The following is a 115,343-nucleotide window of genomic DNA, read 5'->3' as shown; positions in this document are numbered from 1 at the left end:
AGCGTAACAAGTCCCTCAAAGATTGAGGGATTCAGGGAGTTTGAAGCGGACTTGTCCGCTTTGTTCTTGGAAAGGAGAGTTAGAGAGAATGATGAAAAAGAGACTGAAAAAAGTCCTTGCACTGGGGATGGCAGCAGCTATGCTGGCCGGTGCACCATTGCCCGCAATGGCTGCAGAAGCAGCACCGGCGGACGCAGCAGTGACAGCGGAAACACAACCGGAAATCGCAATGCAGGCAGCTGATGAAGACGCAGCTGGAACGGCACTGCCCAATGGTGTTGATCCACTGACATTGGACGGTCTGGTTCAGCTGAATGACGGCAACTGGTACTACATGCAAAACTGCAGGGTGAGTGGTGCTGCCAATAAAACGGTAAAACCGGCATGTGGCAGCTGGTGGTATGTAGGTGGTTGCAGAGTAGATTTTTCTTATACCGGATTTGGCAGGAATGGCGCTGATAATTGGTATGTTCAGAATGGTCAGGTACAGTTCGGTTATACCGGAATTGTGACTGCAAAGGATGAAACGAATCGTACTTACGTTTGCTATGTGACAAATGGACGATTGGACACAGACTATACCGGATTAGCCTATGGAACCGTAGACGGTGTGGAGGGATGGTATAACTTCCATGACGGATATAACTTCCATGAAGGGTATTTGAACAAAGGCAAAGAGCTGGTGGAATATAATGGCGCATGGTGGTATGTCAGTGATGAGAGAAAGGTCGACTTCTCCTATACCGGAATCGCCTACAATGAAGCCGGTGGCTGGTATGTCAGAAACGGACAGGTCGATTTTTCATATAACGGAATACTTGAGTACGAGGTGATTGACGGACCTTTTGTAATACCATATCAATATCATTTTGTAAATGGAAAGTTGAATGAAGGGCTGACTGGTTTATATTATACAACCGTAAATGGAAAAACAAACTGGTATGGATTTCAGAATGGTGCCATTGCAACTTTTGAGGAATACGAAGATTCTTATGGTACCTTATTTTTGAATGAAAGTGGCTGGTGGTATGTCGATCCCATTCACGGAACGGTTGATTTCAGTTATACCGGATTGGGAAAAACTGTGTTTCCGGGAGATGATCGGTATCATTACTGGTATGTGAAGAACGGACGGATAGACTTTAACTATAACGGATTTCTTGAATTGTACGGGGGTGTGTATTATGTGAAAAATGGTCAGGTAGATGAAACCGTCAATGGTGTATATCAGTATACGGTAAACGGAAAAACAGCCTGGCATGGTTTATGGAGAGGTAAAAAGGCTTATAACGAAGTGTTAATGAATCCAAACGATGGCAGCTGGTGGTATGTCAGAGATGGACTGGTTGATTTCAGTTATACCGGAATGGGAACCCGGCATGATTGGACAGGGGATACATCTGACACCTGGTATATCAGAAACGGACAGGTCGATTTCTCTTATTCCGGCTGTGTGGCAGCTGATGGAAATACCCGTTACTTGCGAAGATATTACCTGGTCGAAAATGGCAGATTACGGAAGGAAGTTTCCGGTTTGGTGCAGGCGACTGTCGAAGGAGTAAATGGATGGTGGAAGATTGATCAAGGAGTTATTACCGTTCAAAGCGGTGGCAGTGAGACATTTCTGGTATACTATAATGGCGACTGGTGGTATGTGTTGAACAGCGGACAAGTTGATTTTTCCTTTACAGGCTTGAAAGGGTATAATGGAGAAACCTGGTATGTGGAAAATGGCCGTGTAAACTTTGACAAGACAGGATTTGTAAACCTGAGTGGGGATACCACCACGAGATATACCTATATTCAGAATGGCCATCCGCTTCCTTATGGTTTCTCGGGACTGTTCTATGCAGAATTAGATGGAAAAACTACATGGTGGCAGATAGAAGAGGGCCATTGTGATTATTATGGTGGTCCTGAACCGTCACATTATGAGAGACCAGAGAGCTTTGCAGCAAATGAAGAAGGTCTGTGGGCTACGAATAATAGTCAAATCTCTTACGGCATAACGGGTGTGTATAAAACAATAGGTAGAATTGGTTATAGTAGTAGCTATTCTATTGAGGTAGAGTATACATATAATGTTGTAAACGGACTGGTAACAGAGATGCAGGCGGTGATTCTGTAAGCTGCAGGAAAGCAGCGGTATTACTAATGGGAAAACTGTAACGGGCATTCTTGAAAGTATTATTCCAGAGCAGTTTTAGAAAAGGAGAGAAAGAAGGATATGAAAAAACGAATGACAAAAGTCCTTGCACTGGGGATGATGGCAGCTATGCTGATCAGTGCACCACTGTCCGCAATGGCTGCAGAAGCAGCACCGGCGGACGCAGCAGCGACAGCGGAAACACAGCCGGAAATGGCAATGCAGGCAGCAGAGGGAGAAGCAGCTGTAACGGCACTGACCAACGGTGTTGATCCAATGACATTGGACGGCCTGGTTCAGCTCAATGACGGTAACTGGTACTATATGGAAGATGGTCGGCTGAGTTCTAACGCAAGCAAAACGGTAAAACCGGCATGCGGAAGCTGGTGGTATGTATCCGGATGGAAAATTGATTTTTCTTTTACCGGATTTGGCAAAAATGGGGATGATCTGTGGTATGTAAAAGACGGTCAGGTACAGTTTGGCTATACCGGCGTTGCAACCGGATCGAATCAATATGGAAATACGTCTACTTATTATGTAACAAATGGCCGGGTAGACAAAAGCTTTTGTGGATTAGCCTATGGAAGCTACAACGGTGAGGAAGGCTGGATCAATTTCTGTGACGGAAAACCGAAATATTCCTATGAGAGCTTGATGGAGTATAATGGTGCATGGTGGAAAATGTCCGGTTATATGATAGATTTTGACTATACCGGAGCTGCATCCAATGAATCAGGTACATGGTATGTCAGAAACGGTCAGGTTGATTTCGGTTATACCGGTGTGATTGAAGGAAAAAAAGGAAGCAGATCGTACCAGTATTATTTTATTAATGGAAAGGCAAACGAAAATCTGACCGGCGTGTTTTATACAAAGGTAAACGGAGCAGAAGGCTGGTACGGATTCTATAAAGGGGAACTGGCAACATCGGATGACTACTACGAAGCGCCGGGCAGAGTGCTGTCAAATGTAAGCGGCTGGTGGTATATCAATCCGAAAACCGGACTGGTAGATTTTAATTATAACGGATTGGGTATCACGGAGGATGACGACTGGTACCATTACTGGTATGTGGAAAATGGACAGATCAATTTCAATTTTAACGGACTTTATAATTATCACACCAGATACTATGGAGACATTCTGTGCTGCATCACAAATGGTCAGGTGGATCCGAATGTCAATGGTGTGTACCAGCTCACAGTAAATGGACAGACAAACTGGTATGGATTCTTTCAGGGAATGCAGACAGAGGACGAAGTGTTGATGAATCCGTATGACGGCAGCTGGTGGTATACCGGAGATGACGGACTGGTTGATTTCTCCTATACCGGCATTGCTGAAAGATATGATCAAAATGGAGACAAATTTGATAGCTGGTATGTCAGAAACGGTCAGGTAGATTTTTCCAGTAATGGATGGGTAAAGATAAATAATCATTATGTATATGTCCGGAACGGAATGCTGCAGAGTGATCTGAACGGACTGGTACAGGCTACCATTGACGGGAAAGACGGCTGGTGGGAAGTAGATCATGGTACCCTCTTTGACAATACGAATTATTACTACACACTGTGCTATTATGGCGGCAGCTGGTGGGCGGTATATAACAGTCAGGTAGATTTTTCCTACACTGGTTTTGTGGAACATGATGGTACAAGATGGTATGTGGAAAATGGTCGTGTAAACTTCGATAAGACAGGTTTTGTCAATACAGAGGAAGCAGATACTTATGCATATGTGCAGAACGGTCAGTATAATAAAACTTTCTATGGAGCAATCTATGCGGAATTGAATGGAAAGAACAGCTGGTGGCAGGTAAAGGATGGAAACTGTGTGCATTCTGCGAATGCGGCATGGAATGGAAAACCGGACAGCTTTGCAGCTAATGAAAATGGCCTGTGGGCAATTGTGAATGGCGAGGTTGCTTTTGATGTGACCGGTGAATATTCATATGGAACATATTATTCTGTTTCCGGAGAGGATTCAATATATGTAAGCTATATTTACCAGGTAGAGAATGGTCTGGTAACATCTATGCAGGCAACTGTTTTAGATCGTTAAATAAATGGTTGCAGAAAACGCAGCATACAAACAGGGAGAGAGGTGGAAAATACATATGAAAAAACGATTTGCAAAAACAGTGGCGCTGGTGGTGGCGGCGGCCCTGACAGCAGGAGCACCGGTATCGGTCATGGCAGCGGAAGAGCAGTCAGAAACGGTGGCTGTGCAGGAAGTGTCAGCACCGGAACTGTCTCAGGGTACCGATCCGATGACGTTACATGGAATGCAGCAGCTCAACGACGGTAACTGGTACTATATGGAACATGGAAAAGTGTCTGACAAAGCAAACGGTACATTGCAGCCGGTTGGGGATGAGTGGCTGTATGTGGGCAGGTACCGTGTGGACAATTCCTACACCGGTCTGTGTGCCAACGAAGCAGGAACCTGGTATGTTGCGAAAGGGAAAGTACAATTTGATCATACCGGTGTGGTCAGTCAGAGAGAGAACGACAGGACGAACTGGTACTATGTGACAGATGGTAAGGTGGATACCGGTGTGAACGGACTTTGCTATGTGTCGATCAATGGCACTGAGGGCTGGTATAATTTTAAGGACGGCATGGTGACCGGGGCATATCATCAGCTGGTGGAGTACAATGGTTCCTGGTGGTACATCGGGGAAGGTGGCGAGGTTGATTTTTCCTATACCGGTGTGTGTCAGAATAGTGCAGGAACCTGGTATGTGAAAAACGGGCAGGTAGATTTCGGATTTTCCGGTGTGCTGGAAGGAAAAAGTGAGAACTTCCATAAACCGTACAAATATTATTTTGTAAATGGAAAAACGTATGAACGTGTGCATGGTGTCTATTACACAACGGTAAATGGTATATCCGGCTGGTATGGATTTTACAAAGGAGAGCTGGCGACGACAGCACCGTATGGAGTAGCAAATCTGCTGCCAAATGAAGCCGGCTGGTGGTGCATTGACAGCTTGACCGGTCAGGTAGATTTTTCCAAAAACGGTTTCGAGTTTGTGCGGGAAGAAAACGGAACCGGACATCTGTGGTATGTCAGAGACGGCCAGGTAGATTTCAGCCGCAACGGTGCGTATATTTATCCAGATCATGTTATACCCGCCGAAAAATATTGCTGGCTCGTGGGCGGTCAGATAGATCAGACATGCTCCGGTGTATATTATCTGAATCTGGATGGAACAGAAGGCTGGTATGGATTTTTAGAAGGACAACAGATTACTTATACCTTGCTTCCAAATCCGGATGACGGCAGCTGGTGGTATGTGGGTGGAAACGGACAGGTAGATTTTTCCTATACAGGTATCTTTCGGGCAAAGGATCATAGCTACCACCTGGCAGAAGATGCGTGGTATGTGCGAAATGGTCAGGTGGATTTCTCTTACACCGGTCTGGTATATGAGAATGAGAAATGTTATCTGGTTCAGGATGGCCGTGTTCAGAAAGAAAATAATAGTCTTGCGTATCTGACTCTGAATGGAGAGACTGCATGGTGGCAGGTGACAGACGGCTATATTTGCACCGAGAATGACAAAAATTATGACGAAGAAACACTGGTGTACTACGATGGAAGCTGGTGGTATGTGAAAAACCACAAAGTAGATTTCTCTTATAATGGATTCGTGGATTACAAGGGTACGCTGTGGTATGTGAAAAATGGCAGATACAGCTATGAAACGACAGGATTTGTAATGGCGGATGGATATTCCTGCTATTATGTTACAAACGGACGATTTGATAATTCTTACGAAGACGTTGTGTATGGCAGCATTGATGGTGAAACTGCCTGGTGGATGATTAACAACGGACGCTGCGCTTACTGGAAAATGGAAGAAACACATGCGGAACCGGACAGTTTTGCAGCGAATACAAACGGTTTGTGGGCATGCAATGACGGCAGGGTGAATTTTGACCTGAACGGTCCTTATACCGGCACAGTGCCTTATAATGTGGAAAAAAACCAGAGGGTGATGATCCAGTATCACTATCAGATGGAAAATGGTCAGGTGACAGGACTTCAGGTTGAGGTAGTGTAAATTTTTGCCAGAAAAGAACAGATGGTCGATAAATAATTAAAAAAAGGATTAAAAAACACGCAGGAATGATGAATTTTGTCTTGTTCTGTCTGTGGAATGCCGCTATAATAAAAGTAATTGAGCAAAAAAGGACAGATTTATTGATCTGGCCAGAACATAGGAAAGAAAGATGAGGTTTTAAATGAAAAGATTTGCGGCAATGTGTTTGATTGCATCCATGATAGCTTCCATGGGCAGTGTGACAGGATATGCAGCAGAAGCTGATGGAGCAGGGCAGACAGCGGTTTATCAGACAGCAGGTTCTGCTTCCGATGAGACCGAAGTGTTGGATGTATCGACAGCAACGTATCCATCTGACTGGGATCCGGAGGATCCGCTGAACGGAAGGGCATATCGACAGCAGCAGGAACAGGAAAACTTGGGGACATCCGATGAAGCGGCTTACCGTTCTTCGGCCGGTGAGCTGGCACGAAGCAGCAGCAACGTGACGACAAGCTGGCCGAAGTATAACGGTGGAACGACGGCATACATACATAATTCTGAAAATGTAACAGGTAAAAATGTCATTGCGGGAATTGATGTATCCTATCATCAGGGAAGTATTGACTGGAATAAAGTTAAAGCATCCGGGGTACAATTCGTGATCCTGCGTGCAGGATACCGCGCTTACGGTTCCGGAAGTATGGCACAGGACAGCAGATTTGCAGAATACTACAAAGGTGCAAAAAATGTCGGATTAAAAGTCGGCGCATATTTTTATTCCCAGGCAACGACACCGCAGGAGGCAGTAGAAGAAGCGAATAAGACACTGAGCATTATCAACGGATGCAGTTTTGAAATGCCGGTCGCATTTGATTACGAATATGCCAATGATAAGTATGGCAACTGTGTTGGAAGACTGTACAATGCGAACCTGAGTAAAGCACAGAAGACAGCGTGTGCGAGGGCTTACTGTGATACCATCCGGGCAGCCGGTTATTCGACCATGATCTATGCAAATGCAGGATGGTGTGAGAAGGAGTTGAATACTGCCGCATTGCGGAAGGATTACCAGATCTGGATGGCACGTTATAATACCTATACTTACAAAGAGAGCAAAGACAAGGGACAGCGTTATGGCGGTCAGATTGATTTCTGGCAGTGCAGTGACAATGCAAAAATTAACGGTATCAATACAGCGGTAGATTTTGACTATTGGTATCAGCCTGCATCCGGCAGCATCGTTTACGACCAGAGTCTGCAGAGATGGGTGTATGCTATTGACGGTGTGATCCAGTATCAGGCTTGTGGACTTGCATCCAACGAACATGGCTGGTTCCGTGTGGATAATGGATTTGTAAATTTTGATTTCAACGGTTTATGTTCCAATGAAAACGGCTGGTGGTACCTGACCGGAGGAAAGATCGATTTTGATTACAACGGACTTGCATCCAATGAATATGGATGGTGGCAGATCCACGGAGGAAAGGTTGATTTCGATTATAACGGTCTGACGGCCAATGAAAATGGCTGGTGGCGACTTGCCGGTGGAAAAATTGATTTTGACTACAACGGTTTTGCATCCAATGAAAATGGAAACTGGAGAGTCATCGGTGGAAAGATTGATTTCAACCGTACCGGTGTGGATTTTGACGGTGCATCCTGGTGGCGTGTGGAAGGCGGAAAAGTCAATACAAATTATAACGGAATTGCCCAGAATGAGTATGGTTGGTGGTATATCCGTCATGGAAAAGTAGTGTTTGATTTTACCGGCTGGACAAAAGTCGGCAGTGGCAGATATTATGTACATAACGGCTGCGTAAACCGATAAGGGCAGAACGCAAAGCATGGAACAATCCGTGTAATCGAGATTTGGATGTTTTGACACCCAAATCATAATATAAAAAGTGTCTCTCTGAGAAATTCAGGGAGACATTTTTGGATTCCGATGTTATACTTTTCTGGAGCAGTGAGATGAAAGAATGAATTTGATCAGTAGAGTTATTGACCAAGAAGCCCACTTCAAAATCAGTGATTTAAGTGGTAGGATATGTCACAATCTTGCGGTTCAAAGAATCTAAGTGTACATAAAAGTGAAATGGGGGATAAAAGAAGAATGATACTCAGAAAAAAAACGAGGCAATTACTGCGAGGCATCATAGTGCTTCTTATGGCAACGGGGCTGGCAGGTACCGCTGTGGAAGCTGATGCATCACAGAGCAGCTTTCAGGTAGAAACCACAGCCGGCGATGTGAGTGGCGCTGTGGGAGATGTGGTGGAAATTCCTGTGAAGATCAGCACAAAACAGGCACTGCGTGGATTTTCCGGAAAATTAAGTGGCAATTATGATGAAAATATACTGGAGTTTCAGGGACTGGACACGAAGGAACTTCCGGCGGATGCCATGGTATCTTCTTCAGGAGGTAATTTTTCTTATCTGAGCAGTTCCGGAGAGCATACATTTTCAACTGCATCTTATGGATTGAAATTTAAAATCCTGCAGGCGAGTGAAGAGCCGGTGACCGTCACAATCCAGGATCTGTATTATACAGACGGCAATGCAAGCAGTGAGAAAGTCTCCCTGACAGCAGCTGTCCGTGTGAATGGGACAGGCAATGGAGCAGCAGGAAGTGGCAGTGCTGCAAATGAATTAGTATCCAATGTGGGAGCAGATTCCGGAAATCATGGAGGAGCGACAGGAGATTCTGCACATCCGGGAACAGAGGGCAGCAACGCAGCCGGGACGGATTCCGCAGAAGAGAAGGCACAAAAAGGTGGCGAACGTGCAGAGAGCGGGAATGATGTGGCTGCAATCAGTATGGACCCGGAGGACAGCGTAAGTGGTCCGGCGAATGCCAGTTCCGATACCGGTGCCGATGATACCGGAAAAATGGTCAGAGGAAAAGGAACAACAAAAAATGGTTCCGCGCCAGTGGCGGTATTCGTCATTGTTGTGGTGGCAGCGGCAGTGGTTGGTATTACGGCCGGTGTGAAAATCTCCAAAAAACGGAAATAAAAACAGCATATCTTTGGACAGAAAAATGGATGTCTCCCGGGATTGGATGCCAGGGAGACATATTTTTGTGAAAAAACACGATTTTTAGCAGAATATGCATGAATATGCATGAAAAATGTTCAAATTATGATTGGAAACTAAGGTTATGCTTTACGAACCAGAGAAAAAATGTTACAATTCTGTTAAATACAGGAAAAAACAATTAGAAGATTTCAGGAAGGAAATAGCAGTATGAATACAACATTGGTTATTATGGCGGCAGGCATTGGCTCCAGATTCGGCGGTGGTGTGAAACAGCTGACTCCGGTTGGGCCGAATGGCGAGATTATTATTGATTATTCCATTCATGATGCACTGGAAGCAGGATTTAATAAAATCGTGTTTATCATCCGTAAAGATATCGAGAAAGATTTCAGAGAAGTGATCGGAGACCGTATCGAGAAAATTTGTGATGTGGAATATGTATTCCAGTCTCTGGATGATCTCCCGGAAGGATTTGAGAAACCGGCAGACCGCACAAAACCGTGGGGAACCGGTCAGGCAGTAAGATGCTGCAAAGGTGTGGTAAATGAGCCGTTTGCAGTGATCAATGCAGATGACTATTATGGAAAAGAAGCATTTGTAAAAGTGCATGATTATCTGGTAAACTGCGGCAATACCAAATATCAGTATTGCATGGCAGGATTTATTCTGGACAACACGCTCAGCGATAACGGAACCGTTACCCGTGGTGTATGTCAGGTCGATGATGAGGAGATGCTTCAGAAGATCGTTGAGACCAGCGGCATTGCCCGTGATACAGACGGTATTGTAAAAGATGAAAATGGCAGCGAGATTCCGGAAGGAACGCATGTATCTATGAATATGTGGGGCGTGACACCGGAGTTTCTTGATGTACTTGACAAAGGATTCGCAGAGTTTCTGGCAAATGTGGAGCCGGGCAACATCAAAGCAGAGTATCTGCTTCCGACCATCATCGGCGATATGCTTGCAAATGGTGAAGTAACGGTCAAAGTTCTGGAGACACAGGACAAGTGGTTTGGTGTAACCTATCAGGAAGACCGACAGACGGTAGTAGATGCATTTGCACAGCTGATCGCAGACGGCGTATATAAGACACCGCTGTTTTAAGCAATATAAAATGAAAAAAGAGAACTTCTGATCTTGGAAAACTGAGATTGGAGGTTCTTTTTCTTTTTGACAGGAAATTACATCGAATTTCTTGTCAAATAGAAAAAAATATTAAGAATTTTGTGTCAGAATGATTGATGTTGAAGCAATGGGTGTGCTATGATAAGAATAAATTCAAGTCGAACGCACGTGAGACTTGGTGCGTGATTCCGGTCAGCGAAAGCTGACATATTCTTCTCAGAATCACTGCACATCTAAAATTGCATAGGGAGCATATTACAACTGCGGAATGATAGAAATACAATCTAGGAAGTCCGGTCAGAATCCGGCACGGTTTATCTCCGCTGTAATAAGGACGAAAGTTGTCGATACCACTGGGAAACCGGGAAGGGACAATGAGTAGGTTGGAACTTTAAGTCAGAATACAGGCAGTTGCAGCTCAGTAGATAAATGTCCGAAAGCATATCGGGGGTTTATTTTTGTTCCTCAAAAAACGGATACAATCCGCAGGAAAGCGGTTTATATAGATAGTAAACAACAAATACTCGGAATCTTTAGAACTACAATGGGGGAGAAGGTTTTGGGGAGCCTACAGGAAAAAGGAGAAGAAAATGAAAAAACACAGCAAAAAAATTGTGTCGCTGATGCTTGCTCTGCTGATGGTGTTCAGTCTGTTACCGATGTCATCCATATCAGCACTGGCAGCAGGCAGCAACAGTCCTGTCGCAGTACAGGCGGATGATACAGTGACAGCAGCACCGGCACCGGTCTTTTATTCAGTCCTGACAGATCTCAGTCGTCAGTCGGCTACTTATTATGCCGATGACTCGGACAAAGTAGGTCAGCTGCGCGTACAGTTGAAGTACAATCCATCTGATTACAACAAGAATACATTGGCGATTTTATGGCAGGTGTCCGATGACGGAAGTACATTTACCGATGCTGAAGGCGCAGGAACTACAATGAGTGCCCCACTGGTCAGCACTTATGTACCGAAGGTCACGGTTGGTCAGACAAAGTATTATCGGGCTATTATAACAAACAAAGGTTTGCAGGAAAATATGACGCCAACAGTAGTTACTACTGCAATTGCCAAAATTTGTTATAAAACAGGAACACGTCCGCGCGTGGAGATTGACAAGGCAATGCTTCGTCAGTCGGATGGTACTTTAGTATCGGATGATTCATTAAGTAAAGTGACATTATGGGGTGTAAATGGTACTCTGCCGAAACGGATTACCAATATCGGATCATTTAGCGGCAACCTTGCGCAGATGCGGGATACGAACTGGGATACGGATACCTACCTGTTTCGTGGCTGGCAGATAGGTGACCGGTTTTTTGATGGAACCTGCCCGGAAACGGCTGCTGTTGCGGCTGGACCGAACGAAGTAAGTGCACTGAAAGGTTTTCTGACCGTGGCAGATTCTGACTGGCATTTTAAAATGTATCAGTCTCCATATCAGAATCGAAATACCTATTATCTGAATTATGAAGGTACGACATCACAGGATGGGGCATTGAAAGTATGCCATATTACACCTGTTTTTGAAAAAATGCCAGCGGTGGTTTACCAACTCAGTCTGGTTCAGACGACTGGTGGAACAGTCAGCCAGGTACGTGACGGAGGAGAGACACATACGCTGATCGCAGAAGCAGCATCCCTGTATAAGTTTGTGCGCTGGGAGCAGTCCGGTGATGGTGGCGAGACATGGATACCGGTCGAAGGTGATTCCAAGCTCCAGGTAACGCTTGATAAGGATATGACATATCGTGCGATTTTTGAAAGTCCTTACAAGATTGAAAACATGCAGGTGGCTGAATATGCATTACCATCTTCCGGGAACAACTGGTATGTGAATATGGCAGTAAATCTGGCAGATTCACTGCCAAGCAATATGAAAGTAACGTTCCATATCTATGATGGCGAATCAATAAGCGAAGAACATTTGCTTGGTGAATATAAAACAAGTTTTGCTCTGGTGAAGAAAGAGCAGACTCTTAAAGCAAAAGCACAGAAACGTCCGTCCGGTGATACGGATAAAATACTGGTGGTAGCAGAGACAGAAACGGGTGATACGGCACAGGCTGAATATCAGTTGAAAGGAACATTGGATGCAACAGCATCGAATGTTTCTGTAGATACCATTGAGAGTGCATTTCTGGAAAAAGAACCTGCAGAGGTTCAGACATCTGTGAGTGGAAATCCGGAAGTGAAGAGTGTATTCTGGTCCAGTGCAAATGTGAGTGTTATTCCGACACTGGGAACGGACATGAATACCTGTGCGATCAATGAAAGTACAGGTTTGATTACTTACAATGTGTTTAGTTCAAACAGACCAATTACTTTTACAGCAAAAGCCGGAGACGGAAGAATTGCGGATGTCGAAATTACTTTTAAAGGCGGAATGGCTTCTAAAATCAGCGAGAAAGTCGTAAAAGTACTGGAAGGCGAAAGCAAAGAATATCAGGCAGTCAATACATCTCCGATTCTGAGTGTCAGCAGCCAGAAAGTAAGCGTAAAATCATCCGATGAGAGTATTTTTACCGCTGAGATCCTTACCCGCGCCGGCAGTCAGTTCCAACCGAAGGATATCGTGGATAAGATCAAGATCAACGGTGTGAGCAAAGGTAAGGCAACTCTGACAATCGATACCAATGGTAAAACAGTAGAGTATCCGGTTGTGATCCAAAATACGACAGACGCAGTAAAAGAAGTAACGTTATCCGATACAGAAACAAATCTGATTCAGGGAGACAGCAAGACGCTGCAGGCAGATGTGACACCGGAAACTGCTGTGACGACATTGAACTGGAGCAGTTCCGCACCGGATATTGTCAGTGTGAAAGATGGCAGGATCACAGGTCTGAAAGCGGGCAATGCAGTGATTACCGTTACTGCAACAGATGCACTGGGTAACCGTGTGGAAGCTTCCTGCGAAGTAACCGTCACAGAGCAGCCATACAATGTGGAAGTCTATGTACCAAAGGGAATCCTGGCAGCAAACGGACTGAAATTTGCTCCATCCGCAGGTCTCGATAAAGCAGGACATGACATCTTTGATACGGAACAGGTGATCGCAGACGTCAGTGCAGATACAGAACTTTACAATGCATACGACGTTTATACCATGACACTGTATCCGGGCACGTATTCCTACCGTGCAGTCAGCGCAGAGGGCAGAAGCCTGGGCGGCGGAGCATTCACCTTTCCGGACAGTCAGACAAGCACTGTGGATGGACGCACCGTTCGTGTATTTCTGCGCCAGACCGAAGTATCCCTGACCAATGAATTTGACGGACAGAAAGCAGAAGCAACAGATTTTTCCGTACAGCTGAAAAATGATGTGAGTACTGCAACCATGGGTGATTCCTATGTGAATGCAGATGGATATACCGTATATCCGACGCTGCTGAGTGCAAATAAGAACCTTTCCTATTATCTGGCTGCAATTCCGTCAGATGCGTATGTAAAAGCGCATAACGTGATGGCATCCAGAACACAGGGGGTAGCAGTCACAAAAGATACTTCCATACTGTCTCTGACAGAAGAACTGAAGACAGGCGCACTGACGATCAATGCCCCGGCAGACGCAGAGGTAGCAATCTGTGAGCAGATGACGGATGGACAGATCGCAGTGTACAAAGCAGACAGCACTGCTGCACAGGAGGACGGAACCGTCGATTCTGTTTTCCATGTGGCAATGACCAGCAAAATGTACTACCATGTCAGCGGAGCTTCTTATGTCACATATAACGGAACGACGGTAGACGGAGCTGATTCCAGGATCGTAGTCAGCACAGCGATGCTGAAGCCGTCCGGCAATACCAAGACAACGCTGGATCGCAACACTGCTTCCAACGGCGGCGCGAATATGGCAGACCTGTATCTGAATGTTAATGCACAGGGGTATCTGAAACTGGAGGAAGGCAATACCTTCAAATTAAATGCAAAACGTAACTGGTGGGGCAGTAATGTCACATGGGTATTGGATAAAGACTACCGTCTGATCGAGCCTGATTTCCATTATCAGGTTGTCGGCCTGGATGGAAGGACAAGCAGCGATGTCATTACCGTAGGTAATGATGGAACCGTAAAAGCAGTAGGAAATGGAACAGCTATCGTACTTGTTACCTATGACTCGATGACATTGAACTATCACGATGATGTAAAATATTCCTACGACAACTATGATCCGAACGGTTTCTATGGTGCAATCTGGCCAGAGAACACCGGTGTATTCGTCGTTTCCGTAGGTTCCGGAGACAGTGGAATCACCACAGGTATGACACTGAACAAAGATCTGAATCAGGGCAAGAGCAGCAAACAGGCAGGCGATGCACTGGATGCGGAACTGGATCCGATCTACTTTACCGGAAAGACAGGTACTTATACCTTTACACCGGAGACAGAAGATGTCAGTGTATCCGTTGCAAATCCGGCCATCGGAAATGATGCATTAAGCTTCAGCGGATTCAAGGCACTGGCAGCAGAGAAAGACGGCAGCTACAATGTTCCACTGACAAATGGCCGTAACATCGTAAAATTGGAAAAAGACGGAAAAGCGGAGTATCAGGTGATTACCGCAAAACACGTAACCGTAAAAGTAAACGGACAGGATCTGGATCAGGCAGTAGTCGCACCGGGTGAAAAAGTATCCGTCACATTTGATACGCTGTTCAATCCGGTAACACGTATGAGGCTGTATAATACAGATGCAGCAGCGATCTACAATGAAATCAGCGGTCTGGAAGGAAAGAAAGCAGGAAATCTGCGTGGGTCTTATGGATATTACTTCTTTGGATCCACAGGTTACAAACAGACGGTTGAGAATTTCGTAGAGGCAGGAACAGATTCTTCCGGATACAATAACCCGATCGTAACAGTAAAAGATGCACTGATTGTTCCGGAAGACTATTCTGCAGAACACTTTGTGCTTTCCAAAGGAACTTTTAACGTAGCAGGATTCGGCGGCGATTACGGTGCGCATCGAGCTATGGTCAAGACATGGGAGAATCTGTCTCCGAATACAAGTGCGTACATGGGACAGCTTCCGGATATCTCCATTCCGGTAGGAACTCTGCAGAGTATCGAAGTAACCGCACAGCCGACCAAGACTTCCTACTATGTAGGCGAGAAATTCGATGCTTCCGGCATGAAAGTAACCGCAACCTACAAAGGCAGCGAAGGAAACTTTACAAAAGAAATCAGCAATTACAGCTTTGCGAAAGAAGCATTTGCAACATCCGGAAAACAGAACGTGACCATCAGTTACACACTGGGTGGCGTAACAAAGACGGCGGATGTATCCGTAGATGTCAAAGACGTAGTTCTGGAAAAACTCGAAGTCGTTACACCGCCTGTAAAGACAAGTTACCGCATCGGTGAGAAATTTGATGCAACAGGTATGGTAGTGACAGCTTCCTACAACGACGGAAGTGTTCGTGAGATCACAGACTACAAAGTAACACCGGATACCATTGCAGCAGACACCGATCATGTACTGGTTACTTACGGCGGCAAAGCAGCTTCCGTAGCAGTTACGGTAAATAAGGTAGCTTCTATCGCGGTGACAAAAGCACCGAACAAGACAGAGTACGAAGAAGGTAACCTGTTCAACCCGACCGGAATGGTAGTAACTGTTACTTATCAGGATGGCAGCACAGAAGAAACCACAGCGTACAGTTACGCACCGAAGAGCAGACTGACCAAAGAGGATAAAGCCGTTACCATCACCTATACCGGTAAAGATGCAGTGGCAGACCTGGCAGCAACAACGGTGGAAATCTCCGTAAAAGATAAACAAGAGGAGACAGCAGCTCATATTACAGCTTATGTATCTTACAGTGATAAGGGTATTTTTGTATCCGGTTCAGAAGGAACGTTACTGTGGAATGCACCGGTCACTGTATACGACAGAGACGGCGATGGACAGTACACTATGAGTGATGTATTCCGCGCATTACATGAGGAATACTATTACGGTGGTGCAGATGGCTATGCAGATACCGACAGTGGATGGATAACCCGTTTCTGGGGTGTCAACACAGGTATGGTATCTTATGTGCTGAACCATGCATGGGTATACGGTACACAGACCGCAGTAAATGATGGCGATCAGCTGGGACTCTTTGTATATGCAAATACGATAGAATATTCCGATCTGTACACATGGTTTGATGAAACAACATACAAAACCGATGTTAACGCAGAGAACAGCTTTACCGTAAACGGTCTCAGCGTTATGAACAGCGGTCCGGACAGCCCGGTCACAGCAGCTCCGGCTAATGCAACCGTTACTGTTTATGATGAAAATGGAAACGTAGCAGAAGCACTTGGAACTAAGACAGATGAGCACGGACAGTTCAAAGTAACCTTCCCGAAAGACGGTAAATACACGATCGAAGTAAGCGGAACCTGTACTTATACCTGCTCCGGATACGGTGGAAGCGGTATGAATACATACAAAGATGCAACCGTAGTACCGACCCGCTGCACCGTTCTTGTAGGAACAGCCCGCGGAACACTGGGAGACATCAACGATGACGGAGTCATTGATCTGACAGATGCAGCTCAGCTTCTGGATAAAGTGACAGCCGGTGAGAAAGTCGATACTTACCTTGGCGACATCAATGGTGACGGAACCGTAGATCTGATGGACGTTGCAGATTTGATGGATCGTATTACAGAAGCATAAAAAATGTTGATTTTAATGTGAAAAAATCGATAATTGGTTATAGAAGCACAGCCTTTGGAAAAATTCCGGAGGCTGTGTTTTTTTGTGCAAAAAAATGAATATTTTGGTTTGAATTACAAATACTTTTCCGGAAAACAAGAAGATTTGAAAAAGGAGATGAGGGAATATGGCGCAACAGATGGGACGACAGAGCCTGCAGTTTGAAAATCCGCCCTGGATCATCAGCAGTGGCTGTATCGCAGGCACAAAAGAAGGAGAAGGCCCAATCGGTCATGAGATCGATCTGATTGGTGAAGATGACAACTTTGGCTGTGATATCTGGGAAGAGGCGGAGAGCACCCTGCAGAAAGAAGCATTGACGCTGGCACTGGGAAAAGCCGGTCTGAAGGCGGAGGAACTGCGGTATCTGTTCGCCGGAGATCTGCTGGGGCAGTCCATGGCGACATCCTTCGGATTGCAATCTTTTGAAATACCACTGTTTGGCCTGTACGGAGCATGCTCCACCGCCGGGGAATCACTGGCGTTAGCGGCAATGACGGTGGCAGCAGGTTATGCAGATGTGGTGGGTGCCGTTACTTCCAGCCATTTTGCCAGTGCGGAGAAGCAGTTTCGCTTTCCCCTGGAGTATGCCAATCAAAGGCCCTTATGTACTACCTGGACGGTTACGGGAGCCGGAGCCTTTTTACTTGGCAGAGAATCCGGTAAAAAGCAGAACTACTCAGATAACAGAAAAAGAACTGATTCAGGAAGTCCGATGATAAAAAGAGCGGAACAGGAAATTGCAGATGATACAAAACAAAAGGTTTGTGGTGTTCGCATCACCGGCATCACCACCGGGAAAATCGTAGATTACGGTGTGCGGGATTCCATGAATATGGGAGCCGCTATGGCTCCGGCGGCAGCGGCCTGTATTCAGGCGCATCTGCAAGATTTTTCCAGAAGTCCATCCTGGTATGACAAAATCATTACCGGGGATCTGGGGGCTGTCGGCAGAGAAATCTTACTGGATCTGTTGGCACAGAAAAAGATCGACATTGGCAGCTTTCATACAGATTGCGGACTGGAAATCTTTGACAATGAAGTCCAGGGCACAGGAAGCGGCGGCAGTGGCTGTGGCTGCGCGGCAGTCACCATGTGTGCACATTTTCTGCCGATGCTGCGCCGGGGCGAACTGAAGCGGATCCTGTTCGTGCCGACAGGGGCACTGTTGTCCAAAATCAGTTTCAATGAGGGGGAAAACATTCCGGGCATCGCACATGCAGTTGTGCTGGAAGCCGCTGAGAACTGAAGCCAAAATCATAAGAAAGTGATAGGAGGAAGGCTGCTATGGATTATGTGAATGCATTTTGGGTGGGCGGAGCCATCTGTGCGTTGGTGCAGATACTACTGGATAAGACGAAACTGCTTCCGGGACGGGTGATGGTATTGCTGGTGTGTTCCGGTGCTGTGCTCGGGGCGGTCGGAATCTATGAACCGTTTACCAAATTTGCAGGTGCGGGAGCGACTGTGCCGCTGCTTGGATTTGGAAATACGCTGTGGAAAGGAATGAAGACGGCCATTGACGAGAGCGGATTTCTCGGCCTGTTTACCGGCGGATTCACCGCCTGTGCGGCAGGTGTGTCGGCGGCATTGATCTTTGGCTATCTGGCATCATTGATCTTCAATTCAAAAATGCGAAAGTAATAAAACATGTAAATCAAAGCGACTGCGTTCATGAGCAAGTAGTGAAAGCGGATTGCAAATGTCCGCTTTACACAGAATAGAAGAGGCAAAAGTGCTTCTGCAAAATTCGAAAAAGGAAAAAAACAGATTGTGAATAAAAAGAAAAAAATGTCGTATAGTAAGAATATAAAACTGATGTGAAAAGGAGAATTACCGATATGAACAAATTGAAACAGATCGCATTTATTCTTGTGCTGGCACTGAGTCTGACCACCTTTGCTGCATGTGGAAAAAATAATAAGGATATGAACAACGGGACAAACAATCATTCTGTTACAGAGAACGGCACCGATAAAAACGGAGCCAACGACAATAACATCGTGGATGATAATGCCACAACAGATAGTAACGGAACCGTAAATGACAGATCTGATACAAACGGGATCGATTATGGAACAACCGGTGAACATATGCGAGATGCGGCAGAGAATGCGAAAGACGCAGTGGAAGACACCGGAGAAGCCATCAAGAACGGCGTAACCGGAGATACTGATGTCGAGAGAGATCATGTGGAAAATACGACCGGAAATACGGCAGGAATGGAGTAGTACAAATTCAAGTCGAACGTACGTGAGACTTGGTGCGTGATTCTGGTCAGCGAAAGCTGACATATTCTTCTCAGAATCACTGCACATCTACACTTCGTTCCGGTCGGCGCAAAACCATTGTCTCCCAGACAATGTGCGCCCTCGCGGAGCGTTTATCTCAGTCGGAGATTGTACTCCCACTGAGAAAGGCTTGTTATTACTCACCACTTACAGAAGTGGGAGTCTTCTCGACTGAGATAAACTTATGGAACGTAGATAAGGAGAAGAACTTAGATTAGTGATGCAGGGCGTCTTAGCCCCAGGCACTCATCTGAGTTCTTCTCCTTTTTAATTAACTATTTAACTAGCTATCAATTTTTTATTCGTCGATACTGTAGTTCGGAGCTTCTTTTGTGATATGGATATCATGTGGATGGCTCTCTTTCAGTGATGCAGCGGAAATCTTCACAAAGTTGCTGGTTTCGATCAAATCTTTGATGGTAGGAGCACCGCAGTAACCCATACCTGCACGGATACCGCCGATGAGCTGGAAGATAATATCCTCTACGCTGCCTTTATAAGCAACACGGCCTTCCACACCTTCCGGAACAAGTTTCTTTGCATTCTGCTGGAAGTAACGGTCTTTACTTCCGTTTTCCATAGCTGCAAGAGATCCCATACCACGGTACACTTTGTATTTACGTCCCTGATATAATTCAAAAGCACCCGGAGCTTCGTCACATCCTGCAAACATGGAACCCATCATACATACGCTGGCACCTGCAGCCAGAGCTTTTGTCATATCTCCGGAGTATTTGATACCACCATCTGCGATGATCGGAATATTGTATTCTTTTGCTACTTCATAGCAGTCCATAACAGCTGTGATCTGCGGAACACCGATACCTGCAACGACACGTGTAGTACAGATAGAACCAGGTCCGATACCTACTTTGACTGCGTCAGCACCTGCTTCGATCAGTGCTTTGGTAGCTGCACCGGTTGCAACATTACCTGCGATAATCTGCAGATCCGGATATTTCTCTTTGATCTGGCGTACTGCTTTAATGATATTTGCGGAATGTCCGTGTGCGGAGTCTACGACGATGACATCTACGTGTGCATTTACCAGAGCATCGATACGTTCCATCATGTTTGCTGTGATACCTACACCGGCACCGCAGAGCAGACGTCCCTGTTCATCTTTTGCAGAAAGCGGATATTTGATCTGTTTCTCAATATCTTTGATTGTGATCAGACCTTTTAATTTGAAGTCTTTGTCAACAATTGGAAGTTTTTCTTTTCTGGCTTTTGCAAGAATTGCTTTTGCTTCGTCCAGAGTAATACCTTCCGGAGCGGTGATCAGCCCTTCACTGGTCATGCTCTCGCTGATTTTCTTAGTGAAATCGGTCTCGAATTTGAGATCACGGTTTGTGATGATACCAATCAGAGTACCATCTTCTTTTACGATTGGTACACCGGAGATGCGGAATTTTGCCATAAGGTCATCTGCATCCTGAAGTGTGTGATCTGCGGAAAGGGAGAATGGATCTGTGATAACTCCATTTTCGGAACGTTTTACTTTGTCTACTTCGTCAGCCTGTGCTTCGATAGACATGTTTTTGTGAATGATACCGATACCGCCCTGTCTTGCCATTGCGATAGCCATGCGATGTTCGCTAACTGTATCCATGCTGGCGCTCATCATCGGAATGTTTAATGTGATTTTGTTGGTTAATTTGGTTGTAAGATCAACCATGTTCGGAGTAACTTCGGAGTACGCCGGAACGAGCAGTACGTCATCAAATGTAATACCTTCGCCAATAATTTTTGCCATTTCTTATCCTCCCTCTTATGCTTTTGTGAGCAAAAAAAGAAAAACACTGCTGTTTTTCTGATTTCTTTAAAATAAATAGATTAATTTGAAGATATTATAGTAATTAAAAATTATTATGTCAATGACTTTTACCGAAAGGTTTCTTTTTTTTACAGTTTGTGATATTTTATCTGTATACTTTGCAAAATATTAGAAGAAAGCCACAAAGCAGACATAAGTTCAGGTAATAAGATTAATAACCTGATGTAAAAAAGGGATTGTCAGTCTGAAGTGCGAAGAAAAAGTATGAGAAGTATAAGTAAAAACTGTGAAAGAAAAAGGAGAGTTGTATGGAATTTCGTCCTTGTATTGACATTCATAATGGAAAGGTAAAACAGATTGTAGGCGGAACATTAAAGGATCAGAATGATCAGGCAGCAGAAAATTTTGTGTCGGAGCAGGATGCACCGTTTTATGCACAACTGTATAAGACGCATGGCATCAGTGGCGGACATATTATTCTGTTGAATGCACGGGATTCTTCTTATTATGAAGCGACAAAGCTGCAGGCTCTGGCGGCACTGCAGGTGTATCCCGGTGGATTGCAGGTGGGCGGCGGTATTACAGCAGAGAATGCCCATGAGTTTCTGATGGCAGGTGCGAGCCATGTGATCGTGACATCTTATGTGTTCCGTGACGGAAAAGTGGATTATGGCCGGCTGGAAAAACTGGTGCAGGCAGTTGGAAAAGAGCATCTTGTGCTGGATCTGAGCTGTCGAAAAAAAGACGGTGCTTATTATATCGTAACAGACCGCTGGCAGAAATTTACCGACGAGTGTGTGACAGAGGAACTGCTGGACCGGCTGCAAGGCTATGCGGATGAATTCTTGATCCACGCAGTGGATGTGGAAGGAAAGGCTTCCGGCATTGAGTGTGGTCTGGTAGAATTGCTGGGAAACTGGAACAAGATACCGGTGACTTATGCCGGCGGTATTGGAAGTTTTGAGAACTTAAAGGAACTGTCAGAGTATGGAAAGCATCATTTGAATTATACCATCGGAAGTGCACTGGATCTGTTCGGCGGCAGTATGAAGTTTGAAGATGTGCTGGAGTTTGGAAAAAAATTTGAAATCTGAGAAGAAATCAGTATAATAAACCTAATTAACAAATAAATCATACTATAACAGTAGAAAATAAAGTTTGTAGAAATTTTGCAAAGCGACTGTGTTCATGAGCAAGTAGCGAAAGCGGATTGTGAGTGTCCGCATTAATGCAAAAATGAATGGGAGGAAATGCCATGTATACAAAAAGTGATATTATGCAGATGGTGGAAGAGGAAGATGTGGAATTTATCCGTCTTCAGTTCACAGATATTTTCGGCAATATGAAAAATGTTGCCATCACCAGCAGTCAGCTGGAAAAAGCGCTGGACAACCGTTGTATGTTTGACGGTTCTTCAATTGAAGGATTTGTAGGGATCGAGGAATCCGATATGTATCTGCATCCGGATCTGGATTCTTTTACGATTTTTCCGTGGAGACCGCAGCAGGGCAAAGTAGCACGTATCATCTGTGATATTTACCGCCCGGACGGTACTCCGTTTGAGGGAGATCCGCGTTATATTCTGCGCCGTGTCGTAAAAGAGGCAGAGGATATGGGCTATGTCTTTGATGTGGGACCGGAGTGTGAATTTTTCCTGTTTAATACGGATGATAACGGATGCCCGACTACGGAGACTACCGAAAAGGCCGGCTATTTTGAGATGGGACCAAATGATCATGGCGAAAATGCAAGACGTGACATGGTGCTGACACTGGAGGATATGGGATTTGAGATCGAGGCTTCCCATCATGAAGCATCACCGGGGCAGCATGAGATTGATTTTCGTTATGAACCGGCGCTGCATGCGGCAGACAATATTATGACCTTCAAGCTGGCAGTGAAGACGATTGCAAAACGCCACGGCATGCATGCCACATTTATGCCGAAGCCAAAGAGTGGTGTCAGTGGTTCCGGTATGCATATCAATATGTCATTGCGCAAAGACGGCAGAAATATTTTTGCAGATGAAACGGACAGATTTGGTCTGAGCCAGGATGCGTATTATTTTATCGGCGGTCTGATGAAACATGTATACAGCATGACTGCCATTACAAATCCGCTGGTAAATTCTTACAAACGACTGGTGTCTGGATTTGAAGCACCGCTTCATATTGCGTGGTCCGTAACAAACAGAAGTCCGCTGATCCGTATTCCATCATCCTTTGGCAGCGGCACACGAATCGAACTGAGAAGTCCGGACAGCGCAGCCAATCCGTATCTGACCATTGCATTGTGCCTGGCAGCCGGACTGGATGGCATTAAGAACAAAATCACACCGCCGGAAAATATACAGAAAAATATTTTCCATATGACAGAGGAAGAGAAAGAGCAGCTGCATATCAAATCCCTGCCGACGAATCTGTACGATGCGGTATGCGCTATGGAAAGGGATGCTTTTATCCGTGAAATCCTGGGTGAGCATATCAGCAACGTATATATCGGTTCCAAAAAGGACGAATGGAATCGTTACTGCAAAGCTGTAACGGAATGGGAAGTGGACACATATCTCGACAAATTTTAAAAAGGTGGACGGTTGAGTTTTGACAAGGATAATTGTTGCATTCCCGAAAGTGGAAAACGGGAAAAATATAAAAAATGTACTCGTCAGAAACGGCTATCAGGTGGTCTGTGTCTGTACCAACGGTGCACAGGTTATTCAGGAAGCAAACGGTCTGCAGGACGGACTTGTGCTTTGCACTTATAAATTGTCAGATATGATTTATCAGGAACTGGCGGAATGTCTGCCGCCGGGGTTTGAGATGATCGTTATTTCCACAAAGGATCAGTGGAACGAGAACGGTACGCCAGGTATCGTCGGTCTGTCTGTGCCGTTGAAAATCCATGAATTGCTGTCCACGGTGGAAATGGTATCTTACAATCTGGAACGGAAACGCCGGAAGCGGCGGAATGCTCCGCGGAAGCGTACAAAAGAAGAGCAGGAGCTGGTGGATCGAGCAAAGGCCATTTTGATGGAGCGAAATCAGATGACGGAGGAAGAGGCCCATCGTTATCTGCAGAAGACGAGTATGGACAATGGAACCAGTTTTACCGAGACGGCACAGATGATCCTCGGTATGCTGGATTCGTAACTTGTCTGAAGTTGTAAAAAAGAGAAATTGCACAAATGTGCAGTGTCATACATATAATATCCAGACAGGATATGTGGAGTATGCACATGGAATTTGTGAAAATGCATGGTCTGGGAAATGATTTTATCATTCTTGATGATACGGATCACAGACAGAAAAACGGCAGAGAGGACTTTGAAACAGAAAAGCATTGCTGTGAGGAAAGTGAGCTGTCGCCGGAGCTGGTAAGACATTTCTGTGACCGGCACCGCGGTATCGGAGCCGATGGTGTTATCTGTGTGTGCAATGCGGGACATCCACAGGCAGATTTTCGGATGAAACTGTACAATGCGGATGGAAGCCAGGCAAGAATGTGCGGCAATGGCATCCGCTGTCTGGGCAAATATGTGTATGATCATGGAAAAACAGAAAAAGTGAATCTGCTGATCGAGACGGATGCAGGATTGTACCGTCTGCAGCTGATAAAAAAGGAAGAAACGGACAGGATATGCTCAGTTCGGGTGGATATGGGAACCCCGGATTTTGTGCCGGAGCACATATCTGCCCGTTTTTTGTTGTTCCGGCCGGTTTGTGTATCCATGGGAAATCCGCACTGTGTACTGTTTGTGGAAAGTAGGGAAGCAATGATGCAGTTCCCGTTAAAACAGGAAGGAACCGTTATTGGAAATGAGGAGATATTTCCGGAAGGGGTGAATGTGGAAGTTGTCTGGGTACAGGATGCAGAGCATCTGTGGATGCGGGTCTGGGAACGGGGCTGCGGTGAAACCTTTGCTTGTGGAACCGGAGCCTGCGCAGCGGTGGCAGCTGCCATGCGGCAGAAAAAATGCGGTGCATCCGTGCTGGTAAGAATGACCGGGGGAGAGCTTCTGGTACAATATGACAGACGTCATGGGCACCTTTATCTGACAGGACCGGCAGAGGAAATCTGCCATGGGAAGTTTGGATAAATTGCGTTTATAATTGTGAAAAAATACCAAAGATAACTTTTGGAAGTTCAGATAAATCGTTTTTTTGCTGAAAAATAGCGGCAAATCCATTGACAGAATATGGTGCATAGGATATGATAAAAAACAGAAAAGAATACAGGAATATGCAGTTGTGAAATAGATATTTTTCTGGAAGTCCGGTTAGATTCCGGCACGGCTTATCCCCGCTGTAATGAGAACGAACACTGTCAGATCCACTGGGAAACTGGGAAGGGACAGCAAGTAGGTATGAACTCTTAGTCAGAATACAGTCAATTGCGTATAGATACTACACATATCCGATGGCATAAACGGATGTTTATTTTTTTTCAAAAAATCAGGAAAAATGGGGTGAAAATCTGGATTTTTTATAAAAAATGTATCGCAGAGATCGTGAATTAGCATAACATTTTTTTCTGAAAAGCTGTGAACGGATGGGGTATACCTGGCTTTTTAAATATGATACGGAAGGGGGACCGGTTTAAAAGGCAACAGGCAAATTGCGTGCAGAATCCAAGCATGGACAGAAGCACGCTGCAATAAGGAGGAGGAACGTAGATATGAGAAAACGATGGCTTGCGCTCTTACTGAGCTGTGCTGTTGCGGTAAACACTTGTGTAGTACCCGCTGCAGCCACCACAGTAAGCGATGCGGCGATTGCGACACAGCAGACCGTTTCGGCAGAAGATGCTGAAACACAACAGATTGATTCAGATGAAAATACAAAAGCACAGGGAGGACAGAATGCTGATCTGTATACTTCCGATGTTGCTTCCACAGAAACAGATACGACGGCTGTTTCAGAGACACATGATTTTCTGAGTGGTGTCCTGGTGTCCGGTATTTCCGGCGAAAAAGCTTTTGAAAACGGCGAGGTAACTATTCCGGCAGATACAAGTGCAACGTATCTGTCCATGAAGCCGGTGCTGAATTCAGAAGCTTCCAAAGATCCGTCCATGAAATATACATTCAAGTATATCGATCTGGATGGAAAAGAGTTTACAAAAGAAGATACGGCACGTAACGTATATGTGCGATTTGACCAGGCCTTCCTGGGAGTGAGCGGAAAAGGAAATGATCTGAGTCTCACAGTAACCAAGGGAGATGTGACTGAAACGTATGTTATCCATGTAGTGCGATCTGCAAAACTATCCGGTCTGTCCATGACAGATCATAACGGAAATGCAGTTTCCATCAGTCCGTCTTTTTCTTCCAAAAAGACTGCTTATACAGCACAGGTACTGGACAATGTATCAAATGTAACGATCAAAGCAATCGATCCGGTAGAGTTACAGAATCCGGAGGAATCCGAGATTCTGTTCAACGGAACAGCATCCGCAGACGGTACATATAAGCTGGATGTGGCAGACGGTGAGAACGTCGTTACGATCAAACCAAACAATGGCGCAGCAAGCGCAGACGAATATACACTGACGATCACAAAAGCAGCATCCGCTACTCTTGATGTGAATGTAGAGCCGGCAAACGCACAGGTGTGTCTGTATACTGACAAGGGTGAGCGTATTTATCAGGATAATGGTAAATACTATCTCGCTCCGAATACAGAGTATACATGGACTGCATCCTGTGAAGGATATGTGGGAAAAACAGATAAGATCACTCTGACAGAAGCGTCCACACTGGATATCACACTGGACAAAGCCGCTGAAGGTGAAAAACTTCCACAGCTGAAAGCAGAGTATCCGGGATTCCGTGCAGACTCCAACAATCAGTCCGTTATCAATGCAAAAACTCCTATTACAAAAGAAAGTATCGAAGTAAAATGGGAGCGTCAGATGGGTACATCTGTATCGCCTTCCAGCGGAAGTACACCGGTTATCGTAGATAACAAGGTATATACACAGTCCGGCGGTAAATTATATATGCTGGACAAAGAGACAGGTGAAGTCTTAAAGAGCAGCGACTGTTTCATGAATGCAGGATTCAACCTGATTCCGGTTACCTATGCAGACGGAATGATCTTCGTTCCGCTGGGCGGCGGTATCCAGTGCTTCAACGCTTCCACACTGGAATCTCTCTGGTGTTATAAAGGAAGAACCGGTGCCTGCAACAGCCCGATCCGTTATGAGAACGGAAGGATTTATGTAGGTTTCCAGATGGGCGATTTTGTGTGTCTGACAGCGACTGATGAAGATCCGTCCAACCAGACCGAAATGAAGACACCGTTATGGACCAATTACAGTACGAAAGGTTACTGGTGGGCCGGCGCATGGACAAATGACAACTATGTATTTGCCGTAGACGCAGGCGGCGCACTGATGGTCATGGATAAAAATACCGGTGTGACCGTACAGCGGATCCAGACAAAAGCAGACAAAGTAAGAAGTGATGTTTCCTATTATAACGGAAGAATCTACTTCTCTACACAGAGCGGATATCTGTATTCCTACAACCTGGCAGCAGATGGAAAAGTAGATCTGGATAACCTGATCGAGCCGTTATATTATGGCGGTGCAAGTACCTGTACACCGGCTATTTACAACAACCGTCTCTACATCGGTATTTCCGGTGGCAGTGGTTTTGGTGAGGATGGAGCGTCTATCCTGGTAGCGGATATCAATCCGGAGACAGGTGCCATGAGCAAAGCTTATCTGGTTCCGACCAAATCTGATTTTGCATATTGCCAGACATCCGGACTGATCATCAACGGCTATGAAGAAGAGACCGGATATGTATATGTATACTTCCTGGTAAACAGTGCAAAAGGTTCTCTGTACATGGTAAAAGATAAGCCAGGTATGACAGAAGCGGATCCGGAGAGTGGATTATTCTACAATCCGAGCCATGAGCAGTACTGTATCGCAAGTGCGGTAGCCGACAGCGATGGAACCATTTACCTGAAAAATGATTCCGCATGGCAGTTTGCACTCAAACGTGCAGAATCCTATCTGACCGACGTGGAAGTGACAGGCGGCAATGCAGTCATAGATGGCGGCAACGATTTTGCAGGAAGTGTTGCAGATCATACGGTAAATGTAGATCTGAATACATCAAAAGTTACGATGAACCTGACCGCTAATGCAGGTACAGAAGTACGTATCAATAGTGTTCCGGGTGCAAAACAGGATATTACATTGACCGGTGATACAACACCGGTAGAAGTACAGCTGATCAAAGGTGAGTCCACAAGAGTATACAACTTTGTAATCTACCGTGGACCGACATTAAGCAGCATGAACATTACCGACAATCCAAATGCCGGCATGGGAAAAGTATTTACCATGGATTCCGCGTTTGATCCGGTTCAGACAAATTATTCCGCAGGTCTTACGCTTGCATCCAGTATCCGTTCTGCATATATCTGGGTAAATTGGACAAACAGTACAGATGTTCTGACTGCAACCGCTGTCAGCGGTGTAAGAAACAAAGCAGAAGGCGACAGCATTAATATAAGAACTAACTATAAAGGCGATCGCAATATCTGCGTCGATTTTTCTGATTACACTGCAGGAGTTGCTACTTCAGCAACGGTAAAACTGACTCTGACATCCGCAGATGGTACACAGACAAGAGATTATCTCGTAACCGTTTACACAAACGGTGCACTGCCGGTTCTGACAATTGCGGATGATGCAGTAGCTGAGCGTACAGACAACAGTGCAAAGATTAATGTAACAGCAAACAAAGCAGGTACTTTATATTACCTGGTACAGAAAGCGGATAAAGCAGCCCCGGACGCAGCAACCATTCAGAAAGATGGTAAGAGTGCAGATGCAGTTGAGGGCGCAAATACGTTAGAACTGACAGATCTGACAAAAGCAGGATACAAAGTATATATGCTGCTGAAACAGGAAGATGGAAAAGTATCCGGAATCCGCAGCGTTGCTCTGGAAGAAATTCCGGAGAAACATGAGTTAATAAGTGCATTGGCAGTGTCCGGAATATCCGGAAACCAGGCTTTTGATCAGAAAGGCGAAGTAACATTTTTTGTAGATTCTGACAGTGACAGTGTTGGCTTCAAACCGCTCCTTGCTTCCGGTGCAAACAGTGATAATGAGGTAAAATATTCATTCCGTTACATCAGTCAGGATGGCAGAGAAGTTACACAGGCCGGCAGCGCAAATAATTCCTATATCTGGTTCAATGATAAACTGATTGAAGCCAGCGGAAAAGGCAATGATATTTACATGACTGTGACAAAGGGTGACGCAGAAGAACATTATGTCATTCATGTAAAACGCAACGGAATCTTAAAAAATCTGACATTAACGGATCAGAATGGTGATGCCATTGCATTTACACCTAAATTCTCTTATAAGACAACCGAGTATTCCGTGGATGTATTAGACGATGTTTCTTCTGTTACTTTTGCAGCAGTAGATCCGGCATACAGCAGTAAGCCGGAGGACTCCGATGTTCTGTTTAATGGCGAAAGTGCCAAAGGCGGTGTTTACACACTGGCACTCAAAAACGGTGAGAATAAAGTAGCAGTGAAGGTAAATAACGGTTCCGAGAATCCGATTATCTACAATGTTACGATCAACCGTGTAGAAGCAGTATATCTGGAAACGAAGACAGAGCCGGCAAATGCACTGGTCTGCCTGTACACAGCAAACAACGAGCGTGTATATCCGGAAAATGGAAGATTTAAAATGTTCCCGGGCACAGAGTATACATGGACCGCATCCTGTGACGGTTATGTAGGAAAGACAGACAAGATCACACTGGCTGAGTCTTCTGTACTGAACATTACACTGGATAAAGCAGCTGAGAGTGAGAAGCTTCCACAGCTGAAAGCAGAGTATCCGGGATTCCGTGCAGACTCCAACAATCAGTCTGTTATCAAGTCCAAGACTCCGATCACAAAAGAAAGTATCGAAGTAAAATGGGAGCGTCAGATGGGTACTTCTGTCACACCTTCCAGCGGAAGTACACCGGTTATCGTAGATAACAAAGTATACACACAGTCCGGCGGCAAATTATATATGTTGGACAAGGAAACCGGTGAAGTATTAAAGAGCAGCGACTGCTTTATGAATGCAGGTTTCAACCTGATCCCGGTTACCTATGCAGATGGAATGATCTTCGTTCCGCTGGGCGGCGGTATCCAATGCTTTAATGCTTCTACATTGGAGTCTCTCTGGTGCTACAAAGGAAGAAAAGGTTCCTGTAACAGCCCGATCCGTTATGACAACGGAAGGATTTATGTGGGATTCCAGCAGGGTGATTTCGTGTGTCTGACAGCGACAGATGAAGATCCGTCTGATCAGACAGAGATGAAGACTGCATTATGGACCAATTACAGTACCGCAGGTTACTGGTGGGCAGGCGCATGGACGAATGACAACTATGTATTCTCAGTAGACGCCGGCGGTGCACTGATGGTTATGGATAAAAATACTGGTGTGACAGTACAGCGTATTCAGACAAAGGCTGATAAAGTAAGAAGTGATGTTTCCTATTATAATGGAAGAATCTATTTCTCTACACAGAGCGGATATCTGTATTCTTATAACCTGGCAGCAGATGGAAAAGTAGATCTGGATAATCTGATTGAGCCGTTATACTTTGGTGGCGCAAGTACCTGTACACCAGCCATCTACAATAACCGTCTCTACATCGGTATTTCCGGTGGCAGTGCTTTTGGCGAAGATGGTGCATCTATCCTGGTAGCAGATATCAACCCGGAGAACGGTGCCATGAGTAAAGCTTATCTGGTTCCGACCAAGACTGATTTTGGTTACTGCCAGACATCCGGACTGATCATCAACGGTTACGAGGATGAGACAGGATATGTATATGTATACTTCCTGGTAAACAGTGCAAAAGGTTCCCTGTACATGGTAAAAGATAAACCGGGCATGACAGAGGCTGATCCGGAGAGTGGATTATTGTATACGCCGAGCCATGAGCAGTATTGTATCGCAAGTGCGGTAGCGGACAGCGACGGAACAATCTACCTGAAAAATGATTCCGCATGGCAGATGGCATTGAAACGTTCCAATGCATACTTGAAAAATATTGAAATGATTGGTGGCAATGCAGTGCTTGATGGCGGAAAAAACTTTGCAGGCAGCGTGGCAGAGCACTGGTTTAATGTGGATCAGGGTACGGAAAAAGTAACATTAAATCTGACTGCGAATGAGGGCACAGAAGTACGCATTAATGGTGTTCAAGGTGCAAAACAGGATATTACCTTAACCGGAGACAATACAAATGTAGAAGTTACACTTGTAAATGGTGAAGATACCAGAGTTTACAATTTTGCTATTTACCGTGGCCCGACATTGAGCAATATGTATGTATATACTAGTCCAAATAATGGAATGGGCAAGAACTATGTGATGGATCCGGAATTCAATCCAGTAAAGACAGATTATCTTGCAGGATATAGTTCTACAAAGGAGATTATGAGCGGTTATGTATGGTTTGTTAAGAATAATAGCACAGATACAATTAAGGCAACAGCCGTAAGTGGAATTGATGATTATAACGGTGGTACATTGCCGGAAGGAACTGAGCTGAATATTCGTACAAACTATAAAGGAGAAACATTTGTCGAAGTAGAGTTTGCTGAATATGGGGCAGGAGTTGCCACTACAGCTGCGATAAAACTTACCGTTACTTCTGCAGACGGAACACAAAGCAGAGATTATCTGATTACGCTGTATACGAATGATGCACTGCCAACCTTGACATTAGGTGAGAATGCAGTTGTTGAACGTACAGATAATGCAGCAAAAGTAGCTGTTACAGCAAACAAAGCAGGTACATTGTACTATCTGGCACAGGAAGCTGATAAAGCAGCCCCGGACGCAGAAACCATCGTAAAAGAGGGCAAGGTTGTAGATGTTGTTGCCGGTGAGAATACGTTAGAACTGACAGGCCTGACAAAAGCAGGCTATAACGTATACATGCTTCTGAAACAGGAAGATGGAAAAGCATCCAGAATCCGCAGCGTATCTCTGAAGGGACTCTGGACACTTGGTGATGTCAACAAAGACGATGTCGTAGATCTGACAGACGTAGCCGTATTACTGGACAAGATTACAGAGAATGAATCTGTATCCTTATCCACCGGTGATATCAATGGCGACGGTGTCGTTGATATGACAGATGTTTCTGTTTTATTAGATACGCTGACCGAGAAATAAACATCCAGAATATCTGAACAATTGACGCAGCCAATTGATTCGGAAAAGACGACAGCAATTTTAGAACAGACTGAGAGGAGAACCAAATGACAGGGAGACAGAAGAAAACTACAAAAAGGCTAGCATGGCTGCTGACACTGTTCCTTGTCATTTCGGCCATCCTTCCACAGCCCATGCAGGCGGCGGTGAGCAGCCAGACAGGACAGGTTGTGATGGAGGGGATCCGTCTCAGCAAAACAAGTCTGGTGATGAAGACCGGGGAAAGTAAGACCCTGACGGTATCTTTCCTGCCGGAGAATACCACAGAACAGCCGGATGTTATCTGGAGTTCCGATGACACAGATGTAGTGCAGGTAACCCAGGATGGAAAGACAGCCACAGTGACAGCACCGGAGGGCGAAGGCGGCACAGCCGTCATTACAGTAAAGGTTGGAACTTATACTGCCACCTGCCGGGTACTTGTGACCGTACAGGAGCCGATGCTGGAAAGTATGGTATTTATGCAGAACAGTTCCGGAAGCAACCGTTATGAACTGACGGAAGCAACGGAGGGTGTGCGGGAATATACCCTGCGGGTGCCGGAGAGCACCAATGTGGTATTTGTCAGACCACAGCTGCGGGATGATGCGCAGAATGCACAGATCACAGCCAGATTCACAGACGTGACTTCCGGACAGGAAGTGGCAGTGAATCTGCCGTCGGATGAAGTGACATCCCTGACCAGTGCTTCCACCGGAAGACTTCTGAAAGCTTACAATATTGAGCCGAAGGATCTGGTTATCGAAGTGAAAGACGGAGACTATCAGGAGGACTATCACATTCAGGTAGTGCGAGGTACATATCTGGGTGGATTTACTCTGACGGATGACCAGGGAACAAAGCTGCCATATACACCGGCATTTGACAAGCGGACATTTCAGTATTCCCTCCATGTTCCGTCCAGCAGAAAGCAGATCCATCTGTCCATGACCGGAGCGGAGAAGACAAGTACCTGTCTGACCGTAAACGGAGAAGCAGCGGAGGATGGTGCGTATACGGTGGATATCGCAGACCGTACCGATGGTCAGATCCGGCTGGTATTGCAGGCTGGAGACGGAACGCTGTCATCACCTTATGAATATGTGGTGACAGTTTATGTGGATGAGATCTGCTATGTATCCGTACATACAGAACCGGCGGATGCCGTTGTTTCCATCTATGATGCGGATAAAGTGAAGATCGATCCGAAAAATGGAACATTTGAACTGATCAAAGGTGCCGCTTATTCCTATACGATATCGGCACCGGGCTATCAGTCACAGTCCGGAACCTTTAAGGTGAAGGATAGTGAAACAAAACAGATTACATTAAAAAAAGGCTCAGACAGTCAGCAGGAACAGCTGAACGCAGAATGGGGCAGCTACTGGAAGACGGAGGACAATCAGAACATCCTGGAAGCCCAGACACCGGAATCTCTTTCCGGTGCAGAAGTAAAATGGAAAAAACAGTATGGTACATACGGGGATTATACCAACAGCATCAGCGATGGTATCCTGGTCGAGCAGTACATCTGCAGTTTCCAGGGACAATATCTGTATTATCTGGACCGGAACACCGGGGAGACCGTGAAGTCCGTAAAGATGCGGGGCAAAGGCAACAGTGCTTTTACAAAACCGCTGTATGCGGACGGTATGATTTTTGTTCCGCTGGTGAACGGAAGAATTCAGGCATTCCGAGCAAAAGATCTGGAATCGCTGTGGCTTTATACGGATGTCATCGGAGGAAATACAGCGACCGCACTCCGATATGATTCCGGATATCTGTATGCAGGATTTGCAGATGGCAATCTTGTCTGTCTGAACGCAGCAGATGAAAATGTGGATCAGAAGGATGAGGACAAGACACCAATCTGGCGGAAGTATGACAGCGGCGGTTATTACCGCAGCGGTGTTTATACCGGTGAAACATATCTGTACGCCTGCGGCCGTTCCGGCAGTCTGTACTGCCTGAATAAGAAAACCGGAGAAACCGTACAGACGATTGCACTTTCCACCGAATTGGGAGCACCTTCCAGTGCCATCAGTTATGCATCCGGCAGCATCTATTTTTCCACAGAGAACGGATATGTATGTGCATATCCACTGACAGAGGACGGATTGCCGGATACAGAGCATGCACAGCAGATCAGACTGGATGACACAATCTGTGGAACCCCTCTGATATATCAGGGAAGACTTTATGTGGGAAGTGCCGGTAAGGATTCGTATGGCACAATTCACAGTCCGTATCATCTGAATGTGGTGGATATCGGAAAAGACGGTACACTGAGCCTGGCTTACCAGATGAATGTCAGCGGATTCCCGAAAGGAAGCGGTACACTGACCACAGCTTATGAAGAACAGACCGGATATGTCTACGTATATTTTACGACAGACAGTACAAATGGAAGTATCTATCTGCTGAAAGATAAAGCAGGGCTTACCAGCCCGGGCGAGGGCAGCGGGCTGCTTTATCAGCAGAGCGAGGTCTATGGAAACGGCAGCGGTACCGTGCTGGCAGATAAAAATGGCAATCTGTATGTCCGGTATGAATCCGGTTGGATGTATGCCATCAAATCTTCCTCCCTGTATCTGGAAAATGTTATCATTTCAGACGGAAATGCCGTCGTTGATGATGGCGGAGCGTTTGACGGGCAGGCAGAAAACCATACGGTGATCCTGGATGCAGGAACTTCTGAGGTTACTATGAAGTTTGAAGTGTCTGATGGAACGCTTGTGACGGTGAACGGTAAGGAAGGAGCAGAGCAGAAGATCCGGCTGGTGGACGGCAAAGCAGAACTTTCCGTAATGCTTGGCAGAGAGGGACAGACCAGAACGTACCGGTTTTCGATTCATACGAAGAGCAGTGACACCAGTCTCAGTCAGCTGCAGGTCAGTTTTTCCACTATCGTGAATGTATTTGAGATGGAAATGGAACCCGCATTCCAGCCGGATATCACGGAGTACAATTCTTCACTTTTCGGAAGTGGAAAGGACAGAGAACCGTATTATATCTGGCCGGTAGCAGCAGACAGCAAGGCGACGGTTAAAGTGACAGCAGTATATGGTGTGGATGGGGTCCGTTCAGGACAGGAAATCACACCGGCCACGGCAGCTTTTGATGATCAGATCCGTGCCCGCTACAAAGTGCGGCCGTTATCTGAGACCGATCCGGCGCGTATCTGCATTACAGTGACAGCAGAGGATGGTGTGACTACACGCAGCTATTATATAAATCTGTACCGGAACAATGACTGGCCGGAATTTACCATTGACCGGGAGAATGTGACGAATCGTACCGCAGATTCCGTGACACTCCGGATCCATGCGAATATTGACGGGTATCTGTATTACCTGCCGGCCTACCGTGGGGCGTATGCTGATATTCCGGCTGCCAATGAGGTGAAGTCCCAGGGACAGCGTATTGCGATCCATGCAGGAGACCAGGTGGTGACCATTCCGGGGCTGGGAAAAGAGGAATGCACCCTGTATCTATACGAAATGAGTTATGCACAGCGTTTCAGCAATGGGGCGCAGCTTGATATCGCAGCATATACCGGTGGAGATAATCCGCCGGATCCCGTAACACCGACTCCGGGAGATCTGAATCAGGACGGAAAAATCGATATGACGGATCTGTCGTGGATACTGGATGCCCTTACTGCGGGCAGGAGCGTAGATCAGACTATGGGAGATCTGAACGGGGATTATGTAGTAGATATGACGGATGCGGCGATTCTGATGGATCAGATTACCGCAGCGTTATAAAATGATGTAAACAGCAAAATTAACTTTTGACACGCACATCATAAAACAAAAGGCACCAAAAAAGAAAAGGAGAAGAATCATGAAAGTCAGAAAGAAATTGACAGCATTGCTTGGCGCAACCGTCATGGCAGCAGCAGTAATGTTTGCAGCAGGCGGAACTGTAGATGCAAAGGCAGCAGCAAGTTACAAAGTAGACTGCTCAACAGGAGATGTCAGTGCTTATATCGGGGAAACAGTGGAAATCCCGGTAACTGTAAAAACGGAGCAGAAGCTGAGAGGTTTTCTTGGTAAATTAAAAGGAAACTACGATGAAACTGTACTGGAATTTGAGGGACTTGAGAAAAAAGATCTTCCGGAGAAAGCGATGGTATCCACTGCGGGAGGAAATTTCTCTTACCTGACATCTGCAAAAGATACTACCTTCTCGGAAGCAACGTTTGCATTAAAATTTAAAGTATTAAAATATGTAGATGATCCGGTAGAAGTAGCGATCAAAGGTCTGTATTTCACGGACGGCAATGAGAGCACAGCTCCGGTTGACCTGACTGCACATGTAACAACCAGAGACAAAGCAAGAGAGTTCACAGGTCTTCAGGAGAGAGAAGACGGTATCTACTATGTAAAAGAAGGCGAAGTAGATACTACTTATAACGGACTTTACAATGATGCTGTTTACGGATGGCGTTATGTCAAAGCCGGTAAAGTAGATGCTGAGTACACAGGTCTGTACAATGACAGTGTATGCGGCTGGTGGTACATCAAAGACGGTGCGGTAGATTTTGATTATACAGGGCTCGCTGAGTGTGAGTATGGCTGGTGGTATGTAGTTGGTGGAACCATCGACTATGGCTACACAGGACTGGTATATGACAGCAACTATGGCTGGTGGTATGTAGAGAATGGCAATATCAATTTTGGCTACACAGGTCTGTACAATGACAAGAACTGTGGCTGGTGGTATGTAGAGAATGGAACCATCACATTTGCGTTCACAGGGCTGACAGCAAACGAATATGGCTGGTGGTATGTGGAGAACAGCACAATCACATTTGTACGCACAGGACTGGTATATGACAGCAACTATGGCTGGTGGTATGTAGAGAACAGTGCGATCAACTTCGGTTACACAGGACTGGTATACGACAGTAACTGTGGCTGGTGGTATGTAGAGAACGGTGCAATCAACTTCGGTTACACAGGACTGGTATACGACAGCAACTGTGGCTGGTGGTATGTAGAGAACGGTGCCATCAACTTTGGGTATACAGGAACTGTAAGAAATGCATACGGTGTATGGAATGTAGTTGGAGGAGCAGTCAGATTCTAACGTGAATAAGCAAGTAGCGTGGGCAGATTGCGAATAATTATCTGACAATTATTGCATACACATCATTTAGATGGACACAAGGAAGTAAAAAACAGGTTTGTTTCGGACTTTGCAACCGGAACAAACCTGCTTTTGTCAAAAAAAACAGGGGAATTTCATGAACAGACCGGGAAGTAGAAACAGAAAAAATAAAAAGAAAATAACAGGAGCACTGGCGGGAGCCGGAATTGTGGCTCTGTTTCTGGCGCTGATGATTTCTTTTGGAAAGACAGCCCCGGAAAATCCCATGGACAGGAACCGTGCGGATGCATCACGGATGTATCTGCTTTCCTCTACGCTGGATATGGACATGGATCAGCTGGCGAATATCGGAAATGCAAATATTAATGCAGGTGATTCCGCCAATCAGGCAGAACAGGAAGAACAGCAACAGGAAGAAGAGAAACAGGAACAAAATCAGGATACTCCTCAGCAGGAGCAGCAACAGAATCAGGATACACAGAATCCGGATCAGAATATAAGCGATCCGAATATCCAGAACGCAGTGGCTGCCGATATTCCAGGCAGTCTGATGAATCTGATCCAGAAAAACCAGAGCGGCGGCAGTGGAAACGGAAGTTCCGATCAGCCGGGCGATGATCAGGGCAATGGTTCAGGCGATGGAACTACCGGGGGCAATTCCGGAATTCCATCCGATGGTGGTCAGCAGACCACATTGAATCCGTCACAGTCTGCGGCGTTATTTACCACAAGCTTGAAGGACGGAGATGAGGTGACAGATCCGGAATATCCCTTTACCGTGGATCTCACCGAAAAAGGAAAACAGCTGACACTGGTCAGCATGACAGTGAATTTGAATGGAAGCGGGCGGATCTGCAGGAGCAGGGATTCGCTGACGTTAAAGGAAGGTGCCAACTCGGTCTATGTCACAGTGCGTTTCCGTGACAGTAAATATAACCAGATTGACGCATCGACTAAAATATATACGATCTATTACTACCCGGAAAACGAGGTGGAACTGGTAGTAAGAAATGCACGGACAGGTGAGTACATCAATGATCAGGATGCACTGACGGTGATGCAGGATTCATTCTGGATCGAGGTCAGGGCGAGAAAAGCCTCCGGTGGTGTCATCAATGATGTGGCTGCCCGGGTGCGTCTGAATAACAAGATACAGAAAGCAGATTCTGACGGTATCTACCGGATGGGTCTGACACTGGGAAACAATCAATTAAAAGTAACCGCCGGGGAGGGCGGCAACACCCAGAAGACGATTTCCTGTACGGTAAATTATAAAATCGACAATTTTATGATCAGTTTTGAGAGCTCAATCCGGACAGAGAAGATCTCCAACAATCCGGGCATCGGTGACAAAGTATTCAAGGGAATCACGAAGCTGAAATATGCCTCCACATCCGGTGATTTTTCTTTCCGGGTACGCAATTCCACGGTAACCGGTGTGGAGAAGATTGACAAGATCCAGATGACGAACCGTTACGGTACACTGGATATCACAGATCTGGCGGGAGCGGACGGATACATCCAAATCACCCTGGATGCGTCAAGAAGCACGGACATTAAAGTATATTGTACGGATTCTGACGGGGAACCACAGTGGTACACCTGGTCTGTCACCTATGAACGGGTACTGGATCCGGCAGAAAACCAGAGAAAGGCACCGGTCATCCGTGCTGATGTTACCAATGAGACGGTAAACAAGAATCCGTTTATCATTCCAATCAAGGTATTCGATTATAACGGAAATGAGTTAAAGGCAAATCAGAATTTTACACTTTATCTGAACGGAGCATATCAGGACTATCACAGCCGTGAGACGGATGGTACGTATGAGTACAATCTGGTTCTGACAGAAGGACCGAATACTGTAGTGATCAAAGCGGTGGACAATGAGGGATACACGGCAGAGAAGACACTGACGGTTACTTACAATCCGGTGGCGGAAGAGGCAAGGGTGCGTGTGATCGTATCCGGTGAGGTGCTGGGACTTGGTACTATGATCGATGAGACAATTACGGCGAAATCCGATCAGACGGTGGCACAGATCGTGGAAAATCGTCTGGCAGCACATGGTTACAGTACGATTCATGACGGTGTGGCGGATGCGGACAGCTATTTCCTGCGCCATGTCATGAAGACCGGTATCACAGACGGATGGAGCATTTCTGCTGAGGAACGGTCACTTCTGGAGATGCTGGGGTATGATATTGCAGAAGGTCCGAAGAATCCGAACAGTCTGGGAGAACGAGACTTTACTGCTGGTTCCGGTTGGATGGTGACGCTGAATCACTATTATATTGCGCAGACCATGGGAACACGGCCAATCCGTGACGGAGATGAAATCCATCTGATCTACACGCTGAGTGTGGGTAAGGATATTGGAGTGGATACAAGTTCAAGTATCTATGATTAAACAGGAGGATCATGTTTTTCACAGGTGATCGCAGGACATCTGTAAAAATAATGACAGAATAACAGGTTTATAAGGGAGGCAGACAGAATGAACAGTCGTACAGATGCGATCATAAATGAGATTGAAAAAGTAATTATCGGAAAAAGAAATGTTGTGGAGCGTGTGCTGATGGCAATCTTATCAGAGGGGCATATCCTTCTGGATGATGTGCCGGGAACCGGTAAGACCACACTGGCACTGACGTGCTCTGTGGTCATGGGGGTACAGTATCAGCGTATGCAGTTTACACCGGATGTTGTGCCGTCGGATATCGTTGGATTTTCCGTGTATAACAAGGCAACCGGCGGGTTTGATTACAAACCGGGCGTAGTTATGACCAACCTCCTGCTGGCAGATGAGATCAACCGTACGTCCAGTAAGACACAGTCGGCGTTGCTGGAGGTTATGGAAGAAGGACAGGTGACCGTGGATGGTGTGACACATCAGCTGCCAAAACCGTTTGTAGTGATTGCAACTCAGAATCCGGTTGGTTCTGCGGGAACACAGCTGCTGCCGCAGGCTCAGCTGGACCGATTCGTGATCCGTCTGCAGATGGGATATCCGGATTTCAAGAGTCAGGTGGAAATCCTCAGAGACAGACAGAAAGTAAATCCGCTGGATCATATCAGCAAAGTGATCTCAGGGGAAGATATCATTGCCATGCAGCAGGAAGTGCGTGATATCCATGTGGAGGATTCCATTCTGGAATATGTCACTGCCCTGGCCACAGCCACCAGAGAGCATGAACTGATCCGTCTCGGAGTCAGTCCGCGAGGTGCCCTGGCAATTGTGCGTATGGCAAAGGCACATGCGTATCTGGAAGGCAGAACGTATGTCATTCCGGAAGATGTACAGCAGATTTTTACCGATGTGTGTGCCCATCGAATTATTTTGAACCCGAAAGCAAGAGTTTCTGAGTTGTCTGCGGATGATATTCTCAGACAGGTCATGAAACAGACAAAATCACCGGATATGGGCCGGTAACAGGAGGAGACTATGAAAAAGTCCAGAGTATTATGGGGACTGTGGTTGTTGATGTCGGTGATTTTTTGTATGGCGACTGACAGTATGGCAGGATATCTCCTGGTGCTCCTTTCTGTAATCGTTCCGTTGCTGGCGGCTCTTCCGGTACGCCGGGCTGCGAAAAGGTTAGAAACAGAACTGACAATTTCAGCTTATGGAGAGAAAGGCACAGCATTTGCAGGGAAAATCCTGCTGACAAATAAAAGCCTGTTTCCCACAGACCGGATTCTTTGCCGTGTCAGCTGCGAGAATCTTTTGACCGGTGAGAAAGAGGTGATCTCCATTCATATGGCAGCACCGTCCAGAAGCAATACAGATACAGAGTTTCTGCTAAAGAGCCGACACGCGGGCAAGGTACGCCTTTCCCTTCAAAAAATGATCTGTTATGACTCTTTTGGTCTGTTTCCGGTAAAGACAGTGCCATCCCGGGAGATTTCTGCATTTGCACTGGTGGTGCCGGAGAGTTTTTCTCTGGAGACACAGATTGTTTATGGAGAGAGTACAAATATGGATAGTGATGAGTATTCCATGAAAAAGGCGGGCTACGATCCATCTGAGACGTTTGCGATCCGTGAATATCAGCCCGGAGACCGGATCCGTCAGATCCACTGGAAACTGACGGAGAAGTTTGACAATCTCATGGTGCGGGATTATGGACTGCCAATTCAGAATACGATTCTTTTATTGTTGGAGACCGGATATGGTACAGAGGAAGCAGATGCGGATTGTCTGGATGCACTGGCAGAGGCATTGTATTCTGTCTCACAGGAACTGTTGAGTCAGCAGATTATTCACAGCATCGGCTGGCAGAATCACGAGGAAAATACTTTTCAGTGTGTGGAAGTGGAAACAGAGGAAGATTTGAACGCACTGCTGCCGGAATTGCTGGGGGCCGTACCGGGCAGAGATGGCATGAGTGTTGCCGATCATTATATGGAAAGCCGGGAGCAGCTGGAATTTGCACATATGGTGATTTTTTCACAGGCGCATCAGGCGAGCCTGGGCGGATTGGCAAGTCAGTGTATTCTGACGGAAGTGATCTGTTCCGGAGAGGCAGCCGGGTATGATCAGCAGGATGGCATTGCGATTCTGGGCGGAACACCGGAGAATCTGCCCGAGACACTGTCGTATCTTGAAATTTAGAGAAGAATGCAAAAAAATCAGATAGGGAAAATTGCAATGGATGCAAGAGACATCATGGAAAGATAAATGATTATGAAGAATAACAGAAACAGTAATAAAAAGAAAGGCGCGTTTTTACTGCGCCCGGTACAGGTGCAGAATGGAAGGAAAAACCGGCTGACGGCATTTCTGACAGATGTCTGCTTTGTATGGCTCTACCTGGCAGGTATGACTTTCTGGCTGGAGAGTTCCCTGCAGCTTGATATCTCTATTGGAATCTGTCTGCTGGCGGCGCTGGCTGCAGCCCTGCTTCAGCAGCTGGCAGCCGGTGGATGGTCAGAGAATGGTGCCGGAAGACGATGGCTTGGAATTCTGAGCTGGTGTGGTGCCCTGGCGGTGATCGCCCTGGCGGCACATCAGATGTGGCTCAGTGGTATCCATCAGATCTGCAATCATGCAGTTGACATGCTGGGGCATCGGTTTCCGTACCTGTTTTCATCCTATGCTGTGACCGTGGACACTTCTGCTGCACAGTATCTGGCAGTGCTCTGGGTGATGCTTTTGCTGGCACTGGCAGGCGGGTATCTGGTGCGCAGTGGAAACCGGATACTGCTTGGTATGCAGATTGTCTGTATGCTGGTTTTGCAGCTGGTGACAGGTATTGGTCCGGTGCAGATCCGCAGTTTTGTCCCGGTGTTGTGCTGTCTGATCGCTGTGTGGATGCGGGGGCATGGAGAACAGATTGCCGCAGGCAGACAGCGTCTGGCGGCATTGCAGAATGTTATCGGACTGGCTGTTCTGACGGTTATCGTTCTGGCAGCTGGCAGTCTGGCATTAGGAAAACTGGTGCCACAGGATGGGACGGTATTGTCGGATTGGAAAGCAGCAGCCGTGGAAAAAATCCGGGATCTTCGCTACGGAGGCAGTAATGAAGTGCTTCCGGACGGAAGTTTTTCCGGACTGGGTTCCTTTCAGCCGAAGGGGGATGCAGTGCTGACGGTGACGATGAGCCAGCCGGAATCTTATTATCTGCGAGGCTTTATCGGAAGTGATTACACCGGGGATGGTTGGAAAGATACGGATGCGGTGAAACTCTGGAAAAGCAGGGATTTATTTTACTGGCTTCATCGGGACGGTTTTTACGGACAGGAGACATTGTCAGATGCGGCCTTGATTTTTGGAAGTGAGGAAGACCGGACGCAGAAGAATAACATAACCGTGAAAAACACCGGTGGCAGCTCCAGATACTATTATGTGCCGTATGAGCTGGATAGCAGTGCGGATTCCGGTGTGCAGGCAGCACTGGGCGAACAGAAAATCGGAGACAGCACCATCATAGCAGACGGACTGCGGGGACAGCGGCAATATACATACCAGGCACTGCTGCCACAGATTACAAAATATCCGGTCTATACCACAGCATTGCTGGATGCAGACGCACTGGACGAGGCAGGCAAAAATTATCAGAATCTGGAATCTTATTATAATGAATTTGTATATCACACCTACCTGGATATGCCGGAGCGGATCCAACGCACACTTTCTTCTCTGCTCGGGGAAGCCAAGATTCCGGAGGGCGAGAAACATGTGGACTATTCAGAGGCAAAGGAGAATATCCTGTATCTTCTGACATCGGCTTATACGGATAGCAATCAGCTGGATGAGCGCTGGACAGGAGATGATTTTATCTTTGATTTTCTGCAGATTTCACAGAAAGGATATTCCGTTCATTTTGCAAGTGCAGCGACCATGATGTTTCGTTATTACGGAATCCCGGCACGATATGTGGAAGGATATCTGATCACGCCGGAGGATGCACAGGCGATGACAGCCGGAGAACCGTATGTGGTGGATGATACGCATGCACATGCCTGGGTAGAATATTATCAGGATGGTGTGGGCTGGCTGCCGTTTGAGACGACACCGTCCTATCTGGATATTATGAACAAGGCGGAGGATTATCAGAATATCAGCGGCGTGTCCGGCGGAAGTTCCCAGGATGAACAGGATATGGAGCAGCAGGAGGAAGAGAAACAGGAGGAAGAAGAACCGGATGAGAAGATTGACTGGGTACAGGTGATCCTGATTCTGCTGGTGATCGGCATCTGTGTGTTGCTTCTTGTAATGATTGCATTCCTGATGTGGGTATTGATACAGCGGCATAAGAGCAGGGTGCTGAAACGGAAGTTTGATGATGAGAATGCCAGAGAGGCGGTCAGAGCCATGTTTGAATATACGATGAATATTCTGGCGGCGGCAGGACTGAATATCCGGAATACTTCCCTGTATCGGTATGAGAAGCAGATCGCAAAGATGTTTGACGAAGAAACCGCAGCGGAGTATCATCATATTGTAGATATCCGTCAGGAAGCGGTGTACAGCAGCAATGAGATGACGCCGGAGCAGAAGGCGCAGATGATGGCCTTCAAGGAGAAAATTTGGAAGCGGATCTACACAAATGGAACTCTGATACAGAAACTGCAGTTGAAATATATTTATTTCTTATAGGGAACAGGAAGCGGGAGACAGCAATGAGGAAAAAACAGAAGATTTCAAAAGTGAAGAGAATAGGAACGTGCCTGGTGGCATGTATCATGATCGCGGCGATGACCATTACTTCTGTGCCCCTGTTTCAAACGGAAGTCCGGGCGGCGGGAGTATCCAATCCCTGGGACGGAAGCAGCAGGGAAGTACCGGAGACGGATGAAGACGGTACTTATCTGATCCATAACGGTGCGCAGCTTGCCTGGTTTGCAGATCAGGTCAACAGCGGAAATGGTGAGATCAACGCGAGACTGGAAGATTATATTTATCTGAATAAGTATAATACCTCCCACAAATGGGTGATCATCGGAGACAGCCAGGAGCATCCGTACAAGGGAACCTTTGACGGAAACGGACAGAAAATTGTGTACATGAATGTGGAGATCAATGAGAATATGCCGGAAAAACGCTATGCGGGTCTGTTTGGCGTCATCGACGGCGGAAGTGTCCGCAACCTGACAGTGCTTGGAAAAGTCATGAGTAACTATGCAAGCTATACCACCGACGGGGCCAACGACCAGTTTTACTCCGGAAGCGGCGGTGTGGCCGGTTATCTGAAAAACGGAAGTATCGTAAACTGTGTAAACTATACGAGAACCACCATGGAGGGAGATGCCCTGTATCGAAATGCGGGCGGTATCGCCGGTATCAGCGAGGGCGTGATCTCCCGGTGTGAAAACTATGGAAAGATATCCACCACGGTAGTGATCGCGCAGAACCATGTAGGTGGTATCGTGGGTCTGGTGTCCGGTGCCAATGCGGAAGTAACCACCAGTGTCAACCATGCCAATGTGCAGGGATATTATTGTGTGGGCGGTATTGCCGGAGCGGTAAAAGCCGGAGCGGAAGTACACCTGAGTGCCAATTACGGCGATGTCAAGGGTAACGGTATCATCGGCGGTGTGGCAGGACGGGTGTCCACCACCGGTATGTACAGCAATGGTACCGCAAAAGAATGTGCGGTTTACGATGTCTATAACTTAGGTCTGGTCAGTGGCTATGGAACCACTGCCGGAAGTGAGATGGGCGGTATCGTGGGCGAAGCCGGATATGAGAACTGGAAGCAGGAGGCACTGCCTCCGATGCCGGTGATTGAGCGGGCCTATTCCGTGCCGATCAGCAGTGGTGTGGCCAGAAACGGCGGCATCATCGGTTATCTGCTGAGCGGATGTTATGGAACGGTATATGCCATCAGTTCTTCCAGTTACGGACCGAATGTGGTGGGAGCCACTAATAACCGTGCAGTGAAGATCCTCGGAGAAGCACGGAAAGTGACAGAAGCTGAAATGAAAGGGGAAGTGGTGCTGGAAAAACTCGGCAGCGCATTTACCGCTTCCAATGCGTATGATACGGAGAACAAAGGATATCCGAAACTGGCATGGCAGAGTCTGCCATCCGAACTGTTGGATCGTATGGATGCGGCACAGTTGGAACTGAGTGGCTGGCTCACAGAGAACAACCGGAAAAAATATGGCAAGAATTATGTCAAGATTGAATCTCTGGTCAAAACATACAAAGAAAAACTGTCAGCGGCAGCGTCTGAAGAGGAACTGGATCAAATGATGGAGGAGGCAAGAGAAAAACTGACCGCCATCAAGCCGGGGGTCGGACAGGATACGGATCTGGCGGATGCCATTGACAATGGTATTATCGCCCTGGAAGAGTATCACAAGCGTCTGGTGAAAGAAAATCCGGATCTGACAGATGACCAGAAGCTGCAGCTGGAGAATGTGCTGACAGCATGGAAAGAAAAACTGGAGACAGCAGAGTCTGAGGATGATGTGCGGCTTCTGGTGCGTGACGGAAAAGATGCATTGGAAGATGAGATTGCATCATTTACTGCAGATAAGAAACTGGAAGAAGTCCGTGCCAATGCGGTACAGGTACTGACAGATTACCGTGCGTCTGAGACTTACGATGTGGTATGGATGCACAAGATCAAACTGGTTCGGGATGGATTTATCAGTGACCTGCAGAAAGCACAGACAGTGGCAGAACTGAACAAGCTGCTGGAGCAGGCGAAAAATGAGATCGACGCCATCATCGACCAGATTCCGGAGACCGGAGCCTGGGATGGTGTGACAAAGACAGAGCCGAAGGCCGATGAAAACGGAGTTTACCAGATCACCAGCGGTGATGAGCTGGCATGGTTTGCAGATCAGGTCAACCAGGGAAAAGGAAGCCTGAATGCCGTGCTCTGTAACGATATCAGTCTCGGTGGAAAATACTGGACACCGATTGGAAAGAGTGCGGATAAGACGTTTTCCGGAACCTTTGACGGGCAGGGACATGTAATCCGCGGTCTCTATCAGGATGTGGAAAGTGATTTTACAGGGCTGTTCGGCGCTGTCCGGGGAGCCGGAGCATCTGTCAGCCATCTGACGGTATCCGGTAATATCAAACTCGGTGGAAGAGTTACCTATGTGGCAGGAATTGCGGGTTATGTGGCAGGGAAGAACAGTGATGCAAAGGCACAAATCACAGACTGTCACAGCAAAGTCAGCATTACGGTAACCGGGATCCGTACACTGGACGCCGGTGTGGCGGGTGTAGTCGGATACAGTACAAATGCAAAAATCACCAACTGCTCAAATGAAGCGACAGTAGAAATCGTATCGGCAGGACGGGGTGGTCTGACGTATTACGCTGGAGGTATTGTGGGCGTGGCACGAACCGGCTGTCAGATCGAGGCTTGCACGAATAAAGGAACGGTCTGGTCTGCACATGCGGCAGGCGGACTGATCGGTGGTATTCTGACATCGGATATATCCTGTCGTTCCAGCTATAATGCAGGAGATATTTCCGGACTTTACTATGCAGGAGGAATCTGTGGAGTTATGCTGAATGATACCGCAGAATTTAACCGGTGCTATACGTCCGGTACTGTCAATGCAAAGGATTCCGGTCTGGCACTGGGTGCACTGTTTGGCAGGATCACCGGAAGTAAGGAGATGATTCTGTTTGCACTGAAGCGTGCGGACAATATCGGACGTACTCTGGTGGGAAGCTCCGGTGATTTCTCTGCCTGCGGTAAATTTGTCAGTGAAAAAGAACTGAAAAGCGATGATATGTTAAACAATCTGAATGCAGACGGCAATCAGTATATCCACGATTATCTCGGATTCCAGAACGGTTATCCCATCCTTGCCTGGGAAATGACATTGGAAGATTTTCAGGCCGGTTCTATCTCGTCACTGAACAGCAGTGTCAGCGAAGCAGATTACACCGCAGAAAACTGGAAACAGGTGCAGAAGATTCTGGCGGATGCAGCAGACCGGATTCATCAGGCAGCGGATATGGAGGCAGTAGATGCCATTCGAACAGAAACACAGACAGCTTTAAAAGCGATTGAGACACTTGCAGGTGCACAGGAGCGGAAGCTGCAGGAGGCGAAAGAGGAAGCCATCCACCTGCTGGAAAACTATGTGGATCTGGAAAGCTACCGGGATGAGGAAAAGAGCGAGATTCAGTCTCTGATCGCCAATGCGAAGAAATACATTCTGCTGGCAGATACGATTGCGGAAGTAGAACGGCACAGCAGTGAGACAAGAAGCAAGATTGACCGGATTCCGGATGCATGGCAGTATGAGCATCAGCTGGATATGGCAGCGGCAACCCAGGTGGACAGCTATATAATGAATATCGGTGAAGTTATTTATACACCATATGTCAAAATGTCCATTCAGATTGCGAGAACGGCATATGACAGTCTGACGGAGAGACAGAAAAATATGGTAACGGCATATCAGATCTTATTGGATGCTGAGAAACAGTGGGAGATTCTGGAAGCAGAAAACAGTTATACAGACGAAGATCTGGCACTGGTGGCAGAGGTGGATAAACTGATCGATGCAATCGGAAGCGTAACCGAGGACAGCGGAGAGGCAATTGAAAAAGCACGTTATGCCTATGACAGTCTCCCGGAAAAAATAAAAACGATTGTTTCACATCCGGAAGTACTGATACAGGCGGAGCAGACCTATAACCAGCTGAAAGCTTCAAAAGTCGTGGCAGCCATTGCCGGAATTGGAGAAGTGACGCTGGAGAAGAAAGAACAGATTTTTGCTGTTCAGGCGCAGTATGAGACACTGACGGAAATACAGAAAAAACTGGTGACGGATTATAACGTACTGGTGCAGGCAATCCGCAGATATCAGAATCTGGTGGTAGTACAGCCGGTAATCCAGCAGATCCATGAGCTGGGCGGAGTGGAGAGTATCACACTGGAGAGTGGAACAGCCATCATGGCAGCCATTAACATGTACAATGCCCTGACCGGTGAACAGCAGGAACTGGTGACAAATTATGATGTACTGGAAATGCTGATCAGAGTCTATGATTCGAAAGCGGCCATTGATCGTGTAACGCGGCTCATTGACAGTATTGGAGCGGTGAGCAGCGCAAGCGGTTCACAGATTCAGGAAGCAAGGGCAGCGTATGATGCACTGACGCTGGATGAGCAGAAACAGATCCGGAACCTGTCGGTGCTGGAGCATGCGGAAGCAGCCTATGCGGCATTGACACAGAATGGCGCAAATGCACGGCCGGGAACGGGAGAAGGAAATCAGGAGACACTGGAGAGCCTGCGAAACGGAGGCAATACGTTCGGACTCAGTGATCTGGCACAGAACGGCCAGAATATGACCGGGGAAGTGGCAGGAACGATAGAAGGAGTGCTGCCGGAAGAAGCCCATGATGCACAGGCGCAGGATCAGACACAGATTCCGGTGGAAGATACGCAACTTCCGGACTGGCTGGCCAGTCAGCTGGATGAGGGGGCAGCAGAGGACAGTACAGCGGTAAAGACGACCGGAAAGGATGGAACATACCGGACACTTCTGTCGGTACTGGTGATCGTATTTACAACCTGCGGCATTGTGACGATCGGTTTTGCGGTGGCACTGGCTGAGGCAGCAAAAAAACGAAAAGCAACACAGGTTCATTATTAGACAGCAGACCCGGGGCGGATGGATAATAAGCGATAAGAGAAGCATCCGGCGTAAGTCTGATATGAGATACAAGGTATAGAATGAGATCATATGAGGAGAGAGACATGAGAAAGGGCTACAAAGCAAAAAACAGGTGGAGCGCAGGATTTCTCCTGCTGCTCCTTGTGGCAGTCTGGCTGACTGCCATGCCGCGGCAGGTATGGGCCGCAGATCGGTTACCGGATGTAAAGCAGATGGAGGAAGGCATCGTGTCATGGAAGAGCAGTTCGGAAGGTGAGAAGGAACTGCTGACAGGAGAACTGCGTGATCAGGCCGGGAGCGCCGGCAGTGACTGGTTTGCGTTTGATGTGGCGCGCATGGGAAGTGCTACGGAAGAACAACGGGCAGCATACCTGGCCAGATTGCAGGATGCAGTGGAGGCGGTGTATGCAAACAAAGAAGACAGTATGATGAGATTACGGATTTCCGATATTCACCGTATGGCACTGACTGTCATTGCATGTGGTGGGGATCCGGAAAATTTCGGTACGGATCCGGATGGAAATCCCATCAATCTCATTCATGATACCGTATGGAACAGCAACAGCTGCTGGGGAGACCCGGGGGATCAGGGGATCAACGGTTATATCTGGGCACTGTTGACCATTGACGCAAAGAATTATCAGGAGCCGGAAGGCGCTGAGTGGACCAGAGAAAAACTGATCAGTGAACTGTTATCCCGACAGCTGGCAGATGGCGGTTTCGGACTGATCAAGACAGACCCTTCTGATGTGGATTTGACTTCCATGGTACTGACGGCATTGGCGCCTTATCGGGGACAGGACAAGACATATACTTATACCGGAATCATTTCCGGGCAGGAAGAGACATCCACTGTGGATGCGGTGGCAGAGAAAGCGTTTGCACGCTTAAGCGAGCTGCAGGCAGATGACGGAAGCATGCTGACTTACGATGAACGTACTTCCGAGAGTACCGCATGGGCGATGATCGCGCTGGCATCCTGGGGCAGAGATCCGGAGCAGGATGGTGCCTTTATAAAAAATGGTAAAACACTCATCGACGGTATGCAGGCATTTTGTCTGGCAGATGGTGGTATCATCCATAGCCTGGATAGCGATGAGAAAGAAACTGAGGGCAATAACATGGCCGGTTATCAGACGCTTTACGGTCTGGAGGCAGTGCGCCGTCTCTGGGAAGGACAGACGAGACTGTTCGAGATGACAGATGCACAGACGGTTTCTGCAGATGCCATTGCGGCAGCAGACAAGAAGCTTCCGGCACTGAGCGATACAGATACAACAGATACACGCAGCAGTGAGGAAGTGGAGGCGGATGTAAGCAACAGAACCTTATATCTGACTGCTGGTATTGCCGTTGTGATCGTTGTGGTGGTTGTGATTTTCCTTGTTCTGGTATTAAAAGAGAGCAAAAAGAAAAAAGCGTCGGCACAGAATGCGCAGCTTGACGACGATGATGATGACGAGTGGTAAGGACAGGATGATGGCATGAAAAAAAATATTGTAATGATCGGAATCATGCTGGTACTGGCACTGGTTCTGATAAGAGGAACCAAAATTCAGTCCGTGGACGAATACTATCTGACGCATATGGAGGATATTCAGGAAGATTCCGAGACCGTTACGATCAGTATCAAATGTGATACTCTGCGTCAGCCTGAGAACTGGGAAAAACTAAACAAACAGTTGAAGGACGAAAAATATGTTCCGAACGATGGTGTCATTCTTCCGGAAACGACCTATGTACTGCGAAAAGGCGATACGGCATTTGATATTTTGAAACGCGCCTGCCAGTACAACAAAATTTCCATGGAATACAACGGTCCGGACACGAACAAGTACAGCACGGTGTTTATCCGCGGCATTAATCATGTCACGGACTATTCCTGTGGAGAACTGTCCGGCTGGATGTATAAGGTAAACGGCAGTTTCCCGGGGAAGGGACCAAGTGCTTATAAGCTGAAGGACAAAGATACGATCGAGTGGGTATATACCTGTGATCTTGGCAGAGATGTCGGAGACGACTATTATGAAAAGATAAAAAATCAGAAAAACAAAAAGAATGGAAACAAAACAGATTCTGAGAAACAAGACACAGAGAAAGAATCAGCAGGAGAGGGGGATGCAAAATGAATGGGTATGAAAGTTATCATCCTGCCGTACAGTTTCTGTACTATGCACTGGCTGTCGGATTTTCCATGGTCAGCATGCATCCGGTGGTGATCGCGGCATCCATAATTGGCGGAATGCTGTTGTTCAGCATCCGAAATACTCCTCGCAAAATTGTAGAAGAATTGTTTTTTTTCTTCTGTCTGTTTTTTATGCTGGCAGTGATGAATCCGATATTTATTCACAGCGGTGAGACCATTTTGTTTTTTATGAATGATAATCCTGTGACGCTGGAAGCACTGATCTATGGAACAGTTTCGGCCGGTATGCTGGTGGGCGTGCTGCTCTGGTGTAAATGTTATACGACAATTCTGACTACAGACAAATTCCTGTATCTGTTTGGAAAAATCATTCCAAAGATGGGACTGATCCTGTCTATGGTATTCCGGTTTATTCCGCTGTTTAAACTGCAGATCCATAAGATCAATCAGGCTCAGAAGACCATGGGACTTTATGCCACAGACAGTATTCCGGACAAAATCGGCGGCGGTATGCGTGTTTTTGACAGTCTGCTTGCCTGGTCGATGGAAAACTCCATTGACACGGCGGATTCAATGAAAGCAAGAGGATATGGTCTGCCGGGAAGAACCAGTTTTACACTGTTTAAGTTTCAGACCAGAGATGCCATTGTAATGGGGATCATGGGTGTGCTGGCAGTGATCACACTGTTTTGTTTCCTGAAAGGATCTTTTGAAATGTATTATTATCCGTATGTAGCTGATATCAAAACAGACCATCTGGCTGTTGTCGGATATGTAAGTGTTTTAATATTTATGTGTATTCCGGGTATTTTGGAATTGAAGGAGAAAGTGTTATGGAGTTACTTAAAGTCGAAAATCTGACTTTTACATATCCGAAGCAGAATCCGGATGCGGCTGAGCCAGAACCGACGCTTCAGAATGTATCTTTTCAGGTGCAGGAAGGAGCGTTTGTGGTGGTTTGCGGAGAATCCGGATGTGGCAAGACCACGTTGCTGAAACTGCTGAAGCGAGAGCTTGCCCCGGCAGGAGAACGTTCCGGAAACATCTGGTTTCACGGCGTGGAACAGGCAGCGTTGACGGAACGGGAAGCTGCCTGTGAGATTGGATTTGTTTTACAGAATCCGGAGAATCAGACAGTAACAGATAAAGTCTGGCATGAACTTGCGTTTGGGCTGGAAAATATGGGGGTACCGACCCCGGTCATTCGTCGTCGAGTGGCAGAGATGGCATGTTTTTTTGGAATTGATGACTGGTTCCGGAAAAAAACCACAGAACTTTCCGGGGGTCAGAAACAGCTGCTGAACCTTGCAGCTGTCATGGTCATGCAGCCAAAACTGCTGATATTGGATGAACCGACAAGCCAGTTGGATCCGATCGCAGCTTCTGACTTTATCAATACACTGCGAAAAATCAACAAGGAACTTGGCCTGACCATCATTATGACAGAACATCGTCTGGAGGATGTTTTCCCGGTGGCAGATCAGGCGCTGATCATGGACCAGGGCAGAGTCTTGTTGATGGAGCCGCCGCGGCAGGCCGGTAAAGATCTGAAAAAACTGAATTCAAATCACAAGATGCTGGTTGGTATGCCAAGCGCCCTGCGGATTTATCATGGACTGGATGTGGAAGAGGAAGAGTGTCCGCTGACTGTCCGTGACGGGCGGATGTTTCTGGAAAAGAATTACCGCAATGAAATCCGCCATTTTGAACGGAAGAATGAGACTGTTTCCGAGGATGCACCGTTTGTCATGCGCATGAAGGATATCTGCTTCCGGTATGCGAAGGATCTGCCGGATGTGCTGGATGGGGTAGCACTGTCCGTACGCCAGGGCGAGATTATCAGCCTTCTGGGTGGAAACGGTGCAGGCAAGACAACACTGTTGAAAATCATCTCCGGAACCTGCAAACCGTACCGCGGCAAAATTGAAGTATTTGGGAAGCGTCTGCAGAAATATTCCGGAAAAGAGCTGTATGTGAACAAACTGGCATTTCTGCCACAGAACCCACAGACTGTATTCTTAAAAATGACTGTGCGGGAAGATTATGCAGAAGTGCGAAGAACGATGGGATACAGCAAAGAACAGATGGCACAAAAGACAGAGGAGATTGCTGCGACGCTGCACATCGAACACCTGCTGGACCGCCATCCGTACGATCTCAGCGGCGGCGAGCAGCAGAAAGCAGCCATTGGAAAAATTCTGCTGCTGCAGCCGAAACTGCTTCTGTTAGATGAGCCGACGAAAGGCATTGATGCCTGGTCCAAACGGCAGCTTGGAATGCTTCTGAAACAGTTGAAACAACAGGGCATTACTATTATCATGGTAACCCATGATGTGGAGTTTGCAGCAGAAGTTTCTGACCGCTGCGGACTGTTTTTTGATCATGAGATCACATCTCTGGATGTACCGGAGGAATTTTTCTGTAATAATAACTATTATACGACGGCAGCCAACCGTATTTCCCGCAAGGCTTTTGATAACACCATTACCTGTGAGGAAGTCATTGCTTTGTGCAGGCAGAACGGAAAAAAAACGGATACTTCTGTACAGATGCAGGAGCGGAGGTAGCATATGAGCAGTGAAAAACGACGAATTAGGAATGATGTGATCATGATCGGCAGCATAGTGGCGTTGATCGTTCTTGGCGTGCGATTATTTTCTGACCGGAGGTATACGCTGGTGTCCATGATGATCGCATTTCTGGCATGCTTCTTTTTCTATCTGACTTATGAGAAGAAAGAAGGCAGTATCCGCCGGATGGTCATGATCGCAGTTATGACGACCATCACGGTCATCAGCAGACTGATCTTCGGTGTAGTGCCCGGCTTCAAACCGATGTCAGCCATTATCATTCTGACCGGTATTTTTATGGGGCCGGAGTGTGGGTTTCTGGTAGGATCCCTCTCTGCACTGACTTCGAATATTTTCTTTGGACAGGGGCCATGGACTCCGTTTCAGATGCTGACATGGGGAATCATCGGATTTCTGTCCGGACTTCCGGGGATGCGAAAAGTGCTGCGCAACCGCATACCGCTGATAATCTGGGGCATGCTGATGGGAATGCTGTATTCCGGTATTATGGATATCTGGACAGTGCTGGATCTGACAGGTGTGTGGTCCTGGAAACGGTATCTGATGGCACTGAGCACAGCTGTACCATATATTATTGCCTATATGTCATCCAATGTGGTCTTTTTGATGATTGGATTAAAACCGTTGGGTGAGAAGCTGAATCGTGTGCAGACGAAGCATGGGATTTTTTAATCACAGTTCACCCATCACATGTATTCAGGTAATGATCATGCTTGTATGAGGAATTACCTGGATACATAGTGACGGAATCGGTTGCTTTTTTTCTATCAGTTATGTTATACTAAGTCCGCTTACATAAAACGCAGTACATATATGCGTTTATTTATGTAAGCGGACTTAGATTTTTGTTACTACACAGAATCCGAAGAAAATTTAAAGAGATTGTTTAGTGAGGAGTTGAGAAGATGTTTAAAGTGAATGACAACTATCAGAAACTTCCGGGCAGCTATCTGTTCAGCACGATTGCAAAAAAAGTAAGTGCATACCAGGCTGCAAATCCGGAGAAAACATTGATTCGTCTTGGAATCGGTGATGTTACCCAGCCACTGGCACCTGCAATTATCGATGCAATGCATGGTGCAGTTACAGAAATGGGAAATGCAGAGACCTTCCACGGTTATGCACCGGATCTCGGATATGAGTTCCTGCGCACTGCCATTGCGGACAATGACTATAAAGCAAGAGGATGCGACATCAGCGCAGATGAGATTTTTGTATCCGACGGAGCAAAGAGTGATTCCGGAAATATCCAGGAGATTTTTTCCGTAGATAACCGCATCGCTGTATGTGATCCGGTTTACCCGGTTTATGTGGATTCCAATGTTATGGCAGGCAGAACCGGTACTTACGATCCGAAAACTGAGATGTGGAGCAATGTCATCTACATGCCATGCACAAAAGAGAACAATTTCGTTCCGGAGTTCCCGAAGGAAGATCCGGACATCATTTATCTGTGTCTGCCAAATAATCCGACAGGTACTACCATCACAAAAGACCAGCTGCAGGAGTGGGTTGACTATGCCAACCGGATCGGTGCAGTGATCATTTATGACGGTGCATACGAAGCATACATTTCCGAGGATAATGTAGCTCATACGATCTATGAGTGCGAAGGCGCAAGAACTTGTGCCATCGAGCTGAAGAGTTTTTCAAAAAATGCCGGATTTACAGGTGTCCGTCTCGGATATGCCGTTGTTCCGAAAGACTTGAAATGCGGCGAGGTATCCTTGCATCAGATGTGGGCAAGACGTCACGGAACCAAATTCAACGGAGCTCCGTACATCGTACAGCGTGCCGGTGAGGCTGTATACAGCGAGGCAGGCAAAGCACAGTTAAAAGAACAGGTTGCATATTATATGAAAAATGCAGCAGCCATCAAAGGCGGACTGCAGAACGCAGGCTTTGAGGTGTTTGGCGGTGTGAACGCACCATATATCTGGTTAAAGACACCGGATCAGATGACATCCTGGGAGTTTTTCGATTACCTGCTTGAAAAGGCAAACGTTGTAGGTACACCGGGATCCGGATTCGGACCGAGTGGAGAGGGATACTTCAGACTGACAGCATTTGGAACGTATGAGAATACACTTGCTGCTCTGGAGCGCATCAAAGCGTTATAGGAAATTATGATAAAAAACTGTCGCATTTCGGTGCGACGGTTTTTTAAAATTAAGAAAATCTATTTGCTTTCATTGTAAATAGTGGTTTGAACATGCGCATTTTAATGCGTGGCAAAAGAAAACACAAGAGAAAAGACGTCTTAGTCTGTCTCTTGTGTTTTCTTGCATTTATTTCTTGAAAGATGCACGTTTTCTTAAAGTCGGATCAAGGATCTTCTTACGGATTCTCAGGCTTTCCGGAGTTACTTCCAGAAGCTCATCGGTATCAATGAAGTCAAGTGCCTGCTCCAGACTCAGAATTCTCGGCGGTGTCAATGTCAGTGCCTCGTCAGCAGAAGAGGAACGTGTATTGGTCAGATGTTTCTTTTTGCAGACATTTAATTCAATATCCTCACCACGGGAACACTGTCCGATGACCATGCCGGAGTATACTTTTTCACCAGGTCCGATAAACAGGGAACCACGCTCCTGTGCGGAGAACAGACCGTATGCTACGGACTCACCGGACTCGAAAGCAATCAGGGAACCAAGTTTACGATACTGGATATCTCCACGGTATGGTTCATAGCCACAGAAGATGGTGTTGATGATGCCGTTACCTTTTGTGTCTGTCATAAAATCGCCACGGTAACCGATGAGACCACGGGACGGAATTTTGAATTCCAGACGGGTATAACCGCCGCTGATGCTTCCCATATTCTGCAGCTCACCTTTACGCTGGCTCAGTTTCTCGATAACAACACCGGTGAACTCATCCGGTACATCGATGTAAGCCTGTTCCATTGGCTCTGTTTTTTTGCCATTCTCATCTGTATGGTACAGAACTTCTGCTTTACTTACTGCAAATTCATAACCTTCACGACGCATGTTCTCGATCAGAACAGACAGATGCAGCTCGCCACGACCGGACACTTTGAAGCTGTCGGCACTGTCAGTTTCCTCTACACGGAGGGAAACATCTGTGTTCAGCTCTTTGAAGAGACGGTCACGGATATGACGGGAAGTAATGTATTTTCCTTCCTGACCTGCCAGCGGGCTGTCATTTACGATGAAATTCATGGAGATGGTCGGCTCGGAAATCTTCTGGAACGGGATCGCTACCGGATTTTCCGGATCACAGATCGTATCACCGATATGGATATCTGCAATACCGGAGATCGCTACGATGGATCCGATCTTTGCTTCTTTTACTTCTACTTTATTTAATCCGTCAAACTCATACAGTTTGCTGATGCGGACTTTTTTCTGTTTTTCCGGATCGTGTGCGTTCAGCATGATGGCATCCTGGTTCACACGCAGGCAGCCGTTGTCGACTTTGCCGACACCGATACGTCCAACGTACTCATTGTAGTCGATGGTACTGATCAGAACCTGTGTGTTTGCATCCGGATCACCTTCCGGAGCCGGAATGTAGTTTAAGATTGTCTCAAACAGCGGCATCATATCTTTCGGCTCGTCGTCAAGACTCAGGGTTGCATAACCGTTCTTTGCAGATGCGTAAACGAATGGGCAGTCAAGCTGCTCATCGGAAGCATCCAGATCCATGAACAGTTCCAGAACTTCGTCGATGACTTCATCCGGTCTTGCCTCAGGACGATCGATTTTGTTAATGCAGACGATAACCGGAAGATTCAGTTCCAGTGCTTTCATCAGAACAAATTTTGTCTGAGGCATAGCACCCTCAAATGCGTCAACCACAAGGATAACGCCATTTACCATTTTCAGGACACGCTCTACCTCTCCACCGAAATCAGCATGACCCGGAGTATCAATGATGTTGATTTTTGTATCTTTGTAAAATACTGCAGTATTTTTAGACAGAATCGTGATTCCTCGTTCACGCTCGATGTCATTGGAATCCATGACACGTTCCTGCACTTCCTGATTCTGACGGAAGACGCCGGATTGTTTCAGCAGCTCGTCTACCAGTGTTGTTTTGCCGTGGTCTACGTGAGCGATGATAGCAATATTACGAATGTCCTCTCTTTTTGTTTTCATTACATGTATCCTTCCTTCTGAATAAATCAGTTGTTTATAGTTTCGTCTATCGAAATGATAAAAAATGTAGTCTTTATATCAGTGCAACCAATTTATTTTATCACAAAATGAGAATTTGACAAGAGGAAGAATAAAAAATGTTATCGACAAAAATAACTATAATATTCATTCACTGAATGATACATTATGGGAGCCGGAAGACAAAAGCTGCTGCAGAAAACCCAGACCACAGAGGGGAGCGTTTCTGCTGAAGTTCAGGTTCTAAACGCGAAAAAAAAGAATAAATTAAAAACACAAGGAAGTACATGTAGAAAGATACATGTGAAGAAGGGAGCACAATTATGACAGATAAATTGTTTGAAAACAACCAGGTGACAATGATGGGTGAGATTGTTTCAGCGTTTCAATTCAGTCATGAAGTATTTGGAGAAGGTTTTTACATGGTGGAACTGGCGGTGAGCCGTCTGAGTAATTACTCCGATTATATCCCGCTGATGGTTTCAGAACGCCTGATCGATACTGAACAGGATTACACCGGGCAGTTCATCCGGGTCAGCGGACAGTTCCGGTCTTATAACCGCCATGAAGAAAAGAAAAATCGTCTTGTGCTGTCGGTGTTTGTCAGAGAACTGGAGTTTTTGGATGAGATAGATGAAAATGAGAAAACAAACCAGATCTTTCTGGATGGCTATATCTGCAAAGAACCGATTTACCGAAAAACGCCTCTGGGAAGGGAGATTGCCGATGTGCTGCTGGCAGTGAACCGGTCTTATGGAAAGTCAGATTACATACCATGCATCTGCTGGGGCAGAAATGCACGGTTTGCCTCCGGGTTCACAGTGGGATGCCACATTCAGATCGTTGGCAGGGTGCAGAGCCGGGAATATGTCAAACGGATCAGTGAGGAAGAAGTGGAGCACCGGGTGGCATACGAAGTATCTGTGAGTAAGGTGGATCTGTTGGAAGACGAATAGAAATATTTGCATTTTTTGGATAAATGTGCTATCTTAAATCCGGTTTGAGGATCGTTCTGATGCTGCAAATGTAGAAATAAAGCATCCGATACAGAATATGCAGGCTGCAAAGAAGCATATGTGACTTCAAAGGAGGAGACTATGAGTACAGGAAAAATACAGGTATATTATGGTGCCGGCAGGGGAAAGACATCGGCGGCATTAGGATATGCCATTCATGAGGCAAGCAAGGGAGAATCCGTCATTGTAATTCAGTTTTTAAAACGGAAAGATGAAGATGAGATCAGCTTTCTCGGACGTCTCGAACCGGAGATCCGTCTGTTTCGTTTTCAGAAATCAGAGAAATATTACAATGAACTGCCGGATGAAGGACAGTTAGAAGAGCAGATGAATATGAAAAACGGCATCAATTATGCCAGAAAGGTACTGCAGACAGGGGAGTGCAATATTCTGATCCTGGATGAGGTACTGGGACTCCTGAATGAGCAGATTGTGTCAGAAGAGGAGATTGTTCAGTTGATGGAACTGAAATCCGATGATATGGATCTGATCATGACCGGACAGATCATCAGCGACGGTATCATTACTCATGCAGATGAGGTGTATGAAATCTGCATCAAAAAGGAAGGATAGAAGAAATCCTTCTGTGAACTATAATAAATATGTGAAAAGTCTGTATAAAAATACAAACCGAAGGTTGACAATTCTGTTTCAAAGTGTTATATTGAGCACCAACAAAACATTAACAGATAGAGGTTGCGTGGATTAAGAGTAATCTGCCGTATGTTCCGATTCACAGATGAGGGCAGAGGAAAGGAAGACACGCCGAAAGAATATATGGGAACGGCTGTATATTGCTTGGGGGCAATGTGAAGAACATTGTAACTGTCATCGGAAACGATGGTGCGCTATCACTGAAATAGGACGTTTAATTCGTTTGTGTATTTAAGACATGAATCAGTTTCAGGAACCAGCGCGTGAGCTGGTTCATTTTTTTGTCAATCTATTCAGAAAAAGCAGTAATTCGTTTCGTTTGTTGAAAGTATATAGGTAGGAGGAGTTTGAAATGCCAATTTTCAAAGGAGCAGGTGTTGCAATTGTTACACCGATGAAAGAGAATTTAGAAGTTAACTATGAACTGCTGGAGAGAAACATCAATTATCAGATTGATAACGGTACAGATGCCATTATTATTGCCGGTACAACCGGTGAGAGTGCAACTTTATCCGAAGAAGAACATAAAAAAGTTGTAAAAGCAGCCATTGAGTTTACAAAACACCGTGTTCCGGTCATTGCAGGAACCGGTTCTAACAGTACGCAGACAGCCATCGAGCTTTCTCAGGAAGCTGACAAAGACGGTGCAGATGCTGTTCTGATCGTAACACCTTACTATAACAAAGCAACACAGAAAGGTCTTATTGCACATTATACCAGCGTTGCAAATTCTATCAAAGTGCCGGTGATCATGTACAATGTTCCGTCCAGAACAGGCTGTGGACTGAATCCGGAGACCATCGCACATCTGGTAAAAAATGTAGATAATATTGTAGGTCTGAAAGATGCCACCGGAGATCTGTCTCACGCAGCAAAAACCATGAACCTGTGTGACGGAAAACTGGAACTGTATTCCGGAAATGATGATCAGGTAGTTCCGCTGTTATCACTGGGCGGTCTGGGTGTAATTTCTGTATTATCTAATATCGCACCGCGCCAGACCCATGATATCGTGATGGAGTTTCTGGAGGGAGATTATAAGAAAGCAGCAAAATTACAGCTGGATGCAATTCCACTGATCAACGCATTATTCTGTGAAGTAAACCCGATTCCGGTAAAAACAGCCATGAACATGCTTGGCTGGGAAGCAGGTCCGCTGAGAGCACCACTGTGTGAGATGGAAGATGCACACAAGGAGATGCTCCGTCAGGAAATGATCAGATACGGTTTATTAAAATAAATACAATAAATTGTCTTGCCCCCGCATGATGTGCGGGGGTATTATTAAATAGAAAGATTACGGAGGAAGATAAATTATGACAAAAGTAATTATGAATGGATGCAACGGACATATGGGTCATGTGATCAGTGATCTGTGTGAAAAAGATCCTGAGATTGAGATCGTGGCAGGCATTGACATCAACACGGAGCAGCATTACGGCTATCCGGTATTTGCAAATATTGGAGACTGCGATGTGGCAGCTGATGCCATTATTGATTTTTCACATGTCAGCTGTATTGATGCTCTTATGGCATATTGCGTATCCCGTCAGATTCCGGTGGTTGTATGTACCACAGGTCTTTCCGGTGAGCAGGACGCTCTGTTAAAAACATCCAGCGAGAAAGTCGCTGTATTGAAATCAGCAAATATGTCTCTGGGTGTGAATACTTTGATGGAATTGCTTCAGACGGCTGCAAAGGTGCTGGCTCCGGCAGGATTTGACATGGAGATCGTGGAGAAACATCACAATCAGAAGCTGGATGCTCCGAGCGGAACTGCCATTGCGCTGGCTGATTCCATGAATGAAGCACTGGATGAGGCATATTCCTACAAATATGACCGTTCTCAGGAACGTAAGAAACGTGACAAATATGAGATCGGCATTCAGGCGGTCCGCGGCGGTAATATCGTCGGTGAACATGAAGTAATCTTTGCAGGAACGGATGAAGTGATCACATTCAAACATACTGCATATTCCAAAGCCATCTTTGGCAAGGGAGCCATTGAGGCAGCAAAATATCTGGCAGGAAAACCGGCCGGATTTTACGGAATGGCAGATGTGATCAAGAGTGCATCCTAAAACACGAACGATTTAATAAGGGGGATAACCAGGCATGGAAAATGCAGATATCAAGTATTTGAAGGTACTGGCAACACAATATCCAAACATTGCAGCAGCAGCGACAGAAATCGTCAATCTGAAGGCAATCTTAAGTCTGCCGAAAGCCACAGAGCATTTTATTACAGACGTTCACGGGGAATATGAACAGTTTCGGCATGTTATGTGCAACGGTTCCGGAGCCGTACAGCGCAAGATTGAAGACGAATTCGGAAGTTCTCTTGGAATTCCGGAGAAACGTACCCTGGCGACATTGATCTATTATCCGGAATTGAAGATCAAACAGATTGAGGGAAAACTGACACAGCGGGAAAATCTGGAAGACTGGTATAAAGTGACAATCTTCCGTCTGATCCGCGTATGTAAAAATGCATCATCCAAGTATACCCGTTCCAAAGTGCGGAAATCATTGCCAAAAGATTTTGCATATATTATTGAGGAACTGATGACAGGAAGACCGGATGTGGCAGATCAGGAAGCGTATTATAATGAAATCATCAACTCTGTCATCCACACCGGCAGAGCCGCACAGCTGATCATTGATTTCTGCTATCTGGTGCGCAGATTTACCGTAGATCATCTGCATGTGGTAGGCGATATTTTTGACCGAGGTCCATACCCGCATCTGATCATGGATGATCTGATGACTCATCATTCTGTGGACATCCAATGGGGAAACCACGATATCCTGTGGATGGGAGCAGCGGCCGGTTCCGTACCATGTATGTGCAATATGCTGCGTATTTCCGCCCGTTACGGCAACCTGGCGATTCTGGAGGATGCGTACGGGATCAATATGATCCCACTGATGCGGCTTGCCATTGATTGCTATCAGGGACATACAAGTAAGACATTCAATGTTCATGTGCGGGATGATGATAAGGAATACGACAGGGATTATGCAGAGATGGATGCCATGATGCACAAAGCCATCACCATCATTCAGTTCAAGGTGGAAGGGCAGCTGATCAAGAAGCATCCGGAGTGGAATATGAAGGAACGTCTGCTGCTGGACAAGATTGATTATAAGCAGGGAACCATCAAACTGGGCGGCAAAGAATATCCGTTGAATGACACCTATTTTCCGACCATTGATCCAAAGGATCCATATAAACTGACTCATGAAGAGGAAGACGTAGTGGAACGACTGAAAAACAGCTTTCTCGGCAGTGAGCGTCTGCAGCGTCATATCCGTTTCCTGTATACAAAAGGAAGCCTCTATAAAGTATATAATGGAAACCTGCTGTATCATGGATGCGTGCCGTTGAATGAGGATGGCAGTTTTATGAAAGTCAGGATTTTTGACAAAACTTACAGTGGAAAGGCGTTGTACGATATTCTGGAGCATTATGCCAGAAAAGGATATTATTCCATTGATCCGCAGGAGAAGCAACGAGGTGAGGATATCCTGTGGTTTATCTGGAAAAACAAACATTCACCGGTGTTTGGAAAAGAACGTATGGCGACGTTTGAGCGTTACTTTATTGATGCCACGGAAACGCACGAAGAGCCAAAAAATGCTTACTACCGTCTCTTTGAGAAGGAAGAGATCGTAGATAAGATTCTGAAGGAATTCGGACTTCCGGTGCAGGGGGCACATATCATTAACGGTCATATTCCGGTCATTGTGAAAAAAGGTGAATCACCGGTAAAATGCGGCGGCAAGCTGTTGGTCATTGACGGTGGATTTTCCAAGGCATATCAGCCGAAGACCGGCATCGCCGGCTACACGCTGATCTACAACTCCTACGGTCTGGTATTGGCAGCACATGAGCCATTTACTTCTATGGAAGATACGGTGCTGAATGAGACTTGCATCCATTCCCATATCGTCATGGAACAGAATGTGGTGAAACGGAAAACCGTAAACGATACCGATACCGGAAAGGTATTGCGGGAGAATATTGCGGAACTGGAAGAACTGCTGCAGGCGTATCGAAGTGGTATGCTGGTGGAGAAGTTCTGAAAAACAGAATAATGAGATTCGAAAGAGGAATCAGCTGATTTTATATTTATTTTAGAATTGCTGCTTCCTCTTTTTGTTGACAATAATGATTAACGGTGTTAATATTTAGCGACAGTTAATTGTTAACACTGTTAAATATTGGGACGAGAAAAGCGTTCTCACTGCAGAGCATATGGAATGATAAGAACAGTGGGGTGTTTTGGAGCATAAGGAAAGGAGGACTATCCGGGAGTTATGGAAAATGCAAAGGATAAGAAAGAGGAACAGACAAAGAATGCGGATACTTCTGCAGCGCGTGAGATGAGATGCAGCTGTGCCGGATATATGGAACGGATAAAGGCCATAGACTCGATGGAAGATATGGAGCAGAACGTGTGGGAGGCACTGCATATGTTCCGAAAACTGAATATCGGAAGTATTCTTCCACACCTGAACAAAGGCGAGTTTGTATTGATGAACGGCATTTACCATGTGCAGAAGAAAATCAGTTCCGAGCATGGTGTAAAGATGTCTGATCTGGCGGAATATACGCATGCGCTGCCACCGGCAGTGTCACGCAGTATCAAAGCATTGGAAGAAAAAGGATATGTCAGACGTTTTGTGGATCAGAAAGACCGAAGAAATACACTGGTGGAGATTACAAAATCCGGGCAGGAGGTTCTGGATGAATCCAATGAGATTACGAATGAATTTATCCGCCGGGTATTTGAAAAAACGGATAAAGAAGAAATGGCGCGGCTGGTGAGTTATATTCACCAGCAATATGATCTGGCCAAAGAAGAACTGGAAAAAATCCGGCAGAGCCAGAAGAAAGCAGCTGATAAGCATACCGGTGCAAATCATAGTGCGAATGTCCGCTTTACAGACAGCTGAATTTGGAAACGCTTAGCGTAGTAGTAGTAAACAGAAAGGAAATCACGGAAATGAAGAAGATTTTTAAGAACATGATTCCGTACTGGAAGACGATTCTTGTGATCGTGGCAGTGCTTGTGCTCCAGGCATACTGTGATCTGGCATTGCCGACTTATACTGCAGATATCATCGATGTGGGAATTCAGAACAAGGGTATCGAGTACAGTCTTCCAGAGGAGATAACAGCGGAGGAATATGAAGATGCACAGCTTTTTATGACAAAAGAAGAAAAAACGCTGTGGGCATCCAGCTATGAAGCGACACAGCATGAGACATATGAGCGTTCAGTGACAGACAAAGAGACGCTGGGTGAGCTGGATTCCGAATTTGCCATACCGCTGATCCTGAATTATCAGATGTCCCGGATGGAAGAAGCACAGTTCAAAAAACTGCTTGCAGAGCAGACCGGCGGGGACGTATCGGTATATGAACAGATGAGCCTGGAGCAGATTGACCAGATGATGGGAACAGAGTTGAAAGTATCAGAAAAAGAAGTGGAACAGGAGGATGGAAGTACACAGACGGTAACCTGTGTGGATATCCGTCCGATGTTTGAAGCAATGATCAAGAGCGGGCAGATGGATGAGGATGCAGTGCTTTCCATGCGGGATTCCATGCAGAAAATGGTGGATGCCATGGGAGATTCCATGATCACGGCCAGCAAAGCAGCCTATGCGGCATCCTGCGATGAAGCAGCCGGTCTGAACCTGGCACAGATCCAGACATCCTATCTGTGGAAAAAAGGATTGCAGATGGCTGGTCTGGCTGCAATTATGATGGCTTGCGCTATTTTTGTATCCTATCTGGCATCCAAAGTGGGAGCCGGTGTGGGACGTTCTCTGCGCGGTCGCCTGTATGAGAAAGTCATGCATTTTTCCAATGCGGAGATGGAGCATTTCTCCACAGCATCTCTGATCACTCGAAGTACCAATGATGTACAGCAGATCCAGATGGTGACAGCAATCTTTCTGCGGATGCTTGCCTACGCACCGATCCTTGGTATCGGCGGTATCATCAAAGTAATACAGACAAGATCCGGCATGGGCTGGCTGATCGTAGCGGCGGTCATCGTGATCTTTGCATTTGTCATGATCCTGATGAGTGTGGCACTGCCGAAGTTCAGGCAAATGCAGGAAAAAGTGGATGGTGTCAATCTGGTTTCCAGAGAGATTCTTACCGGTCTTCCGGTTATCCGTGCATTCCGTCGTGAGGATAAAGAGGAAGAACGGTTTGACGGTGTGAACCGTGAACTGACAAAGACCATGCTTTTCACAAACCGTGTCATGACGCTGATGATGCCCGGTATGATGCTGATCATGTATGCCCTGACTGTAGCCATCGTCTGGGTGGCAGCTAAAAAAATTGATCTTGGAGTGATGCAGGTTGGTTCCATGACTGCATTTATCACGTATGCGATGCTGATCGTTATGGCATTCCTGATGCTGACAATGATGTCTGTTATGCTTCCGCGTGCCGGTGTGGCAGCAGACCGTATTGATGAAGTATTGCATACAGATTTTACAATCCGGGAAGCAGCAGAACCGAAACATATCGAAACATCAGAGGGTGTGTTGAAATTTGACCATGTGGATTTCATATATCCGGGCAGCAGGGAGCCGGCGATTCACGACATTGACTTCACTGCTTATCCGGGGCAGACTACGGCGATCATCGGAAGTACCGGTTGTGGAAAATCTACGATCGTGAATCTGATTCCGCGTCTGTATGATGTGACGAAAGGAAGCATAACACTGGACGGTATTGATATCCGGGAACTTTCTATGAAAGACCTGCGTCAGCAGATTGGATTTGTACCGCAAAAAGGTGTGTTGTTTTCCGGAACGATTGCGTCTAACCTGCGTTTTGGAAACGCCGAAGCAACGGATGCCCAGGTAGTTCAGGCAGCACAGATTGCCCAGGCGGAAGAATTTATCGAAGAAAAACCGGAGAAATATGAATCTCCGATCGCTCAGGGCGGAACGAACGTGTCCGGAGGACAGAAGCAGCGTCTTGCCATTGCCCGTGCCATCGCAAAACATCCGAGAATCTTTGTGTTTGATGACAGCTTTTCCGCACTGGATCTGAAGACAGATGCAAAACTGAGGAAAGCACTCTCAGATACCGTTCAGGAAAGCACGGTGATTATCGTGGCACAGCGTATCAGTACAATTTTGCATGCAGATCAGATCCTTGTGCTGGATGAAGGGGAGATTGTTGGAAAAGGAACCCATGAGGAATTGATGAAACACTGTACGGTATATCAAGAGATTGCAAAATCTCAGATGTCCGCAAAAGAACTTGGCCTGACAGACGGAGAGGAGGGTGAGTACCATGAGTAATGAAAGAAATATACATTCTGCTTCCCGACCGAGACGCAGAATGGGACCGGGCAGAGGGATGGTCCCGGGTGAAAAGGCAAAAGATCTGAAAGGTGCCCTTGGAAAAATTCTCCGCTATATGGGAAAATATAAGATCGCCGTTGTGTTTGTCATGATCATCGCGGCATGTTCCACAGTATTCAGTGTGCTTGGCCCGAAGGTACTTGGTAAGGCGACGACAGGCCTGGCAGAAGGTCTGATGGCAAAAGTAGCCGGAACCGGCGGCATTGATTTTTCCTATATAGGAAAAGTGCTGCTGTTTGTACTTGGTTTATATCTGCTCAGCTCTGTCCTGAGTTTTGTGCAGGGATGGATCATGACCGGTATCACACAGAAAATCTGTTACCGGATGCGAAAAGAAATTACAGAAAAAATAAACCGCATGCCGATGAAATATTTTGAGAGCCGTACTTACGGTGAAGTGTTATCCAGAATTACGAATGATGTGGATACGCTGGGGATGGGGTTAAACCAGAGTGTGACCCAGATCATTACATCTACGGCCACCATCATCGGTGTGCTGGTGATGATGCTCAGTATTTCTCCGCTGATGACACTGATCGCGCTGGTGGTACTGCCGGTTTCGGGGTTGTGTGTTTCTCTGGTGGTGAAAAAATCCCAGAAGCATTTCATTACACAGCAGGAGTACCTGGGACATATCAATGGACAGGTAGAAGAAAGCTATGGTGGTCATCTGGTCATCAAAGCTTACAACAAAGAAGATGAAATGATTGCCCGGTTTAACCGGACAAATGATGTATTATATACTTCTGCATGGAAATCCCAGTTCCTTTCCGGAATCATGATGCCGATCATGCAGTTTGTCGGAAATCTGGGGTATGCGGCAGTGGCACTCAGTGGTGGTATGCTGGCCATTCGAGGCGTGATCACCATCGGTGATATCCAGGCATTTATCCAGTATGTGAAGAGTTTTACGCAGCCGATCCAGCAGATCGCACAGGTAACAAATCAGGTGCAATCTATGGCAGCGGCAGCAGAGCGTGTGTTTGAATTCCTGGAGGAAGAGGAAGAAGATCAGGTAGTGGAGCATCCGGCAGATGTGACAAAAGTGATTGGAAATGTAGCGTTTGATCATGTAAGTTTTGGTTATAATCCGAACCAGCTCATTGTGCATGATTTCAGTGCACAGGTGGCTGCCGGACAGAAGATTGCCATTGTTGGTCCGACGGGAGCCGGCAAGACTACCATGGTGAAACTGCTGATGCGTTTCTATGATGTCAACAGCGGATCTATCCGTATTGACGGACACGATATCCGGGAGTTCAATCGCCGGGAGCTGAGAGATGCGTTTGGAATGGTATTGCAGGATACCTGGCTTTTTAAAGGAAGTATCATGGAAAATATCCGTTATGGACGTTTGGATGCTACGGATGAAGAAGTTGTAGCAGCCGCAAAAGCAGCTCATGCGGATCATTTTATCCGGACACTGCCTGGTGGCTATGAGATGGAACTGAATGAAGATGCCAGCAATATTTCACAGGGACAAAAGCAGTTGTTGACAATTGCAAGAGCGATTCTGGCAGATAACCGCATTCTGATTCTGGATGAGGCGACTTCTTCTGTGGATACCAGAACGGAAGAACTGATCCAGAGTGCCATGGATAACCTGATGAAAGGACGGACCAGTTTCGTGATCGCACACCGCCTGTCCACGATCAAAAATGCGGATATTATTCTCGTTATGAAAGATGGAGATATCATCGAGCAGGGATCCCATGAGGAACTGCTGGAACAGGGTGGTTTTTATGCGGATCTGTATAACAGCCAGTTCGCGGAATAAAAACAATGCTTAAAATTTAATATATGAAAGCAAAATCGGAGAAAATTATCTCGTTCGCTAGACGTGCACTACCTTCGTTTCACTGCGTTTTCATCGCGCTCGTTCCCACGCCTGAAAAAGAGGTCGTTCCCACTCGCGCAAAAACTTGTGAAACTCAGTCGTTTACTTAATCGCTCACTGAGATAATTTTCTCCGATTTTGCCATTTCAGTTATGAAAATAGTAACTGTAAAGAGAATTATTAAAGGTGCGAACGGTAATACTTTGTAGTGTGCTGGCGGTATAGCATGAGCAGTCCGCGGACACACAGTTCAATCGGCATTGCGATCCACATGCCGGTGAGACCAAGGCGGCTGACAAGAATCAGTGCCAGGCCGATGCGCACGATCCAGATACTGCCAAGGTTCATCAGACTCGGTACGAAGGTGTCTCCGGTGCCGCGCAGTGCACCGGCGGCAACGATGGACACGCCAAAGAGCGGTTCCGCAAGCAGCTCAATGCGCAGGATATGAACGGACATTGCCTGCACAGTGACATCCGGTGTCAGAAGCCGGAAGACCAGCGGGCAGGCGAACATCATAATGGCACCGGTGCAGCCCATGAAAATGGCACCCATGGCGGTACTGATGTTACCGAAACGTTTTGCTGTTTTAAATTCTCTGGCACCGATGTTGCGTCCAACCAGTGTGGTTGCAGCCATACCAAGACCATAGCCTGGCATGTAGCACAGACTTTCTGCGGTAACGGCGAAAGAATTTGCAGCGATGGCAGCGGCTCCCAGTGGGGCAATGATCCGGGTGGATACGACCATAGCACTGTTCATGGCGATTTCCTGAACGGCCACCGGCATTCCAATCTGAAATGCTTTGCGCAGAATGTTACGGTCAAAATGATGTTTGTCAGTACGTCTGAGGTGCAGCTGCTTGTTGCAGATGCAGCAACGCCATGTCATGATCAGACTGATGACGGCACAGGCGAGTGCTGTTCCCATACCGGCACCAAGGACACCGAAGCGTGGAATCAGTAATGAATTAAAAAGAATATCCAGTACACACATGACGGCATTTAAAATACTTGGTGTCACCATATCACCGCTGCATTGCAAAAATGCCGATGTTAGGGAATTCAACTGTGAAAATGGGATCATCAGTGAATATACAAAAAAGTATGCAGTTGCGTTCGGACAGATTGCCGGATCACCGCCTAACAGGATTGGCAGTGGATGACTGAGCAAAAGACCGCTGAAAGCTAAGAGGCCGGAAATGCTCAGGGCACTGATCAGACCGTGCCGGATGACGTTCCTGGCATCAGAATCCTGACCGGCACCGATGTGATGTGCCACCTGCACGGAAAAACCGGCAGAAACTGCGGACAGGACTCCATTATACAGCCAGGTCATGGCAACGACCAGACCGATAGCGGCAGAAGCGGCGGCACCCAGAGCACCAACCATGGCAGAGTCGATGTACTGCATGGCGATGGTGGTGATCTGCGTCAGAATGGCGGGCAGACTCAGCTGCCAGACCTGTTTTACTTCCGGTTTTAGTTTTGCCCAGTTTAATGTTAGTTTCCCCATATAATCTTACTCCCCCTTGTAATATTTTAGTCTGAGTTGGACCTCCGACTGAGTTCAAGTCGAACGCACGTGAGACTTGGTGCGTGATTCTGGTCAGCGAAAGCTGACATATTCTTTTCAGAATCACTGCACTCTACACTTCGCCAGGCAGCGAAAAAGGACTCTTCTATTTAGTCTCGACCGCGAATAATCGCCACCGGGACAAAATAGTCCGAGTCCTTTCCTCTGCCTGTCATAGTGCAATTCAAGTCGAACGCATGTGAGACTTGGTGCGTGATTCTGGTCAGCGAAAGCTGACATCAACTGAGATAAAATAAGCCGGAAACAGAATCCGTATCTTCCCGGAGTTCTGTTCCAGCCTGTTCGTTACAAAAAACTAAAGTAACTGAATACCAGCTGTTTTCAGTTCAGCTTCCATTTCTTCCGGCCACAGAGAACACTGTACTTCTCCGATATGTGCTTTTCGCAGGAAGAACATACAGATACGGGACTGACCGATACCGCCGCCCATAGTGTATGGAAGTTTTTTCTCCAGAATTGCTTTTTGGAACGGAAGTTCTGCACGTTCCGGGCAGCCTGCTTTGTCAAGCTGCTCTTTTAAAGATATTTCATCTACACGAATACCCATAGAGGAAAGCTCCAGTGCAATATCGAGAACCGGATAGTATACAACGATGTCTGCGTTTAATGCCCAGTCATCGTAGTCCGGTGCACGACCATCATGTGGCTCACCACATTCCAGTTTATCACCGATCTGCATAATGCAGACAGCTCCTTTTGCCTGAGCGATGTAATACTCACGTTCCTTTGGTGTGTTATCCGGGAACATTTCTTCCAGTTCGCGTGTTGTTACAAAGAAAATCTCTTTCGGTAAGATCTCATGGATATAATCATACTGAATAGACATATATTTTTCTGTTTTACGCAGTACTTTGTAAACCTGACGAACGGTTTCTTTTAATGTATCCAGATTTCTTTGAGATTTCTCGATTACTTTTTCCCAGTCCCACTGATCCACAAAGATGGAGTGGATGTTGTCTGTGATTTCATCGCGGCGGATTGCATTCATATCCGTATACAGACCGGAACCGACTTCAAAATCATATTTGTTCAGTGCGTAACGTTTCCATTTGGCCAGAGAGTGTACAACTTCTCCGGTGCGTCCGTTCTGCTCGGCAATATCAAAACTTACCGGGCGCTCCACACCGTTTAAGTTGTCGTTCAGACCGGAAGCCGGATCTACGAAAAGTGGTGCGGACACGCGGGCAAGGTTCAGTTCCTGTGCCAGGCGGGTCTGAAAGAAATCTTTTACTGTCTTGATCGCAATCTGAGTATCATGCAGATTGAGGTCAGATTTATAATTTTTTGGAATCGAAATGGTACCCATAAAAATCTCCTCTAAAACTGTTCTATTATGATCTGTTGATTAAATAACCATTGTTCATTATAGCATCTGAGCATGATTTTTCAAGATTTGATACCTATTTCCTATAAAAATTAAGGTAGAAATTGCTATTGCAGGGGATGTAGCCTATAATAATAGGAAAAAGTCATTTTACAGGAGGCAAATATGGACAGAGAACGGCTGGAACGGCAGTTTGATTTTATAAAAGAAATAGATAAGGAAAAATTTATTCAGCGTCAGACAAAGCTGTCAGACGGCGTCCGCAGGGAAAACGATGCAGAGCATGCCTGGCATATGGCGATCATGACAGTGCTGCTGTCAGAGTATGCCAATGAAAAAATCGATGTGCTGCGGACAGTTACTATGCTTCTGATCCACGACATTGTGGAAATTGATGCAGGGGATACATATGCGTATGATGAGGAAGGTCAGAAAACCCAGCATGAGCGGGAGAGCCGGGCAGCAGACCGTATCTATTCACTGCTTCCGGAGGATCAGAAGAAAAAACTGCGGGATATCTGGGAAGAATTTGAGACGGGCGAGACAGCGGAAGCCAAATTTGCACATACTATGGATAATATCCAGCCGGCGATGCTGAATGCAGCGAATGGTGGTGTGGCATGGAAAGAACGAGGGATTTCAATGAGCCAGATTATGAAGCGGAATGCACATACAGCCGAGGGTTCACAGAAACTGTGGGATTATGCGTTTGAAAACTTTTTTCAGAAAAATATAGATGCCGGAAATATCAGAGACGACAGGAAAAGAGATTAAAACATGAGTGTAGGAATTTATGTTTTTACAGATATAAAATATCGCAGATAAAGTGATATCAGAAAATAAGTGATAAAAAACAGATTGGCAGGGAACATTTTATGAGAGAAAAAATAGATATTCATGCACATTATTTTCCACCGGCATATGATCAGATGCTGGAAAAGCGGGGAATGAAACTGTTGGACGGCGGTTTTCCGAAGCCGGAGTGGAACGAAGAGATTCAGCTGTCTTTTATGGAAAAGCTGGGAATCACATACAGCGTACTCTCTATTTCATCTCCGCATTTACATATGGGAGATGTAGGGGAGGCCATTGAGGTGGCACGGTCATCCAATGAATATGGAGCTGAGCTGATGAAAAAATATCCGGAACAGATCGGTGTGCTGGCAAGTCTGCCGCTGCCGGAAATTGATGCGGCAGTTGAAGAAGTGAAGTATTGCCGGAACGAGCTGCATGTGACAGGATTTGCCTTACAGACCAATTCCTGCGGATTGTATCTGGGGGATGCGAGACTGGATCCGGTGATGGAAGTCTTGAATCAGGCAGAATCAGTGGTGCTGATCCATCCGACGGAACCGGCAGCAATTCCGCAGGGGGTCAATGAGAACTTACCCTATCCGATGATGGAGTTTTTCTTTGATACCTGCCGTGCGGTGATGAATCTGATCCTGACAGGAACATTGAATAAATATCCAAAGATCCGTTTTGTGATCCCTCATGCGGGAGCCTATCTGCCGATCATCAGTGATCGTGTGGCTTCCATGTCAAAAATGCTCTGCCCGGATGGAAGTGTCGATATCCGGAAATGTCTGGCAGATCTGTATTATGATCTGGGTGGAACCGCCATGCCGAAGCAGTATGGAAATTTATGCCAGATGACCACAAAGGATCATATTTTGTATGGCAGTGATACACCGTTCACACCGTTGCCACTGTGTTGCAAACTGGCAGAAACGATGGATCAGGGGCTGACAGCTGAGATGCAGGAACTGGTTTACCGGGAGAATCCGAAGAGACTGCTTTGCAAATAATAGGATTCAGGACGAAAATAAATAGTTAAATACAGGCCGCAAAGCGACTGCGTTCATGAGCAAGTAGTGAAAGTGGATTGCGAATGTCCGTTTTACGGTAAATGAGATTTGGAATGCTGCTTGGTATCTGTATAAAAAGTATCGTTTCAGGAAAGTATAGAATTATGTAGAAAATCACTATACTGACCTGGAGGAAAAGGTTATGAACAGACAAAAAGCAGCAATCATCGGATGTGGATTTGTGGGATCATCCACGGCATTTGCACTGATGCAGAAAGGACTTTTTTCGGAGTTGGTGCTGATCGATGCAGATCAGAAAAAAGCACATGGCGAGGCAGCAGATATCGCCCATGGACGGCCATTTGCGCATATGATGCAGATCTATGCGGGAGATTATGCGGATGTGGGAGACTGCGGGCTCATTATCGTTACGGCAGGTGCAGCACAGAAACCCGGAGAAAGCCGCATGGCATTGGTGCACAAAAATGTAGAGATATTGAAAACTATCATTCCGCAGATCACAGCGCAGAATTTCGAGGGGATTTTGTTGATCGTCAGCAATCCGGTGGATATTTTGACGTATGCGGCATGGAAGATTTCCGGTTATCCGAAGGAACGGGTGATCGGCAGTGGAACGGTGCTGGATTCCGCACGGTTTCGCTATCTGCTCAGTGAACATCTGCAGGTGGATTCTGCCAGTGTACATGCCATGATCATTGGAGAACACGGGGACAGTGAACTTGCGGTGTGGAGCGGTGCCAACGTATCTGGAATTCCAATTCATGATTTTTGTGAAATTCGAGGCCATTATGACCATGAACAGGCGATGGAGCAGATTTATCGCCGGGTGCGTGAAAGTGCATATCAGATCATCGAAGAAAAAGGTGCTACTTATTACGGTGTGGCCATGGCGGTGACGCGTATTGCGGCGGCGCTGATTCGGGATGAGGGCGCAGTGTTGCCAGTATCAAGCCTGATGCAGGGGGAATACGGACTATCCGATCTGTGTATCAGTGTGCCGGCAATTGTTGGAGACGATGGTGTGCGGCAGGTGTTGGAAATTCCGTTAAATGAGAAGGAAAATAAGGAACTCCGTCATTCGGCAAATGGATTGAAAGAAATCTTGCAGAAAATTTGGCTATAAAAAATGTGAGACAGGATAATTATTCGAAAGAGAAAAAGAGTGAATGATATTTTTTGTGTAGAAACGATGAAAGCAATTGTATAATGATGTAAAAAAGTATGAACGCAGAATAAGCATTCCCCCGCTTCAAGTGCGTAGAGCACTAAGCGGTGGGTAAGGGGGATGCTTACGTCAGTGGGAGTTAAAAGCTCCCACTGACAGGTCGCAAAGCGACTGCGTTCATGAGCAAGTAGCGAATGCGGATTGCGAATGTCCGCTTTACCAGTAGAATATGGGTATTGCAAATAATTAGTAGATGATGAATGATAAGAATCAAAAGACAGAGAATGAAATGCGTGACAATCATGCAGAAATGAATAAAAGAGTACAGTATACGTGGTTAAAAGAAACGTTGGCACAGCATGAACCGACGTTTATCGATATGGATCAGTGCCATCAGGCAGCTGTGTGTATTCCGTTGCTGAAGAATCAAGATAGTTCTTATGATGTCCTGTTTGAAGTGCGTTCTTCCACCATTGCACACCAGCCGGGAGACGTCTGTCTGCCCGGCGGGATGGTGGAGAAAGGTGAGACGCCCAGAGAAGCAGCATTGCGTGAACTGAAGGAAGAATTACTGTTAAAGGAAGATCAGATCAGTTACCTTGGTGATATGGATAAGTTATATAGCGGAGGCAGTCTGGTGATGCATTCTTTTGCAACGGAGGTAAAGGGGTATCAGAACACCTTCAATCCGGCAGAAGTAGCGGAAGTGTTTACAGTTCCGTTGGAGTTCTTTTTACATACGGATCCGGAATGCTATGTGATCCGGGCAAAGGTGGAACCGGGAGAGGATTTTCCCTATGAACTGATCTGCGGCGGACGGGAGTACCGCTGGCGCAGCCGAAAGGAAGAAGTCTGTTTTTACCAGTATGAGGGACATGTCATCTGGGGGCTGACGGCAAAATTGATGCGGGCCTTTGCAGATGTCGTCAGAGATAGGGAAACAGGATATGAAAAACACGTATAAACAGGTGGAAAAATACGCGATAAAATTCTGTCTTGTCAGTTGAAAAATTAACATCCACATAGTATACTAATTTATATCTGTGCATAGTTTTGAGCAGGTGGCGAAAGCGGATTGTGAATGTTCGCTTTGCTTTTTGCAAACGGAAGAAACTTGCAAGGAAAACACAGAACTGAAAAAGAAAAATCCCGGAAAACGGTTTAAATAAGGAGGATATGAGTACATGGAACAGTACAAACAGGAATTTATCGAATTTATGGTAGAAAGCGATGTTTTAAAATTTGGAGAGTTTACCTTGAAAAGCGGCAGAAAGTCTCCGTTTTTTATGAATGCAGGAGCATATGTGACAGGTTCCCAGTTAAAGAGACTCGGTGAGTATTATGCAAAAGCAATTCACGATAAATACGGCGATGATTTTGACGTTTTATTCGGACCGGCATACAAAGGAATCCCGATCAGTGTCGTGACAGCTATCGCTTACAGCGAGTTATACGGAAAAGAGATCCGTTACTGCTCTGACCGTAAAGAAGAAAAAGACCACGGAGCAGATAAAGGAAGTTTCCTTGGAAGCAAACTGCAGGACGGCGACCGCGTCGTTATGATCGAGGATGTTACCACTTCCGGAAAATCTATGGAAGAGACTGTCCCGAAGGTACGCGGTGCGGCAAATGTGGAAATCGTAGGTCTGATGGTATCCCTGGATCGTATGGAGATCGGAAAAGGCGGTCAGAAGTGCGCCCTCGAGGAAGTAAAGGAGCTCTATGGTTTTGAGACAAATGCCATCGTAACTATGGCAGAGGTGGTAGAACATCTTTACAACCGTGAGTGCAATGGCAAAGTTGTGATTGATGATAAATTAAAAGCTGCCATTGATGCATATTATGAGCAGTATGGTGCAAAATAAGCATTGCGGCAATGTTTATAAATAATCATAAAAAACAAATTAGACTTTTATGCAGAATATTATTTGTGCTGTATATCGCCGGTCTGGTTTATTTCCTGTTTTTTGCAGAAATGTTGGACCGGACCGGGATTGAGCGCAGCTATCATTATAATTTAATTCCGTTCAGGGAGATACGAAGGTTTATTGTGTATGCAGATCTTCTCGGACCAGTGGCAGTGATTTCCAATTTGTTTGGGAATATTGCTATTTTTATGCCATTTGGTTTTCTGGTCCCGATCCTGGGCAGAAAAAAAAGGAAATTCTGGTTCACAGCACTGGCGAGTTTTGAATTGAGTTTGAGCGTGGAATGTATCCAGCTTATAACTAAAACCGGCTGTTTTGATGTGGACGATATTTTCCTGAATACAATCGGTGGAATATTAGGGTATCTGGTCTATGCACTGATGCAGCGTAAGCGGGACCGGGATGCCGATGCCAGAAGGCTGAAAGAAAGATCATAAATTTTTTCAGACTGTCGGTGCCAGTGAAGTATGTCGGCGAGGTAACGCAGATATATTTTGCGGCGCATGTGAATAAATGAGGAGGCAACGTATGGCAAGCAACAGAAGAAAATATTTTCGCCGGACACGCAAGACCCGGATGAGGGATTTAAAACATTCCCCTACCGGGATTTTGTCTTTTTGTACGGCAATGGCTGCACTGGCAGTGTTTTTAACGGCAGTGGTACAGTCATTTCTTGCATCCGGTGAAGGCGGATATAAAGTAGGCGGTCTGGGATTGATCGGACTGATCCTGGCACTGGGAGCGTTGCTCTGTGGTATTTTTGCAGTAAAAGAGCCAAAAATCAGACCGCTGCTTCCGAGACTTGGCATTGTGTTCGGTGCAGTGCTTACCGTTGGTCTTGGCGGCATGTACATATTCGGTCTGGTAGGATAAAAATCAGTAGGAGAAAAATAATATGGGTGACAGCATTTGGAATAATTTTTTAGATGAAACAATGAAAGAACGATATGAGTTGGTGGCGGAGCGGATCGTGGAGATCAGTAAAGAGCCACAGGTGCCGGAATGTTACAAAGACTATTTTTCAGAGGCAGCAGCTTATCTGGAGAAAACGATGGAATTATGTCAGATGGCAATAGCGGGAACTTTGCAGCAGCGCAGTCTGGAGACCTGCAAGGGTGATCAGGAGTTTTTGTATCATCATATGCTTCCGGCCTATTATGCGGAGAGTTATGCAAATCCAGCCTATGCAGTTACTGTTTTTGGAGAAAAAGAAGGAGAACTGCTTAGTTTTCTGCGGGCAGAGCTGGATGTGGCGATTGCTTATGCCTTTGAGGGAAAACTGGCAGAACTGACTTTATTGATAGAACTTTTTGTACAGGTGTACAATTGTTTTGAAGAGGAAGATGTACAGGAAGCAAAACAGACGATTTACTGGTATTTTCATGATTACAGTGAAGTCTTTGTAGAGAATCAGATCCGGGAAATGATCGACCCGGTGGATAGTCTGTACAAAAAGGTTATTATGAAAGCAGATCTGTCGGATCTCAGTTATCTGTATCAATATGGATTCTATATCGGAGAAAACGAACTCGGTATAGCAGCATTTTTAAATGAACTTTCCGAGGAAGAGATTCAGAGCATGGCGGACACTTATACAGAAGGATACCGCATTGGATTTGAGATTACAGGCAAGGATATCAAGAAGAAAAAGACGGTGCAGATCCACTATCAGGTTGGATTTGAGCGTATGATCCGTGCCGCGATCCGGAATTTTGAAAAAATCGGACTGCAGGCAACGATCAGCAGAGAGGCGTCTTCTTCGTTTCATAACAGAGGCGCTTCGAAACGCTGTGCTTATGCAACCAGTGTAAACCGCCAGTATGATTTTGACCATAAAGAAGATAAAGCGTTCTATTTTGACAAAGCATTTGTGGAGCGTCGTCTGGAAGTACTGCGCACCGTATTTGAGCAGCATAAGATTCAGGCAGCAGAACATGGCGGACCGGCTGTGCTGGAAGTGTTCGGTGAGGAACCGTTTTCTCCGGAGAAAAAAGAGGCGTCTATTCATTATCATGACCGCCAGCAGGAACTGGTGGTTTACAATGCCTCCATGTCCGGTCAGATCACAAACGAATATATCAAAGGAGAGGAGCGCAGCTTTACCATCATTGCGTATCCGATTCCGGAGATCGGTGATCAGTTTAAGGAAATTTTTGCAGAAACCGTTGTGATCAATACACTGGATTATGCAAAGTATCAGAAGATGCAGCAGTGTATCATTGATGTACTGGACAGTGGTACAAAAGTACACATTACCGGTCGTGGCGGCAATCGTACCGATCTGACCGTAGCCCTTCATCCGCTGACCGATCCGGACAAACAGACCATTTTTGAGAACTGTGTGGCAGATGTCAATATTCCGGTTGGTGAAGTGTTTACGTCTCCGGTTCTGGCAGGAACAAACGGAACACTGCATGTATCGGAAGTATTCCTGAACGGTCTGCAGTATCTTGATCTGGAGATTGTGTTCAAGGACGGTATGATCGAGCGTTATAATTGTGGAAACTTTGCAGATGAAGCACAAAACAAGGCATATATCCGTGACAATATCCTGATGCGTCATGAGACACTTCCGATGGGCGAGTTTGCCATCGGTACCAATACAACCGCATACCGTATGGCAAAAGAATATCAGATTGGAGCGAAACTTCCAATCCTGATCGCAGAAAAGACAGGTCCGCATTTTGCAGTAGGAGATACCTGCTATTCCCATGCGGAAGATACCGCAGTATACAACCCGAATGGCAAGGAGATCATTGCACGGGATAATGAGAAGAGCCTGCTTCGTAAAGAGGATATGTCAAAGGCATACTTTAACTGCCATACGGATATCACCATTCCGTATGATGAACTTGGTGCCATTACAGTGATCCGTCCGGACGGCAGTACTGCGGATATTATCCGGGATGGTCTGTTCCGTGTGGAAGGTGCAGAAGAACTGAATGAGCCGTTACTAAATCATTAGAAAAACAAATGAAACGTACGTCATATATTAGCAACTCTTATAAAAAATATAACAATATATAATTGGCAAATTTACATGATTCAAGGTAAGATGTAAACAACAGATACAATGACTATTCAGAGCCATCTCGATTTCGCTACGCTACATCTCGATGTGGCTTCTCGCCAAATAGATTTACAACTAAAAGTGTTCATTCATGCCAGCATGATTCACACTTTTATTGTAAACCTGCTTGGCTCTGAATAGTTACATAATTACATGAGGGATGAAAGGAGCACATACAAATGGCTAAAGTAGGAATTGTAATGGGCAGTGATTCAGATATGCCGGTCATGGCAAAGGCAGCAGAAATTTTGGATAAATTCGGTATCGATTATGAGATGCGTATCATCTCCGCACATCGTGAGCCGGATGTGTTTTTTGACTATGCAAAATCCGCAGAGGAGAAAGGATTCAAAGTAATTATTGCCGGAGCAGGTAAAGCAGCTCATCTGCCGGGTATGTGCGCAGCAATCTTCCCGCTGCCGGTTATCGGAATCCCGATGAAGACATCTGATCTGGGTGGAGTGGATTCTCTGTATTCTATCGTGCAGATGCCGAGCGGAATCCCGGTGGCAACCGTAGCAATCAACGGTGGCGCAAATGCCGGTATTCTGGCAGCAAAGATCCTGGCTGCTTCTGATCCTGAGCTTTTAGAAAAACTGAAAGCTTACACAGAGGAACTGAAATCCCAGGTAGTGGAAAAAGACGAGAAATTGCAGGAAACCGGATATAAAAATTACGGGAAATAACCGGTACAGCGAATTGCTTTTTTCAAAGAAGCAATCCGTGAAATAGAAAGAACATGAAAATATGTGCTGATACATAACGGAGGAATTCAGAATGGATTATAAAAAAGCAGGTGTAGATATTGAAGCTGGCTACAAATCAGTAGAGTTAATGAAAAAACATGTAAAGGAAACCATGCGCGCAGAAGTTCTTGGCGGACTTGGCGGATTTTCCGGAGCATTTTCTTTAAACAAAATTAAGGAAATGGAAGATCCGGTACTGTTATCCGGTACAGACGGATGCGGTACCAAAGTAAAACTTGCATTTTTAATGGATAAACATGACACCATCGGAATTGATGCCGTTGCAATGTGTGTGAACGATATTGCATGTGCAGGTGGAGAACCGCTGTTTTTCCTGGACTATATTGCCTGTGGCAAAAACTATCCGGAGAAGATCGCTGAGATTGTAAAAGGCGTGGCAGAAGGATGTAAACAGTCCGGTGCAGCACTGATCGGTGGTGAGACAGCAGAGCATCCGGGTCTGATGCCTGAGGACGAGTATGATCTGGCCGGTTTTGCGGTTGGTGTTGTTGACCGCAAAGACATGATCACAGGAAGTGAATTAAAAGATGGTGACGTACTGATCGGTATGGCTTCCAGTGGTGTACATTCTAACGGATTCTCCCTGGTTCGTAACGTATTCCGGATGGATGAGGATACATTGAATACATATCATGAAGAACTTGGAAAAACACTCGGCGAGACATTATTAGCTCCGACAAGAATTTATGTAAATGCATTAAAATCCATCCGCGAGGCTGGTGTGACCGTCAAAGCATGCAGCCATATCACAGGCGGCGGATTCTATGAGAATATTCCACGTATGCTTATTGATGGCAAACGTGCAGTTGTTGAGAAAGACAGCTATCCGGTACCACCGATTTTTGCAATGCTTGCAAAAGAAGGCGATATTACAGAAGAAATGATGTACAATACGTTCAACATGGGACTTGGTATGATCGTTGCCGTTGATCCGGCAGATGTGGACAAGACGATGGAAGCTATCAGACAGGCGGGCGATGCACCTTACGTGGTAGGAAAAATCATCGATGGTGAAAAAGGAGTAGATTTATGCTAAGAATTGCAGTGCTGGTATCCGGTGGCGGCACCAATCTGCAGGCCATCATGGATGCTGTCGCAGATGGAAAAATCACAAATACAGAGATTGCAACAGTCATCAGCAATAATAAAAATGCCTATGCCCTGGAGCGTGCCGCAAAAGCAGGTATTCCAAATTGTTGTATCTCTCCGAAAGACTATGCGGACAGAGCACAGTTTCATGAGGCACTTCTGGCTGCACTGGATGAGGCGCAGGTGGATCTGATCGTTCTGGCAGGATTTTTAGTTGTGATTCCGGAGATGATGATCCGGAAATACAGAAACCGCATCATCAACATTCATCCGTCTCTGATTCCGTCATTTTGCGGAACCGGATATTATGGTTTGAAAGTACATGAAGGTGTATTAAATCGTGGAGTGAAAGTGACCGGGGCAACCTGTCATTTTGTAGATGAGGGAACCGATACCGGTCCGATCATTTTACAGAAAGCCGTTGAGGTAAAAAACGGTGACACACCGAAGATTTTACAGCAGCGTGTCATGGAAGAGGCAGAATGGATCATTATGCCGAAGGCCATTGATCTGATTGCAAATGGCAAAGTAAAAGTGGTTGACGGAAAAGCAATTGTAGAGGAGAACTGACATGAAAGTACTGATCGTAGGAAGTGGCGGAAGAGAGCATGCCATCGCAACAAGTGTGGCAAAAAGCAGTCGTGTAGATAAAATTTACTGTGCACCGGGCAATGCCGGAATCGGACAGATCGCAGAGTGCGTACCGATCGGTGCTATGGAATTTGATAAACTGGTTGCATTTGCAAAAGAAAACGAGATTGATCTGACCATCATCGGTATGGATGATCCGTTGGTTGGCGGTGTTGTAGATGCCTTTGAGGCTGAGGGACTGCGTGTATTTGGACCAAACAAAGCAGCAGCAATTCTGGAAGGTTCCAAAGCATTTTCCAAAGATTTAATGAAGAAATATAATATTCCAACTGCTGCATATGAGAATTTTGATGATCCTGAGAAAGCACTGGAATACCTGAAAACTGCAAAAATGCCGATCGTGTTAAAAGCAGACGGACTAGCACTTGGAAAAGGTGTACTGATCTGCAATACTTTAGAAGAAGCAGAAGCTGGCGTCAAAGAAATCATGATGGACAAAAAATTCGGTTCTGCCGGCAATCATATGGTTATCGAGGAATTTATGACAGGCCGTGAAGTATCCGTACTGTCTTTCGTGGATGGAAAAACAATCAAGATCATGTCTTCCGCACAGGATCATAAACGTGCAAAAGACGGTGATCAGGGATTAAATACAGGTGGCATGGGAACTTTCTCCCCGAGCCCGTTTTATACAAAAGAAGTAGACGAGTTCTGTAAAAAATATGTGTTCCAGGCAACGGTAGATGCCATGGCAGCAGAGGGACGTACTTTTAAAGGAATCATCTTCTTTGGACTGATGCTGACAGAAGACGGTCCGAAGGTATTGGAGTATAATGCCAGATTTGGTGATCCGGAAGCACAGGTTGTCCTGCCGCGTATGAAAAATGATGTCATCGATGTCATGGAAGCCTGCATCGACGGAACCTTAGACCAGATTGATCTGCAGTTTGAAGACAACGCAGCGGTCTGCGTTGTTCTGGCAAGCGATGGTTATCCGGTTTCTTATGAAAAAGGATTCGAGATCAAAGGTCTGGAGAACTTTGCGCATAAAGACGGTTATTATTGTTTTCATGCAGGAAGCAAGTTGAATGAAGAAGGCAGAATCGTGACAAACGGTGGCCGTGTCCTTGGTGTGACTGCGAAAGGTGCTACATTAAAAGAAGCACGTGCAAATGCTTACGCAGCAACCGAATGGATTGATTTTGCAAATAAATATATGCGCCATGATATCGGAAAAGCAATTGATGAGGCATAATTTATGAAAAAAGCAGTTATTTTTGATATGGACGGTACGTTGTGGGATTCCGTAGATGAAATCGTGGAATCCTGGAACAAGACCTGTCCGGAAATGCACATCCGCAGAGAACAGCTGATCGGCCTTATGGGAAAAACCATGGACTGTTTTGCAAGGGAACTTCTCCCGGAATATGAGATGGATCAGGCGATGGAGATCATTCATGCCTGTGAGCGGGATGAAAATGAATACCTGAGTCATGTTGGTGCAACGTTGTACGGAGATGTCCGAAAAGTATTTGAGCGCTTGCGCGGCATGGGATATGAAATCGGCATTGTCAGCAACTGCCAGGCGGGATATATTGAAGTATTCCTGGAGTATTACCACCTGGGTGATCTGGTGGCAGATATCGAGTGTTATGGCAACACGCAGCAGCAAAAGGATGTGAATCTGAAAGCACTGATCGAGCGTAATCATTATGAAACGTACTACTATCTTGGAGATACCCAGGGAGATTACAATGCTTGTCAAAAAGCAGGAGTTCCGTTTCTGTTTGCGGCATATGGTTTCGGAAGAGTGGATGCCAAAGTCCCACAGGTGGAGAGCCTGGAGCAGTTACCGGAAGTAATGAAATATTTATAGTGTTATTCACTTATCGTATGTAGTAAAGCCCCCGTTGGGAAAATCCCAGCGGGGGCTTGTATTTTTACCTCAATAATCTTAGTTATCCTTGCGTATTTATCATCGCATAAAATGCATCCTGGGTGATCAGATCCGAAGCACTTTTGATGAGACCAAGGTCAATCATTGCCTGAATGGTGTTTGTACAGGACTTAGATAAGGAAAAAGATACTTCGATGGAGGAGTAATAATTTTCCGGTCTGGTATTCTGGACGGCAGTATTTGCGGCATTTATCGGGGCAGCTTTATAATACCCGGATGTATTTGCTGACTTCCCGGATGGCAGCAGGTCTGTCAGGTATTCAATGTCTCCCGGTACTTGTCCGTAGAAGTAAAAACTGTCGTAGTAAATCGGGTTGTCTTCCGTGTCATGGATTCCAAGTCCGGCAGGATAGTTTCCGGCAAGGATATCTGCCTTGAGTGCTTCATACAGAGTCTCTGTCTGCTGCTGATCCAGGCTTACATTTTCATCATGCCCATTTTTATCCACATGGCTGAAGTTACCGTTTATGAAACTGATATCTTCGTAATTATTACAGAGCAGGTAGCGGAGCAGATCTTCCTTACCGGTTTCCAGTCTGGAAATCTGATAAGCCGGTGTTGTCTTGTCCTTCAGCGTTGCATTCGTTACCGGAATTTCATAGCGACGCATCACTTTACGCCCGTTTTTCAGATAATAAGTAATCTGAATGGAAGATATATAATCGCCGTTACTGTATGAAACAGAAGTAGAAGTATTGGATCCGGTGCTGTCGGAGAATATCGATGTTGCAAATTCTGCATTTTGTGTTTCCGGAAGATTATATTTTGAATGGTTTTGCTGGTAGGAATAAGACAGATATTCCTGTTTGTGATCCAGAAGGTTCCGGTGAATTTTTTTCAGTGTTTCAAAATCAGCCTCATCACGGTATAAATGCTCATAATCTGCGTACATATAAATGGCGGCAATCTGATCCGTTTCCGGGATTTTCCGTTCTATGTGGAATGCATCGCTTCGGATCAGACCGGTTCCGAGCAGGCAGATTGCAATGCAGACCGCCCATTCCACCCAGCGTTTTCCGGAAAATACATGGAACCGTTTATTTAAGAGCATTTCTGATACGAAAAAGCTTATAAAGGAACACGGAATCAGAAATACAAAAAGTGATGTTGCCATACGTGCAGTGTTATCAAAGAGCAGGCTGGAAAGAAGGTAGGAAAGACCAAATCCGCCAACCAGTGAAAGCATCCAGCGAAAACAAGGGTACAGCCAGCCAAAAGCAACCACATCACCGGTACATTCCAATGGCCGCTTCTGATAAAATACATAAGCAAGAATATAAAATACCACGGCTGCTATGCAATACAGACCGATCAGCATGCCGCCCTGCATATTGATCTGATCCACTGCAGTAAAATCATTGTTCATGGACCAGTTTAGGGATACATGATCTAGCAGATACACAAAAGGTGAAAGTACCGTATCTCTTGTTTCTGTCAATGTAGTGCTGACCTGATCGCCAAGGATTTTCATGCCATAACACATAGAAGAAACGATCAGTGTAGCAATCGATTTGATGGCAATATAGAGAAAATGTCCTACAAAATAGTAAACAGCAGCGGCAACTGCATGACCGGTGAGCATACAGCAAAATACGGCAAGTGTATAAAATAGAAAACTCATGCCAATTGTGTAAAGTAACCAGTACAGCAGATATTCTACCGAGGAAATGTTGTTTAAAATACATACGATCAGGTTCAGCAGAAATGTGATCAGCTGCGGGAGCAGCAGAAACAGAAATCCGCTGATATAATTTGTGACAAACAGTTCACTGCGTTTTACCGGAAGTGCATGGATCATATGGCAGCTGCGGGTGGAAAACAGGTAGGAGAATACCGTGATCGCCGCCACCAGTGCTGCAAAAAAGATAACATATGGTTCCAGATTTCCGCTAATGCATTCCAACATGGTCGTTAACCGGGAAGTGGCCGGTGAAACAGTATCTGCGGACTGTGCCGTGATATAACTGCGGGTATTTAAAAACATCCGTACAGTTATGTGGAAAAAAAGGTAGGCCAGATAAACTGCACAGACCGGCCAGAACCGGCTCATATTTTTCCGGAAAATTGCTTTATTAAAACAGGATGTCTTTGATTTCATAATTCTTTCCTCCCATTTCATAGATAAAGATTTCTTCCAATGTAAGAGGAAGGATATCGATCAGCATTGGGTGTGTTGCTTCCAGGATGGCTTTGGCGCGCTCCGGATTACCCTTAACGATCAGCGTATATACACGGCCGGTGTTTGACATGTGTAATATTTCAAAATCCGGTGGAAGGGTCGGCATACCTTCCTGAAATGCGACCTGGATTTTGGATACATTTCCCTGAAGATCGGAGAGAGAACGCTCTACAATGATCCGGCCTTTGTGCATGATGCCCACATGGTCACAGACATCCTCCAACTCACGCAGGTTGTGGGAGGAGATCAGGATCGTAGTCTTATTTTCGCTGGCTTTTGATAAAATGATACTCCAGATCTGGCGGCGCATGACAGGATCCAGTCCATCCATGGGCTCATCGAGTATCATCAGTTCCGGCATGGCACAGATAGACAGCCAGAAAGCGACCTGTTTCTGCATACCTTTGGAGAGTCTGCGGATGTTGCGTCTGGTGTCGATAGTCGGGAAAAATTCCTGCAGCCGGTCAAATAGTGCCGTATCGAATTTCTGATAGATGCCTTGATAAAATCGTTTCATTTCCAACGTATCTGCCTGAAGAAAGTAAAACAGATCATCCGGAATATAAGTAAATTTTGCTTTTGCTTCCGGATTATCATATACCGGAAGTCCGTCAATCAGGATGGAGCCGCAGTCCGGGCGGTAAATGCCGGTTAGGTGCCGGATCAGGGTGGATTTGCCGGCACCGTTTGGACCGACGAGACCGTAGATCGTTCCTTTTGGAACGTGCAGGCTCATGTCATCTAAGGCCTTAAATCCATGGAATGTTTTTGTAATATGTTCTGCCTGTATCATGCCTGAATCCTCCTTCCTGAGAGGGAAAGGATACGATTCGTGAGTTCATTGACCGGCATGGACAGGTAGAGAAGCTCAGATACGATCTTGTCAAATTGTGGTAGTAATTCCTGCTGGCGGATCTGATTGGTATGGTCCATTTCTGCCGCAAAGGTGCCCTTTCCGGGCAGGGTATAGATATAACCTTCATTTTCCAGTTCCCGGTAAGCCCGCTGGATCGTATTCGGATTGATGGCCAGTGAAGCTGCCAATTCCCGGACAGAAGGCAGTTTGTCATCTTTTTTCAGAGCACCGCTTACAACAAGATGCCGCACATTATCTTTAATCTGCTGATAAAACGGGCGCGTATCGCGGTAATTTATCTGTATCATAGGAAATCTCCTTATCAATAAATTCAAGTTGAACACATTTGTGGATGTCAGACAGATTGCCGGGAGTTTACCGGATGGAAAGAAATCTGTATGACATACAGTGTACTAACCGTGTTGATACAGTTAATATAGCATGCATACAGGGGAGATACAAGGAAGAAACATGGGAGAAAATCTTAATTCTTTCGAAAGATAGCTGTATGAAGTTTTTGTGTGCTTATTTTAAAGCTCCGTTCATTCCTTCTACAAAGAATTTCTGAAAAATAAAAAATACAACAAGAGAAGGAACCATGCTGAGCAGTACAAGTGTCATGTTATTTCCTTTTAATCCCAGCGTCAGAAATACCGTCATAGGTATTTTCTGCTCATCATACATAATCAGATGAGCCCACTGATAAGAGTTCCAGGCGTTTGAAAATGCGATGATCGTACCGCAGGAGAAGGTGCTTTTCATACATGGAAGGTAGATGCGAAAAAAGATACCAAGTTCCGATACTCCATCCAGTCTTGCAGCTTCCACAAGTTCATAAGGAAAACCACGGGAATTTTGTCGAAAAATCATAATGATCAGAGGAGAGGCAAGAAACGGTGCCATTAATCCCCAGATGGTGTCAACAATCCCTAATTTCGTATACATCTGAAAGAGTGGAACCATCAACGGCGTGATGGAAATCATCATGGCAAACAGAACAACTTTAAACAGCATATCTTTTTTCCTGTCATGATAAATTTCAAAAGCAAATCCTGCCAGTCCGCAGATAAGTAAAGTGAGCAGAGTCTGAATAATCGTGTAACGTAAGGTAAAACCAAGAGATTTCAGAAACGCTGTGTGAAACAGGATGTAACAGATATTTTCCCAAAGATCTGTTCCCGGAATGACCGGTCCCTCAGACAGCGAGATATTGCCATCACTGGCGCTGCAGATCATCAGATAAAAGGGAAGTAAGAAACAGACAGATGCAATGCATAGGATCAGATAAGATCCGATTTTTTTGTATAATTGTTTCATGAAAAATACCTCTTTTCACATATTCAGTGATTCTGATTCAATCATACATTTGCTGGTTTTTCAAAAGCGTGTTTTAAATTTAACGGAGAAGGTATGATTTCTATGGAAGCCTGTGAATCATGACTTTGAGATAATCAGAATCATTTATATTCAGTATAAGAGGCTTGCTTCATTGTGTATATAATAATATAATAATATTTGTATAAAAATATTAATGTGCAATTTATAAAACAGGAAAAGAGTATCTATGAAATCGATTTTAAAAGCAACAGAAAGTATAACCGGAAAACAGGAAGCATCTTTATATGTCAGTACCATTGGTCTGGAAGAACAGCAAAAGCCAATTGTCCGTCCACATGGCCTGCCTGTGTATCAGATTTTTTATTGTACAGCCGGAAGCGGAGAATTAGTGGTGAATGAAGAACGATATTATATTGAGGCGGGAAATGGATTTTTCCTGAAAGCAAATGAAATGCACAGCTATTATAAAACCGGATCAGAATGGCGATTGAGTTATCTTGGATTTCAGGGAACACTCTGTGAGCCTTTATTAGAAACATATGGATTGACAAAATCGGGTGCCTTCAAGGTTTCAGCAGATCAGAGATTTATGAAAGAATTCAGGCAATTATATGAATATCTGGAAACGTTTGGGGAACAGGATTCGGCAGAAGTGTCAAAATTATGTTATGGATGCCTGCTGGAAATACTGGAGACAATGAACTGGATAGATGTTGGAAAAAACGCAGAATCAGATGAAGTAATTGAAAGAATTATGGAATATCTGCAAAAGGAATTTGGAAGAGCAATTACATTAGATGAATTAAGCGCAGTGGTCGGACTGAGCAAGGAATATATGTGCTCCTATTTTAAAAAGAAAATGAATAAAACGATTATGCAGGTATTATGTGATATCCGAATTATGAATGCCTGTGTGATGCTAAACCGTTTTCCAGATAAAAAAATAGCTGAGATTTCAAAAAAATGTGGTTTCGAAAGTCCCAGCTATTTCGGAGCTGTATTTCGTAAACATCAGGGAATGACACCTGATACTTATCGAAAATGGATCCCAATAGAACATAAATAAAATAAATTAATCCTCTTTTTCCAGTTCGGCCACGATGTCATTCAACATCTGAAGTACATTCTCCTCGCCTACATTGTCAAAATGTTCGGAAATAGATTCCAGTTTATCGAAAAAGCTTGTTTTTCTTTCTCCTGTCTGTGTGTCACAGGAAGAACCACAGCTGTGACAACTGCCTGTACATCCGCTCATTGTATTTTCTGCCATATCAATAACCTCCTTAAATATGAATCAAATGATTTCTTTGAGTTTAGTATACTACATTATTTTCAGTATTTCTATAAAAAATGTATGAATTTATAGAAAGTTCACACGGTGTAGAATTGCAGAGATGCAGATAAGAATATGTCATGCATTGCATGACGTGTATCTCGCAGCAAGAATGCCGAGGACATTCTTGAAATTCGGTTGAGAAAATGATTAAAAACGCGTATAATAAAACACATAATTTGGGAAAAATCCCACTGCAAAAAGGAATGTTTTTTCGTGTTATTTTGCAGAGTTTGAGAAGGAGTTTTTAAGTATGAGAGCAAGTGGTATTTTACTTCCGGTAAGCAGTTTACCGTCAAAATATGGAATCGGATGTTTTTCAAAAAGTGCGTTTGAATGGATTGATTTTCTGCAGGAAAGTGGTCAGACTTTCTGGCAGATCCTGCCGTTGGGACCGACCAGCTATGGAGATTCTCCCTATCAGTCATTCTCGACGTTTGCGGGAAATCCGTATTTTATTTCCCTGGAAGAACTGATCGAGGAAGGACTTCTGACCCGTGAGGAATGTGAAGCAGCGAACCTGGGCACTAATCCGTCCTATGTGGATTATGAAAAGCAGTATGAGAACCGAAATCCGCTGTTACATAAAGCTTATGAAAACAGCAAAAAACGGGAAGATGCAGACTTCCTGAAATTCGAAGAAGAACAGAAAGCGTGGTTGTCGGACTATGCACTGTTTATGGCATTGAAAGATGTGCATGACAAGCAGGCATGGAATACCTGGGAGAAAGAATTGATCCGGAAAGAGCCGGAAGTTCTGGCAAAATATCGGGAAGAACTTGCGGATGAAATCTGCTATTACGAATATTTACAGTACTGGTTTTTAAAACAGTGGCTGAAAGTGAAAAAATATGCAAACGACCGTGGTATCAGAATTATCGGTGATATCCCGATCTATGTGGCTTTCGACAGCGCAGATGCGTGGATGAATCCGGAACTGTTTGCGTTTGACGAAGATATGAATCCCATTGAAGTGGCAGGCTGTCCGCCGGATGGATTTACCGCAGATGGTCAGCTCTGGGGAAATCCGATCTATGATTGGGAATATCATAAAAAGCAGAACTATGCATGGTGGATCCGCCGGATCAGACACTGTGAAGTGCTGTATGATGTGGTTCGTATCGACCATTTCCGTGGCTTTGATGAGTATTACACGATTCCGTATGGTATGACAAATGCCCGCATCGGTGAATGGAAAAAAGGTCCGGGTATTGCATTATTTCATGAAGTGAAAAAGCATGTGAAAAATATAGAAATCATTGCGGAGGATCTTGGATATATGACGCAATCTGTCCGGGATCTGGTGGCTGAAACCGGTTATCCGGGTATGAAGGTGCTGCAGTTTGCATTTGGCAGTGGCAGTGACAATGAATATCTGCCGCACAATTATACACCGAATTCTGTTGTATATACAGGAACTCACGATAATGAGACACTGATGCAATATCTGGAGTGCACGGAGGAGCATGTGCGCAACCATATCCGGGAGTATATGAACCGTCCGCATGCATCCAATGAAGAACTTTGTGAAAATCTGATCTGGATGGCGATGTCCAGTGTCGGAAAATATTGCATGATCCCGCTTCAGGATTATCTGGGACTTGGAAAAGAAGCCCGCATGAACTATCCATCTACGCTGGGGCATAACTGGGAGTGGCGTGTACGCAAAGAGCAGCTGACACATGATCTGGCAGGTTATATTGCACATATGACAGGATTATCCTATCGCTGGAGAATCGATCCTCCCAAAGAAGAAGAGACGAATGAAAAAGATACAGAAAATAAATAAGAATAACAGTTGATGATACAGGGAAACGTGATAAATCCATGTTTCCCTGAAAAACATTATTTCGGCAATTATGAGGATTGTGTCAAATAAGTTATGAAAAATCAGAGACAAAGCAAGAGACTCAAATGAAGCTTATGAGAAAGAAGGATTTTATATGGAAGTAAAAAGACAAAATCATGAATTTCCACCGGTGTATGATGAAAATTCGGAAATACTGATTCTGGGGAGCTTTCCATCAGTGAAATCCAGAGAAATGCAATTTTTTTATGGACATCCACAGAACCGTTTCTGGAAGGTGCTGGCTCAGGTTTTGAATGAGACGGTTCCGCAGACGATACCAGAAAAAAAAGAGATGCTGCTGCGGCATCATATCGCTCTGTGGGACGTGATCGCAAGCTGTGATATCGCAGGATCCAGTGACAGCAGTATCCGCAATGTGGTTCCAAATGATCTCGCTTATATAATAGGAAGAAGCCGAATCACCAGAATTTATGCAAACGGAGCGAAATCAAAACAGCTGTATGACAAATATCTGGCAAAACAGCTTGGCATCGAGGCCGTGCAGCTGCCGTCCACCAGTCCGGCGAATGCGGCTTATAGTGTGGAGCGGCTGTTGGAATACTGGCAAAAAATAATAAAGACACCAGAGAAAGAGAGGTAGTGAACGTCTAGCGTCCCGACAGGATGCTTCGTTTTCGTATTAAAAATTAAATTTTAGACCTCATAAGCCGAATTCCCCTGTTCCAGGAAATTCAGACCATTCATGGTAATTCCCATCAGCAGTTTACCAACCTGCTCAATAGAAAGTTTATAATTACTGCACACCCAGTTTTCCAGGATGCCGATGACTCCATTTGCCAGATATGCATAGGAGTAGTCCAGCATCGTTGCATCCGCATTCGGATAAATTTTCTGCCAGACACGCATACTGTTATCGTATCCGAGATACATAAGCTGTCTGATAAAGGAAGAATCCCCGTGCGGTCCGATCAGAACCTGACAGAGATCGCGATTCTGATCGATAAGATGTAAGATATCGTTAAACCAGTTATCATTTGCAAGTGTTAGCACAATATTTTCAAATAATTCGTTCTGAATCTGCGTCAGCAGTGCATACACATCTTCATAATAAGAATAGAACGTACTGCGGTTGATGTCTGCCATTTTACAAATATCCGTTACTGTGATCTTATTCAATGGTTTTTCTTTCAACAGGTCAAAAAGTGCCTGCCGAATCACGGATTTTGTATATTTTGTACGGCGATCTGTTGCCATTTTCTTATCATCTCCTTTGGTCAATCGTCCGGAAAATTGTTAATTATCCAACAAAGTGAAGACAAAATGTGGGATAATTGACAGAAAAAATCAAATTGACGGTTGATATTTGCTTTTAGTTGATTATAATATACAAGAGTTAAAAATGCAACAGGTGTTGTCAAAGACACGACTGTTGCGTAAGAAACAACTGTTATGAAATAGACACCTTTTTATAGTTATAGGAAAAGTTTGTGTCTGTTTCGCAAAAAATGTTTAAATTAAGTAACAAGCAATCAACATACTGGTTAAGGAACATAGGAAAGGAGTGCATATCGTGGCAAGTTTATCACATACGATGCAGAGAAAAGCGTTCAGCGCAGCAATTGACGTTGCTTTAAAAAGACTGAACAAAGACAGAGAAAAAGGATTACTTCAGATTATTGATCTGGCTCAGAAATTCATGGGCGACAACTTCAAACCGGAAGCTTACGAAGGTGCAAAAGCAATCGTTCAGAACCCGGATCACAAGTGGATGAAATTCGTAAACACAATGCTTGACGAGTTAGATCCGAACGTTGCAAAAATGACAGCATTAAACCTTGGTTTTGAGGCTGCTTTTTATGGTACAAAAACAATCCGTAAAATGCGTCAGGTTCATCACTGCAATATTCCGTGGCTGATCCTGATGGATCCGACCAGTGCATGTAATTTAAGATGTACAGGATGCTGGGCAGCAGAGTATGGTTACAAACTGAACCTTACATACGAAGAGTTAGATGATATCGTAACACAGGGTAAAGAACTTGGTATCTACTTCTATATGTTCACTGGCGGAGAACCACTGGTTCGTAAAGCAGATATTCTGAAACTTTGTAAAAAACATCATGATGTGGCATTCCACAGCTTCACAAACGGAACACTGATCGATGAAGAATTCTGTAAAGAAGTTCAGAAATTAGGAAATCTTTCCTTCTCTCTGAGTCTGGAAGGATTTGAGGAAGCAAACGATGGTCGTCGTGGCCAGGGTATTTTCCAGAAGGTTCTTGGAGCAATGGATCTGATGAAACGCTACGGTCTGTTCTTCGGAACATCTGTATGTTACACAAGAAAGAACATGGATGCAGTTACATCTGATGAGTTCTTTGATCTTCTGATCGAGCACGGATGCCGTTATTCCTGGTATTTCCACTATATGCCGGTTGGAAACGAAGCGGATGTAGAACTGATGCCGACAATGGAGCAGCGTGAGTACATCTACAAACGTATCCGTGAGGTTCGTGCATTTGAGGGTGGAAAACCGATTATGCTTATGGACTTCCAGAATGACGGTGAGTTCGTAGGCGGATGTATTGCCGGTGGACGTAACTACTTCCACATCAATGCAAACGGAGATGCTGAGCCATGTGTATTCATTCACTACTCAGGAGCAAACATCCGTGAAAATACATTACTTGAGTGTCTGCAGCAGCCATTATTCATGGCATACAGAGATAACCAGCCGTTCAACGATAATATGCTCCGTCCGTGTCCGATGCTTGAGAATCCGGAAAAACTTCAGGAGATGGTTCGTGAGACTGGCGCAAAATCTACAGATTTACAGTCTCCGGAGAGTGCAGAGCACCTTTGCGGAAAATGTGAGCCGTATGCAGCAGAGTGGAAAGAACATGCTGACAAGATCTGGGCAGAGCATCCGTTCGTAAAGAAAGGATACAAGAACTACAAGAGTGAGATTGAAGGAACTGACGCAAAATAAGGACAGACATACAGGAGGAATTGAAAGATGGACGTAAAACATGCTGCAGCTAGAAAGTCATTTGAACTGGCTTTTTCAGGAGTTTATAAATACATCAACAAAAACAAAGAAGAGAACCTGGTCAAACTGATGAACCTTGCACATAAAATTGCAGGAAAAAACTTCCCACAGTATTTCTGGGATAATGCAAATGAGGTTCTTGGTGATCCGGAGCAGAAATGGACACAGATGATCTATAATGCAATGGACAGACTTCATCCAAACATTGTAAAACAGCACGTATTAAACATGGGATTTGAAGCTGGCCTGACAGGTTTCAAAAAAGTAAGAGAAAATCGTGAAAAATATGGATGTAACGTGCCGTGGGTTATTCTGATGGATCCGACCAGTGCATGTAACCTGAAATGTACAGGATGCTGGGCAGCTGAGTATGGTCATCAGCTTCAGTTAAGCAATGAAGAACTTGACAGAATCATCACAGAAGCAAAAGAACTCGGTATTCATTTCTTCGTATTAACCGGTGGTGAGCCGATGGTTCGTAAGAAAGATATCCTGATGCTTGCTGAGAAACACAATGACTGTGCATTCCACATCTTCACAAACGGAACTCTGATTGATGAGGAGCTCTGTAAAGAAGTTCAGAGACTTGGTAACTTATCTTTCGCACTGTCTGTAGAGGGATATGCAGAGACAAACGATGACCGCCGTGGTCAGGGTGTATTTGAGAAAGTTATGCACGCTATGGATCTGATGAAAGAGCATGGTCTGTTATTCGGTACATCCATCTGCTACACAAGCAAAAACTACAAAGTAGTTACATCCGATGAATTCCTTCAGATGCTGGTAGACAAAGGAGCAATCCTTTCCTGGTTCTTCCATTACATGCCAGTCGGAAAAGATGCAAGTACAGATCTGCTTCTGACACCGGAACAGCGTGAGTACATGGTAGAGCGTGTTCGTTTTGTACGAAGCAGAAAATGCCCGATCAAACTCTTTACACTGGATTTCCAGAACGATGCAGAGTTTGTAGGCGGATGTATCGCCGGTGGTAAGAACTACTTACATATCAACCCAAATGGAGATGTAGAGCCATGTGTATTCATCCACTACTCCAATATTAATATCAAAGAGCATTCCCTGCTTGAGTGCTTACAGCAGCCGTTGTTCATGCAGTATCATGACAATATGCCGTTTAATGATAATCAGCTTCGTCCATGCCCGATGCTTGAGAATCCGGAGATGATCAAGAAGATGGTAGAGGCTTCCGGAGCTCATTCTACGGATATGCAGGCAGAAGAGCCGGTTGACAGTCTGATCGCAAAAACAATTCCATACGCAGAGAACTGGAAACCAGTTGCTGACAGATTATGGAAAGAGCGTCAGGATGAAGTTGCTGAGGCAAGAAAAGAGCGTTTTGAAAAATACGGTGAGTAATTAGTAATTTAACCAAATAAAAAGAAAGTGTCCTGCTTCAAGTGCATAAAGCACAGTAAGCAGGACACTTTCTTTTTATCAGAAGGGGAGTGATACCCTTCTGATAAGCTGCGTAGCAGCTATTTGGTTATGAGCAAGTAGCGTAAGCGGATTGCGAACACCTTAGCCTAACAGCAGTAAGCTGAATACCAGTGTGAACAGCGCTACTGTCTCAACGATACCAATTACGATAAAGTAGTTTGCAGTACCTTTACCGGTTGCTCCCAGTGCGTCTGCGGCTGCTGCCGCGCATTTACCCTGGAATAATCCGGAAAGACCGATTGCAAGTCCGCCGAAGAGACCAACACCAAGTGCCAGACCTGCATCTGCACCGCCAGTTACTGCGGATTTGATAAAGTTCATAAGAAGGAATCCATAAATTGTCTGTGTCAGCGGTGCACCGGAAAATGCGATCATAATGAACGGTGCTGCTTTGCCGCTTGCGTAACACTTTTTCCAAGCTCCTACTGATGCCATTCCGGCAAATCCTGCACCGAATGCAGATCCTGCTGCTGATAAACCAAGTGCAGCTGCCATACCTATAAATGCGATATTCATAATAATTCTCCTTTTTTAAGCTGTTTTGATTCAAGAATAAGGTTATCATTCTTGTTGCGGGATGCACATCGTATCATATATGACATAACATCTTTGTGCATCTTTGCAAATTTACTACTTTTTAATCTTTTCGTTTACTTTAAATGGTTCATATGCAATTCCAGTCCACTCCAGACCGGCCTGTCCGGAAAATTCCAGAACGTTTAATCGAACACCGTGTACAACGACGGATAGGAAACACATGATAATATTCAGTCCGTGTCCGATCAATACGACCACAACGCCCAGAATGATGAGTGGTCCGTGGAACCCTGCTGCAATGCCGTTGAAACTCTGGGAGATGGCAAATCCTGCCATACCTACAGCAAACAGACGGATATAACTCATAACATTTCCAAAACAGCTGATCGTGTTTAAGAATACGGTAAATGCGTCTCCAAGACCTGCTTTCAAGCCCTGACCGATTGTTTTGTCCGGTGCCATACCGCCGAAGAGAACAACAAGGATAAATGCAATACCTACCATACCAAAGATTGGTTTGATATTAAGTTTCTGACCAATAACCAGGTACAGAGATAACAGATACATGCCGATGACTGCAACCAGCCATCCAAGGTCTGCCACCCAGCTTAAGTTTTTCTCGCTCAGTTTCTTTTTGATAGAGATCAGACTTCCCAGTGCCATCTGGATCGCTCCGATGGTGAAGGAAAACTTCATAATGGCATTTTGCTGTGTCACAGCACTTACGCCGAAGTATTCCGGGTAGTTTGCAAACTGAGGAATGACCAGCGCTTTTAAGAAAGGTACATGCATTGCTTTTTCCATACCAAACCACGTACCTGTGACGGCACCCCATACAATAGTCGCAATGGAGAGGACCAGTAGCAGGTAAGTTGTCGTATTAAATTTTTTTGTTTTTGCTACCAGAGCGATCGTTGCAATCAGGATCAGGCAACCGTAACCGGCATCACCGATGATCATTGCAAAGAACAATGTGAAAAACAGGAAAAACCAGAGCGAGATATCTGACTCCCGATAGCCCGGAAGAATTCCAAGGATATCAAATACCGGCCGGATCAGTCCGGAAACTTTCCCATATTTTACTTTGGTAGGGACTTCTGTATCATCCTCTGTCACATCATCCATGGCCCAGGCCCATTGATGCTTGGTGGCTGCGGCCTTGAATTTCGGAAGATCTGTTTCCGGGAGATAACCGGAAATCCATACAAAATCTTCGTCATGCTCTGATGTTTCGCTGGCAGAAGAGTAGTTTTCCTCATTTTGTGCTTTCAACATCTGCACCTGAAAACTCGCATCATAGATGCTGGCTTTTTTCAGTGTTTCTTCACAGGTAAGGATCTCCTGGCGGCACTGTTCAATTTCAGCTACCAGTGCATCCATACCTTTTTCCGGAAGGGTAAATTCTGTTGCCGGAATGGTCGGAGGCAACGATCCAAGTACCGCAACCGTATGCATTTTATCAATGGAAGCAAGTTGGATCAGACGGATTTCAGGATCTTGAACAGCTGTCTGGTATTCATTCCTGCCGAGACGGTAGAAGTGAAGATCATAACCGGCATCCTTTAATGCTGTTACTTCATCCGGGGAGAAGTTTCCCCAGGCTTTGATTCGTTCGATTTCTGCATTGGCAGCACTGATTTCCTGTTCCAGTGCGGATTTTCTGTCCAGTGCACTCAGAACACCCTGATACAGTTCTTCAAATTCGGAATCGGAAAGAACAGGTGTGCTTTCTTTGCTTCGGGATTTTTTATCCGGTGCATAATCTGTCAGTGCAGAAGCAGTTTTGGAAAGGGTTGTGAAACGTTCCGCTACTGCACGCGCCGGGCTTTTCTTTTCTGCCAGATGCAAAAGTCCGAGTGTTCGAAGTCCGTCGAGCATCTCGTCTTTTCTGGAGACGGATGACACGACGCAGACCATTTTCATTTTCTCTATCATTGTGCCGCCTCCGTAAGTTTTTTCTTTGAAATCTTTCCGCGGACAACGGCTGCAGTCTGCTGATCGCCAAGGAAAACTCCGATGATACGGATATTTTCTTTGGCTTCCGGAATCTTAACCTTTTCAAACAGGTTGACCCGCTGGGAAGTAGAGCGTAACTCTTTTTCCAGAAGTGCTTCCTGCTTGCGAAGGGTAGATACCAGGGCATCCAGACGCGCAATCTCGCGGAGTTTTATAATAGCAGTGTCCACCCACAGAGGATAGTCGTCCACATCATACGCGATGTCTTTGAAAGTCAGTTCCTGAAAAGCGGGAACGGTGACACCGGCGATGTTCTCATTCTTACAGATGACGGTATCCGGCTGAACCAGGTGATCCAGCTTTTTGCTTTCCGCGAAGATTTCGTTTTCGGCAAATACTGCAACCCAGTCATCCAGGTCACCAATCATCTGAGCACGCTCGACTTCCTTCTGTTCCAGATCAGCTTTTGTTTTCGTGATCACGGCCTGCAACTGTTGCTTTTTCAACTGCAGGGTAGGAAGATAACGCTGATACTGTTTCAGGCGGTCTTTCTGCAATTTCTGCTCATTTTTTGTAAGTTTGATAGCCATCAACTGCTCCTTTTAGTGTAATGCTTCTTTGTTTGGCCATCTTTCCTGCAGAAGACTTGTCTTCAAACCGGTTTCATTTGGCTCGAAGCATTCTGCAAGGATTTCCCAGCCAAGGTCAAGGGCATCTTCAAGTGGAATATTTACACTGAGGTCCATAAGTTTTGTTTCGAAAAGCTCACCATATTTCAGAAGTTTTTCATCCCAGTCACTCATAAGGAATCCCATGGATTTTTTCTCAAGAGCCTCTTTATACTGAGAGTAAAGGCGGATCATACCATCCATAAGTGCACGGTGGTCATCCCGGGTCTTCCCATTTACATTCTGTTTCAGACGGGAGAGAGATCCGAATGGTTCAATGTGTCCGTTTTTCAGATAATACTGACCTTCTGTGATATAACCGGTGTTGTCCGGAACCGGATGTGTGACATCATCACCAGGCATTGTGGTAACACCAAGAATGGTGATGGATCCGGCACCTTCGATGTCAACGGCCTTCTCATAACGGGAAGCCAGGCAGCTGTACAGATCGCCCGGATAACCACGGTTGGAAGGTACCTGTTCCATCGTGATGGACATTTCTTTCTGTGCATCGGCGTAGTTTGTCATATCGGTAAGAAGTACCAGTACTTTCTTTCCGTTTAAGGCAAACTGTTCTGCAACAGCAAGAGCCATATCCGGAACCAGTGTACACTCAACGGTCGGATCGGAAGCGGTATGGATAAACATAACCGTATGGCTCATGGCGCCACCCTTTTCCAGGGTATCACGGAATGCCAGGTAATCATCGTATTTCAATCCCATACCACCTAAAACGATGACATCGACTTCTGCCTGAAGTGCGATACGGGAGAGCAGTGCGTTGTAAGGCTCTCCGGAGATAGAGAAAATCGGAAGTTTCTGACTTTCTACCAGTGTATTGAACACATCGATCATCGGGATACCGGTACGGATCATGTTTTTCGGTAAAATACGTTTTGCCGGGTTGAAGGACGGTCCGCCGATCGGAATCATATTTTCCGTCAGTGCCGGGCCGTGATCTCTTGGAACACCGGCACCGTCAAATACCCGTCCAAGCAGGTGATCGGAGAAGGACACCATCATTGGTCTGCCGAGGAAGCGGACGGGATCGTTGGTTCCGACACCCTGTGCACCTGCAAATACCTGAAGAGATACCAGGTCTTTATCAAGTTTTATAACAGTCGCGTAACTGTCACCTACGAGAGCCAGATCGCCCAGGCGGACATCCGTTGCTCTGACAGTAACTACGTTACCGACAATTGATTCAATTTTTGTATATACTTTCTGCACGCTAACATCCTCCTACTCGACAGCTTTTGATTTGTAGAATTCTGAGATTTTCTTTTCCTGTGCGTAGAATTCCGGTGATTCGAATTCTGTACCGTGCCAGTCAAGGAATTCCTGTCTTAACTGGTTGAAGAAACCTCGGATCTCGTTTTTGTCATCCAGATCATAGGATGCCATCAATGCATCGTAAAGAATGCCGAATTCTTCCCGCTGTCTGTCCGGAGAGCATGCCGCGTCGATCGGATCGAAGGAGTTCTGTTGCAGATACACAGAATCGAGCAGCTCGCCCTTCTGATAAATAATGTAATCTTCTGCGGAAGTTCCTTCCTCACCGACTACCTTCATCATCTGGTTGATCTCATTTCCTCGGTGCAAAATGGAACGTGCTTCTTCCACACGGGTCATATCAACAACACCGTCGTATTTGGACCAGGAATCCATCGGATGGATGGCCGGGTATTTACGGGCATCGGAACGCTCTCGGGAAAGTCCGTGGAATGCACCGACTACCTTCAGCGTTGCCTGTGTAACCGGCTCCTCGAAGTTACCACCTGCCGGTGATACGGTACCACCGATGGTAACAGATGCGATCTTGCCGTTTTTCAGTCTTACTTTACCGGCACGCTCATAGAAAGAAGCGATGGTGGATTCCAGGTAAGCCGGGAAAGCTTCTTCCCCCGGAATCTCTTCCAGACGTCCGGACATCTCACGCATTGCCTGTGCCCAACGGCTGGTGGAATCTGCAAGCAGAAGAACATTCAGGCCCATCTGCCGGTAGTATTCAGCCAGTGTTACGGCTGTGTAGCAGGATGCCTCTCGTGCGGCTACCGGCATGGAAGAAGTGTTGCAGATGATGATCGTACGTTCCATCAGGGATCTTCCGGTCTTTGGATCTTCCAGTTCAGGGAACTCTTTTAAGATTTCCACAACCTCGCCGGCACGCTCGCCACATGCGGCAACGATAACGATATCGGCTTCTCCGTTTTTCGCTTCCATATGCTGAAGCACTGTTTTTCCGGCTCCGAATGGTCCCGGTACGCAGAAAGTTCCGCCTTTTGCTACCGGTAGGAAAGAGTCGATACAGCGAATCTGGGTTACAAGTGGTTCGTCCGGACGAAGTCTTTCCTCATAGCATTTTACTGCCTGCTTAATTGGCTGGGAGATAACCATGCTTAATTCTTTCTCCTCGCCGTCTCCGTTTTCAATGATACAGATGGTTGCCCGTACATGGTAAGAACCTTTTTCTTTGATGGATTTTACTTTCCAGTCATGACCTTTCAGTGTGAAAGGAACCATGATCTCGTGTGTAAATAATCCTTCCGGAACACTTCCGATGATGTCACCGGCTTCTACGGCATCACCGATCTTTACGGATGGGGTAAATTCCCATGCCCGGTCCGGAATCGGATCGAGGTATACGCCTCGTTCAAGGAAAAATCCGCATTGCTCGGCCAGATCCGGCAACGGATTCTGCAGACCGTCAAATACCTGTGTGAGCAGACCCGGTCCAAGTTCTACGCTCATCAGTTCACCGGTAAATTCTACAGGATCTCCGACTTTAATGCCGTTTGACATTTCGTAGATCTGCATGCTGGCAACACCGTTGTTGATACGGATAACCTCGCCTTTTAAGCGTTTTCCGTCAACAAGGATATAACCAACTTCATTTTTATGAACGGCACCTTCAAAGCTGACATTTGCCAGGTTGCCGTTTATACCAGTTACATATCCTGTTACTGTTTCCATTCAATTTTCTCCTGTTATTAAATAGTTTTCCGTTTCATCAGATAGGGGAAGCATTGCACTCCTATAACTGATAAACGCGTTGCTGCACCTGATCAAAAAGGCGTTTGAATTCTTTTTTACCTTTTTCCTGTACAAAACAGTTCTGGCGCTCCAGCAATTTCAATTTAACCGCATACCCAAATAGATAGACATCGTCAAAGGTATGCAAACCTACCAGGGAATCAAGATTTTCAAATTCGTAATCCAGCAGGATTTTCTCGGCTTCCAGCGGATTTTTTGCTGCAAGCACGGTTCCTATTACCTGGGTGAGCACAGAATCCTTATCGTAGGATTTCAGATAAGCCCGTCCGAGGTTCATGCTTCTCTGATAATTGAGCTCACTCATAAGGTTGTTGTAAAAAACAGCCCAGTCTTTTAACAGTGGTCCTTCATCAGAGGAGAGGGTGAGATTACTTAAAAATTCGTATTTTGATTCGCTTACATTTGACTGGCACATGCCAAGAAATTCTTCATAAGTAAAAGGCATGTCTCCGTCCGTTCTCAGGTCCGGCAGGCTGGATATCAGATAATAATATGAAGCCATAAGCACCTCCTGCTAGAAATCAAGATTTCTGAAGTACGGCATCAGCATCTGCATGATTTCGTCATCGGAACAGTCAAAATAACCGGAACCGTCTTTTGCCGCCAGCCGGAATCCTGCACGGACACCTTTGGCCGGTCGGATTTCGAGACCGTTTTTGATTTCATCTGCAAGTTCTGCTTTCAGTGCATCACTTACTTGTGCAACTTCTACGGAATAACTATCTACCCCTTCATCAGCAATCACTGCTTTGATTAATTTTCCGAGTGCAGCATCACAAAGATTGTCTTTCACCTTTGCGGAAAGAATTTTTTCAAATTCTGCTTTTACCTCGGTTTTAAATGCGAGCATGGCATCGCGTTTTGCCTGCTCCGCGCTGATGGCAGCACTTTCTTTTAGAATACCGATTTCTTTTTCTGAAGCTTCCTGAATACTTTTTGCCTCAGATTTTGCATCTGCAATTATAGCATCTGCTTTTTTCTTAGCTTCTGCAATAATCGCTTCTGCTTCTGCATTGGCTGCATCAATTCCGTCTTTGCGGATGGAGGAAACTAAGTCCTGAATCTGTAATTCCATACGTTCACTTCCCTTCGTGTTCTTTGGATTGTACTGAAATAAATACAATTTAGAACACATTATAATATACAATGGATTGACATGCAAGTACTATTTTTAATTGTTTATAATTAAACAATCTCACCGGTTATTATATCCGATATTGAGCATAATTTACAAAAGTAATGTACTTTTTTTGATACATGCTTATAGTTGCTGTTCTTGTGCAATAGCAGATACCTATGTTATACTTACATTTATGAAAGAAAATGAAACATTAAAAAGGCGGGTGCTGGATCTGGCAAACCGCTGTTATCAGCAAAATATATATACATTTTCCGGGTTTTTAAATGCAGCAGAAGTGTCAGATGTATATTCTATGGAGCGGGAGTTAGATTTTATTCCATGGAAATTATTTGGAGGCACGGAAGGCTGTGAACGGCAGATGCTGCGGTTTGGATCGGAGGAAACGTTAGGGTATGAGGAGGAGTTTCCCATCAGTTGTGTGGTGATCCGCCCATCAGCACCGAAATTTGCCGAGGCCTTAAGTCATCGGGATTTTTTGGGGGCATTGATGAATCTAGGAATAGAAAGGGATGTTCTTGGTGATATTATTGTCAGGGATTCTGTCGGTTATGTGTTCTGTGAGGATGCCATAGCAGCTTATCTGGCGGACAATATTACCCAGGTGCGCCATACCGTCATGACCACAGAGGTGACAAAAGAATGTCCCGGGCAGGCGGCACCGCAGTTTCTGGAGGAAGAATTTGTCGTCAGTTCCAACCGCTGTGATGCCATTATTGCGAAAGCATACAAGCTGTCCCGTACCCGGAGTACCGAATTATTTCATGCAGGAAAAATATTTGTAAATGGCAGACAATATGACCGGAATAGTGGTATACTGAAAAGCGGAGACATCGTATCCGTGCGTGGATTTGGAAAATTTGTGTTTCGTGGATTTTTACAGGAGACCAAAAAAGGAAGGATCCGTGTGGGTATTGCGAGATATGTGTAAGGATTGTGGGAGTGCAAAGCACGGAGCAATCCGTGTGATCAGGATTGGGGCGTTTTGACACCCAAATCATATCATGCAGGAAAGCAAAAAAAACAGGGATGCAAGTATATTTATGAATAGAGAAGAAAAACAGAAGCTGAAAGCTGAAAAAAAACAGCAGAAAGCGAAGGAGAAACAGGCACGGAAAGAAGTCCGGTCTGTTTATAAGGAGACAAAAGGAAACAAAGACCGGGAGATCAAGTGGGGCAAGCTTGACAATACAGCGCATCTGTTTCCGGTTATCGCAGGAGAGGGCATGACAAATGTCTATCGAGTTGCAGTTATCTTAAAAGAAGAAATCCAGCAGGAACTGCTGCAGCAGGCACTGGACATGGTATTGCCGAAATTTTCTGTATTTAACTGCAGACTGCGTCAGGGCATGTTCTGGTATTATTTTGAAGAAAATGGAAAAAAATCACCGACGGTACATGAGGAGCATACGTATCCGTGCCGTTATATTGATGAGCACCGCAACCGGAGTTATCTGTTTCGGGTGACCTATTACGGCTGTCGTATCAATCTGGAAGTTTTTCATTCACTGACAGATGGAAACGGAGCACTGAATTTCCTGAAGGAGCTGACGTATCAGTATCTGCGCCTGTCTCATCCGGAACTTGGTGAGCAGTATGGAAATCGGCTGCACAAGCATACTTCTTTAAATACAGAAGACAGCTTTTTGCAGAATTACAAAAAGAGCCGCTTTGAGAAATCCTACAAATCGGAAAAAGCCTATATTTTAAAAGGCAGCCTGTTTCCGGAAGGAAAAATGGGAATCATTCACGGGCATATGCCGGTGGATGCGGTAAAACGAGCGGCGAAGAAATACGATGCTACGATCAATGAATTTCTGGTGGCTGTATTTATCTGGGCAATTTATCAGGAGTATTTAAAAGGAATGCCTTCAAAACGGCCGGTCACCACCAGTGTGCCGGTTAACCTGCGACCATTTTTTAATTCAGTGACAACGAAAAATTTCTTTGTCATGGTTACGGCAACGTTCCATCCGAAAGCAGAAAACCAGCCATTTGAGGATGTGATTGCAGAAGTGAAAAAATCTCTGCGGGAGCAGATTACGAAAGAACATCTGGAAGAGATTTTTTCCTATAATGTGACGGGAGAAAAAACGATGATTCTGCGGACAATCCCGCTGGTGTTCAAAAAAATAGGTATGAAATACGTTTACAATATGGCGGCGAGTGCCAATACCGCAACCATCACAAACCTTGGAAGTATTCAGGTTGCACCGGAATATGAGGGGTACGTGGATCATTTCAGTGTTATTTTGTCACGTTCCAAAGGACAGAATCTGAAGATGTGCCTTTGTTCCTATAATGGAATGCTGACATCCACAATCTCATCTGTGATGAAGGATACAAAACTGCAGAAAGCATTTTACCGTTATCTGGTGGCAAATGATATTCCGGTAACAATAGAAAGTAATGGTGTGTATTATGAATAAATGTTGGAACTGCGGAGTGGAATTTGTTGATCCGACCAATGTATGTCCACTTTGTAAATGTATTACGGAGCGGGACGGAGACGAGGTACTTGAAAAGAAGCCGACCTATCCGTTCCATCCGGGGAAAGAGATAAAAAAAATCCAGCTGGCGCTGAGCATTTATACGTTGGCGGCCATTATTGCTGAAGTGATTCTGGTGATCGTTGATTTTCATGTGGGAGACCGGGTCGGATGGTCCATCATGACGGGAGCATGCTTTGTATATGCATATATTACATTGAAATTTTCCATTCAGAAACACAATGGATACCAGTTTAAAATATTATTGCAGACGCTGCTTGGCGTGGCGGTCGTTGTACTCATTGATTTTTTGACGGGATTTTCCGGCTGGTCTGTAAATTATGTATTGCCGTCAGCATTTATACTGATCGATGTGACTGTCATTATACTGATGATCGTGAACAGCAGAAACTGGCAGAGTTATATACCGATGCAGCTTTTGATCATTGTATTGAGTATTATTCCGTTTATACTCAGACATTTTGGGATTTCCAGTGACAGTATTATATGTCTGATTGCGCTGTGTGTAGCTGTTTTTGTATTTGTCGGAAGTGTGATCGTGGGAGGCCGCCGGGCAATGGATGAGTTGTACCGCCGCTTCCATGTGTGATTTATCTCAGTCTGAGTTGAGACTCCCACTTCTGTAAGTGGTGAGTAATAACAAGTCTTTCTTAGTGGGAGTACAATCTCCGACTGAGATAAACGCTTCGCGAGGATGTGCAGTGATTCTGAGATGAATATGTCAGCTTACGCTGACCAGAATCACGCACCAAGTCTCACGTGCGTTCGACTTGAAAAAAAGAAATTAGTATTATAATAGGAGAAAAATGAATGTTACAGACTGACAACAGTATTCGCGGAAAAGTAATGCGTGAATTGATCGCAAGAGTCGCTTCCGACAACTTGATCGGCAGAAAATTTAAAAGCGGTGAACTGCGCAAAAAAATGACAGAACCCGAGTGGCGGGTACCGGAATTTTACAATCTGCGTGTGATTGAGGAAAAAAATTGCCGTCTGGAATTATTGGAGTGTGAGATCAAAAACGAGCGTCTTGTGTTGCTGCAGCTGCACGGAGGCGGATATATCGGTGGTATGCGTAATGCATACCGCAGTTTTGCGGGGCTATACAGTGAACTTGGCCGGGGAATGAGTGTGCTGACCGTGGATTACCGGGTGGCACCGGAGCATCCGTATCCGGCGGCACTGGAAGATGCCATAACCGGTTACAACTGGTTGCTGCAGGCAGGATGGCAGGAGCATGAGATCGTTGTGGCCGGAGATTCCGCAGGCGGCGGACTGGCACTGGCACTCTGCATGTATCTGAAGAATCAGAACCGGAAACTTCCGGCGGGGCTGATCTGTATGTCGCCCTGGACCGATCTGACCCAGTCCGGTGCATCGTATGATTTTAACTATGAACGGGATCCATTGTTTGGAAACACCCGGGACAGCTTGATTTACAGCAAGGATTACATTCAGGATGAGGATCCGACGAATCCGTATATCTCACCGTTGTATGGCAATTTCAGCGGTTTTCCGCCAATGTTGATCCAGGTGGGAAGTTATGAGATGCTGCTGAGTGATTCGGAACTGGTGGCAGAAAAAGCGAAACGTGCCGGATGCAAAGTGCGGCTCAGTGTGTACGAAGGAATGTTTCATATTTTTCAGATGGCAATGCTGATGATTCCGGAGTCCAAGCATGCCTGGCAGGAGATCGGACGTTTTCTGGATATTATGGAACATCATCTTCCGGCAGAGCATCTGGATGAGGAAGATAAAGAGATTGAGTCCAAATTTGGAGAAGTAGAATATGAATAACTATACTGATTGCTGTCTGTGCCCGAGAAACTGTCATGTGGACCGGACACAGGGAAAAACAGGTTACTGTGGACAGACCGATCAGATACGCGCGGCACGGGCTGCATTACATATGTGGGAGGAACCCTGCATATCCGGTGATGCGGGATCCGGAGCCGTGTTTTTTTCGGGCTGTACGCTTGGCTGTGTGTTCTGTCAGAACCATTCCATTGCTGCAGGCAGTGTGGGGAAAACAATTTCCGTGGAACGGCTGGCAGAAATATTTTTAGAACTTCAGGAACAGAAAGCCTGGAATATCAATCTGGTGACAGCGGGGCATTTTGCACCACAGGTGGCAAAAGCGCTGGAACTGGCAAAAAACAGGGGCTTACAGATTCCGGTCGTATATAATACATCCGGCTATGAAAAGGTAGAAACACTGCGGATGTTTGAAGGACTGACAGATATCTATCTGCCGGATTTCAAATATCTGAGCGGAGAACTTGCAGGTACATATTCTCATGCGGCGGATTATCCGCAGGTGGCAAAAGCAGCTCTTTGGGAGATGGTGCGGCAGGTTGGAAGTGCCCGGTTTGAGATCGTGTCCGGAGCAAAGGCCGGCAAGATTACCGATGAATTGTCTGTGGATGTGGCATATGCGGATGGAATGGATCAGACTTTGGATGGAACCGTGTCTGATACTGACGAATGTATGAGAGACAGCGAACCGGAAAACGGTGTTCTGGAACGAATGCTGCGCGGTGTTGTAGTTCGCCATCTGATTCTTCCGGGGCATATCGCGGAATCAAAAAAAGTGATCCGTTATCTCTATGAGACCTACGGGGATCAGATCTATATCAGCATCATGAACCAGTACACACCAATGCCGGGTATAAACGCACGGTATCCGGAACTTGGAAGAAAACTCACACCACAGGAGTACGATGAGGTAGTAGATTACGCCATAGAACTTGGCGTAGAAAACGGATTTATCCAGGACGGGGAGACAGCGGAAGAGAGCTTTATACCGACCTTTGATACTTCTGGGGTGTGAGGTGATTCTTCTGTTAGCAATCAAAGCAACCCTACTGTGTTACCACCGGCTGCTGTGTCGTCGGATCTGCCGGAAGTGCCTGAGCCGGATCCATTGTCTGGGCAGCGGTATCCGGAGTGACTGTGTCAGCAGCACCCGGATCCGTTGATGCATCGGTGGCCCCGTCAGCGGAAGTATCTGCCTGTGTACCAGCAGTATATTCGGTAATATTTGCGTGAGAGAGTGTCTTGTTGTCAGTCAGATATATAGCAACGCTCAGCTGCTGCTTAGAAGCAGGCACTTCTACTTTCAGTGTGTCGGATTCTCCGTGGGTTGAATATACCATGATGGAATCATAACTGTCAGAAATTTTGTAGAGAATATCAGATTTTGCAATCTGATCACCGGATTCATTTGTAACAACGCAGCGGAGCTCTTTATTTCCGGGGATGGTGCACATCTCAAGTGTTCCGTTTTCGTCGGTAGTTCCTTCAAATACAGTTTCATTTCCATTGGTAATGGTTACGGTTGCATTTGCCAGTTTTTCGCCGGAAGCATCATACCAGCGGGAATATAACTGGAGATTTCCGTCCGTCAGGATTTCTTTTTCTGCGGAGAGTTCGGTACCTGCGCTGACTGTGGCATCTGTGCCCGGCAGTTCGAAGCTGCATCCGTTTAATAAAAATGCACCGCTGATCGTCAGTGCGGAAATGAGTGCAATATATGTTTTCTTTTTCATGTTTTTGATTCCTCTTTTCGTTGTTTGTAATTTTTTAATCAATGTTTTTGTAACTGCCTATAGCATGATACAAAAATGTGAATATTTCAAGAATTTTTTATGAAAAATGCAAAAAAATGTTTTCGGAAAGCAGGCAGGTCTGTCGTTGACATTTTGCGGTGACCTACCTATAATAATAAAAAGAAACAGGATTGTGGAGGAATTATGAATAGTAAGAGTGTATACAGAAAGAAACGTCTGGGATCTTGTCTGGCACTGTGCCTGATCGGTGCTGTCATGAGCAGTACAATGAGTATCCCGGCATGGGCGGCACCTGCATCTGGAACAGCGAAAGATGATAATACCGTAGTCCGCGATGCCATCAAAGGCACACCGGTGGGATCATTGAATGCCAATCAGGAAGTAAAAGTGAAAAGTGAGAAGAAATCTGAGGATGGATATACCTGGTATCAGATCAGTTTTGACTGGAATGGTGCGCAGACAGAAGGCTGGGTGCGTGGTGATCTGATCACAGATGGAGCATCTGCTGCGGACAGTACACAGACGGGCAGCACGACAGACCAGGCAGTGGAAGCTGCAGGTTCTGTTACTTCCAATAATTCGGGAAAGACCGATGCACAGGAAACAGATGAATTCAGTATCAATGATCAGAAATACAAAATTGCAGAAAAATTTCCGGAAACTGAGATGCCGGAGGGATTTCAGCCAGCAACGATTACATATGCTGAGAAAGAGATTTCTGTTGCACAGATGAAAAACAATGCGGATACTGTGCTGGTATGGCTGGAAAATACAGCTGACAGCGCAGATAAGGGCATGTACCTGCTTGATCGTGAGCGGGGGGAGGCAGTTCCGTTTATCTGCATTGCCGGAAAAGAGGATTCTTTTGTAGTATTGACCGATGTGCCGGAAGCGGAGGAAAAGACGGTTGCAGACTGCTATCATCATACCTTGTGTACGTTTGAAAACGGAAGTATTATGGCATATCAGCTGACACAGGAAGACGAACATGTTTCCAATGACGTGACAGCGACTGATTTTTACTATGTATATGGAATTTCCAGTGAAGGCGGGCGCGGATGGTATGTGTATGATTCTGCTGGTGATACCCTGCAGCGCAGCATGATAAACATGAAATATAATACCGCGCAGGCAGATACCGGCAGCAGTCCGGATGAAACGGAGGATACATCTGTATTTGAGACAGATTCCATGACACGGATGCTGATCGCCGGAGCGGGAGTGATCGCATTACTGCTTCTGATCCTGCTGATCGCCGTTTCCGTACGTTACCGCCGTCTGCGCAGATATCTGGATGGCGAACTTGGTTTTGGTGAAGAGGATGAGGCGTTCCATGAAGAAACGGAAATGCTGCCGTCTCACACGATTGAAGTAGAATTAAAAAGCGGAACCGTAGATATTATGGATTTTGATGCTGCTGTTGAAGAGGCAGACAAAACACAAAAAAACAGTAAGAAAAAAGAAAAGAAACAGCGTCACAGAGGAGGCGAGCCGCGGACAGCAGCAGAAATGCCGGAAGAGACGGAAAAATCAGTTGGTTTTACAGACGAAAATGCAGAAGCGAAAGAAGCAGCTGTCGAAAAAACGGCGGAGCAGCCGATGAAAAATCCGGATCTGGAATCCGTAGCGAAGATCAAACGACCACAATCTGAGAAAAAAGAGACAAATCCGGAGACCGAACAGCTGGTTGCAGATCTGAAAAAGCTGATCCGGGAAGTGGAAGTGACGAAAAATGCAGAAGCAGAGCAGGAAGATGCGTTTTTTGATGAAGAAGACGGAGAATTTTATGATGAAGAAGATCCGGAAGAGAAAAAAGATGGAACAAATTCCTGGGATGATATTGAATTTCTGTAAATAAAAGAACAGACTCCTTTTATCGGGAAAGGACCCGGTAAAGGGAGTTTCTTTTGTTGTTGACAGATTTGTAAGTGTGTTATATCATCGTTATAACAGTCTCTTAAAATGAAAGACGATAAAGATAGGCGAATGGTGCAAGATTCTGAAAAGAATAATGGAGGATAGGTTACAAATGACAATAGAGATTGATTTTAACAGTGACGAGGCATTGTATATCCAGCTTCGCAATCAGATTATATACGGCATTGCCACGCAGCAGTATCATGAAGGAGATGCTCTTCCATCGGTACGCCAGCTGGCAGATGAAATCGGCATTAATATGCATACCGTAAATAAGGCGTACAGTGTGCTGCGTCAGGAAGGTCTGCTGCGTCTGGACCGGCGTAGGGGCACCGTCATAGCACTGGATATTGACCGTCTGAAAGCAGAGGAAGAGATGCGGGATGCCCTGAGGGTTATTCTGGCCAGAGGTTTCTGCAAAGGAATTACCAGGGCAGAGGTGCATGAACTGGTGGATGAGATTTTTCATGAATACGAGTAAGAATGCCGAGGGCATTCTTGAATAAAAAGAATTGTGGGAGTACGAAGTGCGGAACAATTCGTATGGCATCTTTTGCCCCCAACATCATAAAAATAGTAAGCGTAAATTTCGGAGGAAATAGAATGCAATATAAGGGATTTACCAAACAGGCGCGCAAGGCAATGCGTCTGGCAGAAAATCTGGCAGAAAAAGAACAACAGACACAGATGGGCAGTGAGTATCTGCTGGCAGGGCTTTTGCTGGAAGGACATGGAGTAGCATATGAAATCCTGCAGCAGTTATCCGTAAACTGTGAGGATATTCTGGCACTGATCCACGAGATCGCACTGCCAAATGAAGAAGAATTTCCGGCACAGGAGGATTTCCTGACTCCGGAGGGGCATGCGGTTATTGACGGTGCTTATGCGGCAGCAGAGCGGTTTGACTGTGAAGAAGTCGGTACGGAACATCTGCTGTTTTCTGTGATCGAGCATCGCAACAGCGCAGCAGCCAGACTGCTGATGGCAATGAATGTCAACATGGGAAAAGTGTATGCGGAAATCTTGTCTGCCATGGGAAAAGAAGCATTGTATTCCCGGGAGGAAGGAAAACAATTCCGTACCGGAAAGAAATCAGAAAATGCAAAATCAGGTCTGCTTGAGACCTATACTTCAGATCTGACGGAGCGTGCCCGGCAGGGAGAACTGGATCCGCTGATCGGACGCAGTGACGAACTGCAGCGGATGATCCAGATCCTGAGCCGCCGGGGCAAAAATAATCCTTGCCTGATCGGAGAACCCGGTGTGGGAAAAACCGCGATCGTGGAAGGACTGGCAGCACGGGTAGCAGCAGGAGCCGTACCGGAGCATCTGCAGGAAAAGCGGATCCTGACTTTGGATGTATCCGGAATGGTAGCAGGTACAAAATATCGTGGTGAGTTCGAGGAACGGATCAAAGGAATTATGCAGGAAGTGCAGCAGGCAGGCAATATCCTGCTGTTTGTGGATGAACTGCATACGATCATCGGTGCAGGTGGTGCCGAAGGAGCACTGGATGCATCCAACATTATGAAACCGGCATTGTCCCGTGGACTGATCCAGATCATCGGTGCGACTACGATCCAGGAATACCGTAAGCATATCGAAAAAGATGCGGCACTGGAGCGGAGGTTTCAGCCGGTGATTGTGGAAGAACCGAGTGTGGAACAGACCGTGGAGATATTGCGTGGACTGCGTCCGCAATATGAGAAACATCACCATGTGACGATTACAGAAGAAGGACTGCGGGCTGCGGCAGAATTGTCAGAGCGTTATATCAACGACCGTTTTCTTCCGGATAAGGCAATCGACCTGATGGATGAGGCTGCTTCCAAAGTGCATATCGGCAGTATGGAGCAGCCCAAGCAGCTGGAAGAGATAAAACGGACCATGCAGCAGCGGAGTGATGAAATGGAAGAAGCAATCCTGCAGGGAAATCTGACACTTGCAGGAAGTATCAGAAGCGAACGCCAGGAATTAAAGCAGGCTTATGAGTCTGCCCTCACCAGATACAAACGTAGTCTGAACCGCAAAAAGGCGGCAGTCGGAGAAAATGAAGTGGCCGATGTAGTGGCAGACTGGACGCATATTCCGGTAAAACGACTGACCGAAGGGGAAGCCGTGCGTCTTCAGCATCTGGAAAAATCACTGCACAAACGTGTCATTGCACAGGACGAGGCAATTCAGGCAGTTGCAAAAGCGGTGCGTCGTGGAAGAGTCGGTCTTAAAGATCCGTCCAGACCGGTGGGATCTTTTCTGTTCCTCGGACCGACCGGTGTCGGAAAAACAGAGATTTCCAAAGCACTGGCAGAGGAAGTGTTTGGTCAGGAAGAAGCTATGATCCGGGTGGATATGTCGGAATATATGGAAAAGCACAGTGTTTCAAAACTGATTGGTTCTCCGCCGGGATATGTTGGTTACGAAGAGGGTGGACAGCTCAGCGAGAAAGTGCGTCGTCATCCATATTCGGTCCTGCTGTTTGATGAGATTGAAAAAGCACATCCGGATGTGTTTAATATTTTACTGCAGGTACTGGATGACGGACATATCACCGATGCCCAGGGAAGAAAAGTTGATTTCAAAAATACCATCATCATTATGACGTCCAATGCCGGAGCACAGTCTATCATTGAGCCGAAAAAACTTGGTTTTGCAACGGCAGAAAATGAAAAAGCAGACTACAACCGGATGAAATCCAATGTGATGGAAGAAGTGCGTCGGATCTTCAAGCCGGAATTCTTAAATCGTATTGATGAGATCATTGTGTTCCATGCCCTGACCAAAGAGCACATGAAGAAAATTGTGGGCATCATGACAAAAGAACTGCAGCAGCGCTGCCGGGAACAGTTAGATCTGGAACTGAAGATTACCGACGGTGTAAAACAATATATTGTGGATAAAGCATATGATCCGAAATATGGTGCACGCCCGCTGCGCCGGATGATTCAGACGAAACTGGAGGATACGCTTGCGGATGAGCTGTTATCCGGAGCAATCAAACGGGGAAGTACCGTGACTGTGCGTATCCGCAAAGATGAGATTGTGTTCTGTTAATGATATATAATCCGTTGTCTGTGCAAGTGATGTTGCAGGGCAGCGGATTTATGTATCTACGGAGAGAGAGCGAGGAATAGGAAATGGCAAAAGCGAAAAAGACGATATTTTTCTGTCAGCAGTGTGGCTATGAGACTGCAAAATGGATGGGACAGTGTCCGGGCTGCCGGGAGTGGAATACATTTGTAGAAGAACCGGCGGAGGA

Annotated in this window: 81 protein-coding genes and 3 riboswitches (1 of these 84 only partly in view); of the genes, 63 read left to right on the top strand and 18 right to left on the bottom strand. The window is 45.7% G+C overall.

All coding sequences use genetic code 11. From position 1 onward, the window contains the following. Nucleotides 1-88 precede the first annotated feature (88 nt). The 10 genes from ACIRUQ_RS09885 to ACIRUQ_RS09840 all read left to right on the top strand — a co-directional run bounded on the left by ACIRUQ_RS09885 (nt 89) and on the right by ACIRUQ_RS09840 (nt 19,315). Nucleotides 89-2,128, top strand: coding sequence for a hypothetical protein (locus ACIRUQ_RS09885; RefSeq protein ID WP_021737801.1), 2,040 nt, complete (start codon nt 89-91; stop codon nt 2,126-2,128). Between the two features lie 99 nt (nt 2,129-2,227). Beyond that, on the top strand, nt 2,228-4,213 hold the full coding sequence (locus tag ACIRUQ_RS09880; RefSeq protein WP_055290269.1) for a hypothetical protein: 1,986 nt from the start codon (nt 2,228-2,230) through the stop codon (nt 4,211-4,213). A 55-nt stretch (nt 4,214-4,268) separates the two neighbouring features. Continuing rightward, the gene (locus tag ACIRUQ_RS09875; RefSeq protein WP_156330970.1) at nt 4,269-6,221 is read left to right on the top strand and encodes a hypothetical protein; all 1,953 of its coding nucleotides are present in this window, start codon (nt 4,269-4,271) and stop codon (nt 6,219-6,221) included. Nucleotides 6,222-6,402: 181 nt separating this feature from the next. Beyond that, a complete protein-coding gene (locus tag ACIRUQ_RS09870; RefSeq protein ID WP_055290267.1) occupies nt 6,403-8,031 on the top strand; it encodes a glycoside hydrolase family 25 protein in 1,629 nt (542 codons plus the stop codon). Nucleotides 8,032-8,316: 285 nt separating this feature from the next. Next, entirely contained in the window at nt 8,317-9,216 is a 900-nt protein-coding gene (locus ACIRUQ_RS09865) for a cohesin domain-containing protein (RefSeq protein WP_172679888.1), read from the top strand. Between the two features lie 231 nt (nt 9,217-9,447). After that, nucleotides 9,448-10,347, top strand: coding sequence for a sugar phosphate nucleotidyltransferase (locus ACIRUQ_RS09860; RefSeq protein ID WP_022036609.1), 900 nt, complete (start codon nt 9,448-9,450; stop codon nt 10,345-10,347). Between the two features lie 265 nt (nt 10,348-10,612). Continuing rightward, a riboswitch (cobalamin riboswitch) is annotated at nt 10,613-10,796 on the top strand. Nucleotides 10,797-10,958: 162 nt separating this feature from the next. Further along, entirely contained in the window at nt 10,959-17,045 is a 6,087-nt protein-coding gene (locus ACIRUQ_RS09855) for a bacterial Ig-like domain-containing protein (RefSeq protein ID WP_022036608.1), read from the top strand. 166 nt (nt 17,046-17,211) lie between these two features. Next, nucleotides 17,212-18,333 carry a stage V sporulation protein AD gene (locus ACIRUQ_RS09850; RefSeq protein WP_055290265.1) on the top strand — a complete coding sequence of 374 codons (1,122 nt, stop codon included), beginning with the start codon at nt 17,212-17,214 and terminating at the stop codon, nt 18,331-18,333. 38 nt (nt 18,334-18,371) lie between these two features. Then, entirely contained in the window at nt 18,372-18,728 is a 357-nt protein-coding gene (spoVAE, locus tag ACIRUQ_RS09845; RefSeq protein ID WP_022036607.1) for a stage V sporulation protein AE, read from the top strand. A gap of 197 nt (nt 18,729-18,925) precedes the next feature. Further along, entirely contained in the window at nt 18,926-19,315 is a 390-nt protein-coding gene (locus ACIRUQ_RS09840) for a hypothetical protein (protein WP_055290264.1), read from the top strand. A gap of 358 nt (nt 19,316-19,673) precedes the next feature. Here ACIRUQ_RS09840 and guaB read toward each other — a convergent pair whose 3' ends face one another. Continuing rightward, entirely contained in the window at nt 19,674-21,131 is a 1,458-nt protein-coding gene (gene guaB / locus ACIRUQ_RS09835) for an IMP dehydrogenase (RefSeq protein ID WP_055290263.1), read from the bottom strand. A 329-nt stretch (nt 21,132-21,460) separates the two neighbouring features. Between guaB and hisA the strand changes: the two genes are divergently transcribed. The 18 genes from hisA (at nt 21,461) to ACIRUQ_RS09745 (ending at nt 56,479) form a co-directional block, all read left to right on the top strand. Continuing rightward, nucleotides 21,461-22,246, top strand: coding sequence for a phosphoribosylformimino-5-aminoimidazole carboxamide ribotide isomerase (gene hisA / locus ACIRUQ_RS09830; RefSeq protein ID WP_022036605.1), 786 nt, complete (start codon nt 21,461-21,463; stop codon nt 22,244-22,246). Nucleotides 22,247-22,407: 161 nt separating this feature from the next. Continuing rightward, a complete protein-coding gene (glnA, locus tag ACIRUQ_RS09825; protein ID WP_022036604.1) occupies nt 22,408-23,733 on the top strand; it encodes a type I glutamate--ammonia ligase in 1,326 nt (441 codons plus the stop codon). Between the two features lie 19 nt (nt 23,734-23,752). Beyond that, complete coding sequence (locus tag ACIRUQ_RS09820; protein WP_022036603.1) at nt 23,753-24,301, top strand: ANTAR domain-containing response regulator; 549 nt, start codon at nt 23,753-23,755, stop codon at nt 24,299-24,301. Between the two features lie 86 nt (nt 24,302-24,387). After that, the gene (gene dapF, locus ACIRUQ_RS09815) at nt 24,388-25,248 is read left to right on the top strand and encodes a diaminopimelate epimerase (RefSeq protein WP_055290261.1); all 861 of its coding nucleotides are present in this window, start codon (nt 24,388-24,390) and stop codon (nt 25,246-25,248) included. Nucleotides 25,249-25,380: 132 nt separating this feature from the next. Then, nucleotides 25,381-25,559: riboswitch (cobalamin riboswitch) on the top strand. Between the two features lie 267 nt (nt 25,560-25,826). Further along, on the top strand, nt 25,827-32,381 hold the full coding sequence (locus ACIRUQ_RS09810; RefSeq protein ID WP_055290260.1) for a cadherin-like beta sandwich domain-containing protein: 6,555 nt from the start codon (nt 25,827-25,829) through the stop codon (nt 32,379-32,381). 86 nt (nt 32,382-32,467) lie between these two features. Then, nucleotides 32,468-36,166, top strand: coding sequence for a cadherin-like beta sandwich domain-containing protein (locus ACIRUQ_RS09805; RefSeq protein WP_055290259.1), 3,699 nt, complete (start codon nt 32,468-32,470; stop codon nt 36,164-36,166). A 79-nt stretch (nt 36,167-36,245) separates the two neighbouring features. Continuing rightward, nucleotides 36,246-37,493, top strand: coding sequence for a cohesin domain-containing protein (locus ACIRUQ_RS09800; RefSeq protein ID WP_021740267.1), 1,248 nt, complete (start codon nt 36,246-36,248; stop codon nt 37,491-37,493). A gap of 157 nt (nt 37,494-37,650) precedes the next feature. Beyond that, a complete protein-coding gene (locus tag ACIRUQ_RS09795; protein ID WP_055290258.1) occupies nt 37,651-39,924 on the top strand; it encodes a hypothetical protein in 2,274 nt (757 codons plus the stop codon). Between the two features lie 87 nt (nt 39,925-40,011). Next, nucleotides 40,012-40,947, top strand: a complete 936-nt coding sequence (locus ACIRUQ_RS09790; RefSeq protein ID WP_021740265.1) for a MoxR family ATPase — start codon at nt 40,012-40,014, stop codon at nt 40,945-40,947. 12 nt (nt 40,948-40,959) lie between these two features. Then, nucleotides 40,960-42,129, top strand: coding sequence for a DUF58 domain-containing protein (locus ACIRUQ_RS09785; RefSeq protein ID WP_055290257.1), 1,170 nt, complete (start codon nt 40,960-40,962; stop codon nt 42,127-42,129). A gap of 72 nt (nt 42,130-42,201) precedes the next feature. Next, complete coding sequence (locus tag ACIRUQ_RS09780) at nt 42,202-44,616, top strand: transglutaminase family protein (RefSeq protein WP_172679887.1); 2,415 nt, start codon at nt 42,202-42,204, stop codon at nt 44,614-44,616. A gap of 23 nt (nt 44,617-44,639) precedes the next feature. Continuing rightward, complete coding sequence (locus ACIRUQ_RS09775) at nt 44,640-49,601, top strand: hypothetical protein (protein ID WP_055290255.1); 4,962 nt, start codon at nt 44,640-44,642, stop codon at nt 49,599-49,601. A gap of 104 nt (nt 49,602-49,705) precedes the next feature. Then, on the top strand, nt 49,706-51,091 hold the full coding sequence (locus ACIRUQ_RS09770) for a hypothetical protein (RefSeq protein WP_055290254.1): 1,386 nt from the start codon (nt 49,706-49,708) through the stop codon (nt 51,089-51,091). Between the two features lie 15 nt (nt 51,092-51,106). Beyond that, nucleotides 51,107-51,751, top strand: coding sequence for a DUF4430 domain-containing protein (locus tag ACIRUQ_RS09765; protein ID WP_021740260.1), 645 nt, complete (start codon nt 51,107-51,109; stop codon nt 51,749-51,751). Further along, entirely contained in the window at nt 51,748-52,629 is an 882-nt protein-coding gene (locus tag ACIRUQ_RS09760) for an energy-coupling factor transporter transmembrane component T (protein WP_021740259.1), read from the top strand. The genes ACIRUQ_RS09765 and ACIRUQ_RS09760 overlap by 4 nt, the downstream gene beginning before the upstream one ends. After that, on the top strand, nt 52,602-54,335 hold the full coding sequence (locus tag ACIRUQ_RS09755) for an ABC transporter ATP-binding protein (RefSeq protein ID WP_022036215.1): 1,734 nt from the start codon (nt 52,602-52,604) through the stop codon (nt 54,333-54,335). The genes ACIRUQ_RS09760 and ACIRUQ_RS09755 overlap by 28 nt, the downstream gene beginning before the upstream one ends. A 3-nt stretch (nt 54,336-54,338) precedes the next feature. Then, nucleotides 54,339-55,031 carry an ECF transporter S component gene (locus ACIRUQ_RS09750; protein ID WP_021740257.1) on the top strand — a complete coding sequence of 231 codons (693 nt, stop codon included), beginning with the start codon at nt 54,339-54,341 and terminating at the stop codon, nt 55,029-55,031. A 233-nt stretch (nt 55,032-55,264) separates the two neighbouring features. Continuing rightward, nucleotides 55,265-56,479 (top strand): LL-diaminopimelate aminotransferase, encoded by a 1,215-nt coding sequence (locus ACIRUQ_RS09745; protein ID WP_021740256.1) that lies wholly within the window; start codon nt 55,265-55,267, stop codon nt 56,477-56,479. Nucleotides 56,480-56,647: 168 nt separating this feature from the next. On the opposite strand, the gene typA is transcribed toward ACIRUQ_RS09745, so the two are convergent. Continuing rightward, nucleotides 56,648-58,477 carry a translational GTPase TypA gene (gene typA, locus ACIRUQ_RS09740; protein ID WP_021740255.1) on the bottom strand — a complete coding sequence of 610 codons (1,830 nt, stop codon included), beginning with the start codon at nt 58,475-58,477 and terminating at the stop codon, nt 56,648-56,650. A 341-nt stretch (nt 58,478-58,818) separates the two neighbouring features. On the opposite strand from typA, the gene ACIRUQ_RS09735 reads away from it, so the two are divergent. The 8 genes from ACIRUQ_RS09735 to ACIRUQ_RS09700 all read left to right on the top strand — a co-directional run bounded on the left by ACIRUQ_RS09735 (nt 58,819) and on the right by ACIRUQ_RS09700 (nt 69,342). Next, nucleotides 58,819-59,451: a single-stranded DNA-binding protein gene (locus tag ACIRUQ_RS09735; RefSeq protein WP_055290253.1), complete on the top strand. Its 633-nt coding sequence runs from the start codon at nt 58,819-58,821 to the stop codon at nt 59,449-59,451. A gap of 141 nt (nt 59,452-59,592) precedes the next feature. Next, complete coding sequence (locus ACIRUQ_RS09730; protein ID WP_021740252.1) at nt 59,593-60,084, top strand: cob(I)yrinic acid a,c-diamide adenosyltransferase; 492 nt, start codon at nt 59,593-59,595, stop codon at nt 60,082-60,084. 109 nt (nt 60,085-60,193) lie between these two features. Next, nucleotides 60,194-60,370, top strand: a riboswitch (Lysine riboswitch). A gap of 147 nt (nt 60,371-60,517) precedes the next feature. Then, nucleotides 60,518-61,405: a 4-hydroxy-tetrahydrodipicolinate synthase gene (gene dapA / locus ACIRUQ_RS09725; protein ID WP_021740250.1), complete on the top strand. Its 888-nt coding sequence runs from the start codon at nt 60,518-60,520 to the stop codon at nt 61,403-61,405. 76 nt (nt 61,406-61,481) lie between these two features. After that, on the top strand, nt 61,482-62,246 hold the full coding sequence (gene dapB / locus ACIRUQ_RS09720; RefSeq protein ID WP_021740249.1) for a 4-hydroxy-tetrahydrodipicolinate reductase: 765 nt from the start codon (nt 61,482-61,484) through the stop codon (nt 62,244-62,246). A gap of 34 nt (nt 62,247-62,280) precedes the next feature. Further along, nucleotides 62,281-64,251, top strand: a complete 1,971-nt coding sequence (locus ACIRUQ_RS09715; protein WP_021740248.1) for a fructose-bisphosphatase class III — start codon at nt 62,281-62,283, stop codon at nt 64,249-64,251. A gap of 234 nt (nt 64,252-64,485) precedes the next feature. After that, nucleotides 64,486-65,124: a MarR family winged helix-turn-helix transcriptional regulator gene (locus tag ACIRUQ_RS09710; protein ID WP_021740247.1), complete on the top strand. Its 639-nt coding sequence runs from the start codon at nt 64,486-64,488 to the stop codon at nt 65,122-65,124. 50 nt (nt 65,125-65,174) lie between these two features. Continuing rightward, nucleotides 65,175-67,502: an ABC transporter ATP-binding protein gene (locus ACIRUQ_RS09705; protein ID WP_055290252.1), complete on the top strand. Its 2,328-nt coding sequence runs from the start codon at nt 65,175-65,177 to the stop codon at nt 67,500-67,502. Beyond that, a complete protein-coding gene (locus ACIRUQ_RS09700) occupies nt 67,495-69,342 on the top strand; it encodes an ABC transporter ATP-binding protein (protein ID WP_055290251.1) in 1,848 nt (615 codons plus the stop codon). The genes ACIRUQ_RS09705 and ACIRUQ_RS09700 overlap by 8 nt, the downstream gene beginning before the upstream one ends. Before the next feature lie 240 nt (nt 69,343-69,582). Here the strand turns inward: ACIRUQ_RS09700 and ACIRUQ_RS09695 are convergent, their stop codons facing one another. Together ACIRUQ_RS09695 and asnA are read right to left on the bottom strand one after the other, a co-directional pair. Continuing rightward, nucleotides 69,583-70,917, bottom strand: coding sequence for an MATE family efflux transporter (locus ACIRUQ_RS09695; RefSeq protein ID WP_055290250.1), 1,335 nt, complete (start codon nt 70,915-70,917; stop codon nt 69,583-69,585). A 376-nt stretch (nt 70,918-71,293) separates the two neighbouring features. Continuing rightward, nucleotides 71,294-72,304: an aspartate--ammonia ligase gene (gene asnA / locus ACIRUQ_RS09690; protein ID WP_021740243.1), complete on the bottom strand. Its 1,011-nt coding sequence runs from the start codon at nt 72,302-72,304 to the stop codon at nt 71,294-71,296. A gap of 183 nt (nt 72,305-72,487) precedes the next feature. Here asnA and ACIRUQ_RS09685 point away from each other — a divergent pair, with 183 nt between their 5' ends. The 13 genes from ACIRUQ_RS09685 to ACIRUQ_RS09625 all read left to right on the top strand — a co-directional run bounded on the left by ACIRUQ_RS09685 (nt 72,488) and on the right by ACIRUQ_RS09625 (nt 84,637). Then, nucleotides 72,488-73,096 (top strand): HD domain-containing protein, encoded by a 609-nt coding sequence (locus tag ACIRUQ_RS09685; protein WP_055290249.1) that lies wholly within the window; start codon nt 72,488-72,490, stop codon nt 73,094-73,096. A gap of 101 nt (nt 73,097-73,197) precedes the next feature. After that, complete coding sequence (locus ACIRUQ_RS09680; RefSeq protein WP_021740241.1) at nt 73,198-74,130, top strand: amidohydrolase family protein; 933 nt, start codon at nt 73,198-73,200, stop codon at nt 74,128-74,130. Between the two features lie 202 nt (nt 74,131-74,332). Further along, the gene (locus ACIRUQ_RS09675; RefSeq protein ID WP_055290248.1) at nt 74,333-75,274 is read left to right on the top strand and encodes an L-lactate dehydrogenase; all 942 of its coding nucleotides are present in this window, start codon (nt 74,333-74,335) and stop codon (nt 75,272-75,274) included. 352 nt (nt 75,275-75,626) lie between these two features. Beyond that, entirely contained in the window at nt 75,627-76,280 is a 654-nt protein-coding gene (locus tag ACIRUQ_RS09670) for a CoA pyrophosphatase (RefSeq protein WP_070103963.1), read from the top strand. A 220-nt stretch (nt 76,281-76,500) separates the two neighbouring features. Further along, nucleotides 76,501-77,181, top strand: a complete 681-nt coding sequence (gene pyrE / locus ACIRUQ_RS09665) for an orotate phosphoribosyltransferase (RefSeq protein ID WP_021740237.1) — start codon at nt 76,501-76,503, stop codon at nt 77,179-77,181. A 65-nt stretch (nt 77,182-77,246) separates the two neighbouring features. Then, nucleotides 77,247-77,681, top strand: a complete 435-nt coding sequence (locus tag ACIRUQ_RS09660) for a VanZ family protein (protein WP_336303428.1) — start codon at nt 77,247-77,249, stop codon at nt 77,679-77,681. A 91-nt stretch (nt 77,682-77,772) separates the two neighbouring features. Continuing rightward, nucleotides 77,773-78,117 carry a DUF6142 family protein gene (locus ACIRUQ_RS09655; RefSeq protein WP_022035135.1) on the top strand — a complete coding sequence of 115 codons (345 nt, stop codon included), beginning with the start codon at nt 77,773-77,775 and terminating at the stop codon, nt 78,115-78,117. A 22-nt stretch (nt 78,118-78,139) separates the two neighbouring features. Beyond that, on the top strand, nt 78,140-80,209 hold the full coding sequence (locus tag ACIRUQ_RS09650; RefSeq protein WP_055290245.1) for an aminopeptidase: 2,070 nt from the start codon (nt 78,140-78,142) through the stop codon (nt 80,207-80,209). A gap of 284 nt (nt 80,210-80,493) precedes the next feature. Continuing rightward, nucleotides 80,494-81,000, top strand: a complete 507-nt coding sequence (purE, locus tag ACIRUQ_RS09645; RefSeq protein WP_021739587.1) for a 5-(carboxyamino)imidazole ribonucleotide mutase — start codon at nt 80,494-80,496, stop codon at nt 80,998-81,000. A 91-nt stretch (nt 81,001-81,091) separates the two neighbouring features. Further along, the gene (gene purM, locus ACIRUQ_RS09640; protein WP_021739586.1) at nt 81,092-82,117 is read left to right on the top strand and encodes a phosphoribosylformylglycinamidine cyclo-ligase; all 1,026 of its coding nucleotides are present in this window, start codon (nt 81,092-81,094) and stop codon (nt 82,115-82,117) included. After that, nucleotides 82,111-82,740: a phosphoribosylglycinamide formyltransferase gene (gene purN, locus ACIRUQ_RS09635; RefSeq protein WP_021739585.1), complete on the top strand. Its 630-nt coding sequence runs from the start codon at nt 82,111-82,113 to the stop codon at nt 82,738-82,740. The genes purM and purN overlap by 7 nt, the downstream gene beginning before the upstream one ends. A 1-nt stretch (nt 82,741) precedes the next feature. Next, a complete protein-coding gene (gene purD, locus ACIRUQ_RS09630; protein WP_055290244.1) occupies nt 82,742-84,016 on the top strand; it encodes a phosphoribosylamine--glycine ligase in 1,275 nt (424 codons plus the stop codon). Between the two features lie 3 nt (nt 84,017-84,019). Next, nucleotides 84,020-84,637, top strand: coding sequence for an HAD family hydrolase (locus tag ACIRUQ_RS09625; RefSeq protein ID WP_055290243.1), 618 nt, complete (start codon nt 84,020-84,022; stop codon nt 84,635-84,637). 82 nt (nt 84,638-84,719) lie between these two features. Here the strand turns inward: ACIRUQ_RS09625 and ACIRUQ_RS09620 are convergent, their stop codons facing one another. The 4 genes from ACIRUQ_RS09620 to ACIRUQ_RS09605 form a co-directional block, all read right to left on the bottom strand. Beyond that, nucleotides 84,720-86,816 (bottom strand): ABC transporter permease, encoded by a 2,097-nt coding sequence (locus tag ACIRUQ_RS09620; RefSeq protein WP_055290242.1) that lies wholly within the window; start codon nt 86,814-86,816, stop codon nt 84,720-84,722. After that, nucleotides 86,791-87,690 carry an ABC transporter ATP-binding protein gene (locus ACIRUQ_RS09615; protein ID WP_021739581.1) on the bottom strand — a complete coding sequence of 300 codons (900 nt, stop codon included), beginning with the start codon at nt 87,688-87,690 and terminating at the stop codon, nt 86,791-86,793. Before ACIRUQ_RS09615 ends, ACIRUQ_RS09620 begins: the two co-directional genes overlap by 26 nt. Next, nucleotides 87,687-88,061: a GntR family transcriptional regulator gene (locus ACIRUQ_RS09610; protein ID WP_021739580.1), complete on the bottom strand. Its 375-nt coding sequence runs from the start codon at nt 88,059-88,061 to the stop codon at nt 87,687-87,689. Before ACIRUQ_RS09610 ends, ACIRUQ_RS09615 begins: the two co-directional genes overlap by 4 nt. A gap of 217 nt (nt 88,062-88,278) precedes the next feature. Beyond that, nucleotides 88,279-89,070 (bottom strand): carbohydrate ABC transporter permease, encoded by a 792-nt coding sequence (locus ACIRUQ_RS09605; RefSeq protein WP_055290241.1) that lies wholly within the window; start codon nt 89,068-89,070, stop codon nt 88,279-88,281. A gap of 247 nt (nt 89,071-89,317) precedes the next feature. Here ACIRUQ_RS09605 and ACIRUQ_RS09600 point away from each other — a divergent pair, with 247 nt between their 5' ends. Continuing rightward, complete coding sequence (locus ACIRUQ_RS09600; RefSeq protein WP_055290240.1) at nt 89,318-90,157, top strand: AraC family transcriptional regulator; 840 nt, start codon at nt 89,318-89,320, stop codon at nt 90,155-90,157. Between the two features lie 6 nt (nt 90,158-90,163). On the opposite strand, the gene ACIRUQ_RS09595 is transcribed toward ACIRUQ_RS09600, so the two are convergent. Beyond that, nucleotides 90,164-90,361, bottom strand: a complete 198-nt coding sequence (locus tag ACIRUQ_RS09595; protein ID WP_055290239.1) for a hypothetical protein — start codon at nt 90,359-90,361, stop codon at nt 90,164-90,166. 316 nt (nt 90,362-90,677) lie between these two features. Here ACIRUQ_RS09595 and malQ point away from each other — a divergent pair, with 316 nt between their 5' ends. Together malQ and ACIRUQ_RS09585 are read left to right on the top strand one after the other, a co-directional pair. After that, nucleotides 90,678-92,213, top strand: a complete 1,536-nt coding sequence (malQ, locus tag ACIRUQ_RS09590; protein WP_055290238.1) for a 4-alpha-glucanotransferase — start codon at nt 90,678-90,680, stop codon at nt 92,211-92,213. 154 nt (nt 92,214-92,367) lie between these two features. Further along, nucleotides 92,368-92,874, top strand: a complete 507-nt coding sequence (locus ACIRUQ_RS09585; protein WP_055290237.1) for a DNA-deoxyinosine glycosylase — start codon at nt 92,368-92,370, stop codon at nt 92,872-92,874. 53 nt (nt 92,875-92,927) lie between these two features. On the opposite strand, the gene ACIRUQ_RS09580 is transcribed toward ACIRUQ_RS09585, so the two are convergent. Next, entirely contained in the window at nt 92,928-93,488 is a 561-nt protein-coding gene (locus tag ACIRUQ_RS09580; protein WP_055290236.1) for a TetR/AcrR family transcriptional regulator, read from the bottom strand. A gap of 316 nt (nt 93,489-93,804) precedes the next feature. Here ACIRUQ_RS09580 and ACIRUQ_RS09575 point away from each other — a divergent pair, with 316 nt between their 5' ends. Together ACIRUQ_RS09575 and ACIRUQ_RS09570 are read left to right on the top strand one after the other, a co-directional pair. Further along, the gene (locus tag ACIRUQ_RS09575; protein ID WP_022035556.1) at nt 93,805-95,223 is read left to right on the top strand and encodes a radical SAM protein; all 1,419 of its coding nucleotides are present in this window, start codon (nt 93,805-93,807) and stop codon (nt 95,221-95,223) included. Between the two features lie 27 nt (nt 95,224-95,250). Beyond that, nucleotides 95,251-96,657 (top strand): radical SAM protein, encoded by a 1,407-nt coding sequence (locus ACIRUQ_RS09570; protein WP_021739250.1) that lies wholly within the window; start codon nt 95,251-95,253, stop codon nt 96,655-96,657. A 162-nt stretch (nt 96,658-96,819) separates the two neighbouring features. Here the strand turns inward: ACIRUQ_RS09570 and ACIRUQ_RS09565 are convergent, their stop codons facing one another. The 7 genes from ACIRUQ_RS09565 to ACIRUQ_RS09535 all read right to left on the bottom strand — a co-directional run bounded on the left by ACIRUQ_RS09565 (nt 96,820) and on the right by ACIRUQ_RS09535 (nt 104,028). Then, nucleotides 96,820-97,254, bottom strand: a complete 435-nt coding sequence (locus ACIRUQ_RS09565; RefSeq protein WP_021739249.1) for a V-type sodium ATPase K subunit — start codon at nt 97,252-97,254, stop codon at nt 96,820-96,822. A 114-nt stretch (nt 97,255-97,368) separates the two neighbouring features. Beyond that, the gene (locus ACIRUQ_RS09560; RefSeq protein WP_055290235.1) at nt 97,369-99,210 is read right to left on the bottom strand and encodes a V-type ATP synthase subunit I; all 1,842 of its coding nucleotides are present in this window, start codon (nt 99,208-99,210) and stop codon (nt 97,369-97,371) included. Continuing rightward, the gene (locus tag ACIRUQ_RS09555; RefSeq protein ID WP_021739247.1) at nt 99,207-99,821 is read right to left on the bottom strand and encodes a V-type ATP synthase subunit D; all 615 of its coding nucleotides are present in this window, start codon (nt 99,819-99,821) and stop codon (nt 99,207-99,209) included. Before ACIRUQ_RS09555 ends, ACIRUQ_RS09560 begins: the two co-directional genes overlap by 4 nt. 12 nt (nt 99,822-99,833) lie before the next feature. Continuing rightward, nucleotides 99,834-101,129 carry a V-type ATP synthase subunit B gene (locus ACIRUQ_RS09550; protein ID WP_055290234.1) on the bottom strand — a complete coding sequence of 432 codons (1,296 nt, stop codon included), beginning with the start codon at nt 101,127-101,129 and terminating at the stop codon, nt 99,834-99,836. A gap of 12 nt (nt 101,130-101,141) precedes the next feature. After that, entirely contained in the window at nt 101,142-102,872 is a 1,731-nt protein-coding gene (locus ACIRUQ_RS09545; protein ID WP_055290233.1) for a V-type ATP synthase subunit A, read from the bottom strand. A gap of 61 nt (nt 102,873-102,933) precedes the next feature. Then, nucleotides 102,934-103,455 carry a DUF2764 family protein gene (locus ACIRUQ_RS09540; protein WP_055290232.1) on the bottom strand — a complete coding sequence of 174 codons (522 nt, stop codon included), beginning with the start codon at nt 103,453-103,455 and terminating at the stop codon, nt 102,934-102,936. Nucleotides 103,456-103,467: 12 nt separating this feature from the next. Beyond that, nucleotides 103,468-104,028: a hypothetical protein gene (locus ACIRUQ_RS09535; RefSeq protein WP_044963517.1), complete on the bottom strand. Its 561-nt coding sequence runs from the start codon at nt 104,026-104,028 to the stop codon at nt 103,468-103,470. A 238-nt stretch (nt 104,029-104,266) separates the two neighbouring features. Here ACIRUQ_RS09535 and ACIRUQ_RS09530 point away from each other — a divergent pair, with 238 nt between their 5' ends. The 5 genes from ACIRUQ_RS09530 (at nt 104,267) to ACIRUQ_RS09510 (ending at nt 109,431) form a co-directional block, all read left to right on the top strand. Beyond that, the gene (locus ACIRUQ_RS09530) at nt 104,267-105,022 is read left to right on the top strand and encodes an RNA-binding protein (protein WP_055290231.1); all 756 of its coding nucleotides are present in this window, start codon (nt 104,267-104,269) and stop codon (nt 105,020-105,022) included. Nucleotides 105,023-105,134: 112 nt separating this feature from the next. After that, on the top strand, nt 105,135-106,520 hold the full coding sequence (locus ACIRUQ_RS09525; protein ID WP_055290274.1) for a hypothetical protein: 1,386 nt from the start codon (nt 105,135-105,137) through the stop codon (nt 106,518-106,520). Beyond that, nucleotides 106,513-107,190 carry a DUF6320 domain-containing protein gene (locus ACIRUQ_RS09520; RefSeq protein ID WP_055290230.1) on the top strand — a complete coding sequence of 226 codons (678 nt, stop codon included), beginning with the start codon at nt 106,513-106,515 and terminating at the stop codon, nt 107,188-107,190. Before ACIRUQ_RS09525 ends, ACIRUQ_RS09520 begins: the two co-directional genes overlap by 8 nt. A 221-nt stretch (nt 107,191-107,411) precedes the next feature. Further along, a complete protein-coding gene (locus ACIRUQ_RS09515; RefSeq protein ID WP_021739239.1) occupies nt 107,412-108,398 on the top strand; it encodes an alpha/beta hydrolase in 987 nt (328 codons plus the stop codon). After that, on the top strand, nt 108,391-109,431 hold the full coding sequence (locus ACIRUQ_RS09510) for a radical SAM protein (protein ID WP_055290229.1): 1,041 nt from the start codon (nt 108,391-108,393) through the stop codon (nt 109,429-109,431). The genes ACIRUQ_RS09515 and ACIRUQ_RS09510 overlap by 8 nt, the downstream gene beginning before the upstream one ends. Nucleotides 109,432-109,462: 31 nt before the next feature. Here ACIRUQ_RS09510 and ACIRUQ_RS09505 read toward each other — a convergent pair whose 3' ends face one another. Beyond that, entirely contained in the window at nt 109,463-110,149 is a 687-nt protein-coding gene (locus ACIRUQ_RS09505) for a hypothetical protein (RefSeq protein WP_055290228.1), read from the bottom strand. Nucleotides 110,150-110,353: 204 nt separating this feature from the next. Between ACIRUQ_RS09505 and ACIRUQ_RS09500 the strand changes: the two genes are divergently transcribed. The 4 genes from ACIRUQ_RS09500 to radA form a co-directional block, all read left to right on the top strand. Beyond that, nucleotides 110,354-112,024 carry a hypothetical protein gene (locus tag ACIRUQ_RS09500; protein ID WP_055290227.1) on the top strand — a complete coding sequence of 557 codons (1,671 nt, stop codon included), beginning with the start codon at nt 110,354-110,356 and terminating at the stop codon, nt 112,022-112,024. Nucleotides 112,025-112,199: 175 nt separating this feature from the next. Next, the gene (locus tag ACIRUQ_RS09495; protein ID WP_022035542.1) at nt 112,200-112,568 is read left to right on the top strand and encodes a GntR family transcriptional regulator; all 369 of its coding nucleotides are present in this window, start codon (nt 112,200-112,202) and stop codon (nt 112,566-112,568) included. Between the two features lie 122 nt (nt 112,569-112,690). Further along, nucleotides 112,691-115,138 carry an ATP-dependent Clp protease ATP-binding subunit gene (locus ACIRUQ_RS09490; protein WP_055290226.1) on the top strand — a complete coding sequence of 816 codons (2,448 nt, stop codon included), beginning with the start codon at nt 112,691-112,693 and terminating at the stop codon, nt 115,136-115,138. An 83-nt stretch (nt 115,139-115,221) separates the two neighbouring features. After that, a protein-coding gene (gene radA / locus ACIRUQ_RS09485; RefSeq protein WP_055290225.1) for a DNA repair protein RadA crosses the window boundary here: on the top strand, nt 115,222-115,343 show its start. It continues 1,270 nt past the right edge of the window; 122 of the gene's 1,392 nt are visible here — the first part of the coding sequence; its start codon is at nt 115,222-115,224; its stop codon lies off the right edge, out of view.

This window comes from Eubacterium ramulus, assembly GCF_045002895.1.
GTDB classification, from domain to species: Bacteria; Bacillota; Clostridia; order Lachnospirales; family Lachnospiraceae; genus Eubacterium_I; species Eubacterium_I ramulus.
The sequence above is the reverse complement of the archived record's forward strand: the minus strand, read 5'-3'. Positions and strand labels throughout refer to the sequence as shown.

Bases quoted from the DNA above. Each gene is read 5' to 3' on its own strand.
- ACIRUQ_RS09750 (WP_021740257.1), top strand. From the start codon at position 54,339: ATGAGCAGTGAAAAACGACGAATTAGGAATGATGTGATCATGATCGGC.
- ACIRUQ_RS09580 (WP_055290236.1), bottom strand. From the start codon at position 93,488: ATGGCAACAGATCGCCGTACAAAATATACAAAATCCGTGATTCGGCAG.
- ACIRUQ_RS09770 (WP_055290254.1), top strand. From the start codon at position 49,706: ATGAGAAAGGGCTACAAAGCAAAAAACAGGTGGAGCGCAGGATTTCTC.
- ACIRUQ_RS09520 (WP_055290230.1), top strand. From the start codon at position 106,513: ATGAATAAATGTTGGAACTGCGGAGTGGAATTTGTTGATCCGACCAAT.
- ACIRUQ_RS09885 (WP_021737801.1), top strand. From the start codon at position 89: ATGATGAAAAAGAGACTGAAAAAAGTCCTTGCACTGGGGATGGCAGCA.
- ACIRUQ_RS09875 (WP_156330970.1), top strand. From the start codon at position 4,269: ATGAAAAAACGATTTGCAAAAACAGTGGCGCTGGTGGTGGCGGCGGCC.
- ACIRUQ_RS09615 (WP_021739581.1), bottom strand. From the start codon at position 87,690: ATGATACAGGCAGAACATATTACAAAAACATTCCATGGATTTAAGGCC.
- ACIRUQ_RS09755 (WP_022036215.1), top strand. From the start codon at position 52,602: ATGGAGTTACTTAAAGTCGAAAATCTGACTTTTACATATCCGAAGCAG.
- ACIRUQ_RS09855 (WP_022036608.1), top strand. From the start codon at position 10,959: ATGAAAAAACACAGCAAAAAAATTGTGTCGCTGATGCTTGCTCTGCTG.
- ACIRUQ_RS09675 (WP_055290248.1), top strand. From the start codon at position 74,333: ATGAACAGACAAAAAGCAGCAATCATCGGATGTGGATTTGTGGGATCA.
- ACIRUQ_RS09700 (WP_055290251.1), top strand. From the start codon at position 67,495: ATGAGTAATGAAAGAAATATACATTCTGCTTCCCGACCGAGACGCAGA.
- ACIRUQ_RS09805 (WP_055290259.1), top strand. From the start codon at position 32,468: ATGACAGGGAGACAGAAGAAAACTACAAAAAGGCTAGCATGGCTGCTG.
- ACIRUQ_RS09595 (WP_055290239.1), bottom strand. From the start codon at position 90,361: ATGGCAGAAAATACAATGAGCGGATGTACAGGCAGTTGTCACAGCTGT.
- ACIRUQ_RS09535 (WP_044963517.1), bottom strand. From the start codon at position 104,028: ATGGAATTACAGATTCAGGACTTAGTTTCCTCCATCCGCAAAGACGGA.
- ACIRUQ_RS09870 (WP_055290267.1), top strand. From the start codon at position 6,403: ATGAAAAGATTTGCGGCAATGTGTTTGATTGCATCCATGATAGCTTCC.
- ACIRUQ_RS09670 (WP_070103963.1), top strand. From the start codon at position 75,627: ATGAATAAAAGAGTACAGTATACGTGGTTAAAAGAAACGTTGGCACAG.
- ACIRUQ_RS09775 (WP_055290255.1), top strand. From the start codon at position 44,640: ATGAGGAAAAAACAGAAGATTTCAAAAGTGAAGAGAATAGGAACGTGC.
- dapB (WP_021740249.1), top strand. From the start codon at position 61,482: ATGACAAAAGTAATTATGAATGGATGCAACGGACATATGGGTCATGTG.
- ACIRUQ_RS09545 (WP_055290233.1), bottom strand. From the start codon at position 102,872: ATGGAAACAGTAACAGGATATGTAACTGGTATAAACGGCAACCTGGCA.
- dapF (WP_055290261.1), top strand. From the start codon at position 24,388: ATGGAATTTGTGAAAATGCATGGTCTGGGAAATGATTTTATCATTCTT.
- purD (WP_055290244.1), top strand. From the start codon at position 82,742: ATGAAAGTACTGATCGTAGGAAGTGGCGGAAGAGAGCATGCCATCGCA.
- purE (WP_021739587.1), top strand. From the start codon at position 80,494: ATGGCTAAAGTAGGAATTGTAATGGGCAGTGATTCAGATATGCCGGTC.
- ACIRUQ_RS09850 (WP_055290265.1), top strand. From the start codon at position 17,212: ATGGCGCAACAGATGGGACGACAGAGCCTGCAGTTTGAAAATCCGCCC.
- ACIRUQ_RS09810 (WP_055290260.1), top strand. From the start codon at position 25,827: ATGAGAAAACGATGGCTTGCGCTCTTACTGAGCTGTGCTGTTGCGGTA.
- ACIRUQ_RS09840 (WP_055290264.1), top strand. From the start codon at position 18,926: ATGAACAAATTGAAACAGATCGCATTTATTCTTGTGCTGGCACTGAGT.
- ACIRUQ_RS09680 (WP_021740241.1), top strand. From the start codon at position 73,198: ATGAGAGAAAAAATAGATATTCATGCACATTATTTTCCACCGGCATAT.
- ACIRUQ_RS09495 (WP_022035542.1), top strand. From the start codon at position 112,200: ATGACAATAGAGATTGATTTTAACAGTGACGAGGCATTGTATATCCAG.
- ACIRUQ_RS09525 (WP_055290274.1), top strand. From the start codon at position 105,135: ATGAATAGAGAAGAAAAACAGAAGCTGAAAGCTGAAAAAAAACAGCAG.
- ACIRUQ_RS09565 (WP_021739249.1), bottom strand. From the start codon at position 97,254: ATGAATATCGCATTTATAGGTATGGCAGCTGCACTTGGTTTATCAGCA.
- ACIRUQ_RS09490 (WP_055290226.1), top strand. From the start codon at position 112,691: ATGCAATATAAGGGATTTACCAAACAGGCGCGCAAGGCAATGCGTCTG.
- typA (WP_021740255.1), bottom strand. From the start codon at position 58,477: ATGAAAACAAAAAGAGAGGACATTCGTAATATTGCTATCATCGCTCAC.
- ACIRUQ_RS09500 (WP_055290227.1), top strand. From the start codon at position 110,354: ATGAATAGTAAGAGTGTATACAGAAAGAAACGTCTGGGATCTTGTCTG.
- ACIRUQ_RS09860 (WP_022036609.1), top strand. From the start codon at position 9,448: ATGAATACAACATTGGTTATTATGGCGGCAGGCATTGGCTCCAGATTC.
- ACIRUQ_RS09695 (WP_055290250.1), bottom strand. From the start codon at position 70,917: ATGGGGAAACTAACATTAAACTGGGCAAAACTAAAACCGGAAGTAAAA.
- ACIRUQ_RS09620 (WP_055290242.1), bottom strand. From the start codon at position 86,816: ATGAAATCAAAGACATCCTGTTTTAATAAAGCAATTTTCCGGAAAAAT.
- ACIRUQ_RS09685 (WP_055290249.1), top strand. From the start codon at position 72,488: ATGGACAGAGAACGGCTGGAACGGCAGTTTGATTTTATAAAAGAAATA.
- ACIRUQ_RS09530 (WP_055290231.1), top strand. From the start codon at position 104,267: ATGAAAGAAAATGAAACATTAAAAAGGCGGGTGCTGGATCTGGCAAAC.
- ACIRUQ_RS09880 (WP_055290269.1), top strand. From the start codon at position 2,228: ATGAAAAAACGAATGACAAAAGTCCTTGCACTGGGGATGATGGCAGCT.
- ACIRUQ_RS09650 (WP_055290245.1), top strand. From the start codon at position 78,140: ATGGGTGACAGCATTTGGAATAATTTTTTAGATGAAACAATGAAAGAA.
- purM (WP_021739586.1), top strand. From the start codon at position 81,092: ATGGATTATAAAAAAGCAGGTGTAGATATTGAAGCTGGCTACAAATCA.
- ACIRUQ_RS09600 (WP_055290240.1), top strand. From the start codon at position 89,318: ATGAAATCGATTTTAAAAGCAACAGAAAGTATAACCGGAAAACAGGAA.
- ACIRUQ_RS09705 (WP_055290252.1), top strand. From the start codon at position 65,175: ATGAAGAAGATTTTTAAGAACATGATTCCGTACTGGAAGACGATTCTT.
- ACIRUQ_RS09760 (WP_021740259.1), top strand. From the start codon at position 51,748: ATGAATGGGTATGAAAGTTATCATCCTGCCGTACAGTTTCTGTACTAT.
- ACIRUQ_RS09785 (WP_055290257.1), top strand. From the start codon at position 40,960: ATGAAAAAGTCCAGAGTATTATGGGGACTGTGGTTGTTGATGTCGGTG.
- malQ (WP_055290238.1), top strand. From the start codon at position 90,678: ATGAGAGCAAGTGGTATTTTACTTCCGGTAAGCAGTTTACCGTCAAAA.
- ACIRUQ_RS09865 (WP_172679888.1), top strand. From the start codon at position 8,317: ATGATACTCAGAAAAAAAACGAGGCAATTACTGCGAGGCATCATAGTG.
- ACIRUQ_RS09540 (WP_055290232.1), bottom strand. From the start codon at position 103,455: ATGGCTTCATATTATTATCTGATATCCAGCCTGCCGGACCTGAGAACG.
- ACIRUQ_RS09780 (WP_172679887.1), top strand. From the start codon at position 42,202: ATGAAGAATAACAGAAACAGTAATAAAAAGAAAGGCGCGTTTTTACTG.
- ACIRUQ_RS09795 (WP_055290258.1), top strand. From the start codon at position 37,651: ATGAACAGACCGGGAAGTAGAAACAGAAAAAATAAAAAGAAAATAACA.
- ACIRUQ_RS09570 (WP_021739250.1), top strand. From the start codon at position 95,251: ATGGACGTAAAACATGCTGCAGCTAGAAAGTCATTTGAACTGGCTTTT.
- dapA (WP_021740250.1), top strand. From the start codon at position 60,518: ATGCCAATTTTCAAAGGAGCAGGTGTTGCAATTGTTACACCGATGAAA.
- ACIRUQ_RS09515 (WP_021739239.1), top strand. From the start codon at position 107,412: ATGTTACAGACTGACAACAGTATTCGCGGAAAAGTAATGCGTGAATTG.
- purN (WP_021739585.1), top strand. From the start codon at position 82,111: ATGCTAAGAATTGCAGTGCTGGTATCCGGTGGCGGCACCAATCTGCAG.
- ACIRUQ_RS09710 (WP_021740247.1), top strand. From the start codon at position 64,486: ATGGAAAATGCAAAGGATAAGAAAGAGGAACAGACAAAGAATGCGGAT.
- ACIRUQ_RS09655 (WP_022035135.1), top strand. From the start codon at position 77,773: ATGGCAAGCAACAGAAGAAAATATTTTCGCCGGACACGCAAGACCCGG.
- asnA (WP_021740243.1), bottom strand. From the start codon at position 72,304: ATGGGTACCATTTCGATTCCAAAAAATTATAAATCTGACCTCAATCTG.
- glnA (WP_022036604.1), top strand. From the start codon at position 22,408: ATGTATACAAAAAGTGATATTATGCAGATGGTGGAAGAGGAAGATGTG.
- hisA (WP_022036605.1), top strand. From the start codon at position 21,461: ATGGAATTTCGTCCTTGTATTGACATTCATAATGGAAAGGTAAAACAG.
- ACIRUQ_RS09510 (WP_055290229.1), top strand. From the start codon at position 108,391: ATGAATAACTATACTGATTGCTGTCTGTGCCCGAGAAACTGTCATGTG.
- ACIRUQ_RS09765 (WP_021740260.1), top strand. From the start codon at position 51,107: ATGAAAAAAAATATTGTAATGATCGGAATCATGCTGGTACTGGCACTG.
- guaB (WP_055290263.1), bottom strand. From the start codon at position 21,131: ATGGCAAAAATTATTGGCGAAGGTATTACATTTGATGACGTACTGCTC.
- ACIRUQ_RS09730 (WP_021740252.1), top strand. From the start codon at position 59,593: ATGAGTACAGGAAAAATACAGGTATATTATGGTGCCGGCAGGGGAAAG.
- ACIRUQ_RS09560 (WP_055290235.1), bottom strand. From the start codon at position 99,210: ATGATAGAGAAAATGAAAATGGTCTGCGTCGTGTCATCCGTCTCCAGA.
- ACIRUQ_RS09625 (WP_055290243.1), top strand. From the start codon at position 84,020: ATGAAAAAAGCAGTTATTTTTGATATGGACGGTACGTTGTGGGATTCC.
- spoVAE (WP_022036607.1), top strand. From the start codon at position 18,372: ATGGATTATGTGAATGCATTTTGGGTGGGCGGAGCCATCTGTGCGTTG.
- ACIRUQ_RS09790 (WP_021740265.1), top strand. From the start codon at position 40,012: ATGAACAGTCGTACAGATGCGATCATAAATGAGATTGAAAAAGTAATT.
- ACIRUQ_RS09745 (WP_021740256.1), top strand. From the start codon at position 55,265: ATGTTTAAAGTGAATGACAACTATCAGAAACTTCCGGGCAGCTATCTG.
- pyrE (WP_021740237.1), top strand. From the start codon at position 76,501: ATGGAACAGTACAAACAGGAATTTATCGAATTTATGGTAGAAAGCGAT.
- ACIRUQ_RS09715 (WP_021740248.1), top strand. From the start codon at position 62,281: ATGGAAAATGCAGATATCAAGTATTTGAAGGTACTGGCAACACAATAT.
- ACIRUQ_RS09505 (WP_055290228.1), bottom strand. From the start codon at position 110,149: ATGAAAAAGAAAACATATATTGCACTCATTTCCGCACTGACGATCAGC.
- ACIRUQ_RS09610 (WP_021739580.1), bottom strand. From the start codon at position 88,061: ATGATACAGATAAATTACCGCGATACGCGCCCGTTTTATCAGCAGATT.
- ACIRUQ_RS09585 (WP_055290237.1), top strand. From the start codon at position 92,368: ATGGAAGTAAAAAGACAAAATCATGAATTTCCACCGGTGTATGATGAA.
- ACIRUQ_RS09800 (WP_021740267.1), top strand. From the start codon at position 36,246: ATGAAAGTCAGAAAGAAATTGACAGCATTGCTTGGCGCAACCGTCATG.
- ACIRUQ_RS09605 (WP_055290241.1), bottom strand. From the start codon at position 89,070: ATGAAACAATTATACAAAAAAATCGGATCTTATCTGATCCTATGCATT.
- ACIRUQ_RS09555 (WP_021739247.1), bottom strand. From the start codon at position 99,821: ATGGCTATCAAACTTACAAAAAATGAGCAGAAATTGCAGAAAGACCGC.
- ACIRUQ_RS09735 (WP_055290253.1), top strand. From the start codon at position 58,819: ATGACAGATAAATTGTTTGAAAACAACCAGGTGACAATGATGGGTGAG.